The sequence below is a fragment of the Ruegeria sp. BI7 genome, assembly GCF_056537925.1.
In genome coordinates this window covers 1-105,191 of record NZ_JBQFSK010000013.1, presented here as the reverse complement: position 1 = coordinate 105,191, position 105,191 = coordinate 1, and the positions used below count along the sequence as shown (strand labels likewise).

Below are 105,191 nucleotides of genomic sequence, written 5' to 3'. Positions count from 1 at the left end.
ACAGCGGGACCACCCAGCCTGACAGCGGGACCACCCAGCCCGACAGCGGGACCACCCAGCCTGACAGCGGGACCACCCAGCCTGACAGCGGGACCACCCAGCCTGACAGCGGGACCACCCAGCCTGATAGCGGGACCACCCAGCCTGATAGTGGTCTGGGTTCAGGGATGATCTTCGACGACTTTGTTCTGGATATTGCGGCATTGCTCAGCGACGACCGGATCCAACTGAAAGGGGACGCGACCGTCGCGAACACCGGGTCTGGCCAGGTTATACAGTTCGACGGCAATGACGATTACGTAAATATGGGTCGGCTTGAAGAGTTCGCATCTTCCAGTCAGCTTGGGTTTACGGTCGAATTCGCCCGGGATGAGGCCGATGGAAGCACACAACGCCTTGTCTGGAACCACAAGAAAATCGGTCTGGTTCTCAAAGATGATGGATTGGTTGTGAATGTCGCTAATAATGATGCCAAGTTCCATAAAGGCTTCAAAGCAAAGGACATCGGCCTGAACGACCTCGACAAGCACGAGATCACCGTTCTGGTGGATGAAGATGCGGATCGCTTGCAAGTGCTTGTTGATGATCAGATTGTCATTGATGAAACTGGCGTGGATTTCGACTTCTCCAGTGCACCCAATCGGGATTGGACGCTTGGATCCCAGTGGGGTAGCGATATTGATGGCGAGGTCAGTGCATTTGCGATCGATGATGATGTTCAGTTTGTCAATACGACGGTTCTGGATGACACTCTGATTGCCTGATGCCAGTGCGTGCAACAATGGGCACGCGACACAAATTTGGACGGGGCGCAAAAACTGCGCCCCGCCTTTGTTTTCCGCATCTGGTTTTTTGCGGTTTTTTTAAACATAACGCTATGCAGGTTCTGTATCGTGTTTATGGTTTCGATTTATGATTTTATCTGACCGTTATCGTTTTATTTTCATTCACATCCCAAAATGCGCCGGGACATCGGTGCGAAACGCCGTTTTACCCTTTCATGATGCTGATAGCCGATTTCTGAAAACCGTAGAGCATCATCCGGAACTGGGTGAGATCGACTTTCGACATTTGCCGTTGTCATTGCTGCGTGAGCTGGATCACGAAGCGTTCGATAAGCTTGAGAGTTACGAAAGCTACGCGCTTTTGCGCGATCCGTTTCAAAGGTTCCGGTCCGCCATGGCTCAACGGGCCAAGATGTATCTGGGCAAGGAGTTCGCGCAGCTCGATGACAAAGATATCCGTGATGAGATCGGTAAGGTCATCACCTATCTTCAGTCAGAACCAGCGGTGATCGCGCCGGATTATGTCCATTTTGCCCGGCAATCCATTTTCGTTGAGACAGACGGCAGGCGCATGGTCAGGAACCTATACCCTGTCGAACGCATGGATTGTTTCGTTTCTGACCTGGCGCGTCATATCGGCACCGATACGCTGGAGATTGGGCATGCAAATCGCACTACGGTATTTCGCTATCAAGGTCTGAGCCGCGTCATGTATGCGGGAAGCGCCGTTGCCAGGCGGGTTTTGCCCGGTCCTATCTATGAAAAGATGCGCGTCTCAGCCCGGAAAATATTAATGAAACCAAATACCTCGTCTGTACCTTCCGTTTTTGATGAGCCCGACGTTCGGGGGTTTGTGCAGGACTATTATGCCGCAGACATTGCTTTGCACCGAAAAGCGCTTGAGGGTGTTGTTGCATAATCACACCCGATTCCGGTCCAGACTCGACCATATAAAAAACCGGTATAATCATGGCATTCATCAAAAGTGATTTTTTCTGTGAGCTGTATGCGGGATAACAGTCAGACAGGAATATATCTGCTAACATGCGCGCAAAGTGGTGGTGAGTTCCATTGGCGGTATCGACAGCTACAAGAAGGGATTTACAGACGACGGGTGGGAGCACCGGGCGTACATCCCGACCGTTTGTCGTGCCTTTGCTGTTTATGGGCTTCATACTCCCGCTCTATTTTGAAATCGCGGGTCTGCAGCTCAGTGGTTATCGCATTGTTCTGCTGGTTTTCTTTTTTCCGGCCATAGTCCGCTGGCTTGATGGTTCGGGCAAGTATTACGCGCCGGATTTTCTTGTCTTGGGCTATGCGCTGTGGGCAGCGTTGGCGATCTTTTATCACCATGCCCTGTGGAGGTGGGAATATATCGGCATCTCGTTCATTGAGACGATCAGTCCGTATTTCATCGCACGCTGGATGATACGGGATGAGCACGCATTTCGTGCCTTCGTCCGTTGGATTTTTATCGCGGTGCTGCTCATGCTGCCGTTCAGCGTCTATCAGTTTGTTGCTGACAAATCTCTGATACTCGAATGGTTCGGCAAGATCGGTAGCGTTTATAACGTCGTGCAAGAGGAACCGAGGCTGGGCTTTTACCGGGCGCAGGGGTCGATGCCGCACCCGATCCTGTTCGGTGTATTCTGTAGTGTTGCATTCTCTTTGGTCTGGTATGTCTTGGGATATGGCAGGGGGTTCACCTACAAGGTTAGCCGGGCCGGGTGCGTCTTGCTCGCCGTTTTTGTCTCCTTGTCGTCAGGGGCCTGGCTGGCGGTCGCCGTTCAGATGGCGCTAATGACCTGGAAGACTGTATTCGCGTTCCTCCAGAGAAAGTGGAACCTGTTGCTGTATATCTTTGCGGGGATGTATATTTTCGTTGAGATTTTTGCGAACCGGCCGCCGGTTCAAATTTTTGCGGCGTATTTGACGATTAAGAAATCGACAGCGTTCAACAGGATCCGCATTTTCACCTTTTCCTCTGATGACATCCTGAACAATCCAATATTTGGGATTGGGTTCAACGAATGGTCGCGCCCGCGTTGGATGGTTGGAAGCGTCGACAATTTCTGGCTGGTCGCCGCTTTGCGCTATGGATTGCCGTCGCTGATTTTCATCGTCGCCGCCATTGTAATGATTTACGTGATTTTGGGGCGTGCTCAGTTGTCCAGCAAATTGCAGAGCTACCGGCTGGGGTACCTTTTCTCTCTGTCAGGATTTTGTGTCGCAGCCATCACAGTGCATGTCTGGGACGCCACACTGTGTCTTTTGATGTTCCTGATGGGCGCGGGGCTTTGGATGGCTGATGCCAAGGAAGAAAGCGAACAGCCGCAGGCCGAAGCGAAACAGCGCCGCACACGGCGGATAAGATATACGCGGTTCGGTCCTGAAGGAACGTAAGCAGACAAGAGTTGGCAGCGCATTGTGCTGCACGTTCGGTGAGAAGGGTACAAGGAAGTCGACAGGTGTCAGTTCAGCAAAGCAAGATCACGACAGATGCCGGGATTGGCCGAAAACCGAAGCGGTCGGAGTTGCAGAAAAAACTGACTCAGGTTCCCATTTCATTCCGTAAAAATTACGGGCTTTTGAAAAACCCTGAATTTTGGCAGGTGGTGCCTCTTCTACTGGCGTGCAGGATGCGTGCGCGAGGATCAGAGCAAGAACAGCCCAAAATATTTGTCGGCACGCATCACAAGGCCATGACCACCTATTTCAAGGCCGTGCTCAAGCTCCTGGCATTTGGGTTGAAAGCCCGGTTCGAAGATATTTCAAAAGACGCGCCGCAACCGAAGACCAGAGTTTTTCTGTCGACGCATAGCCGGACGCCCTGGTCTGAAATCGGACCATACCGGGGAATACATATCATGCGAGACCCGCGGGATATGATCGTATCTTCCTATCACTATCACCTGTGGACGAATGAGCTTTGGGCCCATGTCCCGGATGAAAGTGGGCGGACATATCAGGAAAAGCTTCAGGCGGTGGACAAGACCGAAGGTCTGTTCATGACAATCCGTCATTTCATCTTTTTCAGTCGCGAAACGCTTGAGACCTGGGATCTGGATGACCCGGATATTCTCGAGGTCTCGTATGACGATCTGATGGGGGATAAGCGTGATGAGCTATATTCGGAGATATTCAGTTTCCTCGGACTGACCGGAAAAGAACATGAACTGGGCGTCCGTTTGATGCGCTTGTTCGAGGCCGGAAAGCGCAGCAAGGTTTCTGCCACGAAAATCAATGAACGCGCCCATATCCGCAGCGGTCGTAGCGGGCAGTGGAAAGACGAACTGGAACCCGAGCATCTGGCCTATATCGAACAGGAGTTGGGGCACATTCTGGAGAAATTTGGATATGCCCGATCATCTGCCGCAGGATCGGAGGGCGCTCTCTGAGGGTTGCTTATCGCAGAGGCAGAAGCTGCTTTCTGATCATGCCAACTGCGCGGCGCAGGCGTCTGGCGGCAGGCATCTGGCCCGCAAGTATCGCGTCAATCTCAGCCGGTGTCATATCCCCGCGCAGGGACGTGCGCGGGCGCAGAAAGGCGGTGTCGCTCATATACCCGGTATCGCTGGAAAATGCCGTCCTGTAGCCATTGCGGCGCAGGGCGCGCAGGACGCGTGCGTTGTAGCGGCCGAAGGGTATTCCCGCTTTGGTCACCGGACCACCGCACAGCTCCTGCAACACATCGCGTGATTGAGTCAGTTCCTGCTCAAGCGTTTCGGCTTCTAACTCGCTCCAGGCGACATGCGCGATCCCGTGGCTGCCAATATCCATTCCGGCAGACAGCAGCACTTTGACTTGATCGCGGGTCAGGGACCCCGGCTCGTCCAGCCGTCCTGTCAGAACAAAGAACGTCGCGGTTAGCCCCCGTTGTGTCAGGGCGGGCAGGGCGATCTCGTAATCCGAGAGGTTGCCGTCATCGAAGGTCAGAAGATAGGTCGACGGATCGGAGCTTTCCGCAACCCGATCCAGAACTTCAATAAACTGAGCCTCAGACAACCAGTACGGCGCTTCGCCGTCTTCAAGGTCGCGTGCCGGGGGGGCAATGCCGTGGAAGTTGAGACCAATCAGACGTGCCATGTCAGGATTTCAGCTTTCTGTGCAGAGTTTCGGCAAGATTGATTAGCCCCGCCCCAAGCCCGTTTGGCTGGGCTTCATAAGGACCGGCAGCAGTTGTGTCCGAGCCGCCCGTTCGCAGCTTGAAACGGGTGACGCTTGGGTTTGCTTCCTGATCGATGCCACCCAGATCAAAACATTTCACTCCTCGTTCGCGGCAATACAGCATGGCCTGCCACATCAGGTAATGCCCGGCATTGAGCCGCCGCCCGGCCTCGCTGGTGGCACCAAACAGATAGGTGGCGTTTGGGCCGGACACCCCAATCGTCATCGCGCCGATATCCTCGCCGTTCTTGCGCGCAATCAGAACGTCATGGTCAAAATCCGGGCCCGACAGCGCGTAGTAGAATTCCGGAGGAATATCGGGCTGAAACCCTTTGGCATCCCGCACCTGTTCGTAGAGATTGGAAAAGCGCCCTGAAAGGTCGGTTATTGGACCTGTTTCAAGTTCGAGACCCGCCTTCAGCGCATTACGCAGAGGATTGCGCCATTTGCCGTGCAGCGCACGCATCAGGCTGTCATCCTGTTGATCCGGGGCGATCAGCACGGTGCGATAGGATGCTGCCCTTTCGGTTGGTGTGAAACCTGCTTGTTTGGTTACATCTTCTGATGGCGCGATCTGCACGGGAAACCGCAGGCGCAGGACATGTCCGGCGGAACGTGCATAGTCGCGCAACTTTGACAGAACTGCGCCAATCATCTCGGGTTCAGGTTCGGGTTGAGATGAGTTGTGTGTCAGCGGACCCGCCGCAATCCAGGCGATGCCGCGGTTCAGGACCGGGATCTTCTTGATCCTGAGGCAGGCCGCTGCAACAGGTTTGTCCTGTGCATCGTATAGGACCACAAATTCTGCGGTGGCGCCGATGCGGTGGGCGGCAGCCTGCGCGTAAGTCAGGCTCTGCTCATAGGTGAGGTCATCGAACATGCCACTGATGCCGGACCATTTCTCGGGCGCGACCTGGCGCAGAGAGAGCGCTTTCTGTTCCATCAGACTATCATCTTGGTTGCCGCCCCCCGGAGCATATCATCCAGGCGGGTTTCTTCGTTGTCATCAAGGGGTCTGGACGGGCTCAGGGTAAAGCGTTCTGGAACCGGGTCCTGGTGCAGCGCCAGAGCGGGAACGTTGTGCTCGGACAGAAAGCGGGCCACGTCGGATAGGATGCTCTCAGGTGTCGCGCAAAGGGTTGCGTAATCTATTATGAAATGCCGGTCCGCTCCGACCTGGGCACAATCGCGGGCGATATCCTCGGTTACCCCCACAACCTGACGACAGGCCCGTTCGATATCTGTGTCGCCCCCTGCATTTGACGGGCGCACGGACCACCATTCATCTCGATCAGCCTCGGGCCCTTTGTTGCGGCGCTGCGCGCGGACAATGGATCTGGCGGTCTCTTTGGCGTCGCGCTGGACCTCCAGAAACAGGCAGCCGGGGAACAAGGCGTCAAGCAGCCGCACACGGTTCGAGTGCATCACGTTCTTATTGATGAAAGGCGCTGCGGACAGGTTTGACATTCCGGCGAGAGTCGATCGGATTTCATCCACCGGCAGTTCCACAATTTTGCTCTCGTTCACCCATGGACCATCTTCGAGCCAACGCTGCCAGATCCATCCGCCTTCGTTTGGGGCGGCCCAGCCCGAAATATGGCCATAGTCGCTTTGATAGGCCGGTTTGTGTCGCGAGATGAAGGATCGGCCGAGCTTGGTGGCCGCCAAAGGCGTCTTATAAAACCGGTGCGCCAAATTGGTGAAACAGGCGAACGCGAACTGTGTCGCCATGAGTTCATAAAACAGCGATGTGCCAGAGCGGGGCGCGCCCAGAATGAAAATGTGGGGCCATTTTGCCTCGGGCTGACGCTTCAGCATCTGTGCTTCCAGCGGAGCAAGAACAGTATGCACCGTGCCGCGCAAGGCAGATTTGGCTAGAGCCTTCATGTCGCCATGCCGATGTCGGATTGCGGGGGGATCTGTCCCTGTGGTTGCTTGAACAGGGCTCTGAACAAGAACGCCAGCCGCGCGCGCCAGGCCTGGCCCCCCTCATGACCGGGCCGGATCAGGCTGATGGGCAGAAACCAGATGGCGCGCAGCAGATCTGCTAGCACCATAAGCGCGGTTCCCAGCCACGCGATTATAGGGCCCCGTGTAAAGCGCAGGAAAAGGATGTGCCCTTTGGCGATCTCGACGGATTTCCACGGTGATGTCTGACCGGTTGATACAGCGCCGTAATGCATAAGACGAACGTCAGGATTGTAGCGCACTTTCAGACCGGCTTGTCGGACCCGCCAGCACCATTCGGACTCTTCGCTATACATGAAAAAGCGGTCATCCATCATGCCGACCTTCTCAATGATTTCCCGTGAAACCATCATGAAACATCCGGCGACAACCTCAACATCCTGTACCGTGTCGCGCGCCAGAGAGGCATAACGCTGATCTCCGAAAAGCCGGCTGCGGCGCAGGATACGGTTTGGAATCACGAGACCCCAGAACAGTTTGCTTAGCGAGACTTCGCGGAACAGGGTTGGCTGCTGCGTACCGTTTTCAAGCGACACATGCCCGCCCAGAATGCCGATATTCGGGTTTTTTTTCATATACGAGACTGCACGCTCAAGCGTACCATCGTAAACCAGTGCATCTGGATTGAGGACCAGCAGATAGCGCCCCCGGGCACGCCGGATGCCTATATTGTTCCCCCACGCGTACCCCCCATTATGTCCGGCATCCAGAACCGTTATATGTGGGAACGCTGCGCGCAGCGCCTCGACACTGCCATCCTGTGAATGGTTGTCGACTACGATCACCTCCAGATCCAGATTGCCCGGATGGTCCAGAACCGACTGTACAGCCTTCGATGTCACGTCAGCGGTCCTGTAGTTCACGATGATGACGCTGAGGTCGATCCGAAGTGCAGAGGCCGGTTTCACAGTGTCCACCAAGACTCGATGAAATGTCTGCGGCAGAGGCCCCGCACTGCGGCGTCTATGCTTTCGGGGCCTGGCTCCGCGTATCTGTCTGCCGTGGGCATACAAGTGCGAAGCTGCAAAGAACTACCGGTACAAAACAACGTTATGATTCCATTGTGCCATGTTTTTTGGCGTTCGGATTAAGAACGCGGGTGCGTATTTTTTTTGCCAGTTTAAGCACCAGGCTTTCAAAACCTTCGGGGCGTTTGACAAGATACCACAGTAAAAAATGTGTTCCCGTATATGTAAACGCGCCAATCAGCACTTTGACAGCAAATCGGTAGCGCAGCAGCGGCAGATCATCGAGCGTGTTGAACGCCCAGCCAATCTGGTCCTGATTGCCAATCGCGCTGTCGACGAAAAATACAGCGGCGATCATGACCAGTGTAGACACAATCGATCGCCAGGCGACGGTTATCGGCCCAAAGAATGTGCGCGTTCCATATCGCTTGGCAATAAGCAGTGTCGTGAAAATGGCGGCTGTGCTGGCTGCGCCTGCTGCGGCCAATGCCCCCATAAAGTTGAACTGCACACCGACCATCATCAGCAGGCAGACGAGGATCAGAAGGAAAAAGTTTCTGATAAACAGAAGTTTGGTCGACCCTTCAACATAGGAGGCCGAGCGGACATTTTCTTGTAGTGTTTCCAGCGCTTTGAGCGGCGCCAAAACCCATATGACCTGTGCCGCACCCAGCCATTGCCAGCCGATCACGACAATCACCAGATAGTTGGCAACCAGCGCCATTCCGACTGAAATCGGCAATACAATTGCCAAAAGCAGTTCGTTCAACCGGTTGAACGCTTCATCTTGTCGGTCAGAATTGCGGGAAATATCCGCAAGCCCCGGGTAAAGCACACGCTGCAGGGGGGCAAACAACTGCGTTGTGACAAGAGTGCTCAACCGGTTTCCCAATCGGAACACACCGGCATCGGAAAGCCCCAGGGTTGCGCCAATGATAAGCTGCGGCATGTTCTTCGAGAAGAACTGAGCGATCTGCGCGCCAGTGGACCAGACAGAAAACGAAAAACAATCATGCCAGCGTTTCAATGACAGGCGCATGGTCATTGGCGCCATGCTGAATGTCCATATGCTGCGCGTCGTGAGTGCACAGAAATTGGCGGCGATGATTGCCCAGAAGTCACGCCAAATCAAAGCCATGCTGATAGCGATGATGGCATAGACAACCCGGCTTATTGTCTCTTCCCCGGCGGCGTAAATAAAGCGTAGCTTACGTTCAAAAAGGATGAAGCGGGGACTTCTCAGGGCGATGACCAGGGACAGCACACAAAGAACTGGGGCAAGCTGTGTCAGTTCAGGCAATCCGATAAGCGGAAACAGAGGCCTAGTGGTGTAAAAGAGCAGCGCCGCGGCAATGCCAAGGATTATCTGAAACGTGAAAACCGTGCTGAGATGATCCTGGGTAACGTCGTCAATCCGAATGAGGACCATCGAAATTTGTCGCTGCATCATTTCCAGAAAGGCTGTTGCGATCAGGAAATAGGCAGCGATGCCAAAATCGGTGGGCGACAACAGGCGGGCGATCACGATCAGGGTGATCAATCCGAGCACCTGTCGAAACAGGCTGGAAGCCAGCAATGTGGTTGCACCCACCGCAAGAGCGGATGTGCGGGAAGATGTACTTTTACCCAGAGCAGGATCCGACGGCTGCTTCAAGATATTAACCTTCTAAACTCACAACAAACGACGCATTTCTGCGTTAATGTTTCCAAATCCGCGATCCGTTGAGGAGTCCTGAGACGTGTAGGAGCGCGATTCTGGCTTTCTGTCCGGACGATTGATAGTTGCCCGCATAGTGCTATTTTGTATGCGCCTCGCGACGGTTTTGTTTCATTTTATCAGAGTATACTCGTATCTCGTACCAGTAGATTGAATTCTGTTTCAAAGTGTAATCTCAATTGGTGCCATGAATTGGACACCAAATGCAGAAAGAAGCCAAGCGCGACGGTTTGTATGTCTTTGGTCGCGGTCAGGCAGAGAATTGAGTGCTGAGTTTTAGAGCGGTATTGCGGTATGAAAATTGCGATTTTTGGTTTGGGATATGTGGGCTTCACGGCAGCGTGCTGTCTGACCCGCGAAAGGCACGAGGTGATCGGCATCGACGTGAACGCCGATAAAGTCGCCGAAATCAATGCAGGCCTACCCCCGATCAAGGAACCGAAAGTGGCCGAGCTGCTGACCGAGGCCCTCAGCAAGAACCTGATACATGCAGTGGTGGAAATACCGGACCTGTCCGATGTGGATCTGGCCATTGTCTGTGTCGGCACGCCCAGCTCGACCGACGGGTCGCATAACATGGATTTTGTGGCCGAGGTGACGCGCCAGATTGCCGAGACCGTGTCGCCTGACCGGGTGCGACCGCTGACGGTGGCGTACCGATCTACCTTTCGGCCCGGCACGGTGCGCCAACTGATTGAGCCGATCTTCCGGAACTTTCTGGGGGATCAGGCGGCGCGAGCCGTCGAAATCATCTATAACCCGGAATTCCTGCGTGAAGTCTCGGCGGTGGACGATTACTTCAACCCGCCCAAGATCGTGGTAGGGACTGCGGACGGGAACCGCTCGGCGGTGATGGATGCCCTGCACGAAAACCTGGATGCGCCGGTGTTCTACACCGCCTTTGAAGAGGCCGAGATTACCAAATTCGTCGACAATACTTGGCACGCGACCAAGGTGGCGTTCGCCAATGAGATCGGACGGATCTGCCACCGGATGGGGGTGTCGGCGAAAACCATGCATGAGATTTTCGTCTCGGACACCAAGCTCAACATCTCGACCTATTACACGCGTCCCGGGGGCGCGTTCGGGGGATCCTGCCTGCCCAAGGATGTCCGCGCGCTGCAGCATATCGCCAGTGAGGTCGGGGCCCATACGCATCTGATCGACAGCCTGTTGCAGACCAATCAGGCGCACAAGGCATATCAGGCGCAGGACATCATGGCCCGGTTGCCCGAAGGGGGCAGGGTGCTGATGGCGGGGCTGGCCTTCAAGGCCGGAACCGATGATTTGCGCGAAAGTCCCAATGTCGATATCGCCCGGCGGCTGCTGGACGCAGGCTATCAACTGTCGATCTATGATCCGGCCATCGAACCTGCTGATCTGCGGGGACAGAACCTGGGCTATGCCTTCACCCATTTGCCCAATGTGGGCAGCCTGCTGGTGAACCGAGCCACGGCCGAGGCCGGGCCCTGGGATCTGGTGATTGGATCGAACCGGATTATCAATGATCTGAACCTTGGCGATACAGAGGTGGTGCGGACCTATGAATATGACTAGCCCGCCGCCTGCCGTTCAACCGATCTCGTTTGAGGAACTGCGCCAGACCCAACCCCTGAAGGGGTTGAAAGCTCTGATCGTGGTCGAAAACCTGCCCGTGCCTTTCGACCGCCGGGTCTGGATGGAGGCGCGCACGCTGGCGGCCGCCGGCGCGCTGGTGTCGGTCATCTGCCCCACCGGCAAAGGCCATGAGGAACGCGTGTGGGAAGACGAGGGGATCAAGGTCTATCGCCACCCTCTGCCTTTGGATGCCAGCGGGGCACTGGGCTACCTGCTGGAATACGGCGCGGCGCTGTTCTGGGAAAGCTGGCTGGCGTTGCGGATCAAGCTGACGCGCGGTTTCCATGTCATCCATGGCTGCAACCCGCCCGATCTGATCTTTCTGGTGGCGCTGCCCTTCAAGCTGTTCGGCGTGCGCTATCTGTTCGATCACCACGATATCAACCCCGAGCTGTACGAGGCCAAGTTCGACAAACGTGGCTTCTTCTGGAAGCTGATGAAGACGTTCGAACGGCTGACCTTCGCCTCGGCCCGGGTGTCAATTGCGACCAATGAAAGCTATCGCAAGATCGCCATCGAACGCGGTGGCATGGCGCCCGAAGATGTGTTCGTCGTCCGTTCCGGTCCGGACCTGAGCCGTTTACAGCACCTGCCCCCGAACCCAGACTGGTGCAACGGGCGGAAGTATATGGTGGGCTATGTCGGCGTGATGGGTGATCAGGAGGGGATCGACCTACTGCTGGAGTCGGTGGCGCATCTGGTGCAGGTCCAGGGGCGCGACGATATCCAGTTCTGCCTTGTCGGCGGTGGTCCCAGTCTGGACAAACTGCGCCAGCAATCGGTGGATATGGGGCTGTCGGATTATGTCACCTTCACTGGCCGCGCACCGGATCATGACCTGTTCGAAGTTCTGTCGACCGCAGATGTCTGTGTGAACCCGGACCGGGTAAACGAGATGAACGACAAATCCACCATGAACAAAATCCTCGAATACATGGCGTTCGATAAACCGATCGTTCAGTTCGACGTGACCGAAGGGCGCTTCTCGGCGCAGGAGGCGTCTTTGTACGCGCGCGCCAACGATCCTGTGGATATGGCAAACAAGATCACCGAGCTGTTGGCGGATGAGGAACGTCGCGCCACCATGGGCCGTTACGGTCGCGCGCGGGTTGAGGCGGAAATGGCCTGGCCCCATCAGGTGCCCGCCCTGATCGCGGCCTATAAGCGGATCTGGAAGGGTTGGGGGGAGCCCTGATTATTTGGCGATTTGCTTGGCTTTGGCGCGCTTTGGGGCTTTGATCCGATGCCGCAGTTTCATGGCCGGAGCTTCAACCAGATGCCAGGAAAGAATGGCGCATATGAACGTGAAGGGAAGTGAGATGGCCATGTTTATGACGGGGGTCGTCACACCCGATTGCGCCACAAGCTGCTGGATGGGAAAGGCGTATATGTAAACGCCGTAGGAATAGTCGCCTAGCCGGTTGTAGTTCAGCAGCAGCGGGATTTTGGCATATCCGGCGAAGAATACCGCATAGGATAGGCTGACAGCGAAGACTGGCATAAACAGGGGTGTGAACCAGGCCACGACTGTTGCGGCTGTCACCCCTGCTAACACAACCCACGACAGGGGAATTTTGTCACGCCAGATATAGAACACCATTCCGGTAAGAAATGTCAGCCCAAGCTTTGCGAGTTGTTCGATACGCGTGTTCAGGTCCAGAACCATGGTCGCGGCATAGATGCACATGAACAAAAGTACCGCTCCAGCAAAGACCTTACGGTTTCTAAGCAGGCCAAGCAGGCCGCAAATAAAGACGCCGACATAACAGGTGACTTCATAGGACAGCGACCAGAGTGAGCCATTGATACCCGCACCGCCAGGGTTGGATTCGAACACGCCGGGCAAGGTGTATCTCAAGTCGAACAACAGCATGTTGCGGACGAAATATTCGCCCGTCTCGGCCCAGTACAAAGAAGGGGCAACGTTGGTCAGCACAAAACCGGCAACAAAAATGGTAACCCCAAGCACGACGGCAAGGGCGGGAAACAACCGCAAAACTCGGGCGATCAGGAATGAAGTCACCGATTGCTTCCGGTTAAAGCTGCGTGTGATGAAGAATCCTGAAATCGCGAAAAAGATCCAGACGCAGACCGTTCCCAGTGTCAGACCATGCAACAGGTTTTCAAGGGGCTGGGTAGCCGCTCGACCCAAGCTGATAGGATAAGCGTGCGAGACCAGCACACCGCTGGCCGCAAGAATGCGGATCAAGTTGAAGTTATTGTCGCGACCGTTCGAGCGGTCCGAAATGAACCTGACAGTCTCGTTGGGTGATATGCTCGCAGCGCTTTCTGTCATATATGGTTCTCTGGGTCGACGATCTCCTGATGCAGTTCGGGATTATTGGGACGCAATGCGTTGATACAATGTCCATGGCTCAGCTGCGGCCAGTATGCTGAAGCCATCGACCTGTTGCCGAAATGAATCTACAGCACAGATCACGACAGTATCCGCTTTGGCCTGAGACAAGACAGCCAGGGCCGACGAAACTGTGTAATCGGAACCCCTACTGATTTGCCGCGTTGCAAGTTGTATATCGCTCAGTGATCCGAGAAGCCGGATGGGTTGTTGTGTCGGATTGGAAAATGTCGGGACAGCGGTGCCGTTGAATACCATAAGAAAAGACAGAGGGATGCAACTGGGTCTGAATATCTGAGGGTCTCTGGTTTCTTCCAGATATGCACCTGCCCCAAGGCTGAGCGTGTCGTGGTTGTCGAGCGCGTCGAGAAATGCTGCGTAATTCCTGCCATCCTGATACCACCCGGTGGTCAGCACCAGATTCCGAACCAGCAACAGCCCGGCGAGCGTTGCAACCGCGGCTTGTCGGTAAGATGGTTTTGCGCCCGGGTTCAGAGACAGGCCTGCCGCTAGAAGCGTCAGCAACAGAAGGGGGGTGCGCTCACTGAGATGCCCGACACCAAACAGGTTTGGCGGTATGATCAGAACCAGCACGGTGCAGAGTGAAACGGCAAGCTTCATGCGTTTTTCTATGCGCCAGACACCGGTCAGAAGGCCGCAGATCAACATTCCCCATAAGACAATGCCAAACACATAGTCGAACGAGCGCCAGGTTGAATCCGCCACCCGCAGAAAACCATCAATGCGCCAAAAGATTTCAGTGCTCAGTCGGCTCCACAGGGTTCCTTTTTCAGCATGTGCCAGCAAGTTTGAGACCGGAGATGCCGCGCCGCCACCTGCGGTCTTCGTTTGCAGGAAAAGCAACGCCGGGGCGATGGCGATCAAAGCCAGCCTGCTAGCCCGTCGCGCAAGTGTGGCAAAACCCGGGTAACCGGCGCGAAGCGCCAGTGACAGCTCGACCATGCCCAGTATCAGACCCCAAAGCGCGAATGCGAAGCCGTGGATAAAAAACAGCAGAAGACCCAGCACAGATGTCACGAGCAGCTGGCGTGTCGGGCGGTCCTGTGTTGCAATCCAATACCCGGTTGCGCCCAAAAGAACGCCAAGCCCAAGCAGAAAGTTCGAAAAACCCCAGATCAGGATGTGGTTATAGGCAACCAGCCCGGCCAGCAGCACGTTCAGTATCGCGATCCGGCCGTGCAGGACATGCGACAGATAAAGGACGCCAACAAAGGGTGCGGCGATGATAAGCCCGGCGATCAGCTTGGCCCCAAGCAACGGGTGAAGCACCTTCATGATGCTCACGCCGACAATATCGAGACCGAGATTTGGTAGCAGATGCCAGGCAGCTTCGTAATGCTGTTGCAGCGATTTTGAATCCGGCAGGTTCGCCAGAACATAGTAGCGTGCAATGTGGGCATAGAAATCCGTCAAAGGCAGAACGGGCGTCACGAACAACGGAATAAGACTCACGAATATGGTCAGTACCAGAATCGTGCGCTGGACGTCACTATCGATAGACGTATTCATCTTTGCCGTACACTCATACTCTTTTCATACACTCAATAATTAAACGTTTTGTCGGCCAACAATCAGAACCACCTCACCATACAGTTATTAAGTTCAGAAGTGGTTTGAAATTTTTTAAATACATCTACCATGAGGCACAGGTGTGGCGGCCGTACAAATTAGCAACGCCCATCACACCAATGCGGACCGGCTTCATCAAAACCGTCAAAGGAACCTCCCCGCAGCACTGATGCTGCGAGGGACATAGCCGGGTCGCTTCAATCACCTATTGGACACGTTTGTTTGAGGTATCGACGCAGGTTGAAACGCGTTAGGGCTTAAGGGTGAAGCGCCGCCCAAGGGTCAAAAAGACCGAGCTTGAGCTTGCCGAAAAGCCGTTCTGGTCGTCCTTTTCGTATTCATATCCCACGTTCATCGCCCAATCTCTTGTAATTGCGCGGGAATAAGACGCAGTGAACGTGCCGCGCGTGCGCGGGTTTGACGGGCCTGAGCCCTCAGTTTCCTGATCAATGATATCAGCGCTAAAAGAGAGGGCGGACACAGGGTTGATGAAATAGTCATATGTCAGAAAGGCCAACGTCTGGCGAGTTTCCAAGCTGTCTGTGCTGGTGCCGACCCGGCGTTGGATCGTCGCCCCGATCCGAGAACTAGGCAGTTGGTACGAATAGTCGATCTGACCGATCGGAGTTACCTCATCAAATGGCCCGCGGGTAAATCCTACGTCGAAACTCAACGTTCCGTTAGCCCGCTGATAGCTGCGTCCGGCCGTTGCGTTTATTCTGGAACCGTTCACTCCGAATGTCTGATCAATCTGAGCGACGGCAGCTCCGTCCGACAGGGTTCTGTTCCAGGCGAAGTTCCAGACGAAGTCTTCGGTTACGTCATTCGTGTTGGTTGCACGTTCTGTATTGTCCACCTGGCTGTAGCCGATATTGACGCTGACGGCAGTAACAGAGGAAGTATTGTAGGTTCCCCCCGCTGAAACTGTGGTTGTCTGTCGATCAGTTCGTACGCTGTCATCTGCGGCGAAATCTCTGTAATCGACCCGCAGGTTTCCAAGCAAGATTGGAGAAAACCGGAACAATACGGTCGCGGTATAATCGTCTGACCTGTTATCGAACAGGTTCGGGTCGATCGTGTCCTGATAAGTTCTTTCTCGGTGGCTATAGTCGAACTGGAATCCAATTGGGGCATTCAAACCTGTTGCCCAATTCAAATCCCCGCGGGTGTTGACCTGATCTCCGATAGTGCCGATCACGTCGGAGGCATCGATGATGCCATCCAGGTTGGTGTCTGTAAGCGACCGGTTAAAGGCCAGATCTCTTTCCTGGTACTCCAACAGCAGACCAAGCTGGCTGTTGGAGCGTAAACGTTGATACGCTAGTCGAGCGGACGGGTCTGAAAACGACGATTCAGTCCCTATGATAGGTTCGTTGGCGATTCGGTATAAACCCGACAGATCGAAAGCCAGAGAGGAATCGGATGCTTGCCTCAGGACACTCAGGGCAAGTGTGTTTTCCCACCATGTTGTCGATCCAAGCGACGGGTCAGTCAGCCTGAGGTTGTTGTCATGCCTGAGCGACGTCAGATAATCCAATGTAACACTCAGGCCGGTTCCCGTGCCGGTCGGTTGGATGGTCGTGGGCAGACCAACCTGACGGGCCGGGTTCCGTAGGGCCTGTTGCGCGATCAACTGTTGGCTAGGTGTTTGCTGCACAAGCGTTGATGGCGCAGTAGCCTGCTGCAGGGTCGTTTGCGCAGAAGTTGTTGGCAGTGCCGTCGTCTGCTGTACGGGTGCCTGTGGTATTTGGGCCTGTTGACCGATTGCTGGCGTCAGTGAAACTGCAAAAACTATCCCGCCCCCTAACGCAGAGGATAGCTTGTTCCTGAATTTCCCCACCTGTATAGCCCCTATTCGAACAAGCGGCGTGCTGGTACGACAACAACGTCTCCGGGCTTAAGTATGGTATTACCTTGAATGCCGCCGCCCGAGCCATTGTAGTTATAAGTGTATTTTTTCATCACGCCTGTTTTAGTGTCAGCCCGACGCAATTCGACGCGTTTGCGGGCCGCGAAATTGGTCAGGCCGCCAGCCTGCGCCAAAACCTGAAGAATGGTCGTACCTTCTGTCGCAAGGTACTTTCCGGGTATGGTGACCTCGCCCATTATGAAGACCTCGATCGTCGGTCCGGTCGGGGCAAGCGCGCCCAGCAATGGAGGCGGTGCAAGCGAAGCCACCGAGATAAATACGGTCGGCGGTGTATTAAAGTTTGAAGACAGCGCCGACGAGAGAGATGAGCTAAGTCCATTTGTGGATTGGCCGGCTGCCCGAAGCGATCCGGCTAATGGAAAGTTAATGGAGCCATCCGGCAGAACCAGAATGGTTCGATTGAGGGTGGGATCTTCTAGAACTTCGACCTGAAGCGCGTCGCCGGGCTGGATTTGATACGAACCCTGTGCCCATGACACTGTCGCCATGACCATGGCAACAATAAGAGTGATTAATGACCCTACAACTGTACGCATAATTAAATCTTTCACTTTTCCCTCCTTTTATGCCTTTACGTAATTCGCAAAACAATCTGCCGGATATTTGAAAGGGGCGTGGTGCGGCAGAAATGCAGCGCTTCTTTCCTTCTCTCATTGCCCGGCGATACTTGCCGCGCTCAACTGCTTAATTTCGGTCTCCAACGTTGGAATAACATTTAACGGAACCCCGGTTTCTTGTGCGGCCCTAAAGGCACGCAAGGCGTCCTGCGGTCGGTCAACTGCGGCATAGGTCTTGCCCAGATGGTAAAGAACCAAAGGTTGATCCGGGAGAGCCCTGGCCGCTGGTTCGAGATAGATGAGTGCCTGTTCATAATTGCCCAGCCGATAGGCAACCCAGCCATAGGTATCCTGATACGCAGGGATTCTGGTGCCACGCAGTCGTTGCACCAGATGCTGTGCCCGTTGCAGGCTTTCATCGTCATGGCGGTGTGTTGTCAGAAGATTGGCCAGATTGTTGGCCACAACCAGAGATCGGTTGCTGATCGGGTACAGCTTTTCATAGACTGTGATTGCCTGATCCAATTTTCCGGCGCGTTCGTATTCTGTGGCCTGCAGCATCAGGATATCTGGATCTTCCGGCAGGACGATCACCGCTTCATTCAGTACGGATTGGGCCTGTTCCGGCCTTTCGCGCTCAACCTGCAGTGAAAACAAGGCCAGCCAGGCCCGGGTGGCCTCGGGACGATCCCTGAGGATCGCGCGGTAGAGCTGCTCAGCGTCTTCGAGCTTGTTCTCACTGGTCAATGCGCGCGCTTTCACAAAACGCAGGGCCAGCGAGTTGGGATTTCCCATGAGTAATTCATCGAGGCGTTCGATGGCACCGGTCACGTCGCCCTGTGTCAGCATCAGCCGGATGAGTGCAATGTCGGCGGACAACCCAAATTCAGGGTCGTTTGCCAGTTCTTCCAGAAAAGCCGCTAGTTCATCCATCCGCTTTTGGGTCGACAGCATTTGTGCTCTGAGCTCGTCTAGCCGTTGACGCGCGTTGGGGTCGTCCAGATTGCGGACGGTGTTCAGCGCCGCCTCGAGCCGCTCCCAGTTTTGCAGGTTCAAATACACACTGCCGAGAGCCAATAACAATTCAGAGTTCTCGGGGTTCTGGTAGAGAGCGTCGTTCAATACACGTTCGGCGACTTTTAGATTTTCCTCGGCAATCAGATGCCGGGCATAATTCAGCGTTTCTTCCGGTGCATTCCGGGACACCTCTGTTGCAAGTGCCAGCATTTCACCCATCAGTTCACGATCGCCGTCGCGCTCATGCGCACGGGCCATCAAGGTCATAAGCTGTGAATCCCGAGGCGTTGCATGCAGTGCTTTGCGCAAAAGCACGATTGCGTCGTCGATCTTATCTTCCTCAATCAGCCATGCTGCCTTCAGTTTTACAGCTTCGGTCTGTGTCGGATCGTCAGTCAGGATTTGTTCGATTACAGCCCGCCCTTCCTGGGGCTTGCCGACAATCAATAGCATCCGGGCGAACTCCACTTCGCTTTCGCGGGTCTGTGTGGTTCGTTCGGCATTTTCAAGCAATTCCTGCATCTCACCAAGTGCGGTTTGCGTGTCTCCGAGTTGGAATTTTAGAACCGCCCGCATTGTCTTGAAGCGTGGCGTATTGATCCCGCCCAAAGCAATGATGTCATCCAGCTCGGCAATTGCTGCATCGGTGCCACGGTACTCTTCCAGAAACGCTATGAGCCTTTGTATCGAAAGCGGATCCGGCGCTTCTGGCTCTGCCTGATCGCGCAGAACGCCTTCGGCGGCATCCAGTTGCTTCTGGTTGACATAGTGCTCAAAGAGCCTCTGCTGCACGCTCGTATCCTCGGGGAAGATCTGCAGCATCTGCATCAGCTGTTTTTCGATTTCCTCGGGCTTGTGTAGTTCCTGCAATGCACGGAGCCGAATATCATACAACTTGTCCTGTTGTGGCGCAAAGCTCAGGGCCGTGTCGGCTTCGCTCAATACAGTCGCCCAATCCTGAGAACGGACCAGATCGTCAATGACAATCTGCCGTGCGGACATTAAGTCGGGGCGGTCATTCAATATTTCATAAGCGGTGTTGACGGTGAGATCTGCTTCGGCCGTGTTTTTGGCCTCGACTGCTTCGGTATAGGCCAGTGTGTTGTTGAGGGATTGGATTTCGATGTCATTGGGGGCAAGTTCTTTTGCTACCCCTGCGTACCGCCGCAGGTCTTCCCAATTTTCTGTTTCCAAAGCCATCTCGGACAAAGCGCGATGCCCTTCGAAATTGTCCGGATACTGTTCCACCAACTGCAGATACTGACTGTACGCGATAGAGACATTGCCCCGTTCGCGTTCCAATCGGGCAAGGGTCAGGCGGGCTTCTTTGTGTTGGCTATTCAGTTTGAAGACGTTTTTGAATTCAATCAGTGCGCGCTCAACCTCACCTTTTTCAAGATAGGCCAGACCCGCCTGGTAATGCGCCTCAGCCCGTTCTTCAGCCGAGTCACATGCACTCATCAACAGAGTCGCGGCCAAAAATACAACCGCGAGGCCCTTGCTGATGGCGAATCTTGTTACGCTCAATGCTGTCCTCCCGCAGAGTCTACGAAAGATATGGACCAAGGGGCGTGCCCGGTCTCAGCAACCGGTGCCACGCAGAACAACTAAAATGGTCCGGGTCAGGATGGAGAGATCAGTGCCGAATGACATGCTCTTCCAATATTCAGTATCGTGAAACGCGCGCTCGGCAAAGGAGGATTGGTTTCGCCTTGAAACCTGCCACGGCCCCGAAATGCCAGGACGCATAGAGGTATAGAACTTGCCGGGGTAAAGCGTTCGCTGGTTAACCATCATCGGGCGGGGCCCGACCATAGACATATCGCCCACAAAAACGTTCCAGAACTGCGGCAGCTCATCCATGGATGATTTACGCAGAAGCGATCCGAACTTGATGATGCGTGGGTCATTGCGGAGCTTCTGGTTGCGGTTCCACTCATCCCGGGCCTCGGGGTTGGATGCCAGATGTTCCTTAAGCACCGCCTCAGCATCATGCACCATGGTGCGCAGCTTGAGCATTTTGAAGGTCTGGCCGTTTTTGCCAACCCGATCCTGCCGGTAGAACGGGGCTACGCCCTGACAAGCCAGAAACACCGCCAGAAAGAATACCAGCGGCACAACAAATGGAATCGCCAGAAACACAAACGCCAGATCAAAGGCACGTTTCCCTAAGCTTCTGTAGAGGCCTGGGGTGTTCGCCGAAGCGGGTATAACAGGGATTTCAGAGTAGCCAGTGTCGGCTACATCCTTTGAATGAATTGTCACTATTTAAACCCCCAGCGCACACAAAAAGCCATGAACTGACTACCGAACTCATAAACCGACTACGCTCAACCTCAGTTTATATGTAAAATATTCTATATTATTATGTCTTTTCGCCCTGCCGTTACACACAAGCCGGCAGAATATTCTGCCCGCAATTGTTAACAAATTCCGGTCATCTTGCAAAACATTAATCCTGTCTGGGCTGCCTGGCGTTCATGAAAATAGGAAGCAATTCTGTGTTGTAGGGCCTGATCTGATGAAGTTCTTCAAGTATCTGTTTGTCAATTGAGCACAATTAGAAGGTTTTGGGCTCTTTGGTTCCTTGGCGGGAACTATTGAAGACGGCAGAGGTTTTGTCTGCCTTCTCTGCCTTTGACTTGTTTGCCGCTTTTCTGGTCAGGTTTCTCAGGAGTTTGACAAGCATCGCTGCGGGTACCCGTCTTGATTGATAGGGTAACAAAGTCAAATCAATACGTGTGAAGTTTAGTGCTGATTGCTACCTTTGTTTTGTGGCAGAGTGATGCCCAGGTACTTTAGATTTATGTGGTATGCTCGTTGAGTAAGAGGTTTCTGGTGGTTCAGAGTATGGGTGTAGGTAATCTCCGGGGGGCCAGTACGAGGTTTGACAAGGCGGAAGGCAACCGTGGTGCAATGGCGTCCAATGACGGGTTTTATCTAGAATTCTTCGGGCTGGACCGGCGCCCTTTCACGCTGCTTCCAGACCCTGGGTTCCTGTATTGGTCTCCGCTGCACAAGCGCGGTTATTCTGTCCTGCAATTCGGCATCATGAGCTGCGCGCCGATCACGGTACTGACGGGCGAAATTGGTGCCGGAAAAACAACGCTGGTTCAGCACCTTCTGAGCGAAATGCAACAGGAGATTACGGTTGGGCTGATTTCGAACGCTCAGGGAGGTCGGGGAGAGTTGTTGCAGTGGGTGCTGCACGCATTGGGCCTGCCGATCGAAAAAGATGCGGCCTATGTACAGCTGTTCCGGGCGCTGCAGGATTTTCTTGTCTCGGAGTATGCCGCAGGGCGGCGTGTGGTTCTGATTTTTGACGAGGCGCAGAACCTGACGGTCGAGGGATTAGAAGAAATCCGCATGTTGACCAATATTAATGCCAATACGGACGAGTTGATCCAGCTTGTTCTGGTTGGGCAGCCTGAATTGCGGGATTTGGTCATGGATCCCAAGATGCGCCAGCTGACGCAAAGGGTGGCGGCAAGTTTTCATCTGGAACGAATGGATGAAGCATCGGTCGAAGCCTATATCAGGCACAGGATGAAGACCGCCGGTGGTTCAGGCGAAGAATTCACGGAAGACGCCTGCAAGCTGATTTTTCAGCAGACCCGCGGTGTCCCGCGTCTGGTGAACCAGTTCTGCGATTTTGCCCTGCTGTATGCCTGGACGAACGAGGCGGACAAAGTTGACGAAGACGTTGTCAATCAGGTTGTTGACGACGGTGTATTCTTTGGCGGAAATTCACTTGAGAAGGAGCTGATAGTCTGAAATGGGCCCGGTTCGTTACTATTCTTCCATATTTCTGAGGCGGCTCCCGTATTTCCTCATTGTGGCGTTGGTTGTTTCGGTGGCTTCCATCATTATCGCGATGACTTTGCCGTCGACCTACGTATCGCAGATGCGGCTGATTGTTGAATCCCCGCAGATTCCGGGCAACCTTGCAGCCAGCACAGTCAATACCACTGCCGGTGAACAACTGCAGATCGTTGAGCAACGCCTGCTCACTCGACCGGTCCTGTTGGACATCGCACGAAAGCAGCTGGTTCTGGACAATCTCGACGACGCATCTCCGGATCAAATCGTAGATGCGATGCGGGCGAACACAAATATCCGCATCAACTCGGGTCTGAACCAAGCCAGCCTGATGAGCATTTCCTTCGAAGCCAGGACAGGTCAGGTTGCAGCCGGGGTGCTCAATGAGTACCTGACGGAAATCCAGAAACTCGACGTGTCCTACCGTAAGGGACGCGCTGCAGATACGCTGAGCTTTTTTCAACAGGAAGTTGATCGTCTCGGGAAAGAGCTTGATAAACGCAGCGCCCGGATACTCGAATTCGAGAGAGAAAATTCCGACGCCCTGCCGAGTAACCTGCAGTTCCGGACGGCGCAGCAAGCGGCATTGCAGACTAATCTAGAACAAACGGATCAGCAGATTTTCTCGCTTAAAAGCCAGCGCGAGAAACTTTTGGAGATTTATGGTTCGACCGGCCAGATCGTTGGCGTAACGCCGCAAAACAAAACAACTGCGCAGTTGCAGCTGGATCAGTTGCGGAACGAGCTCGACTCGAAGCTCGCGGTCTATTCGGAAGCCAATCCACAGATAAGGCTTCTGCGCGCCAGAATTGCCAAGCTGGAAGAGACTGTAGCCGTTGAGCAGGCAGCCAATGCTGCGGCCACCAACCCTCAGACGGGCAACTCGACACTGGACCTGCAACTGGCTCAGATTGATTCTCAGATTTCGGCCCTTGAGGATCAAAGGGTTTCGATTGTAGATCGCCTGGCCAAGCTGACACTGACGATCGACCAAACTCCGGCCAACGCGATCGCGCTTGCGGAACTGCAGCGGGATCATGACAACATCCAGGCCCAGTATAACAGTGTTGTCGGTCGATTGGCCGCGGCATCGACCGGTGAACGGATCGAAGTGACATCGCAGGGTCAGCGCATCTCGGTGATCGAATATCCTGTGGCACCAAGTTCGCCAACAAAACCCAACCGCATGATGATTGCCGGAGGGGGGGTCACCTTTGGTATTTTGTTGGGCGCGGCTTTGGTTTTTCTGTTGGAAGTCCTGAACCGATCCATACGTCGACCCGAGGATCTGATTAACAAACTCGATGTATGGCCTATTGCCACCATTCCCTATGCGCCCTCACGTGGCGAGATGATCCGGCGCCGGGTCGCCTGGGTTGTGGTTGTCCTGGCCATTCTGATTGGTGTTCCCGCAGCGGTCTGGGCCGTGCATACCTACTATTTGCCGCTAGATCTGATCGCTGAAAAAGTGATCGACAAGTTGGAGGTTTATTGGTGATTTTTATTCCTACAGGATTGGATAGGGCGTAATGGACCGTCTTCAGGTAGCAATTAAGAAGGCGCGCGAAGAACGCGCAAGCCGCCAGAGCGAACCGTTTGTGTTGACCGAGGACAATCTCCATGCTCCGCGGGGAAATGACGTTGGTTGGCAATCCCTGTCCGAATTGGAAGTCGACCAAACCCTTATTTCGCGCAACCGTCTGATGGCCTATAGCGGCGGCCCGGACGCAACGCCCTACGACATGTTGCGGACCAAGATGTTGCAACAGGCCCTGGCCAATGGATGGCGCCGGATAGCGTTGACCTCTCCTTACAGCGGGTGCGGCAAAAGTACGGCCGCGGCCAACCTGGCCTTCAGCCTGGGGCGGCAGGACGATCTGCGTACGATCGTGATCGATTTTGACATGCGGCGCAGGGGGCTGGCCGAGATACTCAGGCAAACTGGCCGCCACAGTATGGCTGATGTCATTCGGGGCAAAGTCCCGTTTCACGAACATGGGCGGCGGCACGGTGACAATGTGATTTTCGGACTGAATTACGCCCCGACACGTAATCCGGCGGAAGTTCTGCAAAGCCGCAAAACAATCGAGATGCTGGAGCAGCTTGAGGCGGATTACAAACCCGATGTCATTCTTTTCGATACGCCGCCACTGATGGCAAGTGACGACAGCCACGGATTTCTCAAGAATGTCGATTGCGCCCTGCTTCTGGCGGCGGCTGAAGAGACCAGCATCGACCATATCGATGTCGCAGAACGGCAGCTGGCAGAACTCACGAATGTCATGGGGATCGTTCTGAACAAATGTCGTTATATCAGTGGAACTTTCGGCTATGAGTACGGCTCTTACTGATCCGGCTCCGGTAGATGCGGTCATAATTCCCCATTACAACGATCCTCCCAGGCTTGAGCGATGCCTGAGGGCGTTGATGGAGAATGACATCGCCAACACCGAAATCGTGGTCGTGGACAATGCCTCTCCGGTCTCGCTGGATAGGGTGAGGCGGGCCTTCCCGGACGTGCGGTTCATCACCGAAACTAAGAAGGGAGCCGCACATGCTCGCAACAGGGGTGTTGCTGAGACCACAGCGCAGAGGTTGTTCTTCATCGATGCCGATTGTGTGCCGGCGTCTGACTGGCTGACGATCGGTCGCGAGATTGCAAACCTGGCGGACCTGATCGGAGGGCGTGTTGATGTTTTTGACGAAACCCCGCCGCCCCGCAGTGGTGCCGAGGCGTTCGAGGCGGTTTTTGCGTTCAACTTCCGCAGATACATCGAGGTTCAAGGGTTTTCCGGCGCGGGCAATCTGCTGACCCGGCGCGATGTGTTCGACGCGATTGGTGGATTTATCAACGGTGTGTCGGAAGATCAGGAATGGACTATGCGGGCTGTGTCTTGCGGGTATTCTCTGATCTACGAAGACCGATTGAGGGTCAGCCATCCGTCGCGACGAGACTGGCCCGCGCTTAAGGCCAAATGGCGCCGGACAACGCAAGAAGCATATCAGCTTAACGGTGGCGGGCTGGCCGCACGGTTGCGATGGGTGCTTCGTGGTCTGGCGATGCCTGCAAGCGCTGTCGTGCATACCCCGAAAGTCATGTCCAGCGACAAGTTGGCCTCGACGGGCGAGGTTGTACGGGCGATCTCCACATTGTTCAGGCTCAGATGCCAGCGCATGGTCTGGATGCTGCGTCAGGCCGCCGGAGGAACCATCTGATCGCGACTAAATAAAAAGTGCCGCACATCATATTTTTACCATAACATAGATTCCGCGTGGCATGTTTGTTGTTGGAAACCAGAGGGTTTAATGCGGCTTATTTTGGCGCGCCCGGAACAGTCTTGGCCTGAGTGCCGAATTGTTTGGGAACTGGTTCTGAAGGATGCGTCATACGAAGAAAAACCACAAAATTTGCGTGACTTGCGTATTTACCCTTCGTCACCCCAAAAACTTCGTGTAGCGTCAACCATGATGTACATACTGAGTGCAGGCGCTCAATTTTGCAGCCGAATACTATATTTTATTCGTTTGTAGTGCCTGATCGATTTAGAAAACCGACGCGAAGAAATACCGGTCGGGATATAACTGCAGAGAGCGCTGATGAACGCGTCTGATTTTGATCCCAACGACATGCATCTAACCGCCAAGCGGATTCTGGTTACGGGTGGCGCAGGCTTTCTCGGCTCGCACCTGTGCGAGGCCCTGCTGAAACAAGGGCACGAGGTTTTGTGTGTCGACAATTTTTTCACGGGTCGGCGCGGGAACCTGCACCACCTGCTACAAAACCCCCGCTTCGAGGTCATGCGCCATGACGTGACCTTTCCGCTGTATGTTGAAGTGGATGAGATTTACAATCTGGCCTGCCCGGCCTCTCCGTTCCATTACCAGCACGATCCGGTCCAGACGACCAAGACGGCTGTGCATGGTGCGATCAATATGCTGGGGCTGGCCAAGCGGGTCGGCGCACGAATTCTGCAGGCTTCGACATCCGAGATCTACGGCGATCCGCAAATTCACCCGCAAACCGAGGATTACGTCGGCCACGTCAACCCGATCGGTCCGCGCTCGTGCTATGACGAAGGCAAGCGCTGTGCCGAGACGTTGTTCTTCGATTACTATCGCCAGCACAACCTGCCGATCAAAGTGGCGCGGATTTTCAACACCTATGGTCCGCATATGCACCCCGATGACGGGCGCGTCGTGTCCAATTTCATCATGCAGGCCCTGAACGGAGAGCCCATCACTATCTATGGCGACGGCAGTCAGACCCGGTCCTTCTGCTTCGTTTCCGATCTGATCGACGGGCTGATCAAGCTGATGGAGTCCTCTGATGACGTGACTGGGCCGATCAATCTGGGCAATCCGGTGGAATTGAGCATCCGTGAACTGGCCGAGTCTGTGATCCGCCTGACCGGTTCGAAATCCGAACTGGTGCAGCGTCCGCTGCCGCCGGACGACCCGATCCAGCGTCAACCGGACATCACCCGGGCTCGGGAGCAGCTGGACTGGTCGCCCCACGTTCCGCTGGAAGAAGGGCTGGAAGCAACAATCGCCTATTTCCGGCGCATAGCTGTGGCGGCGGAGAACGCTGTAGAACGGATATGAACGTATCAGCTCCCTCTGATAAACCGTCTTGGAGAGTTGGAGTATTTCTGCTGTTTGCCATGGTGGTGCTTGCCTGTTTGTCTGCGCTTCTGATCAATGGCGGCCCCCTCTATTACTACGACACTGGCAGCTATATTCGACAGGGCAACGTGGCGCTGAACACTTTTCTGCCGATGGTTCCCGAGGGCGATAACGCCGGTGGAAGTTTCACTGCTGATAAAGACAATACGGCAACCGGTTCCCGGTCGCTGATATACGGCATTGTCATGGCTATCTTTTTTCGCGCCAATGCCCTTGCCGCCATTTCGTTCTTTCATCTGGCGAGCGTATTGCTGGCTGTATGGCTGCTGGCGCGCGTGGCCAATAGGTCCCTGGAAGATTCCCGTAACACGACCCTGCTGACCACAGTGCCACTACTGATAGCAGCCATCACCTCATTGCCTTTTTACATCGCCTACATGATGCCGGACATATTCGCGCCGGTTCTGCTGATCGTTATAGCAATATTAACAGCATTCGGCCGGTCCATGCAGGTTTGGGAATTGTTTCTGCTGACCGCGCTGGCTGTGTTTTCCGTCATTTCACACCCGTCACATCTGGCTATTGCAGGGCTTATGGTGCCTTTTGTCATCCTGGCCGCCCTAAGCGTTAAGACACCAGGACGCTGGCGGGCAGTGATGCTGGTTTTAATGATTCTCGCGATTGCCGTCGTCGAACGCAAAGCATTTCAGATCGCCGTGGAAACCAGAACAGATAAAGAGGTCGTCTACACACCTCATATCACCGCGCGGCTGATTGTTGACGGACCAGGTATGGACTACTTGGACGAGGTCTGCCCGAACGAAGATGTACCGACCTGTGCCTTGCACGAGGCGCTTTCATGGTCTGATGATCCCTATCGACTGACGGTATCGCATATCATTTTTGAGCGCTCCCCCAGGCTTGGATCATTCCGGCTCATGACAGCGGAAGACCGAAAGAACGTTGCGCTGGCCCAGCGTGACTTCGCCAAGGCAGTTTTCCTTTCCCGGCCCATTGCCACAACACTGGCACTGGCCGAGAATGGCTATCGCCAAATTCTGCGCGACAGCATTTGGATGACAATCCCGACGGAACAGGCGCTGGACAATGCCCGTCATCTTGCCAGGCTGGACGACGATGAGCAGGATCTGATTCAGGGCGGCCTGTTGTCGAAAGATCGCGGGTGGATCGAGGCGGTCGATATTCTGCATGGCACCGTCTACGCCGCATCATTTGTAACCATTGTGGTTCTGTTGCTGATACCGCGCAGCGTATCGCGGGACATCAAGCTGTTTGCCCTGTTCATCCTAATTGGAATTGCGGTCAACGCGCTGGTTTGTGGCGGCGTATCACAGCCGGCGGACCGCTATGGCGCGCGCGTGATGTGGTTATTGCCATTCACCGCGGCCTTTCTTCTTGTCGTAAGGTGGTCCGCAGCCCCGCGTGTCGTTACCGAAAGGGATTTGTGATGTCGGATCAATCTCTGTCCATTAGTGTCGTGATGCCCGCCTACAATGCCGAGCATCTGTTGCCCCGCGTTCTGACTCCCCTGATTAAGTTGCTGAATGCCGGTCAGGTACAGCAGGTTCTAGTTGTGGATGACCAATCCCCTGACGGCACGGCCGCGATTGCACGCGAGATAGGGGCGACGGTCCTGACAACACCGGTCAATGGTGGGCCGGGCGCGGCACGCAACCTAGCCGCACAGCACGCCACGGGTGATATACTATGGTTCGTTGATTCCGACGTCATCGCCTGGCCTGACGGACCGGAACATATCCGCCGCGCCATGTCCGAGGACAATGTCGCGGCTGTCTTCGGCTCGTATGACGATGCGCCGGACGGGCAGTCCTGGTTCTCGCGCTATAAAAACCTATTGCACCGCTACCACCATCAGCGCGCGCGACGCGAGGCCCGGACCTTCTGGGCTGGATGCGGCGCAATCCGGCGTGATGTCTTCCTTGAGGTCGGCGGGTTCGACGTAAAAACCTATGAAGTCCCCTCGATTGAAGATATCGAGCTGGGGTATCGGATTGCCAATGCCGGATACCGTATTCTTGTTGAGCCGCAATTGCAGGGCAAGCATTTGAAGGTCTGGACCATGCGCAACAGCCTCAGCACGGACATCTATTGCCGCGCCCTGCCCTGGGCCCGGCTGATGATCTCGCGGGAAGGGCTGACAGACGATCTGAACACCTCGATGGCCGAACGGGCCCGAGCCGCGATTGCGGGTTTGCTGCTGCTGTCGGTTCTGGCCCTGCCCGTCTGGCCGGGCACTTGGCCCCTGCCCTTACTGCTGCTTGTGGCGGCTTTGGTTGCAAATTTCGATTTGGTGCGCACGATGGCCGGGCATGGTGGGGCGTGGTTTGCCTTTAAATGCCTGCTGTATCACCAAGTCTACTACGTCTATTCGGCCGCGGTTTATGTCTGGTGCCTGTTCGAATATCACGTTCTGGGGCAAAAGCAGAAACTCCATGTCACCCGAAACTGAGTTTTTGGGCTCCGCAGCACGGATGCCGGATTTCCTAATCCTTGGCGCCGCGCGGGCCGGTACAACGGCGCTGTACAGCCATCTGCGGCAAAACCCGAGTATCTTTATGCCATCAGCCAAAGAGCCCAATTTCTTTGCCTTCGAGGGCGAAGCCTTGAATTTCTCTGGGCCGGGCGCGGACTATGTCAACAACTCGGTCACGCAGATCGCCGACTATCAAACTCTGTTTTCCCATGCGCCAGTGGAGGCGGTCTGCGGAGAAGCATCCCCGCTATATCTTTATGCACCCAAGGCGCCTGAACGCATTCATCGCCGTATTCCCCGGGTGCGTATGGTGGTTATTCTGCGAAATCCAATAGATCAGGCCTTGTCCCATTACCTTTATGCGGTAAAGCAACGGATCGAACCGCTCGAGGATTTTTCCGCTGCATTGGACGCCGAAAACGAACGGCTTGCCGCAGGTTGGCAACCCCTGTTTGGGTATTCGCGCTTTCCGCTCTATGCACAGCAATTATCGCGCTATTTCAAGCTTTTCGACCGCAGCCAATTCCTGATCCGAACCTATGAAGAATTTCAGGACGATCCGAAAGACGTCATCGACAGCATCACTGCATTCATCGGGGCCGATACAAGCTTCCAATCTGACCTGTCATCGCGGGTAAATGCCGGCGGCGTGCCGCGCAGCCGTCTGTTTCAGGATTTCCTGATGAAACCCAACCCGATCACCGGAATGATCGCCCGTGTCATGTCACAGGAACTGCGCTGGAAAATCAGGGATCGCCTGTCCCAATTCAACCTCAAACGCGAGGTGGAAATGCCAGACCGCGCACGCGCGATCCTGCGTGAGAGGTTGCTGCAGGAAATCGAAGACCTCGAACACCTTCTGGATCGCGACCTGAGCATCTGGCGGACCTGACCGGGTGAGTTAGCCGGGTGGCAACAATTTTTCCAAAATCCAGGGAATGTACATGCAGCACTGAGTGCTTTGAATTTCTGGTCGCACGCAACCGACAATACTTTGATTTTGAGCAACATGCTTTAGGATAGGCCCTGTGTTTTAAGCCCGTTACGCGGTTGATCGTAATTTTTGCCGGGCAAGGGTGGTTTAATAGTGACGGTTTTTCATGGACGAAATTGACAGAGCAACAGCCTCGTCGCGAATGACACCAGACAGTGAACCGCGCCGATTGTTCATGAGCCCTGTTCTTGCACGGCGTATCATTCTTTGTCTTTCGCTGCTCATGTGCGCCCTGGCACTGGCTTACCTGCTGTTGAAAATCACACAATTGTCTACCCTGCCCGCAGGGTATGATTTCCGGTTCATCTGGGTAGCCGGCGACATGTGGCATGCTGGCATAAACCCCTACGGGCCTGCGTATCTGGCGCATGGCGAAACCAATATAGATACCGGACATATCCCGGAATTATGGCCCTACCCACCGACATGGTGGGTGTTTGCCGCGCCTTTGGGTGCGCTGGATTTGAACACAGCAAATGTCGTCTGGAATATTTTCGGCCTTACCATTGTCATCGCAATTTGCTGCCTGCTGACCAGCGCCTTCACAACCGCCTTTCCCGAGCGCAGTCAGATGCTTGCCGATTTCACCGGAAGGCAGATCTATGTCCCCCTCTTCAGCGTGCTGTTCTTTCTTCTGGCAATCCTCGAAGCAACGGCGATCCTGTTTTCTGTTGGCCAGACAACGCTGGTCGCAGGGCTTGGTATTGCCGCGATGCTATGGAGCCGCGTCAGCGGGCGCATCTTCTTCGAAGCCGTCGGGTTGACGCTGGTATTGCTCAAGCCGCAGATCGGTGCGCCCTTTGTGGTTCTGTACCTGCTGTTCGATGCGCATTCCCGGAAAGTGGTTCTGATGGCCATTCTGCTTTCGGCCCTTCTGACACTGCCATCGCTTGTCACCGCCCCCAGCACCATTCTGGATTTCTTCCGCAATCTGGCCGCCTATGACGGCTTTACAATTGCCAACCTTCCGCAATCCATGACGGGCCTCCGGCTTATCATATGGGAAGTGACAGGTCTTGATGTCGGCAGTTCTGCTGCAACGATCATCACGCTCGCGATCATTCTGGCGCTGTGTTACGGCCCCACCCGGCTGACGCGGGCCAGCGACGCCAATGAACATACCTGGCAGGTTTTCGGATTGGCGAGCGCAGCTATCGTCGCGCTGGCCCCGCTGCATATTTATGACTTTGTGCTGCTGGCCGCGCCGCTTGCGCTGCTCTTCAGGGGGCGGGCCATCAGCATCGTGTTTGCGGGGCTTGGCGCCTTGCTGATCTGGCGATCGGAAAACCTTGCCGGTATCTGGGCCTTTCATGTGGAAGGGGTCGAGATTTTTCCAAGCTCGCGTTTGGCGACCATCGGCGCCTTGCTGTTTCTGGTGGCGGTTATCGACACTGTTCTGCAACTGAACAGAGAGAACGCCAACGCTTCAAACCAGCCTTCACGCGCATGACCGCCTTTATGAACTCATCGCCCGCGCCGTCACGACGGTTGAGGTTTGTGCTTGCCGCCTTTGCCGGGCTGGCAGCGGTGCTGATCTTCGCCGGTTCAGCGCAGGGTGCCCTGTCGGGTGTCCGCGATCTGGCGCATTGGTGGGTGCTGATGGTGGCGCTGTCGCTGGCCATCTTTTCCCTTTTTGCGCTGAAGGATCTGACACTGTCGGGTTTGATGCTGTTGCTTCTGTTTGTGGGTGGGGCATCGCAGTTTTATGTGACACAACCGCTTTGGTACCCCGCACTGCGTCTGCCACCCAGATCCGCAATCGAAATGGCAATGTATGCCATAATTATCGGGCAGGCCGTCCTTTCCGCCTTTGTGCTGTTCAGGCATTCAGGCGACACCAAAGTCTTGCAGGTTATTGGCGCTTTGGGGCCGAAACGCACCGTCGCATTCCTTTTGCTCAGCGGCACGTTCACCGTGCCGATCCTCAACCATCTGCGCCTGAACGAAATCGACGTCTATGTCCTTCAGCTTGTGATGGGGCTGTTCCTTGTGCTCATCAATCTGGTGACGGTGATCGCGCTCGCCGTCACCTTGCCCAGAGGGGTAAAATTGCCCACGGGCTGGCGATGGGCAGGCTGCATGGCGGCCGTCTTTCTGATAGCGACGCTGGTGCTGGAATGGTTCGCCTTTGAGCGGGTTCCCCATGTTCAGGATGAGCTTGCCTATATGTTTCAGGCCCAGACCTATGCGGGCGGAGCCCTGTATGTGCCCGCTTTGCCAGAGGGGCCCCGAGAGGCGTTTGAGCACTACCTGCTCGATCACCATGACGGGTATTGGATATCGGCTTTCACGCCCGGCTGGCCTGCGATGCTGGCATTGGGGGTTCTTCTTGGGGCGCCGTGGCTGGTGAACCCGCTTCTGGGCGTTGCGTCCATCTTTCTGGCGCAAGGCGTGGTGCAACGGTTAACGAATGCGCGCACAGCAAGCATCAGCATTCTGATCTTGGCGACCTCCCCCTGGTTCATTGCAATGTCCGCATCCCTTATGGCCCATACATTCGCGCTGTTTCTGCTTTTACTCGCGTGGCTTTTGATCCTGCGCGCCGAAGAAGGTGAATTGAAACGGGCCGTTTTACTGGTCTTCATTGCCGGGTTGTCGCTGGGATGGCTGTTTTTGACGCGAAACCTCGACGGTCTGCTGCTTGGAATTCTGACGGGTCTGTTTCTGTTGTGGCGTGGAGGTGTTTTGCGCCATCCCCTGACCGTGATCAGCTACAGCGCGGGATGTGTGGCAACCGGAAGCCTGATATTTTTCTACAATTACTATTTCACCGGAGATCCGCTGCTGACGACATTGTCGGACTATTATCACCGGGTTTGGATCGACGGATCAAACGCATTTGGGTTTGGTCAAAACATCGGCTCACCCGAAGGCTGGGGCCATATGGAATTGCGCACGCATGAGCACTCTGCATTCGAAGGCCTGATCAACACGCTCACTAACATTAGCGCGCTTCATACCGATTTCATGGGCTGGGGGATCGGGTCACTCGTATTTGTCTGGGTCTTGCTGATCTATGGCCGCATCGATGCCACGGACCGGATGATGCTGGCGATTATCTTTGTGGTAGCCGGTGCACATGCCCTTTATTGGTTCGCCGCCAGCTTCTACGTGGGCCCCCGATATTGGTTCATGATGATTGCCCCTCTGGTGATCCTGAGCGCCAGGGGGGTTCTGGTAGCAGGTGACCGACTGGCCTCGGTCGGTCTCTCTTCAGCGCCGGACAAACTGAACACTGTGCTTCTTATTCTGTGCCTGTTTTCCGTGACAATCTTTCTGTCTTATCGGGGCGTCACAAGATATCACGACCACCGCACCTATGACGATCACTACCGATCGCTGGTGTTGCCCGAAACAGAAGGCACCGCCCAACCGCTTGTCCTTGTTAAACCCCGTAGCCAGATCGCCTCGGCGTTTTTCTTCAATGATCCCTGGTTTCCATTGGACAAACCGGTTTACGCTAGGGATCTGGGGGGGGAAACGAATGAGGTCGTGATCAAAGCCTTTCCCGGCCGTCCTGTTCTGTTTTACGACGAGCGCGAAGAAACGTTTCGTCAAAAATAGGGTGCATTAAACCAGCGCCTTGGTGAAACGCCAGATTCTTTCGACACTGGCGTTCCGGCCCGGGTCAGAACTGTTTCGATGGCAATTGTTCGAAGGGCAGTTTCTCGACCTGATCAAAGCGTGGATTGCTTTCGTGGACATAGAACGTGTCGTAAAGCGAATTGCGCACAAAATGATAGCCGTTGGCAAACAGCAAGTCATTAAGCTCCGGCGTTGGGCGTTCGATCGTCATCGCCCGAAAACGGTATTTTTCGAACGGAAAGTTCCGCAGAATTCTGGTTTCCGACCCTTCGACATCCAGGCTGAAATAATCGATGTCTTTGGGGGCGTTGTATCGATCGAACACCTCGTCCAAAGGCACAGCTTCAACTGTGACAACCTTACCTTTCTCGCGGAACCTGGCCAGCTTGGTGGCGCGGCGCTCGGTCATGTTGTCGGCCTCATCAACCAGCAGGCTGCTGCGCTGGCCGTCGATCATGAATTCCAGCTTGCCCGGCTCAGGATCAACCGCCAGCGGAACGGGCGTTGCGGTGCGGTTATGCCAGGATGTGATGCGGTCGTAATTGATCGGGTTAGGCTCGATCAAAAGTCCGTTCCAGCCATAATGTTTTTCCAGAATGAACGTGTTTGAATCAGAAAATCCGTCAGCAGCGCCAAGCTCGACAAAGAAGCCATCACGCATGCCATTGTAGACTTCGTTGATCACCCAGATGTCCTGCCCCCTGTCCGAGACGCGTGTAGGCAAATATCCAAGATTGTTCATCGCGAAGCGACGGCTGATATTTTTGGCGCTGACCACGCCGATATAAGCGAAATAGGCGGGTTTCTGGAGGACCGGGTACGATTCAACCAGTTTGGCAAGATTTTCCTTCATAAAGTTCTCCACCTGATGGCCCTGCACTGATTGTTCCGCAGGCCTGTTAATTAACATTTTTTGGCTATCTCAGCCCCACAATTTTTGCGACATCCCAAATCTGGCGCGGCGCTGCCGGAACTTCGCGTCCGAAGATTCTGTCAAACGGCACGCGATAAGCCTGCGCAATGCTGATTGGGGCATCCGTCTTTTGTATGTCCGCCTCGTAGACAGACAAACGATCTGTGACCAAAACCCTACCTTCCACAGGATCGCCCAACTGCGTCTCGCCAGCGACCAGAGGGTCTGACGCCATGCGAACGAAATAGTTGGCCTCGATGTCGGCCGGAGTCGGCATCCGCGCATGTACATAGACCGAAACGCTGCCCGCCACGTATTGATCCTGCAGCTTGTCCTCGGACCAGGCTGGCGGAAAGGCACCCCTGATCAGTTCCGGCGTGATCCGGATTTCATCAAGATCGAAAAACGGGTCAGCTTCGGTTTCGATGGCAATGCGATGTCCCAAGTCCCGGGTCACAGAGAACGGGCGCAGTGTCTCGGGCCAGCTGATCCAGGTGCTGACAGCAAGCCCGGCCAACGCCATTGCGAATGCCGGCGCCGGGGCAGCCTGAACCGGACGCAACCGCCAGAAAACGATCAGTGGAAACAAGATCGCCGGGGCAAAATGATGCGGCAGAATGCGATAGGCCTGAACGTAAAAGAACAGAACATAGGCCACAGTCATCAGCGTCAGTGTTTTGGACAGCGTATCCTGCCAGCGCCAGGCTAGCAGCGCCAAACCGGGCAAAATCCCGCACGGCAACAGCCAGAACAAAAAACGTTGCGTATCAAATATCGTAACAAACCGCAGGCGTCGTAGAATGGCCCCGGTGCTGAATTCACTGGCAGAACCGGTCAGCCCCGTCCTTTCCAACACCAATGCAATCAGGGAACTCAGCGCCACAACCCCAAGAGCGATCAACCCGGCCACAAATACCTGCCGTATCGGCTGAAAGCGGTTCAGCAGAAGGTATGCCATGAGAAAGAAGCCAATCAACAGGATGCCGTTCGGTGACGTGAACAATGCCAGCGTTGAAACAACGGCCATCCATCCGAACCTGTTTTCCGAAAAGAACAGAATGAACCCCAAGACGCCCAGAACGATCAGCGGCTCTCGTGTCATAGGCAGGGCAATGTCGGCGAAATACGGGTTGTAAGATGGATTGAACGCCATCACGAAGGAAAACAAAAGCAAGGCCGCGCTCAACCCAAAAACAGACCAGATGTCAGTGCGATCATTGGGAGAACGGACAAAGGCCAACATCACCCCAAGCAGGATCGACACGCCCGGCAGGTAAGCGAATCGGATGGCAGCTTCGGATGGACCAAACACCCGCATGAAACCCGTTTGCAAGAAAACTTCGGCCATCATTTTCGGGGTTGGGTAACCACCAAGCGGGCCGGATTCCGGCGGCCAGAACGGTAAGCCACGGGCAATAAAAAGGGTCGCGTTTAGAAAGCTATGCGCCCCATCATCATTCAGGGCCTCCCAATAGAATTTGGGCGCCATCAAAAGCAGCACCAGCAAGGGGAGCAGGATCATCCCTGCAACATCCCAGCCCCTGCCCTGAAGGATGTTAGGCACAGGTCTGTTGGCCAACAAAGCAATCCCTGGCAGACACAGCAGCACGATCAGCAGGATGAAAGCAGTTCCCACCAACGGCAGGCCACTGATAGCCTGCACGGCCGCTGCTGCTGCAGGCACGCCAAAAAGAGAGAACGTAAAGCCCTTTAACAGCCAATGCTCGAAACGGTCGTCCGGCGCTGCAATGCCCAGTGCCAAAAGCAGGCCTGGCGCCACCAGAAGCGCCGACGCCGACAGCGTCACCAGCGGCACCCAGACGTACAGAAACAGCGCATCTTGGGCGATGAAATAAGGGGATGGCCCGTCCGCCAGCGCGGTTTTTGCAGCAAGCGTAACGGCTATATCCTGCCCGGTCCAAACAATGCAGACCAGAATTGCCAGCAAGACAAGATATCGAAATTGCTTCACGGTTCCAGTCAATCCGTCGTTTCGAAACTCAGGAGGCTGATCCCCCAAAAACTCCTGCACAGACAGGTGAGCTCTAAAGCTCACCCGCTCATTCGAGTACGGCTTCCTTTCTCAAACGCTCTTTCAGAGATCTTTTTTCGAGGCTTTGCCTCGAATTCCTCGTGGTAGGACCGTTCGACATTAACATCCCAAACATCGTTTTCCTCACCCATGATGTTGCGGGCCGCATACATGGCGGACAACATCGAATGATCCTGGTTGTTATAACGGTGTAGGCCGTTACGGCCGACGGTCTGGAAGTTCTCAAGCGTCTTCAACCAGTCACTGACGGTATCCAGCGCTTCCTTGTATTCGCCATCATAGACCGGATAGGCCTTGGGCTGCCGGATCACGCTAAAGTCTATGACATCCGTCGCTTTGGCCAGGCCCAACTGTTCCAGTTCGTGGCTGGCAAGTTCCCTGAGCTCCTCATCGGAAGACGACCACAGCCCATCCCCCTTCTGACAGAAATACTCCATCCCGATGGACGAGGTATTCTGATCGGGCAGCATTTCCTTGGACCAGGCGCGGAAATTTTGGATGCGCCCGACCTTGACCTTGGGACTGTGGATGTAAATCCAGTTATCCGGGAACGGATCGGCGTGGTCGAGCATCAGGGTCACGATCAGGAAATCGCGGTATTTCAGACGATCCGCAGCCTCGATAACCTCGGGCGGCGGGGGCGGATCAAAGGCATGGATCAGATCGCGCACGGCCATCGAGTTGATGAATTCCTCACCCTCGACCCGCTCGGTTGTTTTGTTACCACTTGCGTCCCATTGGCGCACATCGATCGAGGTGACGCGGTTGCCATCACGGTTCACCTGCACCACTTCGGACCGCATCTCGACGCTGCCGCCCCTTTCCTGGATCAGATCACGGGTTTTTTCCCACATCATGCCGGGACCCAGACGGGGATACTGGAATTCCTCGATCAGGCTGGCTGTGTCATTGGCACCCGAAATCGCGTTCCATACCGCCTTGGGCAGGGACAGGTTCTTGATCCGCTGTGCGGCCCAGTCGGCCCGGATTTCGGACGGTGGAATGCCCCAGACCTTTTTGGTGTAGCTGTGAAAGAAATGCATATAGAGCCGTCCGCCAAAGCGGTTGATCACCCATTCTTCAAAGGTGTCTTCCTGTGGCTTGGGACGCAGCTTCCACTTCACGAAACTGCCGATGATCTTATAGGTCTCATACGGGCCTATGTTGCCAAGAGCGTTGAAGATGCGCAGCGGGTAATCGTAGAATTTGTTGCGGTAGAAGATGCGGCTCAGGCGTTGCACGGTGATGAAATCGTCACCCATCACCTCATGCCACATGTCCTCGACTTCGCGCACTTTTGTGAAAAACCGGTGGCCACCTATGTCGAAACGATAGCCTTTATGGGTTTCGGTGCGTGAAATGCCGCCAACCATGTCCGAGGCCTCGTAGACCTGAGGAACATGCGTCTCACTAAGTTTCTGGAGCTCGTGGGCTGCAGTCAACCCGGCAGGCCCGCCACCGATAATTACGACAGGAACGGTATCTTTTTGCAAATGACTAACACCCGTGTACTCAAAAAAAACTGATAACAAGCTATAAAAAGTTACCAGCAATTCATAACAAAATCCTAATGAGCCTTCAAATAATGAGTGCAGGCTTTTCGCGATGCCGATCCGAGCAGAAAAAATGTAAGCGGCGGCGTCATAATTTTGGACCGCTGACCCCATAAGAGGACACAGCGCAAGAATGCGTGCTTTTGGCACCGGGCCGGTCGCAAACACGCAGCCCAATGCCTGGGTGGACGCAGTGCAAAAGCTCCCGCCGTCACCTCCCAACAATTTGAGTTACATGAACTATTTCCTCAGACCCCGATCGGCTTGAAATACTCTTTCGACTGTTCGGTAAAAGCTTTGGGCATTGTCACAAACGACCTCTTCACCCTCCGGCACCAAAGGGTCTGCTTAGGCAACACGAAGGGCGAAGACACTTTTGTCGCACCTCGGATTCCGATCAGAAAGTCGGTTCAACAATGCCGATCAATTTCCCTCATTGTGCCCCTTTTCAGATCAGTTCTGTTGCAATTACCAAATGCCAAACCTCGCCTCCCGCTGAATCTTGACATGGGCCAGGTGCTCCCGCCTACTGCACTTGGATGTTTATTGGGAACAAGGTCATGACATGACTGGTCAAGGTTCATAGTTCACGATTGATGACTGACCCCTTATCGCAAAGGGAGCAATTTTATGAAGTGTGTTATTTTGGCTGGTGGTTTCGGAACGAGGCTCAGCGAAGAAACCGTCAGAATACCAAAACCCATGGTCGAGATCGGCGAGCGGCCCATCATTTGGCACATCATGAAAATTTATGCGGCTCATGGGATCACCGATTTCATTGTCTGCCTGGGCTATAAAGGCTATATAATTAAAGAATATTTTGCAAATTTCTTTCTTCACAACTCGGATGTGACGGTCGATCTGGCCAATGGCAAGCTTGAGATTGCAAACAGCAAATCGGAACCGTGGCGCGTAACGCTGGTCGATACAGGCGAAGGCAGTCAGACCGGGGGACGGCTACGCCGTGTCATGCATCTGCTCGAAGAGGAAGAGGCTTTTTGCCTGACCTACGGGGACGGTGTCGGCGACATCGATATTCGGGCCGGGATCGATTTTCATCACGCCCACGGCAAGCTTGCAACGGTCACGGCCGTGCCACCGCCCCGCCGCTTCGGACAATTAGAGATGCAAAGCAATCGGGTCCTGAACTTTTCCGAAAAACCTGTCGGGGATGGCGGTTTGATCAATGGCGGTTTTTTTGTGCTTTCACCCGAAGTGGAAAAATACCTTGGCGATGACAAGACCATCTGGGAGCGCGGCCCCCTGATGAACCTGACACGCGATGGTGAGTTGATGGCCTTCGAACATAAAGGCTTCTGGCAGCCTATGGATACCATTCGCGAGCGTCAGGAACTTGAGGAACATTGGGCCACAGGCAACGCGCCGTGGAAAATATGGGAATGACTGCGGCCGCATTTTCAGGCCGAAGGGTGCTGGTGACCGGACATACCGGTTTCAAGGGTGCCTGGCTGGCGACCTGGTTGGCCGAGGCGGGTGCAGAGGTGACCGGATACGCCCTGCCCCCCGAGACCAACCCCAACCTCTGGGCCTTATTGGATCAGGGCAAAATCCGATCTATCACCGGTGATCTGAATGACCGTGCGATGTTGGATCGGCTGGTCGCGGAAACCGACCCTGAATTCGTCTTTCACCTGGCCGCGCAATCCCTGGTACGGCGGTCTTACCGCATGCCGGTTGAGACCTTTGCCACCAATGTTCTGGGTACGGTTCAGCTTTTGGATGCCTTACGAGCAGTGTCCGGCTTGCGGGCTGTGGTGGTCGCCACGTCTGACAAGGCCTATGAAAATGTCGAACAGGTCTGGGGCTATCGTGAAACCGACCCGATGGGCGGGCATGATCCTTATTCTGCCTCGAAGGGCGCAACCGAAATAGCCACCGCAGCGATGCGGCGCAGCTATTATTCACCCGATGCCGCAGATCCGCATCCGGCCGGGATCGCCAGCGCGCGCGCCGGTAATGTCATCGGCGGCGGCGACTGGGCCGAGGATCGGTTGGTTCCAGATATCGTACGCGGTTGCCTGAGCGATGAGGGGCGCGTCGTGTTGCGCCACCCCGGTGCAATCCGACCCTGGCAACATGTTCTGGAACCTCTCCGTGGTTATATGATGCTGGCTCAAAAGCTCGAACAGAATGACGCCTTTGCTAAAAGCTGGAACTTTGGCCCCGAGCGCGATGACGAGCGCCCGGTGCTGGATGCGGCACAGGCCATCATCACCGCGCTTGGACAAGGCCGGATTGAAATCGATACCCCCGCGGACACCCCGCACGAGGCCAATATGCTCCGGTTGGATGTCTCACAGGCGCGCACATCGCTTGGCTGGCGTCCGGTCCTGAGCTTTGAGGATACCGTCAGGCTGACGGCAGACTGGTATGCGGGCTGGGCCCATGGCACCTCGGCAACCGAGCTGTGTCACACCCAGATTGCTGAATTCGAAACACTGAGCATGAGACAGGTATGACCGGTACTACCCATCCCACCTGCCGCCATTGCGGCGCCTCTCTTGAGATGACGCTTGTCGATCTCGGGCTGTCTCCGTTGGCCAATTCCTATGTCGATCCCGCCCGTGCGAACAAGCCAGACCCGGCCTATCCGCTGCACGCCCGCGTCTGCACCAGTTGCTGGCTGGTACAGGTGGACGATGTTGTCCCCGCGGAAGAGATATTTTCCACCGATTACGCCTATTTCTCCAGCTTCTCGGACAGCTGGCTGGCCCATTGCCGGGATTACGTGGAAAAAATGGTCAAACGGTTCAGCCTCGGGTCGGACGACTTGGTGATCGAGATCGCATCGAATGACGGGTATCTGCTGCAGTATTTCGTCGAAAAGTGCATTCCGGTGCTGGGGATCGAGCCATCGGGCAATGTCGCTGCTGCCGCTGAGGAAAAAGGTGTGCGCACGCTGGTCGATTACTTTGGCGAGGCGCTGGCCCAAAAGGTTTCTGAAACCGAGAAACCGCCGTCGCTGATCGCCTCGGCCAATGTTCTGGCGCATGTGCCCGACATCAACGATTTCGTTGCCGGCATCGCCACCCTGCTGTCAGATGATGCGGTTTACACGGTCGAGTTTCCACATCTTCTCAACCTGATCAAAAGTGTGCAGTTCGACACGATCTATCACGAGCATTATTCTTACCTGTCGCTGCTGGCGGTCGAGAAGATCTTTGCCAAGGCGGGCCTACGCGTGTTCGATGTCGAGGAACTGCCGACCCATGGCGGATCACTGCGGGTCTATTCCTGTCTCGAAGGTGCCAACCATCCCGAAGGTATTGGTGTGGCAAAGGTCCGCGCCGACGAAGCGGCCGCACAACTTGATCGGCCCGAAGGCTATATGGGTTTCACCGGTCAGGTCGAGGCGCTGCGCGACGGGCTACTCGCCTTCCTGCGCGAGGTTAAAGCCCGCGGCGACACCATCGCCGCCTATGGTGCCGCAGCCAAGGGCAACACGCTGTTGAACTATGCCGGGATCGGCCCCGATCTGATTTCCTACTGCGTCGACCGTAACCCGGCCAAGCAGAACACCCTGCTGCCTGGCAGCCATATCCCCGTGCACGGGGTCGAGACGCTGCGCGCGGCACCACCCAATTACGTGCTGATCTTGCCGTGGAATATCCGCGAGGAAGTCACGGATCAGCTGGCCGACCTCAAAGCCCACGGGACCCGGTTCGCAACTGCCGTGCCCGAGGTCAGGATCAGCTGATGGCACGGGTTCTGCTGACCGGCGCAACCGGCCTGATCGGGCGCGCGACGGCCGCGGCTCTGACAAAGGCGGGCCATGAGGTGGTGACGCTGGGCCGGAACCCGGCCAGCGACATCCCCTGCGATCTGCTGGACCCCGATGCGACGACCAAAGCCCTTGAAACAGCCCGCGCCAGCCATCTGGTTCATCTGGCGTGGCATGACGGACCGCGCGACCGCTGGACCTCTGGGGCCAATCTGGACTGGATGGCGGCCACACTGCATCTGGTGCGGGGCTTCGCGCGCGCAGGCGGCCAGCGCGCGGTCTGCGCCGGAAGCTGCGCTGAATATGACTGGTCAGTTGCGGAGCTGACCGAAACAAGCCCCCTCCAACCCCGCACCCTGTATGGGGCAGCCAAGGCCGGGACCGGTCTGGCGCTGTGTAAGGGACAGGATGCGCTTGGCTTGTCTCTGGTCTGGGCGCGTATCTTTTTTGTTTACGGATCAGGTGAGCCGCCGGGACGGTTGCTTGGCGATCTGATCTCAAACCTGCGGGCCGGTCAGCCGGTGGACTGTACCGACGGGCTGCAGGAGCGGGATTTCCTGCATGTGGACGATCTGGCCCGCGCGCTGTTACGGCTGCTGGAAACCGATGTGACCGGCGCGGTCAATGTTGCCAGCGGTACCGCAATCCCGGTGCGGGACCTGATCGCAGAGGTCGCGAACCAGATGCACCGCCCCGATCTGATCCGGCTGGGCGCAATCACCCGCGCACCGGACGACCCGAACCGGCTGACCGCAGACGTGACCCGGTTGCGAGACGAGGCCGGTTTTGAGCCGCAGCATGACATGGCTTCAGGAGTGGCTGACATTCTCTGGGCCGAAGGGGGAACACTGTGAAAAAACTGCTTGTTCCCCGAAGGAAATCCTTCATGCGTTTTGCTTTGGTCGGAGTGTTGAATACAGGGTTTGGCTATGCGCTCTTTGCCGTGCTCAACCTTTCCGGGCTGCCACCGCAAGTCGCACTGGTCATCTCATTTTCCGTCGGTGTTTTGTGGAATTTCATGACCCATGCCCGGCTTGTGTTCTATTCCGGCGGTTTGGGACGCCTGCCTTATTACGTACTGTCCTACCTGATTGTGTACGCCTTCAATGCCCTGACATTGGAAGGCTTGCTGTCACTTGGATTGCAGCCGATCATCGCGCAAGGGCTGATTGTTCTGCCCGCCGCCGTTCTGGCTTTCATCGCCATTTCGCGAGTGCTGACCGACCGATTCCCCTGGCAGCAGCAGGTCTGACAGGCTGGCCTTGTGCCAGAGTTCTCAGCCTTCGCGAACATGTCTCGGGATCGGACCCTCGCCTACTCGGCTTCCCCCAGATAGATAACATCGCGCCCGGGAAAGGCCGCGATCACGGCTGCGTTCTGCTCGGCCCCCAGATCGCGCAGGAAGATCGGCTTGTTGGGCGGCAGGAACGGATCGTTGAGGTAAAGCGCGGACCCGATATTGCGTTGCGAGGACACAAACACCAGCGCGTTCCCAATATCTTCGGCCTGCGCCATCCGTCTTACGTCGCCGGAATAGTTGCCATAGTCCTGATATTTCGAAACACCGCGCCATGTGGTGAAGCTGACGACCGAGACCGCGCATAACAACAGGACAACACCACCCAGACGACCGCGGTATTTTTCGGGCAGGCGGCGGCGGACCTCTTCAATCCCGGCCCCAGCCAGAACCAGCGTCGGCAGCGCCGCCGTGTACCAGTATCGCGGGCCGATATAGAACCCGCCGATAAACCAATAAAAGAACAGTGCGCCGATGATGGTGACGACAACCAGAAGCATCGCCCAGTCGAACTTAGTCAGGCTGTTGCGCCAGAGCAGGGCAACCCAGATCGGTATGAGTGATCCGAAAACCCAGCCCAGAAGCTCTATATTGAGCGCCGCAAACCCGTGCAGCATGTTCACCAGCCCTTCCAGCGGGCTGTGACCGGGCCACGTGTCGAGCGCGCCAAAGTCTTTCGCGGGCGGCCCGACGGTTGGGCCGAACCCAAAGGCATTGCCGGTTTCCCCCCAGATGCGGACGAAGTAATCCGCCTGTGGCGTCAGCAGAATCTGCCCGGTGAAGGCGTAATTGAACAACAGGAAGGTTGACCCGGACAGCACCCCGCCCACGGCATAGGTCGTGACCTGCCCGAATCCGGTAGGAAGGCGGCGCAGCAGCCACAGGCCCGCCAGGCCCCCTACGATTACCCCGTCGAGTGGCCGGATCACAAAAACCCAGCCCAGGGCCAGCCCGGCAACAAACGTCAATGCAACACTGCGCAGCGTCGATCCCGGCCCCACCCGCAAAAGGCACCACAGGCCAACAAGAATCATGAAGACTGTCGCCGAATGCGCCATCAAAGACGCGCCCACGGCCAGAACCCATGGTGAGGTCGCCATCAGCAGGGCCACCAGATCGGCACGCTCCTGACTGACAGTGCGCCGCAGGATGTCATGGGTCAGCCAGACCGAGGCCCCTGTCAGCAGCGGGTTGATCAGCCAGGGTGCCCCTATGAGCACACCGATGGACAGGATCGCAGACCAGCCCGGCGCAAAGACCGAGAGCCATCGGTCATCCCGAATATCGAGCAGGAAATACTCCAGAGCAGGCTGGGCGGCCTCGGGTGGTGCCGGGCTCCATAGGGCGCCGCTGGCAAAGATACGGGCCTGGAAAAGATAACACAGTTCATCTTCCACATGCGGCACACGATCAAAGGCCGTCCAGGCGAGTGCCGCGCTGGCCAAAGTGGCGAAGATGGCTAGGCCGGATACCGGAAGGCGCGGGGCTTGATCGGGGCCCGAAACCGTGAAAATCGCAACCAGCGTGGCGATCTGGACAAGAGACAGAACACCTCCGACGCCGATCTGCATCCCGAAGGCGGTATAGTAGCCATAGTTGATGTAAGGTGTCGCCGAAACGCTGAAGCCCGCAATCAGAACCACCAACAAGGCCAGGCGGAACCCCCCTGCCTGCGCAAAAAGAACATGCATTGCCGCCCGACCGGCAGGGCGTGTCAGAACGAAAAACGTCAGGCCCGCCTGCCCGGCCAGTATCGCCAGCATGATCAGGTTTTCAGGCGGGTCTGCCGAAATTTCGAGCCTTGGAAACCAAAGCGGCTGCGTCAGCCACAGCCTAGCCGTGCTGCCCAAAAGCAACGCTGCCCCCAAAAGGCCGAACAGCAATTGCCCTCGAGACCAAAACACAGCCAGCAAAAGCACCGCCGCCGTAGTCATCGCGGCAAACCAGATTCGCATCTCGGTCAGCGTGGCATTCGTGACCGTAGGCCCCTCGGCCCAAACCGGCCCTGCGCATGCCCACAGGGCAAAAGCAACACCCCACCATCGCAGCGGAACCAAACAAGCCCTCATACCGTATGCTCATCTTTGATCATTGCCGGATCCCGGGCGGGACCTTCGATGTTGATACGTTCTTGTTCGGTAACAATCGGCCCGCCTCGGACCTGATTGTGGATCGAAGTGATATATTCTCCCAGCATCCCGATAAACAGCATCTGGATCCCCGAAAGGAAAAACAGCGACACGATGATGGTTGTGGTCCCGCGCGGCGCCCGATCCGGATCGAGAAAATACATCACTACGGCAAACAGAGAAAACAGAATGCAGCTTATGGCAATCACCAGCCCGCTGATCGTACAGAACCGCATTGGCGCCCGTGTGAAAGAGAAAAGTGCATTCAAAGCCTGATCGGTCAGCGCCATCAGGTTGTGTTTAGACAGGCCTCTTTTTCGGGCCCGCCACACATACGGGACGATGATCCTGCGAAAACCGCAGCTTGCGATAATACCACGGATATACGGATAGTGATCGTTATGGGACAGCACCGCATTCAGAACCTTGCGGTCGATCAGCTGAAACTCTCCGACCGAAGGCTCCAGCCAAACATCGGATAAACCATTGATAATATAGTAAAAAATTCCACGGGCCCTGCGCATCAGGAACCCTTCTTCCCGGGTGCTGCGCGCGCCAGCCACCACGTCATACCCGCTTTCCCAAAGCTCGACGAATTCAGGAATCATTTCGGGCGGGTCCTGCAGATCGACAGGCAGCATGACAATGACACCGTCGCCGGTCGCATAGCGCAATCCGTTGAAGGTAGACCGGAACACCCCGAAATTGCGGGCATTCACAACGACCTTCACATCCTGATCTTTTTCAGCAATTTCCCGCAGAATTTCCACGGTCCTGTCGCTTGAGGCATTGTCGATAAAAATGTGCTCTCGCCTGTAACCAGGCAAATCCTTGTCGAAGATCGCTTTAACAGTTTCGTAGCAATCCACCACGTTGTTTTCTTCGTTAAAGCACGGTGAGACAATAGAAATGGTTTTCATATCATATCTTTGCTTAACATCTACAAACACCGGTTACCCACCGCCGGTTCGGTCACACTTGTATCATCCTGTGCCATTGCAGATTCGCGCAACAGCCAATCTGCTGGAATGTTTTAAAACGCAGTGTGCTTGCCGCCACAGCTCCGCCCTATTTAGCAGGGTGCGACACAGGATATACCGAAAGCTCTTGCTTCCTTCTTTTCGACCCAGTTTTTTGCGTTAATGTCATCAGAAGCTATTAGCCAATTGTGTTCACATGACTCGTAAAATTCGTAATCAATTATTCAGGCTTCACACTTGGCTTGGTTTATATCTATCGGTCTTTTTCACCTTCATGTTTCTGACAGGCACACTGCTTGTGGCCGGGTTCGAGCTTGAATCCATAGGCCGGCCCGCGATCTGGACTTCTGCCGCGGAAGAGGAGCGTACAGCAAGCTTTGGCGACATCTATGAGGGGATTAAAACCGCGCACCCCGAAGGCGATGCTTTCGTGATCCTCAAACGCCCCGCCTCCTGGTTTGTGGACCGTACGTTCGGACGCACAGGGTGGGGCGAGCGTGTCAGTTACTGGACAGACCCCACCACAGGCACCGTCGTCTATGAAACAGGCGATCCCGGGTTCGCTGGCATTCTTGCCGGGCTTCACGATACGTTCCTGACCGACAACAGGATCGTCTTCATTCTTTTTAGCGCAACGTCGATCCTGCTGCTGTTTCAGATGGTCAGCGGGCTGATCACCTATCGGCGGTTCTGGAAAGGGTTTTTCAGATGGCCCAACAGCGCGGGTGGACTCAGATCCTGGGCGGGCGGGGCCCATCGGCTGACGGCGCTCTGGGCAATACCACTGGTTTTTGTGACGGCCATAACCAGCTTTTTCTTCCTGCTGGGCGGTCTGGGAATCGAAGGGGATAAACTAAAGTTCCAACCCCCTGCCCCGCGCGAAACCGCCCTGCCGGCCGGGTTTGACGGAGCCGTCATCGATCAGGCCGAGGCAAATGCACGCGACGCCCTGCCAGGTTTTGATCCGGCCATCCTTACCATTCCCGGCGGTAAAGCCGGCAGTCTGAAATTCATCGGACAGCATCAGGATTTCTCTGGTCTTCGCGGCCAGAGCACCGTGGCCATAGATCCGCTGACGCTGGAGGTTCTCAACATCTACACGCCAGCTGATTTCAGGGGCCTCTCTCGTCTGGATCACTTGATGGAGGTGCTTCATTACGGGCTTTGGGGCGGCACATTCTCAATGGTGCTCTGGATTGTTCTGGGGCTGGTGGCCACAGGCCTCGCCTTTACCGGGTCGCTCATCTATGCGGCCCGTCTGGCCCCTGCAGGCTCAGTGGGTGGTTTGTGCATGCGCATCTGGAGTAGCATGGGTTTTTTGCGCTGGATCTATCTGTTGTTGCTACTGGGCATTCTCGCTGTTGTATATTGGCGCGTGAACCCGGACGCTTATGTGCAGTCCAGAGTAAACCCCGTTGATGCCGCCATCAGAACGGCACATCTAGTCCTGTATGAACCACTGAGACGCGATACCCCGATCGAGATCGAATTGCGGATCGGCGCACCGGATGTCAGCACAGCTCTGGTTGCGATCAACGGCGCTGCGGCGCAGCCGGTTGATCTGACCCGAGACGGAGACAAAGCTTTGGGCCAGTTCAAGTTTGACCCCCTCGAGACGGGAAACGAGGTCATCGCTTATCTGAAAAAACCAGATGGCGCTGAACAGAAGGTCACGTTCCGAATGGGCAGCCCCATCTGGTAATCTCACACCCGGGCGGCCAGCGCCTTGAGCACTGCGAACCTGCCTCGCATCGTCGCAAAGGCGAGGCAGGTGTAAATCACCACACCCGTCACGATGCCCACGGCCAGACGTACGATGTTTGCCTGATCGCCCAAAAGCACCAGACATCCCGCAACGCCCGCCGCCATGATCCCCGCCGCGCTCAGGGGCAAGGCATGCAGCGACGCCAGCCTGAGCGCAGGCTGCCCCGAGATCCTTGCCAGATTTGCGAATTTGAACGGCCACATGATCAGAAAGACGGCGATAAAGGCTGTTGTGACGACCGACACGCCATACGGGGCGGTAACCGTGATCGCAATGGCCGCAAGCACCACCTCGATCCATGACAGCACGGCCAGCCTGCCTGGCTGACCAGACGCCAGGCAGAATGTCTGCTGCACCCTTTCGGTGCAGAGATACATTCCAAAAACGGACATCAGGCTCAGAACCGGCGCGGCCGGAATCCACTTCTGTCCAAACAGCAGAACCAGCACCGGCTCCGACAGAACCGCCAATCCGGCAAAGGCCGGAAAGGTCACGAACCCGGTCAGGCGCATGACATCCAAAAGCATCTCGGACGCCTTGCCGCCCCCGCGCGTCACCGCCGCAAAAGCGGGCTGCGAGACCATGCGCAATGGCGTGATGGTCAGGAACGACGCCGTTTCCACAACCCGCCAGGCAACCGCGTAATACCCGGCTGAGACCGGACCCAGCATCGCCCCGATCAGAACCGCAGGGGACTGCACCGCCACCAATTCGGCCGCGCGCAGCCCGATGACCCGGTGACTGAAATGCAGAACCTGCCGGATCTGATGCCCCGAGACGTGAAAACTCGGCCGCCACGATACGGCCCCCCAGGCCATCACGATATTGGTGGCGGTCATCGCCACCCGCTGACCAACCAGGCTCCAGACCCCGTAGCCCGCAAGGGCCATTCCGATCCCGACAGCCCCGCCAACGATGGCCCCAAGCACCGCGCGCAGGGCAAGAACACGAAACCGCATCTCGCGCCGCAACAGCGCCACCGGCACCGCCGTGAGCGAAATCATCAGCACCGTTGGCGACAATCCAATCAGCAATTGCCCGGCAATCGCTTCGTCATAAAAGGTCGATACCGGCCCCGCACCCAGAATGATCAGCACGGTCAGACAAGCCCCCAGAAGCGCCAGCAGCCAAAAGACCGAATTCAGCCGTTCGGGCGTCAGCGTGTCATGGGTCAGCAAAATCTCGGATATGGTTTCGCGGACCAGAAATTCGGAAAACAGGACAAAGGCGGCGGCCATTGCCACCAGGCCAAAGGCCTCGGCCCCAAGCAACCGCGCAAGAATGGCGATGATTATGAAATTGAATGCCTGTTCGGCCCAGACGCCAACGGACATCCAGGCAACGCCGCTGGTGAAACGCCGCCCCCGCGACATCAGAATCCTTCCCACTGCCCTACTGCCGCACGAAACCGCCGACATTCTGAAGTGTAGCGTAGCGGTTCAGAAACAATGCTGTCGAGACCACCCATCCTTCTTTGGCGCTGCGGCCAACCAGCTTCCATTCTCAAAACCCCTCGGACAATAGTCGTGGACATTGGGCATATCCTGCCAACGTCTCAATATTTCGCCAACGGGCACCGGGGCTGTACAGCAAGAGTTTCAAGTCACTTAAGGATCAACCGGACGGTCAGGTCATTATTGATCTTATTTTGGAAACAATATCTTCGTAACCTCGTGGTTAAAAAACATCCGTGTTTATCAGAAAACCCACGATTAATCCGCCCGACCCGGCAGGGAAAACCAAAGCCATGACCGCCATTTTTGAATTACAGGGTAGGATTACAACAAGGTGGCGTAAAATGCGGCAAGTGACACGCGGGACTTGATGTTAGAAAAACCGAATTTGGTCAAAATTATTGTCTATATTCAGCTTGTCTGTGTTTGAATACTATAGGCAGCGAAGGGAATTGAGCCCGTCACACCCTGAACAGCATGCATGCCAAACGGGGCAGAATACATATTAAGTACGCAAAGGGATTTCATTTTCATGAACAAGGTTGCCGAGCAGATCACCCCGGACAACATCCCAACCGGCGCGCCGGATACTTCTGGCATGAGCCTGAGCGTGGTCATCCCTGCCTATAACGAAGAAAACGCCGTCCGTGGCACTGTTGAAGATGTGCGGGCCCATCTCGAACCGCTGGGCATTCCGTACGAGATCATCGTGGTCGACGATGCCAGCCAGGACAACACCCGCGCCGAGGCCGAGGCCAGCGGTGCAACCGTCACCTTCAACGATGTCAATTCCGGATACGGTGCCAGCCTCAAACGGGGCGTGCGGATGGCACAGTATGAATATGTGGCCATCCTTGATGCTGACAGCACCTATCCGGCGCGTTACCTGCCGGGCATGCTGGCCATGTGCCGCGATCAGGACATGGTGGTGGGCGATCGGGGCGCCGCAATGAAGAACGTGCCGCTGCTGCGGCGGCCGGCCAAGAAGTTCCTGTTCGCCTTTGCCTCATTCCTGGCCGAGCGCAAGATCAACGACCTCAATTCCGGGCTGCGTGTGTTCCGCAAATCCGAGCTGATCCCGTTCCTGCCACTGCTGCCACAGAATTTCTCGTTCACCACCACGATCACACTGTGCATGACCTCGAATGGCAAGCGGATGATCTATACGCCGATCGAATACGGTAAGCGGGTGGGTAAATCGAAAATCCGACCGATCGATTTTCTGAACTTCATCATCCTGATCCTGCGCATCAGCACGTTGTTTAACCCGCTGCGGGTGTTCATCCCGCTGGGGCTGGCGTTTTTCACTTTGGGCACGGTTAAGTTCATTATCGACATGTTCTACTGGAACCTCAGTGAAACGGCGGTGTTCTCATTCCTGGCGGCGATCATGATCTGGTCGTTGGGGTTGATTGCCGACATGATTTCGCGGCTGCATCTCAGACCTTGATATGAGCGGCGGCATGCTTTCCGATCCAACTCAACGGCGCTGGCTGATCCGGCTGGCCGGGTCGGCTTTGGTGCTGGCGATCCTGTTCTGGATCCTTCCGGCCGAGGCCATCGTGGCGGCATTCAAGGCAATCCCGATCTGGGTGTTCCTGAGCGTACTGGTCCTGTTCCTGTTGGCCCATGTGGGTGCAGCGCTGAAATGGTGGCTGCTGCTGGGCCGCGGGCTTTCGCCCCTGCTGGCTGTCCGGGCGCATTTTGCTGGTCTGGCTGCCAATCTGTGCCTGCCGGGCGCGATTGGGGGCGATACGGTGCGCGCCGGGATGGCACAAGCGGCAATGAAAGACGGGGCGCGGGTCGTCGCAGGCGCAACCGTGGATCGGCTGATCGACATGGTGGCCTTGTTGACCTTGTCCTGCCTTGGGCTTGTCCTGACATGGGAACGGGCCGAGGGCGGACATATGATCTGGCCTGTGGCGCTGGTCTTGCTTGCGGCGCTGGCGGGTATGGTCGCATTGCCGCGCCTGCTGCCCCTGCCTTGGCGCTATGTCCCGTCTCTGCCTGGTAAGGGCTTTGCGCGTCGTCTGGCCGATGCGCTGACCGGGTTGGGCCGCAAGCCCGGCACGCTGGCGGCGGCCTTTATCGCGTCGGTTTTGATCCAGTTGTTGTTGGTCATGCTGGCCTGGTGGCTGGCCATCGCGGCGGGTGTCGATGTGGCAACCGGGCCGTGGATATTTGCCTGGCCGCTGGCCAAGATTATCGCAGTTCTGCCGGTGTCGTTGAACGGGCTGGGCCTGCGCGAGGCCACGCTGGCGGGCTTTCTGGCCCCCTTTGGTGCCAGCGCGCCTGCCGTCGTGGCAGCCGGGCTGGTCTGGCAGATTGTTCTGTTTACAGCGGGCGGGTTTGGCGCGCTGGTTCTGACAATGTCCGGGATGCGGTTTAGCGCTCCGGCGAATTCCCAAAAGGAAGAGTGCAAGTGACGGATGTTTCCCGGCCAACAGGCGAGGATAAGCCTGAAATCATCATACTCGGTGCCGGACCCGCTGGTCTGGCCGCAGCATACGCCCTGACCGGGCAGGCAAAGGTGACCGTGATCGAACGCGCACCCATTGCAGGCGGCAATTCGGCCTCGTTCCCGGTCGAAGGCGTGATTTGCGATTATGGCTCGCACCGGTTTCACCCTGCGGCAGAGCCTGAGGTGCTGCAGGATGTGAAAACGCTGTTGGGTGACGATCTGCTGCTGCGCCCGCGCCATGGGCGTATCCGGCTGGGCGGCAAATGGATTCACTTCCCGCTGAAACTGACCGACGCGCTTATGCGCCTGCCCAAGCCCTTTGCCGCGTCACTGATCGGGGACATGGTGCTGAAACCCTTTCGCAAGAAAAGCACGGGCCCCGAGACATTCTCGACCGTGCTTTATGACGGGTTGGGGCCAACGATTTCGGACAATTTCTATTTCCCCTACGTGCGCAAACTCTGGGGGCTGGATCCGGAAAAGCTGGCCGTCAAGCTGGCCGAGCGCCGGGTCGGCAGCGGTTCGGTCGGCAAGATCCTGATGAAGATGCTGCGCCTGGTGCCTGGGCTGCGCAGCGAAACCGCCGGGCGATTTTTCTATCCGCGCAAAGGGTTCGGACAAATCTCGGACGCAATGCTTGAAAGCGCGCGCACAAATGGCGCCACCTTCATGTTCAACACCGAAATCACTGGGATTGACCGCGACGGCGACCGTATCACCGGGTTGACGATCCGCGACGGCGACAGCGAGCGGCATGTGACCGGCGATCTGATCCTGTCGACCATTCCGCTGACCGGGTTGACGCGCCTGATCGACGCCCCTCCGCCGGAAGTGGTCGAGGCCGCCCGCGCCATCCGGTTTAGGGGCATGATCCTGCTGTATCTGGTGCTGGAGACAGATCAGTTCACCGAGTTCGACGCGCATTACTTCCCGGAACTGTCGATCCCGATCAGCCGGATGTCAGAACCCAAGAACTATAACGCCAGTGGCGCGCCGAAGGGCGTGACCGTGCTGTGTGCCGAACTGCCCTGCGACCCGGATGAAAAGTGGTGGTCCATGTCCGACGAAGAACTGGGGCAGGAGTTCACCAAATGGCTGGACCAGTTGGGCCTACCGGTTACTGTCCCAGTCCGTCGCTGCGAAACCCGGCGGCTGAGCCACGCCTATCCGGTTTACGATGTAGGATACGAGGCGCGGTTCGATACGGTTGATCAGTGGCTCTCGAATCTGGACGGATTGCTCGTATTTGGTCGGCAGGGTTTGTTCGCCCATGACAACACCCACCACGCCTTTGCCATGGCCTATGGCGCGGCGGATTGCATCAACGATACGGGTCAGGTCGACCGCGCGAAATGGAATAAATATCGCGATGTCTTTGCCACACATGTGGTGGAAGACTGACCATGACCGCCTGGCAGGCCGATATCCTGATGTATCACTCGATCTCGGATGCGCCGGGGCCAACTTCGATCACGCCCGAAGTGTTCAAGGCTCAGATGCAAGCGTTGGCAGACTCGGGCCTGCCGGTGGTCACACCCGATGCGCTGGTCAACCCGTCGCCCCCCCGCGTAGTCATCATCAGTTTCGACGACGGGTTTGAAGATTTCGCTGATACCGCCTGGCCCATTCTGCGCGATCATGGCTTCTGCCCCATCGTCTATCTGCCCTCGGGCCTGATGGGCGGGATGGACCACTGGGTCGGAGGTAACATCCCGCCCCGCCCCCTGATGGATTGGGACAGGGTTGAAACCTTGGCAGGGGAAGGCGTTTGCTTTGGGGCCCACAGTGTCAACCATTCTGATCTGACCAATTTGGATTCGCTTATGCTAGAAGAGGAAGTAAGTGGATCCGGTCAGGACATTGCCGCACGGCTGGGCCAGCCTGTCAGACATTTCGCACCGCCTTATGGCGCATCGAATAACAGCGTGCTCAGACAGATCGCGCAGCATTACGACACTTCGGTCGGCACCAGGCTGGGCGTGGCCAAGGCAGGGGACGATATCCACGATCTGCCCCGGCTCGAGATGTTTTATTTTACCGACATCGCCCGTTGGAAAGCGCATTTGGAAGGGCGCGGCAAAGCCTATCTGACGGCGCGCAAGACAATGCGAAGGGTGCGCGCGGCAATACGCGGGCAACCGTGGTGAACAGATTTTCCGCCTGCGGCTATAGCCGGATGCGCAGCGCGGGTTATACGATCCGGTAGATTGGTTTTCAACAAGTAACAGGTACGAACAAATGCATATTCTGGTTACCGGTGGCGCCGGGTTTATAGGCTCTCATCTGACGGAACAGCTGATCCGGGATGGCCACACGGTCACGGTCTTTGATGATCTTTCGACCGGACGGCTGGCAAATCTGACCTCGGTTGCGGACCACCCGAATTTCACATTCACCGAAGGCTCAATTCTGGATCGCCAGATGGTCACCGATCTGGTTCGTCCGGCTGACGTCGTTTTTCATCTGGCCGCCGCCGTTGGCGTCAAACTGATCATGGATGAGCCCAGCCGATCGATCCTGACCAATGTTGCGGGTACCGAGAATGTTCTGGATGCGGCGCTGCCAAACAAGACCTATACATTTGTCGCCTCTACATCCGAGGTTTACGGCAAAAGCGCGAAGTTTCCGTTTCAGGAAGACGACGATCTGACCATTGGGGCCACGCGCAACCTGCGCTGGTCCTACGCCTGTGCCAAAACGCTGGATGAGTTTCTGGCGCTGGCCCATGCGCGCGAATCCGGTCTGCCAGTCACGGTTCTGCGGTTTTTTAACACCACCGGGCCGCGACAGACGGGCCGCTATGGCATGGTGTTGCCGAATTTCGTGAAAGCCGCGCTGGAGGGTGCGCCCCTGATGGTGCATGGCAGTGGCGAGCAGTCGCGTTGCTTCGGTCATGTGGCCGATGTCGTCAAGGCATTGGGGTTGCTGATGAACGCGCCACAGGCAAAAGGCGAGGTGTTCAATATCGGCTCGAACGAAGAAGTCACAATCCGCGCTTTGGCTGAAAAGGTCATTGAACTCACCGGGTCCAACTCGGAAATCCGCTATGTTCCCTATGACGCGGTATATCCCGAAGGGTTCGAGGATATGCAGCGCCGGCTGCCCGATGTGTCAAAGCTGGAGCGCGTCACTGGATTCCGCCCGATGCGCACGCTGCAGCAGACTATCGAAGATATCATCACTGAAATGCAGGCCCCGGTTTCCGCATGAGCCGTCAGGTTCCCATCTGTGACTGATCTGGTGATCGGCTCCGGGCCGTCCGGCGTGTCTGTGGCCATGGCTTTGCTGAACCGGGGGCGTCAGGTTCTGATGCTGGACCCGGGCGGCAGGCTGGAGGCCCCGGCGCAGGACCGCCGTGACAAGCTTGCGGCTTCGGATCCCGACACCTGGTCTGTTGATGACCAAAAAAAATGGCAGGCCCCGCAATTCGACACACCGCCCGGGCAGGTGCGCCGGTTCGGGTCGGATTTCGCCATGGTGCCGGGGGCCGACACGCTGGTGTCGCCGGACCAGATCGGCTTGCGCGCCTCGCACGCCACAGGCGGGTTGTCCAACCTTTGGGGCTCGGCGGTTTTGCCCAACCGCGCCGAGGATATAGCCGAATGGCCGATTGGAATTGAGGACCTGTCACCGCATTACCGGGCCGTCGCTGAGTTCCTTCCAATAAGCGGTCGACAGGACGATTTGCAGGCTCTGTTTCCCGTGCTTGCGATGCGGGATCGGGTGCCGCTGAACCCGTCCCCACAGGCGCACCAGATGTTGCAGCTGATGGAGCAACAGGAAAGCGGCCTGTCAGAATTGGGGGCCCATATCGGGATGTCCCGATTGGCCGTTGATCCCGGCTGCCAGTATTGCGGCCAGTGTCTGCATGGATGCCCTTGGGGCTACATTTATTCCGCCCAAAAAACACTCGATGACTTGCGCCAACACTCTGCGTTTCAATACCGCACCGGTCTGGTCCATCGGTTCGAAGAACATGCCGAACACGTCACTGTGACGCTGGACAATGGCGAAAGCCTGAAAGCGACCCGCGTCTTTATCGCCGCCGGGGTTTTGGAGACGGCGCGTCTGCTTCTGACCTCATCGCCAAAGCCAACCACCAGTTTGCAGTTACAGGACAGCCAGCATTTCTTTCTGCCCAGCCTGCATCGCTGGCGTACTTCGCGCCGTCCGGACCAAAGGCCCTATCACACCCTGCCGCAGATATTCATAGAACTGAACGCCCCCGAGGTCTCGCCCCATCTGGTCCACGCTCAGGTCTACACATGGAACGAGTTCTACGCCCATGACCTGATCAACAGTTATGGTTCAAAACTGCCCGGTTCTGCCCCTTTATGGCGGATGCTCGCGCGGCGGTTGATCGTGGCGCAAGCCTTCCTGCATTCGGCCCATTCTTCCAGGATCAACCTGACACTGGCCACCGACGGGCGGCTTCTCTCGACTGTGAACCACAATGACGAAACCGAAACGGTTATGGCGCGGGCTACCTTTCGACTGGCACAGGTCATGAAGCTGGCGGGGCTTATTCCGCTGACTTTTGCCCGCCGTCCAGGTGATGTTGGGTCAAGCTTTCACGTGGGTGGCTCGGTTCCCATGGCCATAGCGCCCAGTGCGGGGCAATCCGACATCCTCGGGCGACCCAAAGGGTTGTCACGGGTACATCTTGTTGACGCCTCAAGCCTGCCCAGCATCCCGGCCACAACCATCACCTTCTCGGTCATGGCCAATGCCCATCGAATTGGCACGCTCGCCCCCTGACATTTGCCTTATGGCTTAATCCAACTCCCGGACAAGACGAATGACATGTCCATAGCCCCGATTGTAGTGATGTGGTCCGACACGAAACCCGGATCGGCTCTGCCAGTCTTGTGAAAACGATCCTCCACCACGCATTGCCCGGAATTCACACGCGTCCCCCACAAGTGGAGAGCCGTCGATCTGCACGGGATCATGATAGGATTCATAACAATCCTCGACCCATTCGAAGCCGTTGCCATGCATGTCATAAAGCCCAAAATCATTGGGCGGATGCAGGCCCACTGGCGCCATCGTGCGCGCGGGCCAAATAGAAGAGCAATTGATGCAGACAGCATTGTTTTTCCCCACTTCATCGCCCCAAGGGAACCGCGTCACGGATCCGGCCCGGGCGGCGTATTCCCATTCCGCATCCGTCGGCAAACGGTAAGTGTGCCCAGTCTTGGCGCTCAGATATTCGGCGAAAGCTTTTGCATCGCTCCATTCTGTCGGCGTCATGGGCTGGTCGTCGCGATAGCCTGTCTCTAATTCAGGAAAATACGGCTCGCGCCCGGTGATCGCGAACCAGTCCGGATCTTCCTGCGCCTGTTTCCATTGCCCATACGTGATCTCATAGCGGGAAAACGCCACCGGGCGCGGGATGCGAGCCAGACGCCTTGGACCTTCCCGGTTGGCATGTTTCAGCTGTTTCCGAAGGGGCTTGTAAATAAACAGATGCGCATAACGCCCCTTTTCGAAGACCGGAGAGCCGAGCAGAAAGTAGCCCGGAGGAACCTCGACCAGTTCCGGACATTCAGCGCAATCCTGGAAAACACGACCAGATGTAACCAGGTGATAGCCAGGCTGGCGCAATGGAAGAAACTGGGCCGTTACAAAAAGCGCGGCATGTTGCAGAAGTGATAGGTCGGGCTCAGGCAGTTGTTCATACTTTTCTGTCGCCCGCATGGAGAATTCAAGATCACGCAACGCCGTGTTTGCGACCACGACCAGCAAGAGTAACCCGGCCAGTATAACGAAGATCACCAACACCCCGGACAACATGATCCAAAACAGCCGCCGCATCCATCGAACAACTCGCCCCAGAAGCGAACCGGTCGACGGGTAGGGCGTTCTCTCAGATTTCATTAGAAAACCCTTCCTGATCACTCAGAACCCTGACGGAGGCTTGATGCGTGGTTCCAACCTCGAAAGCACCAGCCTCTAATGCCTGAGCCAACGCACGGTCGCCTTTGCCGTGCGCCGCGCGGGCCAATGCGGCTCCGTAAGCCTCAAGCACCGAGGTCTCATGCCAGATATCCAAGAAAGCTTTGCGCGCGGCGGTTCCCTGCCCTACGCGCCGGTCCGGCTGATGTTGCAAGTTGCGCATTGCCGCGATCAGTTCGTCCTCGGTTTCAAAAAGAGATCCTCCCCCTGCCCGCTCAACGATCTCGGGGAACGGACCCAACCGGCGGGCAATTACCGGAGTTCCCAATCGGAAACTCTCGATCAGGATGATGCCAAAAGTCTCATAGCAAACCGAGGGTACGATCAGCCCGATGGCTCCGCGGTAATAAGCGTTGAGTTCTTCCAGCGTCTTGCGGCCCAAGAATTTGATCCGGTCATTGCCTGCAGCCTGTTTCTTTAACTCATCCGCATAGTCACCGTCGCCCAGGATCAGCAGATCGGCATCCGGATAGCGGTCAAAGGCCGGAAACACATCTTGCAACCCTTTAATCTTTTCCAGACGTCCGACGAACAGGAAATAGGGGCGCTCATGGGCCGCTGGTTCTGGCAGGGCGCTCTGATCGAGATCGGGCAGGAAATAGGGCAGCACCTGCATGTCTTGCCGCAGACCGAATTCGCGATGTTTGGCGCGGCTGAATTCGCTTTTTGCAATGATCAGATCCATATGATCCAGCGCCCGGTCCAGCGCGCCGGTATAGCGCCACAGCTGCGGCGGACGTTTGTGATTCAGCACGCAGCGTAGGCATTGGCGCGCGTCACACAGCTCGCGCCCATGCCGCCACAGAACATGGGTGGGGCAGACCAGCCAATGCTCGTGCGCCTCATAAACTTTTAGCCCCTCACCCATCGGCAACAGGCCGGGTCCTCCGATCAGGGATGTATTGTTGTGCCAGATGATATCCGGTTTCCGTTCGGCCAGTATCTCGCGGATGCGGGCTGCGTGTACAACAGGTCGGCCCAGCTGCTGGGTCAGCAGGTTCGACATCATGCCATTGCGGCTGCGCAGCCCGATCCGCCGGACCCCATCAGGGGCGCCCTCGGGCTGTGGCTTTCCGCCCAGGATCAAATAGCTGTCCTCGTCATGCACCACCGTCACGTCGTGACCCCGTGCCACAAGCGCCCGGGCCATGCGCTGAATCCCTACAGCGTCACCTCCGAAGGAATACGGCGGGTAAAATGTGGTGAACATCAAAATGCGCAACGATTGCATGTAAAATATACCAGGTTACCAATGACTCTCCGGTATCAAACACGATCCCTGTGACAATCGAAAGGCACAAGCCACGCGGGCAACCGGCTCACCACCGGTGTTGCGGGCATGCTGCAAACACATGCAGGCCGTCACAGGCTGTGACCACAGCTGTGCAAATGCCGCGCGCATGCTATGATCGGGAAATAGCTCAGAAAATTGGCTCGATCCCGCTTCAGATGCAGACCTCTTCCTCTTCAGACCCCCTTCATGTTGTCGAAATGGGCACCCAGTTCGGTATGGGCGGCATCACCAGGCATATCCTAGGGCTGAGTGAGTGGCTGCAGACACACGATCATCGCGTCACGCTGGCTGGCACCGCCGATATCTGGGCCGGGCCTGATCAGCAGCCGGATTTCCTCGACCTGCCCACCCGCTATGTCGCGGGCGATGGCGGCAACATCGCCAACCGGTTGCGCCATACGGCAGTCGCGGCTTGGCGGTTGCGGCGCTGGCTGGCGGACAATCCAGTCGATCTGGTCCATTGCCATGAATCTGCCCCTGCGCTGGTTGCCAATCTGGCCCGCACCGGGCGGCGTATCCCCCTTGCCGTCACCTATCACGGGTCCGAGCCCGAGCGGATCGCCGCATTCGGCCGGATTGCCGCCAAATGTGATCTGGTGATCACGCCCAGCCATCGCTCAGCCGAAGATCTGGCCATCATTGGCAACGTACCTCAGAACAAGCTGAAGATTATAGGTCTGGGCGTCACCCCTCCGCCTGAGGACAGCGCAGAAGACATTGCCAGCCTGCGCGCCGAGTTGCTTGGCGATGGCGACCGGGTGATCGTCACTCTGGCCCGTCTGTTGCCGCAAAAAGGCATCGACATCCTGATCGACTGCGTCGCGCGGATGAAAGACATCCATCCGGGCTATCGTTTCATCGTTGCAGGTGACGGACCGGATGAGGCGCAACTGCATGCGCTGGCGCAGGAAAAAGGGTTGGGTAAGCACCTGCGCTTCATTGGTCGCACCGACAAGCCGATCCGGCTCCTGCGGGCGGCGGACCTATTCCTGCTGACTTCACGGTGGGAGGCACTGCCATTCACCATTGCCGAAGCGTTCCAGGCCGGAACCCCGGCTGTGGCCACCGCCTGTTCCGGCGTGGTCGAACTGATTGATGACAGTGTTGGCGCGGTCGTACCCATCGCCGATATCGATGCGATCTGCGCTGCCGTGGCGGATGTCTTGTCAGACGAAGACCGCCGCCGAACCCTTGCGGAAAATGCTTTGAAACGCAGCCGCGAAGACCGGTTCGATCCGGATTGGGTGCACCAGCAATTCGAAAAGACCTATTACACTCTGGCAGGTCGCTAAAAAGGACCGCAGATCAGGGACGTTTGGTGATGTAGCCCCAGACTTCGCCCAGCGTCCAAGCGGTCGACAGCAGCATGACATACGGCAGCGTCTTGAGGTACTGCATCCCCCGCCCCTTACTGGCTTGCAGCTTATAGTGACGCACCCAAAGCAGTGGCGGAATCAGTGGCCCCGCAAGGATCAGCATCAGGCGCTTTGCGTTGCTTTGATTGCGCACCCGGATTTCACCGAACAGGCGACCCCAATCGAACCGCTCGGGCAGCAATTCCCGAAATGTCGCCCTGGGCCGGTGGTGATGCACGACCACCTCGTTCGAGAGCCACAGCTCCTCGCCCTGTTCGATCAGGTGCCAGTGCACGATCGGCTCGTGATAGCGGTCTTTCCACAGGTGCTGCGTCTCATCCAGCGCCTTGCGGCTATAGGTCAGGTTCACGTCCGACACCCAATCCGCCGGGCCGGTCTCAAACGGTCGCCCATAGCGGCCGAAATCGGTGACGTAAAAGGCCCAGTTCAGCGGGCTGACCGGCTCCATGCATTCAATTGCACCGCCAATCACGTTCTTTCCGGTCTCTGCATACAACCGCACGATGGTGCGCGCCCAGTCGGATTGCGGCAGACCCCGGTCTTCGAGAATACCGATGATATCGCCCGTGGCCGCGGCCAGCCCGGCTGACCGGCGACGATCATAAAGCTCGTGCTTACCCGCCTCCGAGGTGATCGGGCGGATGGGGTCGATCACGCCAAGGTCCAGAAACCGCACCTCGGGGTAATCATCGGCGTATTGGGCGACATCGGCAACGCTGGCGTCATAGGGAATGATCACATCCAGCGGCGGCGGATCGTCGAAACTGCGCACCGCTTCAAGGAAATCCCGTACATAGCTGCCGCCTTGCACGATGGTCAGAACGATAGAAAGGGTCGGATCGCTGCTCATCGGATTGTCATGTCCCCAAGATTGTCCAGTTCAACCGGCTGACCGCTACGCGTGCTTTCCGGCACAGCGGCGGCGATTTCTACCGCGCGCAGGCCCGCATGACCGTCGGCGCAGTTCAGGCCGGTTTCACCGCGGGTCAGGCGGATGAAATCGGCCAGTTCGTCGCCAAAGGACAGGATCGCGGTCGATTTCCAGGATTTCAATTTCTCGCGCACCATGATTTCCGGATAAAACTTACGCACCCGTTTGGGCGCCCCACCGGGCTTGTCCATGGTGATGACAAGGTTCTGCATCGGCGCATAGGCCCCGCGCACCATACCGCGCGAGCCGTACACCTCGATCACACTTTGATAGCCTTTCCAATCGTTCCAGCAGGCCTGATAGATCGCCGGAATACCATCGGGGTTCTTGAAGATTGCCACAGCGTTGTCCTCGGACCCCGGCACGTTCCAGACCGTGTTGGTGGCCACTCCATAAACGCTGGTAATCTCGCCCAGAATGAAACGCGCCATGTCGGTCATGTGAATACCCACATCCCACAACGCACCGCCGCCGGAAAATTCGGCCTGATATTCCCAATCATGGGTGAAATGGCCCAACCCGTCATGGCCGCCATATACGCGGACATGGTCGATCTCTCCGATCTCGCCCGAGGATGCGACCTCTTTCACATGCGCAAACGACGGGTAGTAGCGCATATTGAACCCGGCCCCTAAAGCCTTGCCCGCCTTTTTCGCGGCATCGACGATGCGCCTTGCCCCTTCCACGGTCGGGGACATCGGCTTTTCGGTCAGCACATGCAGGCCTTCGGCAAAGGCCCGCAGGCAGAGCGGTTCACGTATATGCGCCGGGGTCGAGATCACCACCGCATCCATCGACGTGGCAAAAAACCGGTCGAGATCGGTAAAGGCAGGCGCGCCATCCGCCACGGCCACGGCCCGGTGAAACTCCAGATCCAGAACCGCCGCCAACTCGGCGTCAGGAGACTCAAGAATGTTCTGAACACGCATCTGGCCGATCTTTCCGGCCGCCCCGATCACACCGATCTTCATTCAATTCCTCATTAACAATCACGGGTGCGCAACAGGGTTACACCCGGCATCTTTAACAACAATTCACTTATAAGCGGAGTAGCACAGGCGCTGCCTCCACGCTAGGTTTCTGAAAGGCCGCTGTTAGCAACAAAGCGGGATCGCAGGGGGCATGACGTTGTGAACATCTCCGGATTGGACCACCTGAAGGGCAAGTCCGTCTTCGTGACCGGGGCGACCGGTTTTGTCGGCAAACGGCTTGTGCCGGCCCTCCTGGACACCGGTGCCAAGGTCACCGTTCTGCTGCGCAGCCGCCATGGCGCGCGCGCGCTTGAGGGGATGGGGGCACATGTCGTAACCGGTGCGCTTGGCGACAGGGCCGCCATGGAAAACGCGCTACGCGATCAGGACGTACTGTTTCATCTGGCCTATGACATGCGCGCACCTGCAGCCGAAAACCTTGATACCTTCGACACCCTCAGACAGGCCGCTGACGCCGCCGGGGTCGGGCGGATCATCCATATCAGCTCGATCGTCGTCTATGACGGCTGGCCGCAGGAGGATCTGACTGAGGATAGCCCGTTATCCCAAGCCGGAGGCACACCATACCGGCAGGCCAAAATGGCGATGGAACAGGCTCTGATACAGGGAAATTGTCCGGCTGTGATCCTGCAACCAACGCTGGTTTATGGCCCGGGCAGCATGCTCTGGACCGATCGGCTGGCCGACTGGATGGCCACAGGCAGCGTGGTGCTGCCGGACCCCGAGGGGCTGTGTAACGCAGTGTTTGTGGACGATCTGGTTCAGGCCATGCTTCGCGCCGCCGTGCTGGATGATCTGGCGCAGGAGCGGTTCATCATATCGGGCGCAGCACCCTTTGCCTGGTCGGATTTACTGACCGGCTATGCTGATATCATCGGACGGGGCAGCCTGCGTCACGTCCCGCTGGATACCCTTAAAGACGGGCTGCCGCCGGAAGAGACCGGAGAGGTCCCCGATACCCCGCCGCTTGCCGCCCGGCTCAGCGCCGCCGCGCGCACCAGGATCGGGCGAGAGAGGTTCGAAAAGCTGGTACACATAGTGAAACGGCGGCTGCCTGCGCAGGGTGAGATGCATCCCGACCGCTATATGCTTGAGCTTTTCGCAACCAAGGGGCACTGCCGGATCGATCATGCGCGTGCCCGGCTGGGTTACGCACCTGCCTATGATCTTGAGGCCGGGCTGGCCGCCACCCGTACTTATCTTGAAGCCCGCTATGAAAAATAATCTGGCTATATTTAAGATTACCCATTCATTTCAGGGATGAAGACATTTGATCCATATTGCCGTTGACGCAACGCCTTGGGAGAACGAGCGCGGCTTTGGCCGGTTCACCCGCAATCTGATCGCCGCGCTTGCCGCCCGCGATACCGGTTTTCGCTATACGTTATTGTTCGATCAGGAACCAACACGACCCGTACCGGATGGGGTCGAAACCCTTGTTGCAGGGGCTGAATCATCGATGTCCGAGGCCTCCTCGGGGGCCAAGGCTCGGGGCGGGGCCGATCTGCTGACAATGGCGAAAGCAGCCCGCCGCATCGACTGCGATGTCTTCTTTTATCCGGCGGTTTATTCCTATTTTCCCCTGCCCGCCCGGCGCCCGACGGTGGTGTGTTATCACGATACGATCCCCGAACGCTTTCCCGATCTGATCTTTCCCAAACGTCTGAATTTCCGGCTGTGGCAGGCCAAATGCTGGCTGGCCAAGATGCAAGCGACACGGGTGATGACAATCTCGGACGCCTCGGCGAACGATCTGACGCGTATCCTACGCATCCCCCGCGCGCGGATCGACACGATCTCCGAAGGGGCCGAAGACGTCTTTCGACCTATTGACGATAAACAGGCTCTAATACAGGCCAGACAGGCTTACGACATCTCTCCTGACGCACCGCTTCTGGTCTACCTGGGCGGGTTCAACCGGCACAAGAATGTCCTGCGCCTGATAGAAGCCATGCCTCAGATTCTGGCACAGGTACCGGAAACGCGCCTGGCCATCGTTGGGCGCACGGTCGGCGCGCGATTCTGGGACAATGTCGAGGACCTCAAAGCCAGTGCCGCCCGATCCGAAAGCATCCTCTTCACTGGCGAGATTGATGACCCGGAGCTGGCGGCCCTGCTCAATGCGGCCGATGCGCTGGTCTTCCCCTCACTATGGGAGGGGTTCGGCCTGCCCGCGCTTGAAGCAATGTCATGCGGCACCCCCGTCCTGTCCTCGGATCGCGGCAGCCTGCCCGAGGTGGTGGGCGATGGCGGGCTATATTTCGATCCTCAATCCAGCCACGCGCTTGCGGATCAGACCATCCGCCTGCTGACCGAACCCGGGCTGCACAGCGCCTTGTCGCAAAAGGCCCTGGCGCAAGCCTCAAACTTTAGCTGGGACAAAGGTGCAGAACTGGCTGAAAAGTCGTTTCGACGGGCATTAAGTCCGAAATAATTAAATTCTCCCCCTGATTTGTCTTTTAAAATACCCTCAACAATACCACCCTGGGACTAAAATTGAGCTCTCCTCGGAAACGCGGTACTGCAGTCTGGAACCAGGCAGACAAATATGTTGGATTCGCAGCCCTTCCCCCCTATCCGTGGAAGAGGTTAGAATTTTAGACAGCCATACCGTGAATTGATTTCAGTCTGACTTTGTAAGATCAGGGTAAATTATGAACTACGAGACTTCGCACCATCAGTCCCTCAGACAGCTTATCGCGGCGCGCGACGCGCGGGTCGCTGTGGTGGGGTTGGGCTATGTCGGCCTGCCACTGGCGCTGACGGCTTATGATGAGGGGTTCGATACGACCGGTGTTGACCTCAACCCCGATCGGGTGGCGCGGATCAATCAGGGCGATCAGGTCATCTCGTATCTGGCGTCGGATCGGATCGCGCAGGCTGTGGACAGTGGGCGTTTCCGCGCCACGCAGGACCCTGCCGCACTGGCCGAGGCCGATATCGTGCTGATCTGCGTTCCGACCCCGCTGACCGATGCGCAGGACCCGGACATGCGCTTTGTTGCTGCCGCAGCCCAAACCATCGCGCAGCATCTGCGCCCCGGTCAGATGGTGGTACTGGAAAGCAGCGTCTGGCCCGGAGCCACGACAACTCTGGTCCAGCCCATTCTTGAGGCCGGCGGTCTGCGTGCAGGTTCTGATTTCTTTCTGGCCTTCTCGCCGGAACGCGAAGACCCCGGCAATGACAAGTTCGACACGCACAGTATTCCCAAAGTGGTAGGTGCCGATGATCCGCTGTCGCGGCAACTGGTCGAGGATTTCTATCGCGCCATCGTCACCAGCGCGGTGCCGGTCAGCTCGGCCGCCACAGCCGAAGCGGTGAAACTGGTCGAAAACAGCTTTCGCACCGTCAATATCGCCTTGGTCAACGAGTTGAAAACTGCGCTTGAGGCGATGGATGTGGACGTCTGGGAGGTAATCGAGGCAGCGGCCACCAAGCCCTTTGGCTTTATGCCCTTCTATCCCGGTCCGGGCATTGGTGGGGCCTGCATTCCGGTATCGCCCGCCTATCTGGCGTGGCGCGCCGCAGATGCGGGGTCGGATACGCCGATCATCAATCTGGCACGCTCCAGCAACGACGCCGTCCCGCAGATGCTGGCTGCGCGCATGGCTGCAGAGCTGACGGCACGCAACGGCTCGGCGCTGGCGAAAACCGGGCAGCCGCTGACCGGGCAGAATATTTTGCTGATGGGCATCGCCTATAAGCGCGATGTCGAAGACACCCGCCGCAGCCCGGCGCTGGTGCTGCTGGATGAGTTGGAGAAGCTGGGGGCCGAGGTCGATTATCACGACCCGTATTTCCCCCGACTGCCGGAAGGCGGTGAATACCCGCAGCTTGCGGGCCGGGAGTCTGTGCCGCTGGCGGCCGAGAACCTGAGACAATATGCGGCGGTGGCCGTCATCACCGATCACAGCGCCCCGGATTACGATCTGGTCGCGCGCACGGCGACGCTGATCTTCGACACACGCAACGTCTTTGAAAAAGCAGAAATTACCGTGACAAGCGGCAAGCTCGTCAAACTCTGAACACATCAGCCCTGTGCAACGCGTCCGGCAATTTTGAAACAAAAAAAAGGTTACTAAAATTACGTACTTTCAATGAGGTAAAAATCAAAAGTAGAATTCTTGTAATGAGTGAAAAGCCCGAGAAAATTTTTGTTGATCTGGACGGGACGCTGATCAGAACTGATCTTTTTGTCGAGGCCATCCTTCAATTCCTGAAAAGGAACCCGCTTAATATCTTTCCCCTCCTTTTATGGCTGTTCAAAGGTATTCCCTACGCCAAGGAACGCATTGCCCAGGAGGTCACCCTCAGGGCCGAGACGCTGCCATACGAAACCCCGCTTCTTGAATACCTGGAACAGCAGAAAGCGGATGGCAGGCAGTTGGTTCTCGCGACAGCTTCGCACCGCATATATGCCGATAAGGTTGCCGCACATCTGGGGATATTCGAGTCCGTGCTGGCAACGGATGCAGATCACAACCTGAAAGGCGCCAACAAGCTGACCGCGATACGCGCCGCCGCCCATGGTGATGCATTTGCATATGCCGGAGACAGCGCCGCCGACAACCCGATCTGGGCCGCCTCTGCGTCGGACATATTCGTAAATGCTCCTGAATCCGAGGTGGCAACCGCGCAGGCGGCGGGCACAGCCGAGAAAGTCATCACATCACGCCCGCCGCTGTGGCGCGCCTTTCTCAAATCAATGCGGCCGCATCAATATGCAAAGAACGCCCTGATCTTTGCGCCGATCTTCACCTCTCAGCAGTATCTGCCTTTTTCATCGGTTCTTGCCTCTCTTCTGGCCTTTATCTGCTTCAGCCTCTGTGCGTCGGGTGTGTATTTCCTGAACGATCTGGTTGATCTGGCCGCTGACCGCCAGCACACAAGCAAACGGCACCGCCCGCTGCCATCGGGCGATCTGTCCCTGCATGCAGGCGTTGCCGGGGCCATCGCGCTGCCCGTTATCGCCTTTGCCCTTTCGCTGACTTTCCTGCCGCTTGTCTTTGCGGTTGTGCTGACCGCCTATCTGATCATCACCATGGCCTATTCCTTCTGGCTGAAACAGATCGCGACAGCGGATGTCATGGTGCTGGCATCCCTTTACACGCTGCGCGTCATCGCGGGGTCTGCCGCCACCGGCATTGTCCTATCTTCCTGGTTTCTGGCATTCTCGATGTTTGTCTTTGTCAGCCTCGGCTATCTGAAGCGCTATATCGAGGTGGCAGCGGCACCCGAGGAAGACGGCAATGTCCATGGCCGGGATTATTCCTATACTGACAGCGAAACCATGTTCAGCCTGGGCGTGGCCAATATCACGGCCGCCGTTGTCATTCTGGCTCTGTATATCAACAGCCCCGAAGTGCAGGAGATTTACCGGACACCCGAAATCCTGTGGCTGCTGTGTCTGCTGTTGCTGTACTGGGGAAATCGGATCTGGGTCGGCGCCCGACGCGGACGGGTTGCCGATGACCCGGTCCTGTTCGCCTTGCGCGATAAGATAAGCCTCATGGTCGGTGGTGCCTTTGTCCTGGTGACCCTGGCTGCGAAATACCTGACCCTTTGATGATGGCCCCGGAAACGAAGGAGAACACAAATGTCGTTATACTGGTCCGCTTTGCTATTTGCCGTCTGCGCAAACATTTGCACGAACGTCTCGTTCAAACTGGCCGTGCAACAGCTTTCAGGACCTTTCGATATTCGCGCCCTTGTGGTTTCGCCCTGGGCTTGGGCCGGTTTGATCAGTGGTTTGCTGTTGCTGAGCAGCTTCATTGTCGCCATCCGCGGCCTTGAGCTAAGCATCGCCTACCCGGCCGTCACCGGATTGGCCATGGTGGGTATTCTGGTCGTCGGTTACTTTATGTTTTCTGAAACCCTCAACCTGCAGAAAATCGCCGGGATCGGGCTTGTCATCGCAGGCGTAATCGTCCTGTCCCAGGTCAAACCGGCCTGACGTCTGGCCAAAACGCTGGAAATGACAGAGTGCGCCTTCACCAGATCTACTCTGGATTGTGCGCAGACAAGCGGACCTCCGCATATTTCTTGTGGCCTCTTTTACAAAGCATTGCCGAAGTATCTGATTTAGGGAATACTCGGCTCAGGTATATTTGTGCCTCAAAAATACGCAGTGTAGAACGAGTAGTGGGGCAAAGCCCCGTCAGGTAAAAATAACCAAATTTTAACCCAAGGTGGTTCACAGTTTTGCCATGATTTCGTCGCGGAATCATTATGGGCATCTGCCTGTGGCATAAACCATCGCCTACTTTGGGTTGTGCTCGCACCAAGACCAAAGCCGGAGGGCTGGAAAACATGATGGGGATTATCGGATTGGCTATCCTTGTCGGCCTGTGCGCCGGGGGTATCGCTCTGTACTCCGGGGCTTCCATCCTGATGGCGTTCGGGGCCTATATGCTGGTTGGCTGGATGTTCATTCTGGTGGCCATCATCGCGATCTTCGCCATCCGCTCATTTAAACTCCGCACCCAGAAACAAGATCCCGCTTATTCCGGCTGAACCATCTAATCCCGCCCGGCGACCCTTTTGGCCACATATCCCAGAAATGCCTTGTTCGGATTTCTAATCTGCGGGCGACCCGACGCGGCCCAATAGGCCAGCCAGTCTGCTTCCAGCGCATAAACATCCCGGCCCGGCGCCATCGCCCTGGCCTCTTCCAGCGCGCCTGACGGTAGGATCGGCTTGTCCGGCCCCTCGACCACCTGACCACGGCGCGAGAACCGGATCAGGTCGCCGGGCTCTTCGGTCATTTCATAATCGGGCAGATGATCGGCAGCGATCATGTCGCGGATCATCTTGCGGAACACCCGCCGGGGTGAGGCCGAGCCCGATTTTTTCAGCAGCACCTCGACCGAGATCCGCCATTCCGGCTGACGCCCGCAATGTTTGCGCGCCAGCTCATAGATCCGTCGCTCCAGCGGTTTGCGCAGGCGAAAATAATCCCGGCTGAGGGTCAGTACGGATTTTGCCAGCACCGCGCGAAACAGCCAGTCGGACAGCTTCACGCTGACGCTGACCATCCGACCCGCCCGGGTGCGGCGGACGATCTCCCAGCTTTCGATCAAGCCAAAACCCGTGGTGGTCTCTTTCTCGCCGGTGACGATGTTGGTGGTGATCCGGGTGCCTGCCAGCCGCTCGAACGCTTCGCGCAGGCGCTTGTAGCCGTCGCCGCTGGTCTCGCGATTGGTGGCCACCATCAGATCATGCGCCGTCAGATGCAGCACCTGGCTGACGGTCCGGCCCGCATTGATCGCCGCCATCAACTGACTGATGCAAAAGATCAGAATGTCCTTGTCATGAATCGTCGCCAGGCCACGCACCGAAGGCGTCACCGTGATCCCAACCCCGTTATGTTCATAATTCAGAATCCGCCGGTCCGGCCTGGTCGAGAGCGAAAACATCGGATGCTCCATCGACCCCATATCGGTCTTTGGTAGCGCATCGAAGATATCGCATACAAAAAAATCACCTGTCGGATGGCGGTCGGGCAACAGCGCCCCTGCCCCGCTCATATCAGCCTGCCCATATGTTCCTGCCCGAATCTTCGTTCGTGGTTTTATTGACGCTCACCGTAAAGTTATCCACAGGAGGCGTAAAGCCGCCGGATCGTGGGTTCAGAGTCAGTTCAACGTGGGTTCAGAGTCACTCTATCGTGGGATCAGATTCACTATGGATACCGAAAATGATGAAAATCTCTTTTTTTTCTTGTAGTTAGATAAAGTGAATAGAGCCTGTAACTAATAATATAACAGGATTCTAACAGAATAAATTTTTGCAAACCGCCTCAATTCCACCTTTCAAACAGCCTTTACCCACTATTTTTGCTTAGAAAATTTGGTTTTGTGCTCATAATACTTCCATATGCCACCTTTTGTGGTATATTGAGGAAAACATAGCATACAGGCAGCTTTTCAATGCGAGCAGGCACTCCAGAGGGAACCCCTCCGTATTTCAATATCGATCCGGATCTGGCTTATGCAGAGCTTGGAGATCCCACCGGTACACATGATTTCTCGGACATCGCGGATGCCTGTGCCCGGGGTCGGGCCGATCTGGCAAACCGGGGATTGGAAGAGGACGGCCAGAAAAAACTGCGGCTGTTTTCAACCTGGGAGATTACCAAGTATTTGATCCCCGTGGCGCCTGCTCATTTCCGCCGGGTCCTGAAGGGCAACCCGGACCTGCCACAAGGGCAGTCGGAAACAGAAGGCGGGGCCAAATGGTTCACGCTGGATGAGGTGCTGCGCCTGCGTTCGCATTTCGCCTCGGAAGGATCAAAAGCCAAAGAGTACCGCCCCTACCGCCCCAAGGGACTACCCGCCAAAATCGTGTCGGTGGCAAACTTCAAGGGCGGCGTCGGCAAGACATCCACCTGTGCGCATCTGGCCATGTCCGCGGCTTTGGATGGCTACAAGGTGCTGGTCATTGATCTGGACAGTCAGGGGTCAATGACCTCGGTCTTCGGTGGCAAGATAACAGATGAATGGCAGACCGTGTTCCCGCTGCTCGCCCGTCACTATGCCGCCCATCTGCGCCGCGACAATCAGGGGCGGCTTGACCGGGGCGAGGCGCCGCATCCAATCGACGATACGCTGTCAGACGCATTGAAAGTGCGCAGCAGCGACCTGATCCAGGCCACCCACTGGCCGAATATCGACCTGATTGGGGCTCAGCTGAACCTCTACTGGGCCGAGTTCCAGATCCCGGTCTGGCGTATGCAGGGCCGCAGCTGGAAGCTGTGGGACGCGCTGACCGACACGCTGGAAGAAGATGGCGTGTTGGATGAGTATGACATCATCTTCATCGACACCCCCCCTGCCCTTGGATATCTGACGATCAACGGGCTGGCCGCATCTGACATTCTGCTGGTGCCCATGGGCGCGTCATTCCTCGAGTTTGATTCCACCGGGCGCTTTTTTGACATGCTGCATTCCACCTTCCAGTCGATCGAAGACGGAGAGAACATGGCCGCCCGCGCACTGGGACGCCCCGAGATGGCCTTTCAGTGGGATGCGGTGCGCACGGTCATCACTCGCTATGACGGCAGTCAGCAGGCAGAGCTGGCCGGATTGATGCAAGCCTATCTGGGCCGTACCCTGTCGCCGCATTGGCAAGGCTATACGGCGCTGATCGGGCAGGCCGGGGAACAGGTCAATGGCATCTACGAAGCTGATTACCGCGATTTCAACCGCGAAACCTATGTGCGGGGGCGGGAAACTTTTGATGCCACCTATGCCTCGTTCAAGAAGCTATTGATCGGGGTCTGGCGGGGTGAGGAACTGGCCCAAAAGGCCAAAGAGGCGGGAACGCCGGAACTGACGCTGTGAGGGACATGTTTCGCGCGCGAAACACCTCTGAACTACGTCAGAAAAGGAGAAATCGATGGCAAAACGCAAACGACTGACCCCTGCCCGGCCGGATTATCTGGCAGATACCCCCTCTTCCCCCGGGGCCAAATCCATGTTCCCCACGGATACGCCCCGATCCGCACCCCCGGTTGCGCAGGTGGCCGGCGCAACGGCTGCTCAGGCCGCGCTGGAAGAGCTGTCCGGGGAACTGCGCGCCGCGCGTGCCGAAGGCCGTCTGGTGCAGGACCTGCCGCTGGAGGCTATCGAGGAAACCTATCTGGTACGCGACCGGATGGCTGCGGATGACGCTGAGATGGAGGCACTGAAGGAAAGCCTGAAGGCGCGGGGGCAGCAAACCCCGATTGAGGTCGTAGAACTGGAGGACGGCCGATATGGCCTGATTTCCGGCTGGCGGCGCATGACCGCCTTGCGGGCGCTGGCGGCCAAAACAGGTGAGGCTCGGTTTGAAACTGTTCGGGCGTTCCTCAGACAGCCACAGAGCGCGTCCGACGCTTATGTGGCCATGGTCGAAGAAAACGAAATCCGCGTCGGGCTGAGCTATTACGAACGCGCCCGGATAGTGGCACGTGCGGTAGAGCAGGGTGTTTACCCGGATGATGCAGCCGCCCTGCGCGGTCTGTTCGCCTCGGCCAGCCGGGCCAAGCGGTCAAAGATCGGGTCCTTCGTCGCAATTTATCACGCGCTGGACGAACATCTGCGTTTTGCATCGGCCATCCCCGAACGACTGGGTCTGTCGATTGCGAAGGTTCTGAGGGAGGAACCAAAGCGGGTAGGGCATCTGGTTTCCGCGCTGGACGCTGTGGCTTCCCCTACCCCGGACGTCGAAATTTCGGCTCTAACTAAGGCGATTAGCGCGGCGCAGCCAAAGCCTGGAAAGACATCCAACCCGGAATCCAACGCGGCCCTGTCCGAAGAGATCGGGGATATCCGTCTGCAACTCAGCCCTGATGCTGCACGGCTCATAGTATCGGGGCCTGGCGTGTCAGATGGGTTCTATCTGGAACTGTGTGAGTGGTTAAAGTCCCGGACGGCATAGGTCCGGGATCGCCAAACCCCGGAACCGGGTGGCTCGGTTAATTGCTGGCGGCCTGTAACAGCGCGTCCGCATGGGCCTGCAGATCTGATGTGACACGCAGAAACTCGGAAATGTTGTTATAGGCTAGAAATGGGACGGCAATGACCGCCGATACAAGAAAGAACAGACGACCTTTTCCAAGCACGGAAAACCCGGCCAGCAGGAACATCGCCGGGACGTAGCTCATGGAATAGAGGAACGTCTCATCGCCGTAGAAGAAATGCAGCATCCCTTCGAACAGCAGATATAAAAGCAAAGCCTGCGCGACCGGCGCATTCGGCCCAGGGGTCAGGATGGCCCGGGCCAGGCCTGTGATGAATACGATGGCCCATAGCACGAGCCCCGCAAGACCGACCCATGCCAATGTCTGAACGGGGGAGAATTGCACGGACAAGCGCATCCATTCGGGGAAGACCGGATTGTCCAAAAACGGCACTTCGGGGATGGCGATGGTATAGGCGAAGAAGGCCCGGATCTTGTCCAGCGGTCCCCCGGCCAAATCGTGCAGGACATAGGCGAATTCCGATTTGAGGCGTGGAATGAAGAAGTCTGAGCGCGGAAAGGCGATCCGCTGCAGGGTGAAGATGACCGTTGCGATTGCAAAGCCGTCGACCAGAATGCGGAAGGCGCGTTTGTATGAATTACAGGCAAGCACGGTCAGAATGCCGGCCATCCAGTTGGTGATCGTCATCGAGAACGCAATCACGCTGGAAATCGACTGCAATATCGGCGGTATCGTCCCGCGCTGCATCAATGTTCCAAAGACTAGGGCAATCGTAACCGTCAGACCGGCAAAGGCGTGTACCTCTGGCACAGGCATCCAGAAGATGGCCGCGCTGGATACCGCGCCCAGAGCTGTGAAAACAACAGCGTCAAAGCGGGGTAGGCCAAGTCCTCGGAACCCGCCGAACAGGGTCGCACTCCAAAGGCCCGCCGTGGCGGAGAGCACGCCGAGAACGGCCAGCCGCTCAGAAAGGCCCGCCACGATCAGCGCTTTGGTTGGCGTGTACATGATTATGGCCTGCAGCGGGTGAACATTGGTTCGGTAATTGTTGGCATAGCGATCCAGCATCACCGGATGGACCCGGATCAGATCGGCCTCGAACCAGACCCATGCATCGCGGTTCGGGTCGATCAAAGCCAGAGGGATCTGGCTGGCCAGAAACCAGTACCCCGCACCGACCAGAAGGCTGATCATAAAAGCCAAGCCCAGATCGGTCCGGCTGGCGACAAGCCAGGCTTTGAAACGTCCAAGGTTTTGGGACAGCGTCAGGCGCGTATCGGGAATGTCATTGACAATTTCGCCCAGAATTCGTCGCAGCATCCGTAACCTCAAACCCAAAAATAACGCAAAACACTGTTAGTTAGATACTAATTGATCTAAAACTCTACCTTTTTAGCGGCCATTTGCAAAAGGCGCGCGCTGATGTTTCGCGCGCGAAACACTGTCTGATGTCATGGGCAGTTCCAGGTGGCGACATCTTCTGCGGTTATTGGGTATCTGCTTGCTTCCATAACCTCGGGCACCTGATTAGCGTCATACCGGTCCATGACCCATTCCCAGACCGGTTCACCACTGCTGTTTACCTCCAACGCGCGGCCCGCGCGGGATTCCGTCAGCAGTAGATTGCCATTGGGCAGCTTTTGCCATTTCCCTGACCACTTGGTGTAAAACGGCATGTCCGCCTGTTTGGGGAATAGGATGGCGCGTTCTTCTGTATGGGGCTGGATGGCCACCACGCGCGATCCGCCCTGTAAATTGCCCCCTTCGGTTCTGTCGAAATTGTTGTCGAAGATGCCTATCCAACCGTCACCGATGAAATCGGGGTCGTGCTGAAAGAGAGTAGCCGAGTTGGTGTGCCATTTCACCTCCAGCGTCTCTGGATCGAGCACCATGACCATATGAAGATCACGCAGGGACACGACAATGTCGCCCGCATCAAACAGCGGATATTCATCGGCCATCTCCGGTGGCAGTTCTTCTATGTCGTTCAGGTGAAAGATGTCGCCACTATAACGCCTGCCCGTTCTTAGATATGCGTCGCTCAAACCGTTTTTCTCAAACACTTCGATCGAGCTGATGGATTTTAGGACCTCGCCATCGGCGCTGACTTTCATAAAGTAATCTTCGTAGACGGGGAAGGACAGGATATTCAAAAGCTCTTCATCGCGCCCACCGCGCGAGCGAAGCTCTTGATTGCCGGACACCCAGAACGAGCCGTCATCATTTGCCGAGATTGAATGATGTGCCCGAGGCTCTGAAAGGGCCCACAACACATCGCCACAGGCCGACATCCGGGCGATCCCGATAAATTCGAAGTTGAACAGGATGTCGCCGTTGGGAAAAAGATGCGAGCCGTGAATGTATGGGTAGTTATGCCGCCCGCCGAAAATCTCGCCGGGGTCAGGCGCCCAGGAGTGCAGGACAGCGCCGGATTCGTCGATCAGCCGAACACCTGCATGCCAGTCGAATTCCGGGAAATACGATGTGATAAGCGTAGAACCGGGGGCAATGGCGTTGGCATCGTGAATGCGTACACCTTCAAAATCATACCGCACCGGCATCAGCCGATCAGGTTCCTTCATGAAGGCTTTGACTTCTTCCCAGGCCTGAACGGCGATCCTGTAAGGGGCGAGATACAGATAGGCAGACACAAGTCCCGCCAAGAAAGTGATTGCCAACAGACAAGCCAGCGACAGCAATGCAAGTAGGCGATCAGACATAATCAAAGAACCTCAATCCACAGATCTATGGAGCAACGTTGGATTTTTGGCTGACGGCGATCAAGCTTTAATCCGTTCAAACCGCCTGTTTGGGGGCGAGCCTGTCCAGTTGCGGGGCTTTTTGCAGCGCATTTCAGACAGGTTTGCCGCTATGGGGGTGCGACTTCAAAAATGTCTAACCCGGAAACAATGCAGTTGATTTTGCCGCATAGTCATTAGGACCTTGCAATGTGGGGCCTTGATGTTCCTATTTTTGTGCCAAGCGGTTTAGTCTTGGATCGCAGGGCAGGCGCATTACCGGGTATTAAGTTCAGTGTTAGAGGGTTTGAGGCGCAAAGAGTGAAGCACTTTTTTGAAAACCTGCCTGAACGGCTGTTCTGGACTTGTCTATTGCTCGCCATCGTTTGCGCATCCATCCTCTATGGGATTGTCGCGCAAATGAAGCAATGGCCACCTGCGCCTCAGCTTCGGCTCGTGTACAGGACGGTGTTTGTCGAACAATCCCTGACGGGAGCGGCCTTGCAGAAACATCTTCAACCCTCACGCGGACAGGGCGATGGTGTTATGATTAACGAGGCTCCGGATCGTAAGGACGCCGTCCTGCTTATGGGGTTTTTCGACGGAGAGAACCAGGCACGGCTTGTGAATCGCGACGGTAGTGTGATTCGCAAATGGTCTCTGAATTACTTCGAACATTACCCTGATGTTGAAACCCGTCCCTGTGACGGTCTTGGCACCCCTTTAGAGATAGATGTGCACGGGGCACTGCTGACGCCGAAGGGCGAACTTGTGTTCAGCTACGAATATTGCGGAACCGCCAAGCTGGATCAGTGTTCCAATCTGCTCTGGGCGCTCAACGAGCAATCTCATCATTCGCTGGTGACGTCTGAACAGGGCGGATATCTGACGATTGGCCGCGACGACTGGACCGCCGCCGAGGTTGCCGATCGGTTTCCGCCTTTTTTCACCGCGGACACGGATGCGCCGATCTGGGAAGATGTGGTGCTGAGGCTTGACGAACAGGGGCAGGTTCTGGAACGGGTATCGATCCCCGACATCATCATGGATAGTGGCCTGACCGCGTTGCTGACGGCCAACAATCAGGATTTCAAAACGAAAGGCGTAACCCGGAGCGAGTTGCTTCACGCCAACAAGATTGATGAACTGCCGTCAGAGTTGGCCTACAGGTTCCCGCTGTTCAATGCCGGGGACTGGGTGGTTTCGATGCGGGGTCTGAACCTTGTTATAGTGGTGGACCCGGCCACGCGGACAGTGAGGTGGCATCAGACCGGCCCTTGGATCCGGCAGCACGACCCTGAGTTCCGCCCGGATGGCAAAATTTCGATCTTCAACAACAACGCATACCTGACGTCTTACACGCGGAGTGACAAAACTCGGCTCGATGCGCCCCGGGATACAAACATCATGACCATCGACCCGGTCAGCCGGGAGACGGAGGTTGTTTTCGGCAGCAAGCCCGGTCAGGAGATGCTGTCGGTCATCCGGGGGCAGCATGAAATTCTCGACGGTGGTGGAATTCTGATCACGGAATTCGATGCCGGACGCGTGCTGGAGGTGGATGGTGCTGGCACTGTGGTCTGGGAATATGTCAATAAATACGATGACGAATTTGTGGGTGAAATCACCAATGCAAAACTCTACCCATTGAGTTATTTTGAAACCGATTGGAAGGAATGCACGCAATGAAATTGTTCATGAAAACATGGGCGGGGGGACGTCTGATTGCGCTGTTGCTGTTTGCAGGAGTGCCGTTTCTGATGTTGGCAAGCCCGGCGCATGCATATATCGGCCCGGGTGCCGGGCTGGGGGCTATTGCAGTCACGATTGCCGTAGTTCTGGGTGGTATCTTTCTTATTGTCGGGCTGGTCTGGTTTCCACTCAAGCGGCTGCTTCGCGGCAGGAAAGGCCCGGCTGACGCAGGCAACGAGACCGACCCGGCGCAATGACACAGGCTATAGCCGTTTCGCTGCTGGCCGTCGCGGGGTTTATTATTGCCCTGTGGTGGACGAATATTGCAGGAATTGCCCATAAGATCGTTGGCGCAAGCATGGCAGGCGTGGCTGCGTTGTTTGACAACCAGTTATCTGACGATGCCAAGGAAGCTGCAGCGCGGCGGGCAGGGGTGCAACTGATCCTGGGCGGTTTGAACCTGACATGGCGTATCGCTCTGGCGCTGGCTGCGGCGGGTCTGCCTATTCTGCTGGCCGATCTTGCGGGTCTCGCGCCCGGTAGTGCAGTTCTGGATGTGATGCTGCGGCTGGATTACATCGTCATCGTGTCCGTTCTGGCCTTTGCTGCGGTTAAGATCGTCAGCCGTCTGCGTCGCAGCGAAACACCGCAGGATAACGGCGTGTCCCAATACTCGCCTGTAGACCAGTTTGTTCACAACCTGGCTTTCTCGGGTCCGACGGTTCAGAAAGCGGCCGCACGGATTGAGGCGCGCCTGATGCCGCGCCCTCCGATGCCAGAAGCAGCGAATCCCATTTTCGTAACCTCCCTTGCGCGAGGCGGCACCACAGCGGTTCTCAACGCGCTGCATGATGCACCGGAAGTGGCGACGCATACCTATCGGGATATGCCTTTTGTGACGGCCCCCGTGCTGTGGAACAAACTGGCCGGCGGCCAGAGGCGAGAGGTGCGACGCCAGCAGCGCGCCCACGGGGATGGAATGGAGATCGACCTTGATAGCGCGGAGGCATTCGAGGAAGTGATCTGGAAAATGTTCTGGCCAGAGAGGTACAAAGGATCCTCGATCCCCCTGTGGGAGGCTGGGGATACAAATGAACAGGCCGACCGGTTTCTGCTAAACCATATGAGCAGCATTATCCGGGCACGCAATCTTCAAGCCGATCCTCTGAGTGTCCAGAAAATGCGCTATTGTTCAAAGAACAATGCCAACATTGCCCGGATTCCCTATCTGCTTAAATCCTTCCCAGATTGTAGGATAGTTGTTCCAGTGCGGCGTCCTGAAAGCCATGCAGAGTCCCTGCTGCGGCAACACAACAATTTCAGCAAACTGCAGACCCAGGACAGCTTTGTATCTCGCTACATGGCTGATATTGGCCATTTTGAGTTCGGCAATTTGCATAAGCCCTTTATGTTTTCCGGCTTCGAACCGGCACAGAAAGACACCCACACACCTGATTACTGGCTGCAATACTGGACCTGCGCCTTTCGGAATCTGCTTGCGTACAAAGACAAGTGCATCTTTCTTTTACAGGATGATCTGCGTGCGTCGCCAAAGGCGACGATGGAAGGGCTGTATGACGCCCTCGGATTGTCGTCCGGCGAGCAGAGTTTTGGACGATATTTTCATTCGAAGCCCGATCTGACTGAGACAGAGAGGTTCGATCCCGATCACTTACAGGAAGCGATTGAAATCTATGGCGTATTAGAAAAATGCGCCCGCCGGGATCTGCTGCGAGACGTGATTTGAGACTGGTACGAAACCTGGAGCGGCTAGAGCCAAAAAATCTTGGGAAAGTAGATTCCTGCTGACCTGCTCCGATCAGAAGAGTTCATACATTCAATCGCCGAAAGCATTCTTGTTTTGGGCGGCGTGTGTTGCACAAACCTTTCACAATTTTTCCGCCCTAAATGTGAACCGGTAATGAACAACGCATTGCGCGTGGGTTCAAGTGACATGACCTCTAATTGCAGCGTTGAGTTAGCGATTGGTAACGCAAATGAAGTTAGTACGATTTTTGGGGGAACATTTTTCCGCAGTTTTGTTTGGTTTTTCAATTTTGAGCGGGGCGTATGTCTACGGGGTAGTCAGCTACAAATATGAATGGTTTCCCGTTCCAGTTCTGCAACAAGCCAAAGCCGGGTTTGACGCCTGGCGAAAACTTGAAGCCAAAGAAGTCATCTACGGAAAGGTGGAAGATGTAGCAGTTCCAAAGGAAGATCTGACAACCTGGCTTGTCGAACCCAGGGACTATGACGATTTGTTGTTGATTACAGGTGGTTTTGAGGAACAGCCCGAACTCTGTCCAGAGCTTGGTTGCATCGCCTGGATCATGGATCGCGAAGGGAATGTATTCCACACTTGGAGTGTGTCGAGAGCGGACCTCTTTGATGGGCAGGAATTTGAAGGCTTTAGCGGACAACCCCGAAGAGACAATGTGAATGTGTTGGGAGTTGACCTAGACGACAACGGCGATCTGGTTGTTACGTTTCAGGCCAAAAACATGTTCCCTTACCATATTGGTTCGATGCGAATTGATCGGAACAGCAAAATTCTCTGGTCCTTTATTAATCACGCACATCACTGGCCTCATATCGCGGGTAACGGCGACGCCCTTTTGCCCTGGGCACAACTTGAGCAGCCTCCGGAACAGTATATTGGACCCACTCGGATCGAAACCAATTGTTCAATACTTGGAGCGGTTTACGAGGAAGGTTTCCAAATCTTCGATCGAGCCGGGGAGCGAATACGTGCAGTACGGTTTGAAGATCTTTTTGTAGAAAACGGACTGATGGGTCTGGCGTACTCAGTGCGCGAAGGGTGTGATCCTTATCACATCAATGGGATTGTGGAGATAAATGAAGCAACCGCCGCCAAGATTGAGGGGGCAGAGGCGGGCGATATCGCCATGTCACTGCGATCCTCAAGCTCACTAATTGTCGTGGACCGATATGATGATGTTGTTCATCGGGTCATAATGGGCCCAATGGTCGCTCAGCATTCGCCAGTCGTCACAGAACGCGGTACTTTCGTACTGTTCGATAATCTTGGCGGCCTCGCATCGCAGGGTGGATCTCGCATACTCGAAATTGACCCGGTGTCCGGCCTGGGTACATCGCTTTTTCCGTTGGCGGGTGACACAGAACACGTTCTGTTTTCCGAAGAGCAAGGTGTAGTACGATTAAGCGAGAACAACGAACGTGCGCTTGTATCGGTTTCCGAAACTGGTCAGGTCCTGGAAGTTGACTTGCTGGAAGGCAGACCGATTTGGGAATTTCTTAATCAAACCAGTCTCTCGGCGTTCCATCATCGCATTGGCGAATCCGCGGATGCCAATTTCGCTTTAATGGAAACACGAGGCGCAGATTATGTGGCCCGGGATTTTGTCGAAGGGGTATTGGGCAGGACAGCGCCAATTGGAGCGGTGCAGCCAGGAGCTAAGGTCAGTTCTGAGCAATCACTTCAATAATTGCACCGGCAAGCTTCTGATGGCCCGTTTCCGACAAATGTCCATCCGGGAAAAGATAATCCTCCGCGTCCAGTATTTCCGGCGTATGAAGTATCTTTAAGTCAGGTATCTTTGAGCGCAAAATGCTGAGCTTCGGGGAGGTCGAAAGGGCCTCTGTGAAACGACCACCCCGACCGCCTGTGTTTACATCGAAAACGACCAGTTGCGGTGGGGCGACACCCCAATCCCAGTTGGTCAGGACTTCGGTCAGAACATCGGGGTCTTTCAGGTCCGCCATAGGCAGATCGCTGTTTTCGCCCTCGCCGTCGCTACCACCGAAACGTCCGCGAACCTCCTGAAAGAGGGCGGGCAGATAGTGCCCGAAGCCTCCGCCTGTCCCTTCGTTTCCGGCGACGAGTTGCGAATAGGTTTCTTCCGACATAGCCGACAGTGTGCCTTCAGAAAGATAGTGGCGATTTTCGTAGCCGTCATTGTCGCTGTATTGGATAATCACCGTCTTAAGGTTGCTGAGGTCAACGCGGTCCAGCGCCATAAGCTCTCGGGCGGTGCCATAGGACGACACACCGGTATTCAGCGTTTTGCGCCCGGTTTCCGCCTCGATAATGTCGGCAAAGGTCTTCCCTTGCCCGACACCCCAACCCATTGCCTGGCTATCGCCTAAAACCACGATCTCTGGCGCATCAAGAGACGCCTCGTTATCGCGATAGCCTGCCGAATTCACGTCGAGTTCAGTTGAGAAACCGGTGTTTTCGAAAACGCAATTCCCGGGGCGCAATGTATAGCCCAGTTCAGGATCGTAACGCGCACAATCCGGGAGGTATTGCACATACGAAACATTCGCCCAGTAAATTTTCCGGGCCAGCCGGTCAACAGGCCGGATACCGGTCGGAGAGTCCCGTGCAACAAGCCAAGCAAGCGCGGCTTCCAGGCAAACCAGAAGCACCGCGAGGATCAGGATGTTGATACCAATGACGCGCCACATCCGGCTTCAGTCCAACCCGTCGCCGGATTTGTTATCTATCGCCTTCGACTGGTCCTGACACTCAATCTGCAACACGGCAAACCCTTTAACAAAGTAACATTACGCCCATAACACGGAACGCCATTTCAAGGGAATGGCGTTGTCTGCCATGCACCAGATCAGCCGCTTTAGTCTGGCTTCTATATGGCTCTCTTTTGGTCCGGGGCGTGCACTGGGTTGTGTTGCAGGATCGTTGTCTCAGAGATGTCTTTCATCTCTTTGCCAGAGAAAGAGACACTGATGCTTGTTTGGAAACAACACCGGGATTCCATTTGACTTGCCCCAAAATGCGAACAAACTGGCAAGTAAAGTGCATGTTCGCGGTCCGGTTTTCGGGTTTAGTTTGTTCAGGATCCGACACGTGGGAAAGGGTAATTAGTTTTCTTTTTTGAGTTTTATTCCAGAGTGTTATGTTCATCGATCTGTTGTCTTGGGAATTCCTGCTGTTTTCGACGTTTACCATCATTTTGGTTGCGTCTTCGACGGGAGTTGTGCGGGCGACGGGCTTTCTGAGCGCCAATATCGCGTTCGTTTTTGCGCTTCTTGGTCCAATCGGTTTGGCGTCAACCTTGTTCTTTTCCGGGTTAGGGTGGGTGCTGACCCGGGTGCATCTGACGGCGTCCAGATGGGCGGCAATTCTGTCGGCAACCCTGCTGATCCTCGTTTTCATATACATGCTGGATTACGAGTTTCTGGGATTGTTCCTGCCTGACGCAGCGCGCCTATCATTCCTGCAGACAGTCGGCCTGAGCTTTCTACTGTTTCGTATCTTGCATGTCATGATTGATGCCCGGTCGGGTGTCATCGACCGCATAGATCCAGCCGTTTATCCGAACTATTTACTGGCATTTACCACATTCATGATGGGTCCAATCCAACGATATCAGGATTTTCGCGACCAATGGGCAGATCGTACCCAAGCCATCGAGATGACGTATGAAGCTCATCTTGATGCTGGGCTGAGAATTCTCTGGGGGCTTGTCAAAGTATACGTCATTGGAACATTCATCTTCCGTTTTGCGCTACAGCCCAATACCGATGTCCTTGCGTTGAGTTTGGGTGAATTCTGGCTTCAATTGGTAGCCTTCTACTTTTTTCTTTATATGAATTTTTCCGGCTACTGCGACGTCGTGATCGGTATCGGCAGTCTGATGGGCATTCGGCCACCCGAGAATTTCAACAACCCGTATTTTGCCCAGAACATCGCTGATTTCTGGCTCCGCCAGCACAGATCTCTCACACTGTGGTTAACCGACTACGTCTTTAACCCGGTGTATAAAAAAGCCCTCAGTTCCAGTTCATTCGCCAGTTTGCCGCTGGCTGCCGGGATTATTGCGGCCATGCTGACCATGCTTGTTTCTGGCCTTTGGCACGGCACCACAATCGGGTTTTTGATCTTTGGTCTCGTGCATGGGACGTGGCTCGCCATCTATCGGATATGGGATCATGTTCTGACGGTGCGTTTCGGTAAAAAACGGCTGCGAAAAATTAGGGCAAGCTGGCCCGGACGGATCGTCGGAATAGCGATTACATTTCACGCGGCCGCTTTTGCTTTCCTGTTCTTCCAGTTGGACACGCCAAGCGTGGTTGCGCTTTTGAAAGGTCTTATGTGATGTGGTTGACCCTTTTTCCCAACCGGTCTTTTCGGATGACCATGAAGGTTCTCGTCGCAGCCGGGCTTGTTGGTATTCTTTTTGTTTTCTCCGCGACGGAGGTCGACTTTGTCTACACGGGTTTCTAGGAAACTGCGCCTTTCGCTCGCGGCCCTTGGGACAATTGGGGTCGTCGTTGTGTTGGTCTTTTCGGCACTGACATGGCTGGCCATCAGCGCCGAGCGCAGTTTTTTCATGCTCCCGTATAAACAGGAAAGCTGGTACCGCTTTCTTCTGCCATCCCAATTTGTGGTTCAGGATAAACCCGTCATCATGTTGGCTGGCCCCTCTACAGTACGCGAGAACCTGCGATGGGAGCAGATGCAGGAGGCGTTTCCCGATTATCACATCTATCAGGGGGGGATCAGCGTGGGCACGATTGAAGATGTTACAATCTCGCTGAAACTGATCGAGGCAGCATATGGTGAAGACGCGTTGCCGGATTATGTCGTCCTTGGCCTCGGGCCCCGTTTCCTTGCCAACCTGCCGCCCGAACGGCCCTTTAAAACAATCGTTAATACCTACAGCCCCTGGTCGGTGACAACTGGTCCAAACGGGGTTGAGCTGCACAAAAAATCGCTATTTGGCGCTGCGCTGGCTAAAATCCGCTTCGTTGGCAAGCAGCCCGAGCGTTTCAGATCTGCATTGCGTGCCTGGGCGGCATATTGGGGTCGCTCGATCGAAGAATGGCCGCCCGGCGAAGCCTTTTTGCGCAAAGCCGGATTTCTGAACATGTGGACATCGCAAGTCGAAAGACAGCGCAGGCTCGTTTCGCCGTACAAGTTTTCCAGAAGCGCCGGCCTGAGTGAAGAGGATCTTGCTGTCTATATGTCCGGCAGTTGGTGGGAGTCTGTTTTCGACTGGGATGTGCGCAAGAACGGTGATGCTGCAGCTGTGCGTCTACGTCAGCTTCTGGATTTTCTCAACGAACACGGAATAGGCGTGGCGGTCGTCAATATGCCGGAGCGGTCATACTCCCGCTCCCGTTTTGCTTTCGAGTATGAAGACTATCTCGGTGCGATCCGCGACGGCATTGGGACAGCACCGTTTCTCGATCTGAGTACTTTCTCGCACGATGATGAGTTCCACGACGCCGAACATACCATACCGGAAGGGTCACGACGTCTGACGAACCGCGTAATAGTTTGGGTGCAATCGTTACTGACATGACATATGTTAGTAAGTGAATAAGATACCGATGCTACTGTGATTGATGATATTAGTTGAACAAGTACCCTGATTTTTGGGGGTGAGTAAGTGGTTTTTAATGTTAAGGCCGGGCGTGAGTCCCTCGGCACGGATGTTTCCAATGATACAGCGCGGATCCAGGTTCTGGGTGCTCTTCGTGCAACCGAATCCATTCAGGATTACCTCTCTTTCTGCCGCAAATGGCGCAAGATCGAGCGGGCTGCCGTTGACGACGAGCGCGACGTATTGCGCGTTGCGCTTCTCAGCGGCGCGACGACGGATTTTCTTGAACTTCCTCTTCGTGCAGAGCTTGACAGTTTTGGTCTTCGCGCCCGCATTCACCGCCCGGATTTCAACACTCATGTCGCCGAACTTCTGGATCCTGCAAGCGCCACTGCCGGGTTTTCTCCGCAGATTGCAGTTCTTCTGCTTGGGCTGTCCGACATCAGGGAATGGCCTACTGTGGGCGACACAGAGGCAGACGTGGCGACGCTGGCCGACCGGTTTGCCGATCTGTGGCTGAACAACATCTGTGCAACGTTCAACAGGGAAACTGGCGCTGAAATCATACTCGGCAACCTGCATCTGCCCCCGACATCCTCGAGCGGTCATCTTAGCCGCCGCCTGCCTTGGGATCGAACTAACTTCGTGCGTCGGATCAATCAGCTTTTGGCGGAACGTGCGCCGAAATTTGTTCATACACTGGACGTAGAGCTTCTCTCGGCCCAATACGGGGTCCAACAATGGTTTGACCCCCGCTTTTGGTACCACGCCAAACAACCTGTCTCATTCGATTGCATGATCCCGCTTGTGCGCGACATGGCTGGGATTATCGCGGCCATCTACGGCAAGACTTCGAAATGTATCGTGCTGGATCTGGATAATACCCTGTGGGGCGGAATTGTCGGTGACGATGGGGTGAATGGCATCAAGATTGGCCAGGGCAGCGCTGAAGGCGAGGCATTCCTGGCCTTTCAGAACTATCTGTTGGAATTGAAATCACGTGGCATTCTGCTTGCCGTGGCCTCAAAAAACGAAGATGCCAACGCGCGCGCGCCATTCGATACGCTGGATGACATGGCGTTGAAATTCGCCGATTTCGTGTCGTTCAAGGCAAACTGGGGACCCAAGCCCGATAGTATCGCAGCCATCGCAAAGGAACTGAACATCGGGCTCGACGCGATCATATTTGTCGATGACAACCCGGCGGAGCGTGCTTTGGTACGGCAGAGCTTACCGGAAGTGCGTGTTCTGGAAGTGGGCGACGATCCTTCGGAATACCCATATCTTCTAAGCAGGTCCGGCTGGCTTGAGACAATCGAGATTACCAGTGAGGACCGCAAGAAATCCGAACAATACGCAGCCAATCGATCGCGTACCGAGCTTGCGGAAAGCGCAGTAGACTATGACAGCTATCTGCGCTCGTTGAATCAGAAAGCGGTGATCCGCCCGTTCGAGCCAGAGCATTTCGACCGGATTACGCAGCTTATCAACAAAACCAACCAGTTTAACCTGACCACTCAGCGGATGACGCAATCCGAGGTAGAGGCGCTGGCAGCCAGTAACAGCACGGTTACGGCTTATATGAGGTTGAAGGACAGCTTTGGTGACAACGGGCTCATCAGCGTAGCTGCAGGATCGGTCGAAGGTGACACGCTTACACTCGACCTTTGGTTAATGAGTTGCCGCGTTTTCAAAAGGGGTGCCGAGTTTGCTATGGCGAATTATCTTTTGCAGGAAGCTGCACGCAGGGGGGTTTCAAATATCAGGGGTATCTATCGGCCAACGGCTAAGAACCGCCTGGTCGAAAACCTCTATGCCGACCTCAAGTTTGAAAAGGACGGTCCTGCGGAAGATAATGGTACAAATTGGAGCCGAACACTTACAGGGTTCGAACCGTTTCCAGTCAGCATCGAAATAGTGGAGGATTTTGCGTGACCGAAAGTGAGGTATGGCAGCGTTTAACATCGGTCTTTCAGGGTGTCTTCGAGGATGACGAGATCACGTTGAGCCCTGAGACCACGGCTGAAGCGATCGAGGATTGGGATTCCCTGACGAATATCCAGTTGCTGATCGCCATCGAGAAAGCTTTTCCTGGGCTTCAGTTCAGCACCGGTGAGGTTGCGAACCTCCAAAATGTGGGCGATCTGGTGTCGGCGATTACAAAGCGCGTTACAGCCTGACGCATCCGAAAAGGCGCGCGATACACTCGGGAACGGATGCCATTCCACCTGTCCTGCGTGATCAAACTGCGGGCTGATCTTTGGGTGCAACAGGGGGCTCTTCTCTTCGCATCCCCTTCATGACAGTCCGGTATTCAGTTGCTATGAACATGTTGTGTTAACACGAGTTTTGAGTACATGCAGATTGAAGATACCGCCTTACCGGGTGTTTTGATCCTGACGCCAAAACGGTTTGGCGATGCGCGCGGGTTCTTTTCCGAGACCTGGAACCGCAGAACGTTGAACGAGTTCGGGATCGCCCTGGAATTTGTACAGGACAATCACTCGGTATCTGCCAGTGTCGGCACCCTTCGTGGCTTGCATTTCCAGGCGCCACCCCATGCGCAGGACAAGCTTGTGCGCTGCGGGCAGGGTGCGTTGTTCGATGTGGTTGTCGATATCCGCAAGGGCTCACCCACATACGGGCAATGGACAGGCGTTGAACTGACGGCGGAGAACGGAAGGCAGCTTTTGGTGCCCAAAGGGTTTCTGCATGGCTTTGTCACGCGGTCGCCTCATACCGAGATTTGCTACAAATGCACCGATTATTACGCGCCTGACTGCGACAGAGCGGTGCACTGGGACAGTTGCGGCATCGATTGGGGGCTGACGGGTGATCCGGTCCTGTCCGATAAGGATGCGGTAGCCCCCGCTCTGGCCGAATTCGACAGCCCCTTTGTCTGGGAGGGTAAGCCATGAAGCTTTTGGTGACAGGTGGCGCTGGCTTTATCGGATCGGCCGTGGTGCGGCGGGCCATTGCGGACGGGCATCAGGTGGTCAATCTGGATGCGCTGACTTATGCGGCGTGCCTCGACAATGTGGCCCAGGTGGAAAATGACCCGAATTACACCTTTTTAGAGGCTGATATCCGGGATCGATTTGCCATGGACCGGGCGCTGGCAGAATATGCCCCGGACGCGATCATGCATTTGGCGGCAGAAAGCCATGTGGATCGCTCGATCGACGGGCCCGGTGCCTTTATCGAAACCAACGTGACCGGGACTTGCAATCTGTTGGAAGCAGCCAGAGCGTATTGGGACGGGCAGGGCCGCCCGCAGAGCTTTCGGTTCCACCATATCTCGACCGATGAGGTCTATGGCTCGCTTGGGCCAACCGGTCAGTTCACCGAAGAGACCCCTTATGATCCCCGTTCGCCCTATTCGGCCAGTAAGGCAGCCAGTGACCATCTGGTGCGGGCGTGGTTTGAAACCTATGGGTTGCCGGTGGTGTTGACGAATTGCTCGAACAATTACGGGCCGTATCATTTCCCGGAAAAGCTAATTCCAGTCACAATCTTGAACGCTTTGGCGGGCAATCCACTGCCGGTTTATGGCGATGGGTCCAATGTTAGAGACTGGTTATACGTCGAAGACCACGCCGAGGCACTGCTTTTGGTGGTTCAGAAAGGTCAGATCGGGCGCAGCTATAACATTGGTGGTGAAAACGAGTGCACCAACCTGCAACTGGTGCAGATGCTGTGCGGTATTCTGGATCGTCTGCGCCCTAGGGCCACGCCCTATGCCGACCTGATCACCTTTGTCGCTGATCGTCCGGGTCATGATGCGCGTTATGCAATCGACCCGACCCGTATTCGACAGGAACTGGGCTGGCGACCCTCTGTCAGTGTCGAAGAAGGCTTGGAGCGGACCGTTCAGTGGTATCTGGACAATGAAAGCTGGTGGCGCGCGCTGCAGAACCGCGACGGCGTTGGCAAGCGATTGGGTATGAAAGCATGACCATCCTTGTCTTTGGCCGAACCGGGCAGGTGGCGCGGGAACTGGCGGCGTATGCGGGTGTGACATGCCTCGACCGTTCTGAGGTTGATCTGGAACAGCCCGCCTCCTGTGCAGCGGCAATCCGCGCGGCGGCTCCACAGGCGGTGATCAACGCGGCGGCCTATACGGCCGTTGACCGGGCCGAGGAAGAAGAAGTGCTCGCAACCGTCATCAACGCAGATGCGCCCGCTGCGATGGCGCAGGAATGTGCCGCGTTGGACGTCCCTTTCGTCTCTATTTCGACGGATTACGTGTTTGATGGATCAGGTGATGCCCCCTGGGTCCCCACGGATCCGACCGGGCCGCTGGGGGCGTATGGGCGCTCGAAATTAGCAGGGGAGCAGGGGATCACCCAGGCCGGAGGGGTCTATGGCATCCTGCGCACCTCCTGGGTGGTGTCGGCTCATGGCAATAACTTCGTTAAAACGATGCGGCGGCTGGGGGGCGAGCGGGACCAGCTATCTATCGTGGCCGACCAGATCGGCGGTCCGACGCCCGCGCGGGACATCGCCGCAGCGTGCCTGTCTATGGCGCAGCAACTGACCGATGATGCGGGCAAGGCAGGTATCTACCATTTTGCGGGTGCACCGGATGTCAGCTGGGCCGGGTTTGCCCGGGCAATTTTTACTGAATTAGAGACTAATTGTGATGTAACGGACATTCCTTCCAGCGATTATCCCACCCCTGCTACACGCCCATTGAATTCCCGCCTTGATTGTTCCTCACTGGAAACAACTTTTGGCATTACACGTCCTGATTGGAGGCACGGCTTAAGTGATATTCTGAAAGAGTTGGAAAGCGCAACATGACGACACGCAAAGGCATCATACTTGCGGGGGGATCAGGCACCCGGCTGTATCCGATCACGATGGCTGTGTCGAAACAGCTGTTGCCGCTCTATGATAAGCCGATGATCTATTACCCGTTGTCGGTGCTGATGCTGGCCGGTATTCGGGACATCTGCGTGATCACCACGCCGCAGGACCAGGATCAGTTCAAGCGCACGCTGGGAGACGGCAGCCAATGGGGGGTACACCTGACCTATGTGGTGCAGCCCAGCCCTGACGGTCTGGCTCAGGCCTTTATCCTTGCCGAAGAGTTTCTGGCCGGCGCACCTTCGGCGTTGGTTCTGGGGGACAACATCTTTTTTGGCCACGGCTTGCCCAAATTGCTGGCCGCGGCGGATGGGCATGCCGAGGGTGGGACTGTGTTCGGCTATCACGTGGCCGACCCTCAGCGCTATGGCGTGGTTGCTTTTGACTCGGATGGACGTGCGCGCGAGATTATCGAGAAGCCTTCGGTCCCTCCGTCGAATTATGCTGTTACCGGCCTTTACTTTCTGGATGGCTCGGCACCACAACGCGCCCGACAGGTCAAACCCTCGCAGCGGGGTGAGTTGGAGATCACCGACTTGCTGCAGATGTACCTGGAAAAAGGCCAACTTAGGGTCGAAACCATGGGGCGGGGGTATGCCTGGCTGGATACCGGCACACATGCCAGCCTGCTGGATGCAGGCAATTTCGTGCGCACGCTGGAAGAACGTCAGGGACTGCAGACGGGTTGTCCGGAAGAGATCGCCTGGCAGTTGGGGTGGATCAGTGACGAACAGTTGCGCCAGCGAGCGGAGATGTTCGCCAAGAACGAGTATGGCGCTTATCTGGATGGTCTGTTGAAGTAGTTGGTCTGCTTTGAAAATTGGTCGGCGTGCGAGGTTGGGGTTTTGTTTGGTGCTTGAAGAGATGCGAGTGTGATCGGAGAAACTGAAATGAACCCGCCATCCCCCGCGATTGGCCGCAATGATCTGGCAATTCTTCTGTTTATCCTGCTTCTTGCGGCGGTGCTGAGGGCTGTCGGGCTGAACACACCGCTTTGGTATGATGAAATCTGGACCGTGGACACGCATGTTCGTCTGCCCTGGGGCGAGATGATGCGCGAATACTCGATGAACCATCATTATTTCTTCAGCATGAAGGCAAAGCTGTTTTCTCAGATTTTAGGTGAGGAAGCCTGGGCGTACCGTTTCCCAGCCGTGTTGTTCGGCGTCGGAACCGTCGCGACTATCTGGTGGCTGGCCAAGGAGGTCGCCGACACTAGGATTGCACATATATCCGCTCTGCTTGTGGCCCTGTCCTATCATCAAGTCTGGTTCTCACAGAATGCGCGCGGATATACTGAGCTTGCTTTCTGGAGTATGCTTGGCCTCATTCTTTTTCTGCGGGGAGTGCGCCATCCGACGATGGGAATCTGGCTCGCCTTCGGGCTGACCGCAGCTGCCGCTGTTTTCACGCATTTGACCGGCGCATTTTTCTTTGTCGCCCTGGGACTTGTCTGGCTTATTTCTCTGGCGACCGGGTTCGGCCGGGATACCCTGACCCGCGAGTGGGTGCTGCGGCCACTGATCGGTGTTGCCATCGCGTTGGTTTTGATCCTTTTGGCGTATCTGCCGATTTTGCCCAGTATCCTGGAAACCATGGGCGAGGTTTCAGCGACTTCCGCTGTCGACAAGATGCAAGTTTACCAAAACCCGATCTGGACCATGGTCGAGGGCCTGCGCACCGCAATCGGAAACACCGGCTCACCGTCACTGATTGTCGCCTTCGTTGGGCTGGTAACCATTGCCTTTGGCGTAATGGGGACGCATTCGGCGCAGCCACTTTTTTTTGTCGCCATCGCCATGCATATCGTCGTGACACTGGGCATTCTCATGTCACTCGAAATGCGGATCTGGCCGAGGTTTTTCTTTGTCGATATCGGTCCGGTCATCGTGCTGGTCGTTGTCGGCTGCCGATATGGTGCCGACCTGGTGGTCCGGCTGCTCAGGCGGCCTCAACTCGGGCGGGTGCTGTTCGCCTTGGGTGTCTTGGCAATGATTGTCATGTCCCTGTTTCTGGTGCAGCGCAACTACGATGCTCCAAAGCAGGATTTGGCCGGAGCCTTCGATTTTGTTGAAGGGATGCGCGGGCCGTCAGAGCGGGTTTATGCCATCAACCCGGGTGGCCCGGTCTTCGAAAGCCACTTTGGCGCGGATTGGATTACCATCGGTGATGCAGATGGTTATTCCGAGGCAATGGCACAGCCAGGGCCCGTGGCGCTGGTCGTTTTGTTCCCGAACCGAATGTTTCGTGTCATTCCAAGGCTGGGGGCGGATGTTGAGGAACAATTGGAGCTTGTACGGACCTTCGCCGGAACGCTTGGGGATGGGCAAGTTCTAGTCTATCGGCGCAAGTGACGTGCAGTGGATAATTTGTTTTCAATTTATGGACAATAAATATAAAAATAAATGATTGTTCTGGCGGTGGTCTTCTGCCGGACATTTTCCAAAAGACTACTTGTCCTGCGTCAGGCCCAGGCTGCTTTCCACGATATACAGCGGGCGTTTTCGCGACTCCTCATAGAGACGCCCCAGATATTCCCCGATCACACCCAATACGATCAGTTGCAGGCCGCCGATCAGCAAGACCGCGACCATCAGCGAGGCATAGCCAGGGACATCAATGCCGTAAATCAATGTCCTGAGGGTCAGAAAGATGCCGTAAAAGATCGCTCCGATGGCGGTGAGCATTCCGATATAGCCAGCGATCCGCAGCGGAACCGTGCTGAACCCTGTGATCCCGTCCAGCGCGAAGTTCCAGAGCCGCCAGTAATTGAACTTGGTTTTTCCGGCAATGCGCTCGGGTCGATCATAAAAGACTTCGGCATGCCGGAAACCAACCCAGGCAAAAAGTCCTTTCATAAAGCGATTATGTTCCCGCAACCGAACGACCGCCCCAACGACGCGCCTGTCCATAAGGCGGAAATCTCCGGTGTTGGCGGGGATGCTTACTCCGGATAGCATATTGATAAATTTATAAAATTTTTCTGCAGACCAGCGTTTCAGGACAGTGTCGGTATCACGACTTCGACGGACACCATAAACCACGTCATATCCTTCGCGCCATTTTTCAAGAAAGGCTGCAATCAGCTCGGGCGGATCCTGCAGGTCAGCGTCAATCGGAATGACAGCAGCCCCTGAGGTGGCATCCAGCCCGGCCGTTAGCGCGATCTCTTTTCCGAAATTACGAGAGAAATTCAGCACTTTGATCCGACTGTCGCGGTCATGCGCTTCAGTCAGCATTCTGGCTGTCTCGTCTGTGCTGCCGTCATTGACGCAGATAATCTCGTAGCTCTCGCCAATTTTTTCCATGACCTCCCCGAGGCGCTTGAACAAGTCGGGCAGGGCGCCTTCTTCGTTAAACATAGGAATGACGACACTCAACGTCGGGTCGGCGGCTGTGGCCGTTTGTGACCGGGATGTGGATATATTCATATTCAGCGGCGCCCTGGCAAATGTCCTGTTTCGTAACGCTGATAATAAATGACCATGGTTTGGCGGCAGGTTCAAAGAATTCGAAGAAGAGCCTGAGTGTTTTTTGTCTTTCAGTGATATCCTCCGCTCAACCGGTTCCGGTGCGATCCCGCCCGGAATCTGGGAAAATTGAGGCTCAGTTCTGGTCGAGCAGGGAGAAACAAATCGGTGCGCAGCAATGTCTGGATCGGGCTCATTGCGCTGGCGGCCTTGGCTGTCAGCCTGTTGGTCTTCGCGGTGATTGGCACGCCGGTGGGGCATTCCTACGGCTTCAACATGAGCTGGACGGTGGCTTTTGCAGACGCGCTGAGCGGCGGCACGCTTTACCCCCGGTTTCTGCCAGCCCTTTGGGATGGGGTCGGGGGACTCGACTTCTTCTTTTACGCACCGCTTCCGTTTTATGTCGCCGCTGGCCCGGCACAGTGGCTCTGCCCGGATTGCAGCCCGCAGGTGCTGTTTGGGTTGTCTGGCGGTTTCCTGTGTTGGTTGTCAGGTGTGACGTTCTGGATTTTTGGCCGGCAGTTTCTGCCCCCAAAACCTGCATTGGTGGCGGCCTTCGTGTGGGCGCTGGCCCCCTATCATGTGGGCATTGACTGGATGGTCCGTCAGGCGGCGGGTGAGTTTGCGGCCTATGTTTTCGTGCCCCTTGTCGCGCATGGGGTGCTTGTGGCCCTGCGTGACCACCGCCCGGTCTGGTCCTTGCCGGTTGGGCTTGCAGGGCTTGGTCTCAGCCATCTTCCGACCCTGCTTCTAGTCGTGCACGTTATGGCCGTTATCGTGGCCGCGTGGGTTTTGATCCATCGCACCCGCTTTGTGCGGTCCCTTGTCCTGCTGGCGGTCATGGGGTTGGTGGGGGTCGCCCTGTCCGCATTCTATTGGTTGCCAGCCATAATATTGCTTGGGGATGTGTCGCCCGAAGGTCTTTATACAAAAGAGCTCATTCCAGAAAGCTGGTACCTGATCGGGGCGGATGTCCTGCCCGACAACATGTACAAGGTCGCCCTTTTGATATGCCAGTTGACCGCCGCCGCCGTGGCCGGGTTGGCCGTCGTGATAACGCAGGGCGACACCAGAAGAAACCTGATCATCTGGGCGTTGGTGCCTGCAATTTTTGTCCTCCTGCTCAACAGTTCGGTCTCGCGTGTTCTGTGGGAGAACTGGATTATCGCTAAGGTCCAGTTCCCCTACCGGCTGACGGTGATTTCCGATCTGGCGCTTGCCCTTTCGATTGGCGCGCTCAGCACGGCCTTCGCCTTGGACCGCCGTTCGCGCCGAATTGCGTGGGTCGGTATTGGGGGGCTGGTGATCTCGTTCCTTGTTGTGGGGATGCTGCTGCCGGACCGCATTACCAAAGGCATTGCGGCGCGCGAGCAACCGGTCGCGATGATTGGCGCGCCGGAATATCTGCCACCTCCGGTGTTTGACCCGCTTGCCGAAGACGTCAAAGCCGAAGGGCAGCCGATCTGGCGATTGTCGCGGCATATGCTGGAGCTTGCGGCAGAAATCGAAGCGCCAGAATCCGGTTTCATCCAGCCTGTGCAGGAGGTGCCGCGTCAGTGGATCATTCGCGTCGAAGGCTCTGGCCAACCGGAAACGCGGCTACGCGTTGCGCTGATGTATTGGTCACATCTGGAGGCCGAGGCCACAGACGGAACCCCGCTAATACTCTCCCCCGACCCGGAAACCGGCTTTGTCACATTCGCCCCGACAGACGCGGATGTCAGGATCACCCTTCCACGGCACTGGAGCGAATGGGTCGGCGCGCTTCTGGCCGGGTTCGGCCTGATCTTGGCGGTCTTTATTCTATACCGGGCGCGCAGGGCCGAGCCGGACCTAACCCGGCTTGCGGAATACCCAGAGGGTTGAGATCACATAGTTGACGGCAAAGGACGCGCCAATCGCCACCAACAGGATGAACCAGAAGGGCAGGGTGGTGACATAGCCCAACCCCGCGACCACGGCGAGCCGTACGACCAGTGAGGATATCACTGCCATAAAGTACTTCACGTATCCCCGGACAGAGATCGTGCTTTGGCTGGTATGTTCATAGCTGAAGATATTGTGGCCGCAGTAATTGATGACCGAGCCGAGGACAAAGCCGCAGGTCGATGCAAGGACAGGTGGCGCAAGCAGAACCACAGCCAGCAGCAGCGCCAGCAGGTAATCCGCGATGGTGCCCAGGGCGCTGATGCCTAGGAACCTGAAAAACAGGCCTTTGTCTTTGAGGTCCGAGCTCATGACAGGGTTGCGAGATGCAGACTAAGGGCAGGACAAAGCAAACTTGGATGCCACTGGTTCTGTTGGTCGGTTAAAGGTGATCGTTTCAATTTGAGGCCTCTCAAAGCCGCATCTAGCGACGTGTCGGGTAATTTTTAACGAGCGTGGAACCGGCCTTTAGGCGATCCACCTCACTGCCTGGGCGTACCCCGTATTCATGAAAGCCATTGGCGGCACCGGTCGCATAGTAAATGAACTCCCGGTCATAGTAGCCGGGTTTCGAGGGGGACTGGTCCTGAACGATGACGTTGTTGAGAACCGCCCAATCCTGTTGATTTTGATAGCCCTTGATCTCGCCGACGACGTTTTGCTCGATCACAACATAGGTCGATGCAGATACATTTATGCGTGGAATCGTGACCTTGCCGTCATTCGGCTGGCGTACCCGGATGATCGAGTTTTTGCGGATAGAAAGATTATCTGCCCCATGGATCGAAATGCCGTGCAGGTGCGCATTGTAGATCACATTGTTTTCAATCAGGACATTCTTGTGACGCAAAAGGGGGTCATTCGTATTCTTCCCGCTTTTACCCATGAAAATCGTCTGGGTATAATCGCCAGCCCCGATGTCAAAGATATTGTCCCGGATCACGATATTGGAACTGCCACGATTTGTGCTCCGTATCAACTGGATCATATCCCGGTGGTCGCGGCTGGTACTGGCGCGGAAGTTGTGCAGCCTGTTCAGTTCGATCACCAGATCATCCATGCCGCTGAAGATCATTCCATCGGCCCGGATGTCATAGAACTGGTTTCGGCGGATTGTCAGATATGTGCTATGGACGCCGGTCAGCGCTTTCCACCATTTTCGAAATACGCTGTTCGAGATGGTGACTTTGGAACTGTCCCTGATCAGCAGACCCCGACCATGGCCAATGCCCGCGTTGTAATCGCCATCGAACACAGAATTGCTGATGGTGATTTTGTGGCTGTTGCGGATGCTGAAGTAATTGGTTCGGTTTTTGTCGCCGGACTTGTAGGAATAGTCAAACAGCAGCCCATCCAGCGTGAGATTTCCGGCACCATTCAGGCGCAGTTCTGTGAAACAAGCTGGCGAACCTGGGTCTGCGGATCGGATCGCGATAGGGGATTTGAAGGCTTTCCGGATGTGCAAAGCGCCATAATCACCCCCGGCCAATACTATGGTTTCTCCGCCGCTGGCATTGCTGAGGGCTTCCGAGAGCCCCTTGGCGTTTTGAATGATTTGACCGTTTAGGGTTTCTGATGCGGTTTTCCCCCCGCTGCAGGCCGATGCTGCAAGCGACGGTTTTGCCGGTACCATTAGCAGAAGAATGGAGCAAAACAGAATGCCAACAGAGATGTATGTGCTTCGCATTGTCGGCGGCTCTTCATAACATTGGTGGCAGAAAAAACATTACGGACATGTAAAAGCCTTGTCTACGATGGCCCCCTCACCAGAAAGGGAGCCCTTCTTAAAAACAATAAAACGACCTGCCGGCGACGAAACCATCAAGCCCAACAGAGCGCGCGAATTTGTACAGATCACTCGTCTTGTTAATGAAGCCAGAGCGCTTGAAGTTCAGCGACGTGTTGCACAGGACGCCGACGCCGCTGGTCGCTTTGAACTCGGTCAGCAAATCATGCAGCATTGCATTCTGGTCTTTAGTTACGGTTTGCACCCTCGCTGACCCGTCCACATGGTTTACGGCCTTAAGCCTAGGGTCGGTGACTTGCTGAAAATGAAGCATATGCGGCGACGGTCCCGACCAATCGAAGTGTTTTGACACGTCTTCTTCTAGGCAGACCGGTGAAACCGGTGCTAGACCCGCACGCCCTTTGATCTTGTTCACCCGGTCGCGTGTTTCGGTAGAAAACGGCGCCGCAAGGATCGAGCGGTTACCAAGCGCCCGCGGGCCGATTTCACAGTTCCCCATGACCCATCCGATAACCATTCCATCATACAGCGCGGCTGCCACCTCACTCAGGTTTAACTCACTGCTGGTGACGCCCTCCATATCAATCCGGTCGTCATTGAAAGGCTGGCCGGCATACACTGTCCAATCCAACTTGGCCCGCCCGGTAAAGTGGCGCATGGCATCGACCGCCGTGCCGATTGCACAGCCTGAATCATTGGTGCACGGGGGGATGAAGACATCGCGGAACAGACCGCTGTCCCGCCAGCGCGTGTTCCAGCGATAGTTCAACCCGCATTCCCCGGAAATCAGCAGGGGGTAGTGCTTGGTAAGATTGGTCTTTGCGAAGTCATGGAACCGGGAAAAGACCGCATCGGAATATTTGGCTGCAAGGTTCTGAAACCTTGGGGATGTGACACCGACATTGTGGTAGGGCGAACCTCTGAACGTATCCTTGTGCAGGAAACCAGAGTCCGCACTGTTGTTTAAAAGCGCGTCAATCAAACCTTGTGCGTCGCCATCAATGGCGCGCGCGTCTCCATGTGCGCTGGCTGATTGCAGCTTGCTGGAAAAATCCTTTCCCAGAGTTTCACTCGTTCCCGAAAATGCGGGATCCGCAAGCGCATAGAGAAATGAAAACCGGCGTCCGGGGGCGGCCAGCACCCGCCCCTTGTGATGTATCATCAGATCGCGATCTATTTCATAGAAATCACCCAGCGCATCTTCCCAGACCAGAACATAACAAGGCTCGCCCTGCTCGAATGGCGACATCGCATAGGTAGCCCAGATGAGCGACCGTTCATGCGAAGAAGAATAATAATCCAGCCTCTTCCCGAAAAAGTTCTTTGTCCCGACAATGGCAGAGCTTTCGTCGATGCCGAAACTTCCGGCACCGGATATGGCAGTGTGGTTTTCGCCTCGTGTGGACCAGCCGCTAAGGGCAAGAACATCAGGCAACTCGTTGAACCATAGTCCAGCGTCGATCAGCGTATTCGGGTCGATTGGCGAATTTCGGGGAAGACTGTCTTTCTCTGCTTCATAGGAAAACATCAGGTGCTCTTTTGGCGCGTCGATTCCCGCGACCGACCCATCATGCCCGGATTTGAAGGAAAGAATTTTCATATCAGCACTCTAATCCAACCAGCCTTTCGTCGTCAGGTGATCAATGACCGTATGGGCGACGACCTGATGACCTTCTGGGGTCCAATGCGCATCGTCCAGAAAATAGACCAATGTCCCGTCAGCGGCGGCCTGCTGCAGCGCAGGCGTTAAATCCATATATTCTATGCCGTTCTCATCTGCCCATGTCTGAAGTTTGGCGGCCAGTTCCAAAGGCGCCCAGTCCTGCACAATACTGTCATCGGGAAAGGCCAGCAGGTCGCGATAGACATCTATTTTCATCGGAATGTGCGCGACCAGAAGCCTGCTGCCATTTTGCCGAACAAGGGCATCCCCCTGCAGCACGAGCTCCTTTAGATAGGGCAGGCGCGCCTCGACCCTTTCGGGGGGGGCATAGTCAAAATACATTGCCGTTTCCGGAGACCACGCTGCATCATGAAAATGGCCCGAGCGGGTCATTGCATAGTTTCCCCGCTGCAGGGTACGTGCTGCCAGCGAACTCCATGAGGCCAGACTGAAAGACAAATTGTTAAAGAACGACCTTTGGCTGAACCGGGCTGGTTCGGCAAGGTGTGCGTTCCGTAAAATAAACTCTTCATGGCTGATAGGAAAGTATGGCAGATCATTACCTTCAAAAAGAAACCAGACCACGACCTTGGGCGAGTAGTCATCCAGATGATGGAGCATCGCGCTCAGCCCGTGATAAAGCGAATAGTCGCTTTGGGCGATGCTTATGGCGGTATACTCGGAACCCTGCATGATCTGTTCGGTAACGGTCACGCCCTGATCGACTTTATACCCTTCGATAAAGCTATCACCGACAAGAAGCAGATCGGGGTCTGCAATGGACGTGCTGTTGCGAAAACCGTGCTGGTCATATTTGTAGTTCGCCTTGTACAGGCGGTTCGTACGAGCCCCCAGCGTTAACACTGAATCTCCCGGCCGGACGTCGCTGTATTGATCGTTTTCGGGGCGGTGAAAAAAACCGCCTGGTTCATAAATCCGATTGTGAGGCCCCAGAAGGCTAACCCCTTTGGGTATGAAAACCTGCCGGTAGTCGATGATGCCAGTCATGGCGGGAAGTTCGATCAACAAGGCGACAAACCCAAATGCCGCAACACTCAGGGCAATGTTCTGGGCAATATCCCGGCGCTGGTCACTCCGGGTTGTTAAAACATACCCCAGCAGCGCCGCCAGACTGAGTAGGATGTTGAGGTAAAAGCTTTGTGGCTGATACACCAAAAAGTAATTCTCGAAATGCTCAGTAGGCTGGCGCGTCGCAGCCCAGACATAAAGAACAAAACCAAGCAGGATCAAGCCGAGCCACAGACGCTGCCGCCCGAGTTTCAGAAAAAACAGCCCCACAGTTCCCAGCAGAATCTGAACCACGATGATCATGTAGGTGAACAGCTCTGATTCAATCTGCCCGTCAGACGCGACCAACGCCTGCACCGACCATTTGTTGAAGCCCACGCTTGCGGCCATCAGGAAAACCCCGAGCAGTTTTCGATAGTCGAATGTCGATCGTGCGAGCGTCATTTTAGTCTCATGTACCGAAGCCAGATGGGCAATATATTGCAAGCGTCAGGAACAACGCGACGAGAGAACTTGCGCTAGTCAAGCTCAAACGCTTCTTTGTAATCCTGTTTCAGCGCCTGATCCTGATCGGGTTTCTGCAGAACGCACCGGCCGATGACCAGCATGTCCAGATCCGTACCCATGAAGCAGCGGAACGCGTCTTCGGGGGTGCAGACGATCGGTTCCCCCCGAACGTTGAAGGACGTGTTGACCAAAACCGGGCAACCGGTGCGCTGTTTAAATTCGCTAATCAGCGCGTGGTACAGGGGGTTGGTTTCGGCATGCACGGTCTGAACCCGGGCAGAATAGTCGACATGGGTGACCGCCGGAATATCCGAGCGCACAACATTAAGCTTGTCGATACCAAAAAGCTGCATTTCTTCCGCGGTCATCGTGCGGCGCAATTTTTCCTGAACATCCGCAACCAGCAGCATGTAGGGGCTGTCATAGTCCAGCTGGAACCAATCGTTCACATCTTCGCGCAGGACTGAAGGAGCAAAGGGGCGAAAGCTTTCCCGGTATTTGACCTTGAGGTTCAGCGTTTTTTGCATCGAAGGGGAGCGGGGGTCGCCAATAATGGACCGGCCCCCAAGCGCGCGGGGCCCAAACTCCATCCGGCCCTGGAACCAGCCAAGCGCCTTGCCATCGACCAAAGCTGTTGCTGCCTCGGTGATCATGCCATCGGTTTCGAATGTCTCGAATTTTGCGCCAATCGTGGTCAGGCGTTGTTCAATGTCATCCTGTGCAAAGGCCGGTCCCAGATAAGAGCCTTGCATCTTGTCGGACGGGCTGCTGCTTTGACGCTCGTTTTTCAGTTCCGTGTGCCAGGCCGCCAATGCGGCCCCAACCGCACCTCCGGCATCCCCGGCGGCAGGCTGCACCCAGATATCCTTGAACGCGCCGTCCCGCAGGATGTGACCGTTGGCGACGCAATTCAGCGCCACACCACCGGCCATGCACAGATTGTCGATGCCATATTCCTGCGCGGCAGAGCGGGTCAGCCGCAGAACGATTTCTTCGGTGACGGCCTGTACCGAGGCCGCGATATCCATGTGGAACTGGGTCAGCGGGTCTTTTTCCGGTTGGCGTACAGGCTCACCAAACAGGTCCGCAAAACGCTGGTTCGTCATCGTCAGACCTACGGCATAGTTGAAATACTGCATGTCCAGCCTGAAGGACCCGTCCTCCTTCAGGTCAACCAGGTTCTCTAGAATGACATCCTTGAAGCGGGGGGTGCCATAGGGGGCCAACCCCATGACCTTGTATTCACCACTGTTGACCTTGAAGCCCGTGTAATACGTGAACGCGGAATAGAGCAGGCCGATCGAATGCGGAAAATGGATTTCCTTTTCAATCTTCAGGTCCTTGCCGCGCCCGATCGCCAATGTCGTCGTGGCCCATTCGCCGACACCATCCAGCGTTAAAACCACCGCCTCGTCAAAAGGAGAGGGAAAGAATGCACTGGCAGCGTGGCTGAAATGGTGCTCACTGAACATCAGCTTGTCCCCGGGCCGAAACTCGGGATCGTGTCGGCGCAGTTCCCGGCTAAGTAAGTCTTTCTGAAACAGCTTCTCGCGCAGCCAGACCGGCATGGCCATCCGAAAGGACTTCAGCCCGCGCGGAGCGTAGGAGACATATGTTTCCAAAAGGCGTTCGAACTTTAGGAATGGTTTGTCATAAAATGCGATGTGATCGACGTCGCCAAGTCCAAGGCCAGCTTCACCTAGAACATATTCGATCGCATGAAACGGATACCCCGCATCGTGCTTCTTGCGCGTAAAACGCTCTTCCTGCGCGGCGGCGACCAAAGTGCCATCAACTACAATGGCCGCAGCGCTATCGTGATAGAACGCAGAGATCCCCAGAATTGCAGTCACGACCTGGCCCTAGAACAGAGTATAGATGAACGGAGCGATAGCCGAACCCTGACTGAGCACAATCAGTCCGCCGAAAAGCACCATCATGACAAGGATCGGAAGCAACCAGAATTTCTTTCGAAACCTGAGAAATTGCCACATCTCTACCAGAAACGACATCTGATACTCCTAGAATTGATTTCTCATTGGGCCCACATTTTCCGCGCGCTCAATCCAATATGTGTTCGTGTCTTTATCCAGTTTTTGTCTCAAAAGGTCCTTTCCCAAGGCCCTCATGATCAGCCCGGTTGGTGTCACGGTCAGAAAATAGACCAAAGCCATAACGATGGGGGCCACAATCGCCCCCAGAAGCAGGCCGAACTTTGTCCACAGCCGGTTTGCTCCGGACAGCAGCGATGGGCGTAGCAGGGTTATCAGCACAAATGCGGCGGCGATAATGAGAGACCAATACCGCAGACCTCCGCTATGGATCAGCGGCCAGAGCCCAATGATTGTGAATACGAACGCAAAAACGAACCCAAAATTGCGGTTGCTGCCACCCTGGACTTCGTGCCGTGCCTCAATATCGATCATAATAAGATCATCTCATTCAGGTAACTCTAAGAACTCTTATACCGCCCTGTACAACCACTCAGGGAAACCAACTTTGTTAAATTATACACTCGTACCGTGGTGTTGTCGCAAATTTTTTCAGCAAATGAGCCTAATTCACGGACTTCAGATCGTAAGCGCCAGTTTTGCAATCTGTTTGAGTGGGCAGGCCTCGATTATTGTCGTAAACGCGGAAACAAAAGGGATGGGAATGTGAAACTGGCCAATTCTTGCGGTTCCTGAATTTGCTGATGGAACGATACAGGCAGTGCTACCCACTTCTCGGAAGTGACCGTATTTGGACATTTAGGCTGTGCCTTGTCAGTGATTGAAGGCTCACATCTGACGGTCTAGGGAGACAGAGGGTGTGTGTTCCGCCGACATGCGTCAATCCATCGAAAGCCCATATTCGCCTCAATGTGAGATCAATATGAGACTGAATTATGCATGTGGCCGTGCCTTCTGGCGAAGTTGACGTAGCGGCACTTAGCAACTCATTGCCGATGCTTAACGTGAATACGCGAGGACACGCCTGAATTGTGGCGATTTGGTGTCCATTGTTGCGATTAAGGAATCAATTCATCAAACCCTAGATTACCGCAACGGGAAGGGGAACAATTCCCGGTAACGAGTATCGAGTTCACTCGGAAATGAAGGCAATGGGGCATAATTGCCCCAATACAGGCAACCGTTTCCAAACATAGCCATATTTTGGCCTATCTGTCGCCCTTGTGCGGCTGTCCCCTCTGTCCTGGGTGTGCGGGATCTCTTGCGCTGCCACTCACAGCGCCTATGAAACAGAAGGTGAAATATGTCGACGACAATCACGGTAACCTCTGCGGCGGAGCTGAACCAAGCTTTGTCACAGGCGACAGGTGGGGAAACAATACTGCTTGCAGCAGGTGATTACGGTACGTTGAATACCGGTGCCAGCTACGCATCGACAGTAACGATCAAGTCGGCTGATGCGAATGCGCCGGCTACCATTTCGGCCATGAAGCTGAGCGGCGCGTCGAATATCGCGTTCGAAGAAATAAACTTCGATTATACTTTTGGTGGAGAGCCAAAAAGCTATAAGCCGTTCCAGATCCAGAACAGTTCGAACATCACTATCGATAACTCCACGTTCTCGGGGGACTGGGCCTCGGGCGTCTCGCCGACCGATGACGGTTACGGCTGGGGCATGGGCCTGCATGTCCGTGGCAGTTCAGACATTACCATTTCCAACAACGAGTTCTCTGACTGGCTCAAGGGAATGAATATTGGAACCAGCAGCAATGTGACGATTTCAGGCAACGATATGCATTCGATCCGGTCGGACGGGATGTATCTTGATGGCAACCAAGGCGTCCTGATTGAAGGCAACTATATCCACGACTTCGAGCGCTCACTGAACTCCGGGGACCATGGAGACTTCATCCAGTTTTCAAAACTGTTGGGCCCCAGCAGCGATATTATTATTCGCAATAACGTTATCGACATGGGCTCTGGCGACTATGCCCAGGCGATCTTTATGGGCAGCGGGAAAGCTGATCCCCATGATCCGTCCATGTTCTATACAAATGTGCTGATCGAAGACAACATGATCTACAATGGGCACACGCACGGGATTACCGTGTCCGGTGCCAAGGATCTGACGGTTTCGAACAACACGGTTGTGGCGGTACCTGGTTTGCTGACCGGCGGGGTGTCGGTGCCGAAGATCAACGTGACGACTACTTCGCAGAACGTCACAATTGAGCAGAACGTGGTTTCCGCCGTCACTGGTTACAGTGGGCAGTCGGATTGGAATGTAACCAGCAATGTATTTATTCAGAATACTGATCCGAACGCACCCGGTTATTATGATGACGTGTTCACGTACCACGCCACTGGTGCAAAAGACGGATACAACCAGTTTGGTGTCAAACCAGGCGGTGCCATTGATACGATGAATGCGGGCTCGGATTTGGCTCTGCAATTCCCGTTTTCTTACGACGCTTGGGTTGGGACAAGCGCAACTGGGGGGACCGGCTCTAACACCGGCGGGACAACCCTGCCCGACAGCGGGATAACCCTGCCCGACAGCGGGATAACCCAACCTGACAGTGGGAAAACCCAGCCTGACAGCGGGACCACCCAGCCTGACAGCGGGACCACCCAGCCCGACAGCGGGACCACCCAGCCTGACAGCGGGACCACCCAGCCTGACAGCGGGACCACCCAGC

At 56.0% G+C, this 105,191-nt stretch carries 85 protein-coding genes; 52 read left to right on the top strand and 33 right to left on the bottom strand.

Going from position 1 to position 105,191, the window contains the following annotated elements:
* The 4 genes from ACR0JB_RS20435 to ACR0JB_RS20420 form a co-directional block, all read left to right on the top strand.
* A partial coding sequence (locus tag ACR0JB_RS20435) for a hypothetical protein (protein ID WP_480790245.1) occupies window positions 1-764 on the top strand: 764 nt, incomplete at its 5' end.
* Between the two features lie 148 nt (window positions 765-912).
* Window positions 913-1,704 carry a sulfotransferase family 2 domain-containing protein gene (locus ACR0JB_RS20430; protein ID WP_170399812.1) on the top strand — a complete coding sequence of 264 codons (792 nt, stop codon included), beginning with the start codon at window positions 913-915 and terminating at the stop codon, window positions 1,702-1,704.
* Between the two features lie 230 nt (window positions 1,705-1,934).
* Entirely contained in the window at window positions 1,935-3,188 is a 1,254-nt protein-coding gene (locus ACR0JB_RS20425; RefSeq protein ID WP_170399809.1) for an O-antigen ligase family protein, read from the top strand.
* 38 nt (window positions 3,189-3,226) lie between these two features.
* A complete protein-coding gene (locus ACR0JB_RS20420; RefSeq protein WP_480785887.1) occupies window positions 3,227-4,183 on the top strand; it encodes a sulfotransferase domain-containing protein in 957 nt (318 codons plus the stop codon).
* A gap of 7 nt (window positions 4,184-4,190) precedes the next feature.
* Here the strand turns inward: ACR0JB_RS20420 and ACR0JB_RS20415 are convergent, their stop codons facing one another.
* From ACR0JB_RS20415 to ACR0JB_RS20395, 5 genes are all read right to left on the bottom strand, one after another.
* On the bottom strand, window positions 4,191-4,871 hold the full coding sequence (locus ACR0JB_RS20415) for a polysaccharide deacetylase family protein (RefSeq protein WP_170399802.1): 681 nt from the start codon (window positions 4,869-4,871) through the stop codon (window positions 4,191-4,193).
* A gap of 1 nt (window position 4,872) precedes the next feature.
* A complete protein-coding gene (locus tag ACR0JB_RS20410; protein ID WP_170399799.1) occupies window positions 4,873-5,895 on the bottom strand; it encodes a lipid II:glycine glycyltransferase FemX in 1,023 nt (340 codons plus the stop codon).
* The gene (locus ACR0JB_RS20405; protein ID WP_170399796.1) at window positions 5,895-6,839 is read right to left on the bottom strand and encodes a sulfotransferase; all 945 of its coding nucleotides are present in this window, start codon (window positions 6,837-6,839) and stop codon (window positions 5,895-5,897) included. The genes ACR0JB_RS20410 and ACR0JB_RS20405 overlap by 1 nt, the downstream gene beginning before the upstream one ends.
* Window positions 6,836-7,828 carry a glycosyltransferase family 2 protein gene (locus ACR0JB_RS20400; RefSeq protein ID WP_170399793.1) on the bottom strand — a complete coding sequence of 331 codons (993 nt, stop codon included), beginning with the start codon at window positions 7,826-7,828 and terminating at the stop codon, window positions 6,836-6,838. The genes ACR0JB_RS20405 and ACR0JB_RS20400 overlap by 4 nt, the downstream gene beginning before the upstream one ends.
* Before the next feature lie 142 nt (window positions 7,829-7,970).
* Window positions 7,971-9,479, bottom strand: a complete 1,509-nt coding sequence (locus ACR0JB_RS20395; protein ID WP_367648279.1) for an oligosaccharide flippase family protein — start codon at window positions 9,477-9,479, stop codon at window positions 7,971-7,973.
* 420 nt (window positions 9,480-9,899) lie between these two features.
* Between ACR0JB_RS20395 and ACR0JB_RS20390 the strand changes: the two genes are divergently transcribed.
* Both ACR0JB_RS20390 and ACR0JB_RS20385 read left to right on the top strand, forming a co-directional pair.
* Entirely contained in the window at window positions 9,900-11,162 is a 1,263-nt protein-coding gene (locus tag ACR0JB_RS20390; RefSeq protein ID WP_170399787.1) for a nucleotide sugar dehydrogenase, read from the top strand.
* Window positions 11,149-12,417 carry a glycosyltransferase family 4 protein gene (locus tag ACR0JB_RS20385; protein ID WP_254440555.1) on the top strand — a complete coding sequence of 423 codons (1,269 nt, stop codon included), beginning with the start codon at window positions 11,149-11,151 and terminating at the stop codon, window positions 12,415-12,417. Before ACR0JB_RS20390 ends, ACR0JB_RS20385 begins: the two co-directional genes overlap by 14 nt.
* Here ACR0JB_RS20385 and ACR0JB_RS20380 read toward each other — a convergent pair whose 3' ends face one another.
* From ACR0JB_RS20380 to ACR0JB_RS20355, 6 genes are all read right to left on the bottom strand, one after another.
* Window positions 12,418-13,518, bottom strand: coding sequence for an acyltransferase family protein (locus ACR0JB_RS20380; protein WP_170399781.1), 1,101 nt, complete (start codon window positions 13,516-13,518; stop codon window positions 12,418-12,420).
* A gap of 42 nt (window positions 13,519-13,560) precedes the next feature.
* Complete coding sequence (locus ACR0JB_RS20375; protein WP_170399776.1) at window positions 13,561-15,108, bottom strand: hypothetical protein; 1,548 nt, start codon at window positions 15,106-15,108, stop codon at window positions 13,561-13,563.
* 310 nt (window positions 15,109-15,418) lie between these two features.
* Complete coding sequence (locus tag ACR0JB_RS20370; RefSeq protein WP_170399772.1) at window positions 15,419-16,825, bottom strand: hypothetical protein; 1,407 nt, start codon at window positions 16,823-16,825, stop codon at window positions 15,419-15,421.
* Window positions 16,826-17,019: 194 nt separating this feature from the next.
* Window positions 17,020-17,649: a polysaccharide biosynthesis/export family protein gene (locus tag ACR0JB_RS20365; RefSeq protein ID WP_170399769.1), complete on the bottom strand. Its 630-nt coding sequence runs from the start codon at window positions 17,647-17,649 to the stop codon at window positions 17,020-17,022.
* A 99-nt stretch (window positions 17,650-17,748) separates the two neighbouring features.
* Window positions 17,749-20,199: a tetratricopeptide repeat protein gene (locus tag ACR0JB_RS20360; RefSeq protein WP_170399767.1), complete on the bottom strand. Its 2,451-nt coding sequence runs from the start codon at window positions 20,197-20,199 to the stop codon at window positions 17,749-17,751.
* Between the two features lie 54 nt (window positions 20,200-20,253).
* Complete coding sequence (locus tag ACR0JB_RS20355) at window positions 20,254-20,937, bottom strand: sugar transferase (RefSeq protein ID WP_367648278.1); 684 nt, start codon at window positions 20,935-20,937, stop codon at window positions 20,254-20,256.
* Between the two features lie 573 nt (window positions 20,938-21,510).
* Between ACR0JB_RS20355 and ACR0JB_RS20350 the strand changes: the two genes are divergently transcribed.
* From ACR0JB_RS20350 to ACR0JB_RS20305, 10 genes are all read left to right on the top strand, one after another.
* The gene (locus tag ACR0JB_RS20350; protein WP_367648497.1) at window positions 21,511-22,446 is read left to right on the top strand and encodes an ExeA family protein; all 936 of its coding nucleotides are present in this window, start codon (window positions 21,511-21,513) and stop codon (window positions 22,444-22,446) included.
* Between the two features lie 79 nt (window positions 22,447-22,525).
* Entirely contained in the window at window positions 22,526-23,989 is a 1,464-nt protein-coding gene (locus tag ACR0JB_RS20345; RefSeq protein ID WP_170399760.1) for a GumC family protein, read from the top strand.
* Window positions 23,990-24,020: 31 nt separating this feature from the next.
* The gene (locus ACR0JB_RS20340) at window positions 24,021-24,842 is read left to right on the top strand and encodes a CpsD/CapB family tyrosine-protein kinase (RefSeq protein WP_170399757.1); all 822 of its coding nucleotides are present in this window, start codon (window positions 24,021-24,023) and stop codon (window positions 24,840-24,842) included.
* Window positions 24,823-25,707, top strand: a complete 885-nt coding sequence (locus ACR0JB_RS20335) for a glycosyltransferase family 2 protein (RefSeq protein WP_170399753.1) — start codon at window positions 24,823-24,825, stop codon at window positions 25,705-25,707. The genes ACR0JB_RS20340 and ACR0JB_RS20335 overlap by 20 nt, the downstream gene beginning before the upstream one ends.
* Before the next feature lie 381 nt (window positions 25,708-26,088).
* Window positions 26,089-27,093, top strand: coding sequence for a UDP-glucuronic acid decarboxylase family protein (locus ACR0JB_RS20330; RefSeq protein ID WP_437436483.1), 1,005 nt, complete (start codon window positions 26,089-26,091; stop codon window positions 27,091-27,093).
* Window positions 27,090-28,583 (top strand): hypothetical protein, encoded by a 1,494-nt coding sequence (locus ACR0JB_RS20325; protein ID WP_170399750.1) that lies wholly within the window; start codon window positions 27,090-27,092, stop codon window positions 28,581-28,583. Before ACR0JB_RS20330 ends, ACR0JB_RS20325 begins: the two co-directional genes overlap by 4 nt.
* Window positions 28,583-29,605, top strand: coding sequence for a glycosyltransferase family 2 protein (locus tag ACR0JB_RS20320; protein WP_170399747.1), 1,023 nt, complete (start codon window positions 28,583-28,585; stop codon window positions 29,603-29,605). The genes ACR0JB_RS20325 and ACR0JB_RS20320 overlap by 1 nt, the downstream gene beginning before the upstream one ends.
* Window positions 29,589-30,521 carry a sulfotransferase domain-containing protein gene (locus ACR0JB_RS20315; RefSeq protein ID WP_170399745.1) on the top strand — a complete coding sequence of 311 codons (933 nt, stop codon included), beginning with the start codon at window positions 29,589-29,591 and terminating at the stop codon, window positions 30,519-30,521. Before ACR0JB_RS20320 ends, ACR0JB_RS20315 begins: the two co-directional genes overlap by 17 nt.
* Before the next feature lie 277 nt (window positions 30,522-30,798).
* Entirely contained in the window at window positions 30,799-32,073 is a 1,275-nt protein-coding gene (locus ACR0JB_RS20310) for a glycosyltransferase family 87 protein (protein WP_170399742.1), read from the top strand.
* Window positions 32,074-32,081: 8 nt separating this feature from the next.
* Window positions 32,082-34,187, top strand: a complete 2,106-nt coding sequence (locus tag ACR0JB_RS20305; RefSeq protein ID WP_480790244.1) for a glycosyltransferase family 39 protein — start codon at window positions 32,082-32,084, stop codon at window positions 34,185-34,187.
* A gap of 64 nt (window positions 34,188-34,251) precedes the next feature.
* Here ACR0JB_RS20305 and ACR0JB_RS20300 read toward each other — a convergent pair whose 3' ends face one another.
* The 3 genes from ACR0JB_RS20300 to ACR0JB_RS20290 all read right to left on the bottom strand — a co-directional run bounded on the left by ACR0JB_RS20300 (window position 34,252) and on the right by ACR0JB_RS20290 (window position 38,667).
* Window positions 34,252-35,061: an FkbM family methyltransferase gene (locus ACR0JB_RS20300; RefSeq protein ID WP_170399736.1), complete on the bottom strand. Its 810-nt coding sequence runs from the start codon at window positions 35,059-35,061 to the stop codon at window positions 34,252-34,254.
* A 64-nt stretch (window positions 35,062-35,125) separates the two neighbouring features.
* Complete coding sequence (locus ACR0JB_RS20295) at window positions 35,126-37,093, bottom strand: hypothetical protein (RefSeq protein ID WP_480790243.1); 1,968 nt, start codon at window positions 37,091-37,093, stop codon at window positions 35,126-35,128.
* A gap of 80 nt (window positions 37,094-37,173) precedes the next feature.
* On the bottom strand, window positions 37,174-38,667 hold the full coding sequence (locus tag ACR0JB_RS20290; protein WP_254437483.1) for an NAD(P)/FAD-dependent oxidoreductase: 1,494 nt from the start codon (window positions 38,665-38,667) through the stop codon (window positions 37,174-37,176).
* A gap of 690 nt (window positions 38,668-39,357) precedes the next feature.
* Here ACR0JB_RS20290 and rfbF point away from each other — a divergent pair.
* From rfbF to ACR0JB_RS20265, 5 genes are read left to right on the top strand one after another with little or no spacing between them, the layout of a single operon-like run.
* Window positions 39,358-40,131 (top strand): glucose-1-phosphate cytidylyltransferase, encoded by a 774-nt coding sequence (rfbF, locus tag ACR0JB_RS20285; RefSeq protein WP_170399727.1) that lies wholly within the window; start codon window positions 39,358-39,360, stop codon window positions 40,129-40,131.
* Window positions 40,128-41,207 (top strand): CDP-glucose 4,6-dehydratase, encoded by a 1,080-nt coding sequence (rfbG, locus tag ACR0JB_RS20280; RefSeq protein ID WP_170399725.1) that lies wholly within the window; start codon window positions 40,128-40,130, stop codon window positions 41,205-41,207. Before rfbF ends, rfbG begins: the two co-directional genes overlap by 4 nt.
* Entirely contained in the window at window positions 41,204-42,445 is a 1,242-nt protein-coding gene (locus ACR0JB_RS20275) for a methyltransferase domain-containing protein (RefSeq protein WP_480790242.1), read from the top strand. The genes rfbG and ACR0JB_RS20275 overlap by 4 nt, the downstream gene beginning before the upstream one ends.
* Window positions 42,445-43,323 carry an NAD-dependent epimerase/dehydratase family protein gene (locus ACR0JB_RS20270; RefSeq protein WP_480790241.1) on the top strand — a complete coding sequence of 293 codons (879 nt, stop codon included), beginning with the start codon at window positions 42,445-42,447 and terminating at the stop codon, window positions 43,321-43,323. Before ACR0JB_RS20275 ends, ACR0JB_RS20270 begins: the two co-directional genes overlap by 1 nt.
* Window positions 43,324-43,355: 32 nt before the next feature.
* Window positions 43,356-43,721, top strand: a complete 366-nt coding sequence (locus tag ACR0JB_RS20265; protein WP_170399716.1) for a GtrA family protein — start codon at window positions 43,356-43,358, stop codon at window positions 43,719-43,721.
* Window positions 43,722-43,783: 62 nt separating this feature from the next.
* Here ACR0JB_RS20265 and ACR0JB_RS20260 read toward each other — a convergent pair whose 3' ends face one another.
* Together ACR0JB_RS20260 and ACR0JB_RS20255 are read right to left on the bottom strand one after the other, a co-directional pair.
* On the bottom strand, window positions 43,784-45,835 hold the full coding sequence (locus ACR0JB_RS20260; protein WP_170399713.1) for a hypothetical protein: 2,052 nt from the start codon (window positions 45,833-45,835) through the stop codon (window positions 43,784-43,786).
* A complete protein-coding gene (locus tag ACR0JB_RS20255) occupies window positions 45,832-46,815 on the bottom strand; it encodes a glycosyltransferase (protein ID WP_170399710.1) in 984 nt (327 codons plus the stop codon). Before ACR0JB_RS20255 ends, ACR0JB_RS20260 begins: the two co-directional genes overlap by 4 nt.
* 256 nt (window positions 46,816-47,071) lie before the next feature.
* Here ACR0JB_RS20255 and ACR0JB_RS20250 point away from each other — a divergent pair, with 256 nt between their 5' ends.
* Window positions 47,072-48,577, top strand: coding sequence for a PepSY-associated TM helix domain-containing protein (locus ACR0JB_RS20250; RefSeq protein ID WP_170507715.1), 1,506 nt, complete (start codon window positions 47,072-47,074; stop codon window positions 48,575-48,577).
* A 2-nt stretch (window positions 48,578-48,579) separates the two neighbouring features.
* Here ACR0JB_RS20250 and ACR0JB_RS20245 read toward each other — a convergent pair whose 3' ends face one another.
* Window positions 48,580-50,028 (bottom strand): lipopolysaccharide biosynthesis protein, encoded by a 1,449-nt coding sequence (locus ACR0JB_RS20245; RefSeq protein WP_480785886.1) that lies wholly within the window; start codon window positions 50,026-50,028, stop codon window positions 48,580-48,582.
* A gap of 598 nt (window positions 50,029-50,626) precedes the next feature.
* On the opposite strand from ACR0JB_RS20245, the gene ACR0JB_RS20240 reads away from it, so the two are divergent.
* From ACR0JB_RS20240 to ACR0JB_RS20215, 6 genes are all read left to right on the top strand, one after another.
* Window positions 50,627-51,544, top strand: a complete 918-nt coding sequence (locus ACR0JB_RS20240) for a glycosyltransferase family 2 protein (protein WP_170350091.1) — start codon at window positions 50,627-50,629, stop codon at window positions 51,542-51,544.
* Between the two features lie 13 nt (window positions 51,545-51,557).
* Complete coding sequence (locus ACR0JB_RS20235; protein WP_170399702.1) at window positions 51,558-52,520, top strand: lysylphosphatidylglycerol synthase transmembrane domain-containing protein; 963 nt, start codon at window positions 51,558-51,560, stop codon at window positions 52,518-52,520.
* Window positions 52,517-53,956 carry a protoporphyrinogen/coproporphyrinogen oxidase gene (locus ACR0JB_RS20230; RefSeq protein ID WP_170399698.1) on the top strand — a complete coding sequence of 480 codons (1,440 nt, stop codon included), beginning with the start codon at window positions 52,517-52,519 and terminating at the stop codon, window positions 53,954-53,956. Before ACR0JB_RS20235 ends, ACR0JB_RS20230 begins: the two co-directional genes overlap by 4 nt.
* A gap of 2 nt (window positions 53,957-53,958) precedes the next feature.
* Window positions 53,959-54,702 carry a polysaccharide deacetylase family protein gene (locus tag ACR0JB_RS20225; protein ID WP_170399695.1) on the top strand — a complete coding sequence of 248 codons (744 nt, stop codon included), beginning with the start codon at window positions 53,959-53,961 and terminating at the stop codon, window positions 54,700-54,702.
* Window positions 54,703-54,793: 91 nt separating this feature from the next.
* Window positions 54,794-55,765 carry an NAD-dependent epimerase/dehydratase family protein gene (locus ACR0JB_RS20220; RefSeq protein WP_170399693.1) on the top strand — a complete coding sequence of 324 codons (972 nt, stop codon included), beginning with the start codon at window positions 54,794-54,796 and terminating at the stop codon, window positions 55,763-55,765.
* 18 nt (window positions 55,766-55,783) lie between these two features.
* Window positions 55,784-57,313 carry a GMC oxidoreductase gene (locus tag ACR0JB_RS20215; RefSeq protein WP_170399689.1) on the top strand — a complete coding sequence of 510 codons (1,530 nt, stop codon included), beginning with the start codon at window positions 55,784-55,786 and terminating at the stop codon, window positions 57,311-57,313.
* Between the two features lie 15 nt (window positions 57,314-57,328).
* On the opposite strand, the gene ACR0JB_RS20210 is transcribed toward ACR0JB_RS20215, so the two are convergent.
* Both ACR0JB_RS20210 and ACR0JB_RS20205 read right to left on the bottom strand, forming a co-directional pair.
* Window positions 57,329-58,435: a formylglycine-generating enzyme family protein gene (locus tag ACR0JB_RS20210; RefSeq protein ID WP_170399686.1), complete on the bottom strand. Its 1,107-nt coding sequence runs from the start codon at window positions 58,433-58,435 to the stop codon at window positions 57,329-57,331.
* Complete coding sequence (locus ACR0JB_RS20205) at window positions 58,425-59,723, bottom strand: glycosyltransferase (RefSeq protein ID WP_302478599.1); 1,299 nt, start codon at window positions 59,721-59,723, stop codon at window positions 58,425-58,427. The genes ACR0JB_RS20210 and ACR0JB_RS20205 overlap by 11 nt, the downstream gene beginning before the upstream one ends.
* A gap of 179 nt (window positions 59,724-59,902) precedes the next feature.
* Between ACR0JB_RS20205 and ACR0JB_RS20200 the strand changes: the two genes are divergently transcribed.
* Window positions 59,903-61,099, top strand: coding sequence for a glycosyltransferase family 4 protein (locus tag ACR0JB_RS20200; RefSeq protein WP_170507709.1), 1,197 nt, complete (start codon window positions 59,903-59,905; stop codon window positions 61,097-61,099).
* Between the two features lie 13 nt (window positions 61,100-61,112).
* On the opposite strand, the gene ACR0JB_RS20195 is transcribed toward ACR0JB_RS20200, so the two are convergent.
* Together ACR0JB_RS20195 and ACR0JB_RS20190 are read right to left on the bottom strand one after the other, a co-directional pair.
* Window positions 61,113-62,033 (bottom strand): glycosyltransferase family 2 protein, encoded by a 921-nt coding sequence (locus ACR0JB_RS20195; RefSeq protein WP_170507707.1) that lies wholly within the window; start codon window positions 62,031-62,033, stop codon window positions 61,113-61,115.
* Window positions 62,030-63,085, bottom strand: a complete 1,056-nt coding sequence (locus ACR0JB_RS20190) for a Gfo/Idh/MocA family protein (protein ID WP_170507705.1) — start codon at window positions 63,083-63,085, stop codon at window positions 62,030-62,032. The genes ACR0JB_RS20195 and ACR0JB_RS20190 overlap by 4 nt, the downstream gene beginning before the upstream one ends.
* 159 nt (window positions 63,086-63,244) lie before the next feature.
* On the opposite strand from ACR0JB_RS20190, the gene ACR0JB_RS20185 reads away from it, so the two are divergent.
* From ACR0JB_RS20185 to ACR0JB_RS20160, 6 genes are all read left to right on the top strand, one after another.
* Window positions 63,245-64,330, top strand: a complete 1,086-nt coding sequence (locus ACR0JB_RS20185; protein WP_170399669.1) for an NAD-dependent epimerase/dehydratase family protein — start codon at window positions 63,245-63,247, stop codon at window positions 64,328-64,330.
* A 46-nt stretch (window positions 64,331-64,376) separates the two neighbouring features.
* A complete protein-coding gene (locus ACR0JB_RS20180) occupies window positions 64,377-65,540 on the top strand; it encodes a glycosyltransferase family 4 protein (protein WP_170399667.1) in 1,164 nt (387 codons plus the stop codon).
* Window positions 65,541-65,760: 220 nt separating this feature from the next.
* On the top strand, window positions 65,761-67,131 hold the full coding sequence (locus ACR0JB_RS20175) for a nucleotide sugar dehydrogenase (protein WP_170399664.1): 1,371 nt from the start codon (window positions 65,761-65,763) through the stop codon (window positions 67,129-67,131).
* A gap of 104 nt (window positions 67,132-67,235) precedes the next feature.
* Window positions 67,236-68,672 (top strand): UbiA family prenyltransferase, encoded by a 1,437-nt coding sequence (locus tag ACR0JB_RS20170; RefSeq protein WP_170399661.1) that lies wholly within the window; start codon window positions 67,236-67,238, stop codon window positions 68,670-68,672.
* A 30-nt stretch (window positions 68,673-68,702) separates the two neighbouring features.
* On the top strand, window positions 68,703-69,059 hold the full coding sequence (locus ACR0JB_RS20165) for a DMT family transporter (RefSeq protein ID WP_170399658.1): 357 nt from the start codon (window positions 68,703-68,705) through the stop codon (window positions 69,057-69,059).
* Between the two features lie 356 nt (window positions 69,060-69,415).
* Entirely contained in the window at window positions 69,416-69,619 is a 204-nt protein-coding gene (locus tag ACR0JB_RS20160) for a hypothetical protein (protein WP_170399655.1), read from the top strand.
* A 5-nt stretch (window positions 69,620-69,624) separates the two neighbouring features.
* Here the strand turns inward: ACR0JB_RS20160 and ACR0JB_RS20155 are convergent, their stop codons facing one another.
* Entirely contained in the window at window positions 69,625-70,632 is a 1,008-nt protein-coding gene (locus tag ACR0JB_RS20155) for a replication initiator protein A (protein WP_170399652.1), read from the bottom strand.
* A gap of 402 nt (window positions 70,633-71,034) precedes the next feature.
* Here ACR0JB_RS20155 and ACR0JB_RS20150 point away from each other — a divergent pair, with 402 nt between their 5' ends.
* The gene (locus ACR0JB_RS20150) at window positions 71,035-72,447 is read left to right on the top strand and encodes an AAA family ATPase (RefSeq protein WP_170507702.1); all 1,413 of its coding nucleotides are present in this window, start codon (window positions 71,035-71,037) and stop codon (window positions 72,445-72,447) included.
* 55 nt (window positions 72,448-72,502) lie between these two features.
* Window positions 72,503-73,525 (top strand): ParB/RepB/Spo0J family partition protein, encoded by a 1,023-nt coding sequence (locus ACR0JB_RS20145; RefSeq protein ID WP_170399646.1) that lies wholly within the window; start codon window positions 72,503-72,505, stop codon window positions 73,523-73,525.
* Between the two features lie 37 nt (window positions 73,526-73,562).
* On the opposite strand, the gene ACR0JB_RS20140 is transcribed toward ACR0JB_RS20145, so the two are convergent.
* Complete coding sequence (locus tag ACR0JB_RS20140) at window positions 73,563-74,888, bottom strand: hypothetical protein (protein WP_170399644.1); 1,326 nt, start codon at window positions 74,886-74,888, stop codon at window positions 73,563-73,565.
* A gap of 131 nt (window positions 74,889-75,019) precedes the next feature.
* On the bottom strand, window positions 75,020-76,288 hold the full coding sequence (locus ACR0JB_RS20135) for an arylsulfotransferase family protein (protein ID WP_480790240.1): 1,269 nt from the start codon (window positions 76,286-76,288) through the stop codon (window positions 75,020-75,022).
* 339 nt (window positions 76,289-76,627) lie between these two features.
* On the opposite strand from ACR0JB_RS20135, the gene ACR0JB_RS20130 reads away from it, so the two are divergent.
* The 4 genes from ACR0JB_RS20130 to ACR0JB_RS20115 all read left to right on the top strand — a co-directional run bounded on the left by ACR0JB_RS20130 (window position 76,628) and on the right by ACR0JB_RS20115 (window position 81,465).
* The gene (locus ACR0JB_RS20130) at window positions 76,628-77,995 is read left to right on the top strand and encodes an arylsulfotransferase family protein (protein ID WP_170507697.1); all 1,368 of its coding nucleotides are present in this window, start codon (window positions 76,628-76,630) and stop codon (window positions 77,993-77,995) included.
* On the top strand, window positions 77,992-78,255 hold the full coding sequence (locus tag ACR0JB_RS20125; protein WP_254440553.1) for a hypothetical protein: 264 nt from the start codon (window positions 77,992-77,994) through the stop codon (window positions 78,253-78,255). Before ACR0JB_RS20130 ends, ACR0JB_RS20125 begins: the two co-directional genes overlap by 4 nt.
* The gene (locus ACR0JB_RS20120; protein WP_170399634.1) at window positions 78,252-79,745 is read left to right on the top strand and encodes a sulfotransferase; all 1,494 of its coding nucleotides are present in this window, start codon (window positions 78,252-78,254) and stop codon (window positions 79,743-79,745) included. Before ACR0JB_RS20125 ends, ACR0JB_RS20120 begins: the two co-directional genes overlap by 4 nt.
* 250 nt (window positions 79,746-79,995) lie before the next feature.
* Window positions 79,996-81,465 carry an arylsulfotransferase family protein gene (locus ACR0JB_RS20115; protein ID WP_170507695.1) on the top strand — a complete coding sequence of 490 codons (1,470 nt, stop codon included), beginning with the start codon at window positions 79,996-79,998 and terminating at the stop codon, window positions 81,463-81,465.
* On the opposite strand, the gene ACR0JB_RS20110 is transcribed toward ACR0JB_RS20115, so the two are convergent.
* A complete protein-coding gene (locus ACR0JB_RS20110; protein ID WP_170399627.1) occupies window positions 81,440-82,447 on the bottom strand; it encodes an SGNH/GDSL hydrolase family protein in 1,008 nt (335 codons plus the stop codon). The genes ACR0JB_RS20115 and ACR0JB_RS20110 overlap by 26 nt on opposite strands.
* 449 nt (window positions 82,448-82,896) lie before the next feature.
* Here ACR0JB_RS20110 and ACR0JB_RS20105 point away from each other — a divergent pair, with 449 nt between their 5' ends.
* From ACR0JB_RS20105 to ACR0JB_RS20065, 9 genes are all read left to right on the top strand, one after another.
* Window positions 82,897-84,099, top strand: a complete 1,203-nt coding sequence (locus ACR0JB_RS20105; protein WP_170399624.1) for an MBOAT family O-acyltransferase — start codon at window positions 82,897-82,899, stop codon at window positions 84,097-84,099.
* Window positions 84,100-84,207: 108 nt separating this feature from the next.
* The gene (locus tag ACR0JB_RS20100; RefSeq protein ID WP_170507691.1) at window positions 84,208-85,308 is read left to right on the top strand and encodes a hypothetical protein; all 1,101 of its coding nucleotides are present in this window, start codon (window positions 84,208-84,210) and stop codon (window positions 85,306-85,308) included.
* A gap of 87 nt (window positions 85,309-85,395) precedes the next feature.
* Entirely contained in the window at window positions 85,396-87,264 is a 1,869-nt protein-coding gene (locus ACR0JB_RS20095; protein ID WP_170399618.1) for an HAD-IIIC family phosphatase, read from the top strand.
* Entirely contained in the window at window positions 87,261-87,509 is a 249-nt protein-coding gene (locus tag ACR0JB_RS20090) for an acyl carrier protein (RefSeq protein ID WP_170359715.1), read from the top strand. The genes ACR0JB_RS20095 and ACR0JB_RS20090 overlap by 4 nt, the downstream gene beginning before the upstream one ends.
* Before the next feature lie 177 nt (window positions 87,510-87,686).
* Window positions 87,687-88,247 carry a dTDP-4-dehydrorhamnose 3,5-epimerase gene (rfbC, locus tag ACR0JB_RS20085; RefSeq protein ID WP_170399614.1) on the top strand — a complete coding sequence of 187 codons (561 nt, stop codon included), beginning with the start codon at window positions 87,687-87,689 and terminating at the stop codon, window positions 88,245-88,247.
* Entirely contained in the window at window positions 88,244-89,284 is a 1,041-nt protein-coding gene (gene rfbB / locus ACR0JB_RS20080) for a dTDP-glucose 4,6-dehydratase (RefSeq protein ID WP_170399611.1), read from the top strand. The genes rfbC and rfbB overlap by 4 nt, the downstream gene beginning before the upstream one ends.
* Window positions 89,281-90,132: a dTDP-4-dehydrorhamnose reductase gene (gene rfbD, locus ACR0JB_RS20075; protein WP_170399608.1), complete on the top strand. Its 852-nt coding sequence runs from the start codon at window positions 89,281-89,283 to the stop codon at window positions 90,130-90,132. Before rfbB ends, rfbD begins: the two co-directional genes overlap by 4 nt.
* Window positions 90,129-91,001, top strand: coding sequence for a glucose-1-phosphate thymidylyltransferase RfbA (gene rfbA, locus ACR0JB_RS20070; RefSeq protein ID WP_170399605.1), 873 nt, complete (start codon window positions 90,129-90,131; stop codon window positions 90,999-91,001). The genes rfbD and rfbA overlap by 4 nt, the downstream gene beginning before the upstream one ends.
* Window positions 91,002-91,088: 87 nt before the next feature.
* The gene (locus tag ACR0JB_RS20065) at window positions 91,089-92,552 is read left to right on the top strand and encodes a glycosyltransferase family 39 protein (protein WP_170399602.1); all 1,464 of its coding nucleotides are present in this window, start codon (window positions 91,089-91,091) and stop codon (window positions 92,550-92,552) included.
* Between the two features lie 96 nt (window positions 92,553-92,648).
* Here ACR0JB_RS20065 and ACR0JB_RS20060 read toward each other — a convergent pair whose 3' ends face one another.
* Window positions 92,649-93,704: a glycosyltransferase family 2 protein gene (locus ACR0JB_RS20060; protein ID WP_302478768.1), complete on the bottom strand. Its 1,056-nt coding sequence runs from the start codon at window positions 93,702-93,704 to the stop codon at window positions 92,649-92,651.
* Between the two features lie 132 nt (window positions 93,705-93,836).
* Between ACR0JB_RS20060 and ACR0JB_RS20055 the strand changes: the two genes are divergently transcribed.
* Window positions 93,837-95,534 carry a glycosyltransferase family protein gene (locus tag ACR0JB_RS20055; protein WP_170578511.1) on the top strand — a complete coding sequence of 566 codons (1,698 nt, stop codon included), beginning with the start codon at window positions 93,837-93,839 and terminating at the stop codon, window positions 95,532-95,534.
* On the opposite strand, the gene ACR0JB_RS20050 is transcribed toward ACR0JB_RS20055, so the two are convergent.
* The 7 genes from ACR0JB_RS20050 to ACR0JB_RS20020 form a co-directional block, all read right to left on the bottom strand.
* A complete protein-coding gene (locus ACR0JB_RS20050; protein ID WP_170399596.1) occupies window positions 95,502-95,906 on the bottom strand; it encodes a GtrA family protein in 405 nt (134 codons plus the stop codon). The two genes, ACR0JB_RS20055 and ACR0JB_RS20050, sit on opposite strands and share 33 nt — an antisense overlap.
* Before the next feature lie 112 nt (window positions 95,907-96,018).
* The gene (locus ACR0JB_RS20045) at window positions 96,019-97,281 is read right to left on the bottom strand and encodes a right-handed parallel beta-helix repeat-containing protein (protein WP_170399593.1); all 1,263 of its coding nucleotides are present in this window, start codon (window positions 97,279-97,281) and stop codon (window positions 96,019-96,021) included.
* 97 nt (window positions 97,282-97,378) lie between these two features.
* Window positions 97,379-98,941 (bottom strand): carbamoyltransferase C-terminal domain-containing protein, encoded by a 1,563-nt coding sequence (locus ACR0JB_RS20040; protein WP_170399590.1) that lies wholly within the window; start codon window positions 98,939-98,941, stop codon window positions 97,379-97,381.
* A 9-nt stretch (window positions 98,942-98,950) separates the two neighbouring features.
* Entirely contained in the window at window positions 98,951-100,477 is a 1,527-nt protein-coding gene (locus tag ACR0JB_RS20035) for an alginate O-acetyltransferase AlgX-related protein (RefSeq protein ID WP_480790239.1), read from the bottom strand.
* Window positions 100,478-100,551: 74 nt separating this feature from the next.
* The gene (locus ACR0JB_RS20030; RefSeq protein ID WP_480790238.1) at window positions 100,552-102,393 is read right to left on the bottom strand and encodes a carbamoyltransferase family protein; all 1,842 of its coding nucleotides are present in this window, start codon (window positions 102,391-102,393) and stop codon (window positions 100,552-100,554) included.
* Window positions 102,394-102,402: 9 nt separating this feature from the next.
* Entirely contained in the window at window positions 102,403-102,552 is a 150-nt protein-coding gene (locus tag ACR0JB_RS20025) for a DUF5989 family protein (protein ID WP_170359744.1), read from the bottom strand.
* 9 nt (window positions 102,553-102,561) lie between these two features.
* Window positions 102,562-102,966, bottom strand: a complete 405-nt coding sequence (locus ACR0JB_RS20020; RefSeq protein ID WP_170399582.1) for an SxtJ family membrane protein — start codon at window positions 102,964-102,966, stop codon at window positions 102,562-102,564.
* Between the two features lie 829 nt (window positions 102,967-103,795).
* Between ACR0JB_RS20020 and ACR0JB_RS20015 the strand changes: the two genes are divergently transcribed.
* Window positions 103,796-105,191: right-handed parallel beta-helix repeat-containing protein (locus ACR0JB_RS20015; RefSeq protein ID WP_480790237.1), on the top strand; the 1,396-nt coding region annotated here is incomplete at its 3' end.

What these genes read in the sequence shown, in the direction of transcription:
- ACR0JB_RS20430 (WP_170399812.1), top strand. Translation starts at nt 913, where the DNA reads ATGATTTTATCTGACCGTTATCGTTTTATTTTCATTCACATCCCAAAA.
- ACR0JB_RS20415 (WP_170399802.1), bottom strand. Translation starts at nt 4,871, where the DNA reads ATGGCACGTCTGATTGGTCTCAACTTCCACGGCATTGCCCCCCCGGCA.
- ACR0JB_RS20410 (WP_170399799.1), bottom strand. Translation starts at nt 5,895, where the DNA reads ATGGAACAGAAAGCGCTCTCTCTGCGCCAGGTCGCGCCCGAGAAATGG.
- ACR0JB_RS20405 (WP_170399796.1), bottom strand. Translation starts at nt 6,839, where the DNA reads ATGAAGGCTCTAGCCAAATCTGCCTTGCGCGGCACGGTGCATACTGTT.
- ACR0JB_RS20390 (WP_170399787.1), top strand. Translation starts at nt 9,900, where the DNA reads ATGAAAATTGCGATTTTTGGTTTGGGATATGTGGGCTTCACGGCAGCG.
- ACR0JB_RS20385 (WP_254440555.1), top strand. Translation starts at nt 11,149, where the DNA reads ATGAATATGACTAGCCCGCCGCCTGCCGTTCAACCGATCTCGTTTGAG.
- ACR0JB_RS20380 (WP_170399781.1), bottom strand. Translation starts at nt 13,518, where the DNA reads ATGACAGAAAGCGCTGCGAGCATATCACCCAACGAGACTGTCAGGTTC.
- ACR0JB_RS20375 (WP_170399776.1), bottom strand. Translation starts at nt 15,108, where the DNA reads ATGAATACGTCTATCGATAGTGACGTCCAGCGCACGATTCTGGTACTG.
- ACR0JB_RS20340 (WP_170399757.1), top strand. Translation starts at nt 24,021, where the DNA reads ATGGACCGTCTTCAGGTAGCAATTAAGAAGGCGCGCGAAGAACGCGCA.
- ACR0JB_RS20335 (WP_170399753.1), top strand. Translation starts at nt 24,823, where the DNA reads ATGAGTACGGCTCTTACTGATCCGGCTCCGGTAGATGCGGTCATAATT.
- ACR0JB_RS20330 (WP_437436483.1), top strand. Translation starts at nt 26,089, where the DNA reads ATGAACGCGTCTGATTTTGATCCCAACGACATGCATCTAACCGCCAAG.
- ACR0JB_RS20325 (WP_170399750.1), top strand. Translation starts at nt 27,090, where the DNA reads ATGAACGTATCAGCTCCCTCTGATAAACCGTCTTGGAGAGTTGGAGTA.
- ACR0JB_RS20320 (WP_170399747.1), top strand. Translation starts at nt 28,583, where the DNA reads ATGTCGGATCAATCTCTGTCCATTAGTGTCGTGATGCCCGCCTACAAT.
- ACR0JB_RS20315 (WP_170399745.1), top strand. Translation starts at nt 29,589, where the DNA reads ATGTCACCCGAAACTGAGTTTTTGGGCTCCGCAGCACGGATGCCGGAT.
- ACR0JB_RS20310 (WP_170399742.1), top strand. Translation starts at nt 30,799, where the DNA reads ATGAGCCCTGTTCTTGCACGGCGTATCATTCTTTGTCTTTCGCTGCTC.
- ACR0JB_RS20305 (WP_480790244.1), top strand. Translation starts at nt 32,082, where the DNA reads ATGAACTCATCGCCCGCGCCGTCACGACGGTTGAGGTTTGTGCTTGCC.
- ACR0JB_RS20300 (WP_170399736.1), bottom strand. Translation starts at nt 35,061, where the DNA reads ATGAAGGAAAATCTTGCCAAACTGGTTGAATCGTACCCGGTCCTCCAG.
- rfbF (WP_170399727.1), top strand. Translation starts at nt 39,358, where the DNA reads ATGAAGTGTGTTATTTTGGCTGGTGGTTTCGGAACGAGGCTCAGCGAA.
- rfbG (WP_170399725.1), top strand. Translation starts at nt 40,128, where the DNA reads ATGACTGCGGCCGCATTTTCAGGCCGAAGGGTGCTGGTGACCGGACAT.
- ACR0JB_RS20275 (WP_480790242.1), top strand. Translation starts at nt 41,204, where the DNA reads ATGACCGGTACTACCCATCCCACCTGCCGCCATTGCGGCGCCTCTCTT.
- ACR0JB_RS20270 (WP_480790241.1), top strand. Translation starts at nt 42,445, where the DNA reads ATGGCACGGGTTCTGCTGACCGGCGCAACCGGCCTGATCGGGCGCGCG.
- ACR0JB_RS20265 (WP_170399716.1), top strand. Translation starts at nt 43,356, where the DNA reads ATGCGTTTTGCTTTGGTCGGAGTGTTGAATACAGGGTTTGGCTATGCG.
- ACR0JB_RS20260 (WP_170399713.1), bottom strand. Translation starts at nt 45,835, where the DNA reads ATGAGGGCTTGTTTGGTTCCGCTGCGATGGTGGGGTGTTGCTTTTGCC.
- ACR0JB_RS20255 (WP_170399710.1), bottom strand. Translation starts at nt 46,815, where the DNA reads ATGAAAACCATTTCTATTGTCTCACCGTGCTTTAACGAAGAAAACAAC.
- ACR0JB_RS20250 (WP_170507715.1), top strand. Translation starts at nt 47,072, where the DNA reads ATGACTCGTAAAATTCGTAATCAATTATTCAGGCTTCACACTTGGCTT.
- ACR0JB_RS20240 (WP_170350091.1), top strand. Translation starts at nt 50,627, where the DNA reads ATGAACAAGGTTGCCGAGCAGATCACCCCGGACAACATCCCAACCGGC.
- ACR0JB_RS20235 (WP_170399702.1), top strand. Translation starts at nt 51,558, where the DNA reads ATGCTTTCCGATCCAACTCAACGGCGCTGGCTGATCCGGCTGGCCGGG.
- ACR0JB_RS20225 (WP_170399695.1), top strand. Translation starts at nt 53,959, where the DNA reads ATGACCGCCTGGCAGGCCGATATCCTGATGTATCACTCGATCTCGGAT.
- ACR0JB_RS20220 (WP_170399693.1), top strand. Translation starts at nt 54,794, where the DNA reads ATGCATATTCTGGTTACCGGTGGCGCCGGGTTTATAGGCTCTCATCTG.
- ACR0JB_RS20210 (WP_170399686.1), bottom strand. Translation starts at nt 58,435, where the DNA reads ATGAAATCTGAGAGAACGCCCTACCCGTCGACCGGTTCGCTTCTGGGG.
- ACR0JB_RS20205 (WP_302478599.1), bottom strand. Translation starts at nt 59,723, where the DNA reads ATGTTCACCACATTTTACCCGCCGTATTCCTTCGGAGGTGACGCTGTA.
- ACR0JB_RS20200 (WP_170507709.1), top strand. Translation starts at nt 59,903, where the DNA reads ATGCCGCGCGCATGCTATGATCGGGAAATAGCTCAGAAAATTGGCTCG.
- ACR0JB_RS20195 (WP_170507707.1), bottom strand. Translation starts at nt 62,033, where the DNA reads ATGAGCAGCGATCCGACCCTTTCTATCGTTCTGACCATCGTGCAAGGC.
- ACR0JB_RS20190 (WP_170507705.1), bottom strand. Translation starts at nt 63,085, where the DNA reads ATGAAGATCGGTGTGATCGGGGCGGCCGGAAAGATCGGCCAGATGCGT.
- ACR0JB_RS20175 (WP_170399664.1), top strand. Translation starts at nt 65,761, where the DNA reads ATGAACTACGAGACTTCGCACCATCAGTCCCTCAGACAGCTTATCGCG.
- ACR0JB_RS20170 (WP_170399661.1), top strand. Translation starts at nt 67,236, where the DNA reads ATGAGTGAAAAGCCCGAGAAAATTTTTGTTGATCTGGACGGGACGCTG.
- ACR0JB_RS20165 (WP_170399658.1), top strand. Translation starts at nt 68,703, where the DNA reads ATGTCGTTATACTGGTCCGCTTTGCTATTTGCCGTCTGCGCAAACATT.
- ACR0JB_RS20160 (WP_170399655.1), top strand. Translation starts at nt 69,416, where the DNA reads ATGATGGGGATTATCGGATTGGCTATCCTTGTCGGCCTGTGCGCCGGG.
- ACR0JB_RS20155 (WP_170399652.1), bottom strand. Translation starts at nt 70,632, where the DNA reads ATGAGCGGGGCAGGGGCGCTGTTGCCCGACCGCCATCCGACAGGTGAT.
- ACR0JB_RS20150 (WP_170507702.1), top strand. Translation starts at nt 71,035, where the DNA reads ATGCGAGCAGGCACTCCAGAGGGAACCCCTCCGTATTTCAATATCGAT.
- ACR0JB_RS20145 (WP_170399646.1), top strand. Translation starts at nt 72,503, where the DNA reads ATGGCAAAACGCAAACGACTGACCCCTGCCCGGCCGGATTATCTGGCA.
- ACR0JB_RS20140 (WP_170399644.1), bottom strand. Translation starts at nt 74,888, where the DNA reads ATGCTGCGACGAATTCTGGGCGAAATTGTCAATGACATTCCCGATACG.
- ACR0JB_RS20135 (WP_480790240.1), bottom strand. Translation starts at nt 76,288, where the DNA reads ATGTCTGATCGCCTACTTGCATTGCTGTCGCTGGCTTGTCTGTTGGCA.
- ACR0JB_RS20125 (WP_254440553.1), top strand. Translation starts at nt 77,992, where the DNA reads ATGAAATTGTTCATGAAAACATGGGCGGGGGGACGTCTGATTGCGCTG.
- ACR0JB_RS20120 (WP_170399634.1), top strand. Translation starts at nt 78,252, where the DNA reads ATGACACAGGCTATAGCCGTTTCGCTGCTGGCCGTCGCGGGGTTTATT.
- ACR0JB_RS20115 (WP_170507695.1), top strand. Translation starts at nt 79,996, where the DNA reads ATGAAGTTAGTACGATTTTTGGGGGAACATTTTTCCGCAGTTTTGTTT.
- ACR0JB_RS20110 (WP_170399627.1), bottom strand. Translation starts at nt 82,447, where the DNA reads ATGTGGCGCGTCATTGGTATCAACATCCTGATCCTCGCGGTGCTTCTG.
- ACR0JB_RS20105 (WP_170399624.1), top strand. Translation starts at nt 82,897, where the DNA reads ATGTTCATCGATCTGTTGTCTTGGGAATTCCTGCTGTTTTCGACGTTT.
- rfbC (WP_170399614.1), top strand. Translation starts at nt 87,687, where the DNA reads ATGCAGATTGAAGATACCGCCTTACCGGGTGTTTTGATCCTGACGCCA.
- rfbB (WP_170399611.1), top strand. Translation starts at nt 88,244, where the DNA reads ATGAAGCTTTTGGTGACAGGTGGCGCTGGCTTTATCGGATCGGCCGTG.
- rfbD (WP_170399608.1), top strand. Translation starts at nt 89,281, where the DNA reads ATGACCATCCTTGTCTTTGGCCGAACCGGGCAGGTGGCGCGGGAACTG.
- rfbA (WP_170399605.1), top strand. Translation starts at nt 90,129, where the DNA reads ATGACGACACGCAAAGGCATCATACTTGCGGGGGGATCAGGCACCCGG.
- ACR0JB_RS20065 (WP_170399602.1), top strand. Translation starts at nt 91,089, where the DNA reads ATGAACCCGCCATCCCCCGCGATTGGCCGCAATGATCTGGCAATTCTT.
- ACR0JB_RS20050 (WP_170399596.1), bottom strand. Translation starts at nt 95,906, where the DNA reads ATGAGCTCGGACCTCAAAGACAAAGGCCTGTTTTTCAGGTTCCTAGGC.
- ACR0JB_RS20045 (WP_170399593.1), bottom strand. Translation starts at nt 97,281, where the DNA reads ATGCGAAGCACATACATCTCTGTTGGCATTCTGTTTTGCTCCATTCTT.
- ACR0JB_RS20040 (WP_170399590.1), bottom strand. Translation starts at nt 98,941, where the DNA reads ATGAAAATTCTTTCCTTCAAATCCGGGCATGATGGGTCGGTCGCGGGA.
- ACR0JB_RS20035 (WP_480790239.1), bottom strand. Translation starts at nt 100,477, where the DNA reads ATGACGCTCGCACGATCGACATTCGACTATCGAAAACTGCTCGGGGTT.
- ACR0JB_RS20025 (WP_170359744.1), bottom strand. Translation starts at nt 102,552, where the DNA reads ATGTCGTTTCTGGTAGAGATGTGGCAATTTCTCAGGTTTCGAAAGAAA.
- ACR0JB_RS20020 (WP_170399582.1), bottom strand. Translation starts at nt 102,966, where the DNA reads ATGATCGATATTGAGGCACGGCACGAAGTCCAGGGTGGCAGCAACCGC.